Origin of the sequence: Paragemmobacter straminiformis (genome assembly GCF_014243445.1) — a bacterium.
GTDB lineage: Bacteria > Pseudomonadota > Alphaproteobacteria > Rhodobacterales > Rhodobacteraceae > Paragemmobacter > Paragemmobacter straminiformis.
Genome location: NZ_JACLQD010000006.1, coordinates 1 through 113910 on the forward strand (window position 1 = coordinate 1; position 113910 = coordinate 113910).

Genomic DNA, 113910 nt, shown 5'->3' on the forward strand with positions numbered 1-113910 from the left:
TCTGCCCCGTGGCGTTCATGTCATTGTCGATGGCCTGCTTGCCGCAAAGCACCAGACCCGGACCCTCTTCCTTGACCACGGCCGCCAGCAGCTTGGCCACGGAAAGGGGTTCGATGTCGGTATGCACATCGGCAGCCGCTTCGATCAGGATCGCACGGTCGGCACCCATCGCCAGCGCGGTGCGCAGCGTCTCCTGGCTTTGCTTCACGCCGATCGAGACGACCACGACCTCGGTCGCAATCCCCTTCTCGCGCAGACGGATCGCCTCTTCCACGGCAATCTCGTCAAAGGGGTTCATCGACATCTTCACATTCGCCAGATCGACCCCCGATCCGTCCGCCTTCACACGGACCTTCACGTTGTAGTCGATCACCCGTTTGACAGGCACCAGAACCTTCATGCGGAAATCTCCAGATTGGTCAGCAATAGCGGCGGAAGCGGTCCACGATCACATCCAGCACCTCGGCCGGATCGCGCTTCCACCAATCCTCGGCCGAGAAAACCTCGACCTCGCAAAGGCCCGTGTAGCCGGCCCCGTCCTCGACCGCCTGACGGATCGCGCGCAGATCGGCCACGCCATCGCCCATCATGCCCCGGTCGAGCAGCATGTGGCGCGTGGTCTCAAGCCAGTCGCAGAGGTGATAGCCCAGCACCCTGCCCCGTGCAGCGGTAAGGCTTTCGGCCAGCGTCCGGTCCCACCAGACATGATAGACATCGACCGCAATGCCCACATTCGGGGCCGCCACGCTGTCGGCCACGGCAAGCGCGTCGGCTACGGTGAAAATGCAGGTGCGATTGCCGCCGAACATCGGGTTTAGCGGTTCGAGGGCCAGCGACACACCCGCCGCCGCCGCAAGCGGCGCGGCTTCGGCCACCCGTTCGGCCAGACGTTTCTGCGTTTCGATCACGCCCTTGGTTCCCGGTTCGGTCCCGCCCGTGACGATGGTCAGAACCGGTGCGCCAAGGTCGGCCGCCATGCCGATCGAGGCCCGCAGATCGTCGCCACGCGGGGCATCCGACCCCACAAGATAGGGCGTACGGCACAGACCCGCGACCTGCAGTCCGGCCGCGCGCACACGATCGCCGATCTCGACTGCGCGCTGCCCGATCTCGCGCCGCCAAAAGACGATGCCGCCATAGCCGCGCGCGGCGCAGGCGTCGATGACACGTTCGGGCGACCACCCGGCCCCTGCGCCGTCCAAGTTGTGGCCCAAGCTTGCAGTGTTCAGCGCAAGGGCCGAGTGGTCATCCGTGAAGTCCCTCACATCACACCCCGTAGAGCGCGAGGAGTTTCTTCATCCGCTCCACCGCAAGCCCGGGCTGGCGCAAAAGACCCGCGCCATCCGCCAGCCGGAACACTTCGGTGAAATAGGGAAGCGGGCGCATCGCCTGCGCGCCGTTCAGCATGACGAAATGGTCTTGAAAGCCATTCAGCCAGGCCAGGAACACCACGCCCGTCTTGTAATATTGCGTGGGCGCGCGGAAGATCAGGCGCGCCAGCGGGACGGTCGGGTCCAGCGTCGCACGGAACCCCGCCGCATCGCCCTTGCCCAGCAGGCCGACGGCATGGGCAGCAGCCGGGGCAAGCGGGTCGAAGATGCCCAGCAGCGCGTGGCTGAAGCCCTGCGCATCGCCTTCGATCAGTTCGGGATAGTTGAAATCGTCGCCCGTATACATCTTCACGCCTGCGGGCAGGCGGCGGCGCATGGCGATTTCCTTGTCCTTGTCCAGCAGGCTGATCTTGATTCCGTCCACCTTCGAGCGGTTGCGCTCGATCACATCCAGCGCGGTTTCAAGCGCGTCCTCGAACCCGCGGCCGCCCCAGTATCCGGCCAGTTGCGGATCGAACATCTCGCCCAGCCAGTGCAGGATCACCGGCCGGTCGCAGGCGCCCAGCACGCGGTCATAGACATGCAGGTAATCCGCCGGCCCCCTGGCCACGCGGGCAAGCGCCCGGCTGGCCATCAGGATGATGCGGGCATCCAGCTTCTGGATCGCATCGACCTGTTCCAGATAGGCGCGGATCACATCGTCCAGACTCCGGGCATCGGCAGGGTCGAGGTGGTCGGTGCCGCAGCCATTGGCCACCAGCGCATCCGGCACCTCCGACCGCGTGCGGCGGATCAGTTCCAGCGCCCCCTGCCAATCAAGACCCATGCCGCGCTGCGCGGTGTCCATCGCCTCGGCGATGCCAAGCCCCAGACCGGCAAGGTAGCGGCGAAAGTCCATCGTGCGGTCCCAATCCACCGTCGCCCGCCCCGAAGGATCGTTGCCGGTGAAGGGATCGGCCACGACATGGGCCGCCGAATAGACCGTGCGAAGGGCATTGGCCGAAAGCTTCCCCTCGGGCAGAGGTGTTCCGGTCAGGCTATAGTCCGCAAGGCGGCCTTGCGCGTCGGGAAGGGCGATCTTCATGGCACGGACCTTTCAGAAGCGGGGAACCAGCATTCCGGCATCCGCCGAAATCGCCTGACCCGTGGTGTAGGGAAGTTTGCCCGAGGCAAGCGCGGCGATGATCGCGCCCATATCCTCGGGCTGGCCGACGCGGGGGAAAAGGGTCAGCCCCTCGGCGGCGCGCTTGGCATACATCTCGATGACGGGAGCTGTCATGTCGGTGGCGATCAGGCCGGGCTGGACATCATAGACGGCGATGTTCTCGCCCCCCAGACGCACGGCCAAAGCCTTCGACACCATCGCAGCGGCGGCCTTGCTCGCACAATATTCGGCGCGCTGGACCGCCACGGCCACGGCATTGGACGAGGTGACGTTGACGATTGCGTGGAACAGCGCCGCAGGCCGGTCGCGCGCCAACAGGCGGCGCGCAAAGGCCTGCGACAGGAAGAACATCGCCTTGGTGTTGACAGTCAGGCAACGGTCCCAGCTTTCCTCGGACACGTCGAGCAGGTCACCGCGTTTCAGAACGCCGACGCCCGCGTTGTTGACCAACGTCGTCAGCGGGCCAAGCGCGGCTTCGATCCGGGCCAGCTCGGCCTCGTGGCGCGTCAGATCGGAAACGTCGAAGGCGGCCGCGACCACTGGCGCGCCAAGCGCCGCGATCCGGTCCACGGCACGGGACAGCTCCCCATCCGCGACAGGCCCGTTGATCGCGATGGCGAACCCTTCGCGGGCCAGCGCCTCGGCTGCGGCCAGCCCGATTCCGCGCGACGATCCGGTGACAAGTGCAACCTGCCTCATGCCCGCGCGCCCTTCTTCAACAGCTCGCGCGCGATGATCATGCGCTGGATCTGGTTGGTGCCTTCGTAGATCTGGCAGATCTTCGCATCACGGTAGAGCCGCTCCACCTCGAACCCGCGGATATAGCCCGACCCGCCGAACACCTGCACCGCATCCGCCGTGCGGGCGACGGCCATATCTCCGGCAAAGCACTTGGCCATCGAACAGGCCTTGGTGGCATCCTGCCCGCGGTCAATCTTGCTTGCCGCCGAATGGACCAGAAGGCGCGCGGCTTCGATGTCCTTGGCCATATCGGCCAGCAGCCATTGCACGCCCTGAAACTCGGCGATCTGCTTGCCGAACTGCTTGCGCGTGCCGGCATAATCCACCGCCGCCTCAAGCCCCGCCTGCGCGATACCCACGGCCAATGCCGCGATACCCACGCGGCCCTTGTCCAGCACGCTCATCATCATGTGAAAGCCGCGCCCGGCCTCGCCCAGCAGCGCATCGCGACCAAGACGCACATCCGAGAAGGTCAGCGCCCCGACCTGACTGGCCCGTTGGCCCATCTTGTGTTCCTTGGGTCCGCGCTCCACCCCCGCCGCGTGCAGATCGACGATGAAGATCGACATGCCACGGTTGCCCGCCTCCTTGTCGGTGCGGGCAAGGACAAAGCCGACATCGGCCACAGGGGCGTTGTGGATCCAGATCTTGCCGCCGTTCAGCCGCCAGCCGTCACCGTCCTGTTCGGCGGTGGTGCGGATGCCCGACACATCCGTCCCCGCCTCGGGTTCGGTGATGCAATAGGCCACCCTCGAACGCATCGACAGCACCTCGGGCAGCATCTTGCGCTGCGTGTCGGTGCCGTGCCGCACCAGAAGCGAGGAAATGAGTTCGACCAATCCGCATTGGTCGGCCACGCTGGCATAGCCGCGCGACAGTTCTTCCATCACCACGGCATAGGTCAGCGTATCGAAACCCGGGCCGCCCATCGCCTCGGGCACGCCGATGCCGAAAAGGCCAAGCTTTGCCATCTCGTCATAGATCTCGGACGGAAAGCGTTCGTCGCGGTCCAGCGCCTCGGCGGCGGGGCGGATCACCTCGTCGGCAAAGGCGCGGGCCATATCCCGAACCTGCTCCTGCATCTCGCTCAGATACATGGCGTCATCTTCCAGTTAGTAACTATCCAGTTACATAAACGGCAGGAAAGCGACCGGTCAAGCCCATTCTTGCGGCGTACGTCGGCTTTTCCCTTGCAGGCGGGCGGCAAGACTGCCAACAATGCACCAAACGGTTACTTACGGGAGGCTCGCATGACACCTGACACCAAGCGGAAATTCGGTCGCGTCGATCTGGATGTGACCGCCTTTGCCTTCGGCACAGCGCCCGTCGGCAACATCTTCGCCGAAATCGACGAGGAAACCTCGGCCGCGATGTTCGAAACCTCGTGGCAGGCGGGGATAAGGTTCTATGACACCGCCCCCATGTATGGCCACGGCCTCTCCGAAATCCGGACAGGTCAGGCGCTGCGCTGGAAAAACCGCGACGATTTCGTTCTGTCGTCAAAGGTCGGACGGGTCCTGCATCCGGCGAAACGCGAATCGATCGACTTTGCCCCTTGGGTCAACGCGGCCCCCTTCACGATGGAGTTCGACTACAGCTACGACGGAACCATGCGCTCCGTGCAAGACAGCCTCCAGCGCATGGCGCTTGAACGGATGGACATCGTCTTTATCCATGACATCGACGTTTTCACCCGTGGAAAGGACCAGCCCGAAGTCTTCCGGCAGGCGATGGACGGCTGCTACCGCGCGCTCGACGACCTGCGCTCGCAGGGGGTGGTCAAGGCAATCGGCGTCGGCGTCAACGAATGGGAAGTCTGCCACGAGGCCCTGAAACAGCGCGATTTCGACTGCTTCCTTCTGGCGGGGCGCTACACCTTGCTGGAACAGGATTCGCTCAACGAATTCCTGCCGCTCTGCGAAAAGCGCGGGGCGGCTGTCCTTGTGGGCGGCGGGTTCAATTCGGGCATCCTTGCCACCGGTGCCAAGCCGGGGGCCAAATACAACTACGCCCCGGCACCCGCCCCCATCATGGACAAGGTCGCGAAGATCGAGGCGGTCTGCGCCGAATACAACGTGCCCCTGCCCGCCGCCGCCCTGCAATTCGTCGTGGCCCATCCGGCGGTGCCCTCGTTCTGCGCAGGCACGCGCACCGTGGCCCAGCTGAAGCAGAACCTTGCATGGTTCAGCCATCCCATCCCCTCCGCCTTCTGGGCCGCGCTGAAATCGCGCGGCCTCCTGCGCGAGGATGCGCCGGTTCCGGCATGAAAGGGCGCAGCCTGCCCGCCGGACACTACGGCCACAGCGCCTTGCACATCGGCGACCGGATCGAAACCGGTCGCACCGTGGTCGAAGCCACGGCGATCGACCGCTTTGCCGATCTGTCCGGCGACCGCTTCGCCCTGCACATGGATGATGCGGCGGCACGCGCACTCGGCTTTCCGCGCCGTGTCGCGCACGGGCTCTTGGTGCTGTCGCTGATCGACGGGCTGAAAAATCAGGCCGGCGCACAGCTGCGCGCGGTGGCCTCGCTTGGCTGGGACATCCGGTTCAGCGCGCCGGTTCTGGCCGGCGATGAATTGCAGGCGACCTTCACCATCGCCTCGAAAAGGACCGCCCGCGACGGCGGTCGGGCCATCGTCGAACTGGCGGTCGAAGCCCGCAACCAGACAGGGCAGATCGTGCAGAAGGGCAGCACCACGCTGATGATGCTGCCCTGAACCTAGCGGATCAGGAAGGCGCGGAAATCGTTCACATTCGTGCCGGTCGGTCCCGGTGTGAACAGGTCGCCAAGCGCCTCGAATGCCGTGAAGGCATCGTTTCCGGCCAGCAGCGCCGCCGGATCGCGCCCAAGGGTGCGCAGCCGTGCCGCGCTCTCGCCGGTGGCAAAGGCGCCGGCATTGTCCTCGGACCCGTCGATCCCGTCCGTGTCGGCGGCAAGTGCCGCAAAGGGCACCCCTTCGGCCGCCAGGGCCGCGGCAAGCAGGAATTCGCTGTTGCGCCCGCCCCGCCCCTTGGCCCGCAGTGTGACCGTCGTTTCCCCGCCCGACAGCATCACCACGGGGCGCGCAAAAGGACGGTCGCGCGATGCCACCTCGCGCACCAGTGCCGCATGGACACGGCCCACATCGCGCGCCTCGCCCTCGATGGCATCCGACAGGATCACCGCCGGAACCCCCTTCGCCGCTGCCGCCTGCGCTGCCGCCTCAAGCGACAGGCGGGCCGAGGCAATGACGCGGACCTCGTTGCGCGCAAAGACCGGATCGCGCGGGTCCGGGGCGGGGCCCGCCTCACCCGCCAGCCAGTCTGCGATGCGGGGCGGCAGTCCGATCCGCCAGCTTTGCGCCAGCGCCCGCGCCTCAGCGCGCGTAACGGCATCCGGCACGGTCGGACCACTTGCCACCTGCGCCGGATCATCCCCCGGCACATCCGAAACGACCAGCGAGACGACGCGCGCCGGAAAGCATGCCGCAGCCAGACGCCCGCCCTTGATGCCGGAAACCTGCTTGCGGATCGCGTTCATCACGGAAATCGGCGCGCCCGAGGCCAGCAGCGCGCGGTTCAGCGCGGCTTCATCGTCCAGCGTCAGATCGCCGGGCGGACAGGGCAGCAACGCCGATCCGCCCCCGCAGACCAAAGCCACGACAAGATCGTCGGGGCCAAGGCCGCGCACCGCATCGAACAGCGCAGCCGAGGCGGCACGTCCCGCCGCATCCGGCACGGGATGCGCGGCCTCAAGCACGCGGATACGCGCTGTGGGGCAGGCATAGCCGTAGCGCGTGACGACCACGCCTTCCAACGGCCCCTGCCAAAGGCGCTCGAAGGCCGCTGCAAGCTGCGCGGCCCCCTTCCCTGCCCCGATGACGATGGTCCTGCCCTTCGGCCGTTCCGGCAGATGCGCCGCAAGGGCGCGCATCGGGTCGGCAGCCGCAACGGCCGTTGCGAAAAGTGATGCCAGAAAAGACCTGTCCTCCGGCGTCACAGCGCAACGTCCGCGACGAAGACCCCGTCGATGCCCCCGTCCAGCTCGGCCACGATCCGCGCGCCCACAGCCTTGTGCGCCGGATCGTCCAGATAGGTGTCACGCACGGCAACATCGCGGAAATCGAACCAGAAAACATCGTCGAACCCGCGCACGAGCGGCGTTTCAACCGAGACATTGTCGAAATGCCGGAAATCGAGGATGCCGTCGATATGGTCCGAAAGCCCCGCCAGATCGCGGTAAAGCGCCAGTTTGGTCGCAACCGGCGTTCCCGTCCGGAAACGCAAAGCGACGATATGGCGGATCATTCGGTGTCCCTCCGTGCTGAAAACCTTGGTTTGCGCTTTTCGCGAAAGGCCGCCAGCCCCTCGGCAAGGTCGGTCGAAGCGGCGGCGATGGAACCGGCCAGCGCCTCGATCACGCGCTCGCGTTCTTCGCCCTCGGCGGCGTTTATCATCATCTTGGCAAGCTCCGTGGCGCGCGGCGACCTTGCGCCCAGACGCTCCGCCACCCCCAGGGCTGCGGCATGGCCCTCTCCCGTCGGGACGACCTGATCGACCAGGCCCAGACGCAGCGCCTCGTCGGCCAGAAACACCTCGCCCATCAGCGCCATGCGGCGCACCACCTGCGGCCCGAAGCGGCGCACCGCCCGTTGCGTTCCCGACCAGCCGGGAATGATGCCAAGGCCGGTTTCGGGCTGGCCGATCTTCACATGCGCCTCGGCGATGCGCAGATCGGCGCAGGCGGCCAGCTCCAGCCCCCCGCCCAGACAATGCCCGTCCAGCACGGCAATCACCGGCTGGGCCAGCCGCGCCAGCGCGTCAAAGGCGGCGTGGCCGTCACGCACCCAGTGACGCCCGAAGTCCTCGGGGCTCCACCCCGACCAAGCGGCGATATCCCCGCCCGCGCAAAAGGATTTGCCCCCCTCGCCGCCAAGGATCACGACAAAGGCGTCAGACCGCTCGATCCGGCGGCACAGCGGCAAAAGCGCATCGACCATCGCCGCGTCCAGCGCGTTCAGCTTGTCGGCGTGGCGGATCGTCAGACGCGCGATACCCTCGGCGATCGAAAGATCAACTCGCGGGTCCGTCACAGCTCAAGCCCCATCGGTTCGGGCTGGAACAGCCGCCCCTCCATCAGCCGCAATTCGGGCGACACCATGAGCGGCGTAGCCGCCTGATCCAGCACATCGCGTTGCAGGTCCAGTCCGGGGGCGATTTCGGTCACCATCAACCCCTGCTCCACAAGCCGGATCACGCAGCGTTCGGTGACATAGGTGATGTCCTGCCCCTGCATCCGCGCCCGCCGCCCCGAAAAGCTGACCTGATCGACCTTCGGCACGATCTTGGCAATCTTGCCCTCCTTGTCGATCACCAGCCTGCCATCCTCGATCCGCATCTTGGCCCCGGCATTGAAATTGCCGCTGAAGACGATCTTCTTCGCCCGCGCCGTGATGTCGACAAACCCGCCCGCACCCGCCGTGCGGTGCGGCGTGGCCGACAGGCGGCTGACATTGACCGAACCTTCGGCATCGATCTCGAGAAAGGACAGCAGCGAACAGTCGAACCCGCCCGCCTGAAAATAGATGAACTGGTGCGGCGAGGCGACGAAAGCCTCGGCATTCGCGGCACAGCCGAATTTGAAGTCCAGCAGCGGCACGCCCCCCACGGCCCCCTGTTCGATGACCCATGTCACCTTGCCGTGGTGGCCCTCCTCAAGCAGCACGCGCGGAACGTTGGCCGATATGCCGAAGCCGATGTTCACCGCCCAGCCGGCCCGCATCTCCATCGCCACACGGCGCGCGATGACCTTCGAGACGTTGAACTCAGGCACGCGGAAACTGTGCAGCGGCCGGAACAGCTCGCCCGAGATGGCCGGATCATAGGCCGTCGCCGTTGTCTGCAACTGATCCGGCGCCTCGACGATCACATCGACCAGAATGCCCGGAACGCGCACATCATGCGGCTTCAGCGTCCCCTGCGCGGCAACGCGCCGGACCTGGGCGATGACGATGCCACCGGAATTGCGCGCGGCAAGCGCCATCTCCATCGCGCCAAGCGTGGCCCCCTCCTGCTCGAAGGTCAGGTTGCCGTTCTCGTCCGCCGTGCTGGCACGGATGATCGCCACATCGGGCTGGATCGCGGGAAAATGCAGCCAGGTCTCACCGTCGAATTCCACTCTGCGCACCAGCGGGCTGTTGCGCGCGGTCCGGTTCATCGCGCAGCCATCCTGTTCGGGGTCCACGAACGTATCCATCCCGACCTTGGTCAGCACGCCGGGGCGCTTGGCCGCCCCTTCGCGCAACATGTCAAAGACGATCCCCGACGGCACGTTCCACGCCGCGACATCCTCGGCAAGGATACGCTGCCAGATCAACGGCGGTTCGGCATTCGTCGGGCCCGACGGATAGGACCCGCCGATGATTCGACGGATCATCCCCTTGTGCGCCAGATGGTCCACGCCCTTGGTGCCGAACATGTCACCCGCCGCGATCGGGTGAATCGTCGTCAGGTCGCGCGGCGCCCCTTCGGCAAGGAAGCGTTCGCCAAGGGCTTTCAGCACATCATCGGGGCAAAGCAGCCCCGAGGACGAGTTCACCGCAACCGTCGCCCCATCTGCGACAAGACGCGCCGCCTCGGCGGCAGACTTCACTTTCGACACGGGGCTCTCCTTCCACGGTTGGCAATAAGTAACTAACCGGTTATAACGATAACGAGGATCGGGACGGAAGATCAAGCGTCAAAATGCACGGATTCCGCCTGTTTTGGCTGCAAGCGTCAGGGAAGGACAAAAGCCCATGAACATAACGTTCCAGAAAAACCACCAACGCGCCTTCGGCACGTTCCCCCTCAAGGGCGAAGTGCTGCGGACCGCAATCGAGGCCGCCATTTCGGCAGGCTATCGCGCCTTCGACACCGCGCAGATGTATGGCAACGAGGCCGATACGGGCGCGGCCCTCGCCGAAAGCGGAATTGCCCGCGACGATCTGTGCATCACGACCAAGGTGGGGATCGAGAACTTCACCGAAGCCACTTTCCTTCCGTCGGTCGAGGCATCGCTCAAGGCGCTCAGGATCAGCCGGGCCGACATCCTGCTCCTGCATTGGCCCACGCCGGGCGGCGACATCGCGGGGTCGCTGCGCCTGCTGCAAATGGCCCATGACCGCGGCCTTGCCCGTCACATCGGCATTTCCAACTACACCGCCGCCATGATGCGGCAGGCCCGCGCCATCGTCGACGCTCCGCTGGTGACAAACCAGGTCGAATTCCACCCGCTTCTCGACCAGTCGAAACTGCTTGCGGCAGCGGACGAGACGGGAATTCCCCTCTCCTCCTACTGCTCGGTCGCGCGGGGCGAGGTGTTCAAATACCCGCTCTTTGCCGAAATCGGGGCGGGCTACGGGAAATCAGCCGCCCAGACCGTCCTGCGCTGGATCCTGCAAAAGGGCGTTCCGATCAACACCATGTCCACCAAGCCCGAAAACATCCGCGCCAATTACGAGGTGATGGATTTCACCCTCTCCTCCATCGACATGGGCCGGATCGACCGGCTGATGTCCACGGGCTACCGGATCGTCGGCAAGAACCTCGTGCCCTACGCGCCCGACTTCGACTGAACGAAGAGGGGCGGCCTTTCGGGCCGCCCCAGTCGCGCGTCAGCCGGGAGGAGGCCTAACGGTTGCCGCGGATCAGGTCCGCAGCCCGTTCGCCGATCATGATCGACGGCGCGTTTGTGTTCGATCCGATCAGCGACGGCATGACCGAACTGTCGCAAATCCGCAGCCCGTCCACGCCGCGCACGCGAAGTTGCGGGTCCACGACCGCCATCTCGTCCTTGCCCATCTTGCAGGTGCAGGTCGGATGATAGGATGTCCGGCCATATTGGCGCGCATAGGCCTCATAGTCGGCCTGCGTGCGGATGGTGTTGTCGGGGAAGCGGATGTCCTTGATGTATTTCTGCAAGGAAGGCTGGCTGAAGATCTCGCGGCTGATCTTCACCCCTTCGACCGAAATCCGCAGGTCATCGGGGTGGCCAAGGAAATTGGGGTCCACCACCGGCGCGGCCTTGGGATCGGCCGAACGCAGCGTAACCGACCCGCGCGCCTTGGGCCGCAGGGTATAGCTGTTGAGCGTGATGCCTGACGACCCTTTCGGCACGCTTGGCACACCGGCTTCGGCCCCGGCCCCGCACAGGAAGTGGAACTGCAAATCGGGGTTCGCGCGCGACCCCTGCCCGTCGGCATACCAGAACGCCCCGCCCTCGACGACGTTGGACGTCACCGGACCCGAGTTGAACAGCGCATATTGCATCCCCGCCCAAAGCGCCCAATGCGGCCTGTTGTATTTGTCGAGGCTTTCGTGACCCTTCAACTCGGCCACGATGTCGATGCCGAAATGGTCATGCAGGTTCTGGCCGACACCGGGCAGGTCCTGCACGACCCGAATGCCGTGCCGGGCCAGATGCGCCGCAGGACCGATGCCCGACAGCATCATCAGCTTCGGGCTGCCGATGGCCCCCGAGGTCACGATCACCTCGGCCTCGGCCCGCGCGACCGTCACGGCACCGCCAACGGCATATTCGACGCCGACCGCCCGCTGCCCCTCGAAAACCACCCGCAGCACCAAGGCTCCGGTGACAACGGTCAGGTTCGCCCGCGCCATCGCCGGGCGCAGATAGCCGACCGCCGCCGAACAGCGACGGTTGCCGCGCGTGGTGGTCTGGTAGATGCCCGCCCCTTCTTGCCGTTCCCCGTTGAAATCGGGGTTGTAGGGCATCCCGAGTTCCTGACAGCTCTGCACGAAAGCACGGCTCAACGGGTTCGGGTCGGGAATGTTCGACACCCCCAGGGGGCCGTCCGTCCCGTGCCAGCCGCCCGACAGGATCGCGTTGCCTTCCGATCGCAGGAAGTACTTCTGTATATCCTTGAAGGCCCAGCCCTCCGCCCCCTCGTCCTCGGCCCAGCGGTCATAGTCCGACGGGTGGCCACGCGTGAAGATCTCCGCGTTGATGGACGAGCCGCCCCCCAGAACCCGCGCCTGGGCATAGGGGATCTCGCGCATGTTGGCATGTTTCTGCGGCGCGGTAACAAGACCCCATGTCAGCGGCCCCGTGGTCATCTTGGCAAAGCCCACGGGCATGTGGATCAGCGGGTGGGAATCCTTCCCGCCTGCCTCGATCAGACAGACGCGCGCCGCAGGGTCTTCGGACAGGCGGGCGGCAAGAACGCATCCGGCCGAGCCGCCGCCGACGATGACATAATCGAACCCCTGCGCCATATCACTTGATCCAGTGGCTGCGCTTGCCGATCTCGACATGGACGGATTTCACCTGCGTGTATTCCTCCACCCCGTAGACGCCGGCCTCGCGCCCCCAGCCCGATTGCTTGAACCCGCCCAAGGGCATTTCCGGCCCTCCCGCCATAATGCAATTGACCCAGAACCGCCCCGCGCGCACCCGCCGCGACACGGTCAGGGCGGTGTCGATGTTCTTCGACCAGACACTGGCCGCAAGACCATAGACCGTATCGTTCGCAAGGCGGATCGCCTCGTCCGTCGTGTTAAAGGTGAACGACGACAGCACAGGCCCGAAGATTTCGTCCCGCGCAATCGCCATGTCCGGCGTGACACCCGAAAACAGCGTCGGCGCGATATAGCTGCCCCGACCAAGCTCGATCGCGGCACCGCCGGTCAGCACCTTGGCACCTTCGGCTTTGCCCTTGTCGATATAGGACAGGATCGTCTGGTTCTGCGCATCCGTCGTGATCGCACCGACCTGCGTCGCCTCGTCCAAAGGATCGCCCACGACGATCCGTTTCATCTTCGCGGCCAAGATCGCCTCGAACTCGGCAGCCACACGGCGGTCGACGATCAACCGGCTCGACGACACGCAGCACTGTCCCGTGTTGAAGCTGATCCCGAAGGCCGCGCCATCCGCCGCATCCTCGAGATCGGCATCGGCAAAGACGATGATCGGGTTCTTGCCACCCAGCTCCAGCCCGAGCTTCTTGAAATTGCTGTCAGCCGCCGCATGCACGACCGACCGTCCCACGCCCGTCGATCCGGTAAAGGACAGCATGTCCACATCCGGATGCTCGGTCAGCGCCTGCCCGATGGTGCGGCCCGAGCCGGTGACGACGTTGTAAACCCCTTTGGGCAAGCCCGCTTCCGCAAGAACCTCGCCAAGCATCAGGCTCGTGGCGCTGGTCACTTCCGAGGGTTTGACAACCATCGTGCAGCCCGAGGCAAGGATGAAAGGCACGCGCTCGCACAGGATCAGGAACGGAAAGTTCCACGGCGTGATCAGCCCGACCACCCCGACAGGTTCGCGCAGCACCATGCCGAACAGCCCGTCGCCAAGGCTGTTGAAACTGTCACCGTGCAAAAGCCGCGCGGCACCGGCACCCACTTCGAAACAGGCGATGCAATGGTCGATCTCGCCCCGCGCCTGCGCGATGGGCTTGCCGTTCTCGAGAACCTCCCAATAGGCGATCTCGTCGCGCCGGCGGCGCAGGATCTCGGCCGCCCGCAGCAGCACAGCCGCCCGCTCCGCCCCGGACAGGCCCGCCCAGCCGCGATCCTCAAAGGCGCGTCGCGCGGCGGCAACGGCGGCATCCAGATCGGCAACCGTGCATTTCGGCGTCAGCGTCACCGCCACGCCATGCCCCGGAGACGCCCGCTCGAACAGGGGACGCCCCCCCTCCCATGCTCCGTCGAGCCAGAAGCCGAACTCGCGCGGGGCTTGGGGAAGGCTGTGAAGTGTCGTGCGCTGGTCCATGAGCAATCTCCCTCGGGATTCGCATGTTGAAACGTTACAAATTGTGTAACTGATCGGTTACTTTAATGTCAACCATCCGCCTGTCAGGCGATGCGTATCTGCGTCTTGAGATCGGAAGGACGCTCGCCCAACGTGTCAAAGGCGGTCTGGATCTCGTCGAGCGCATAGGTCGCGCCGGTAAACGCCCCCGTGTGGAACCGTCCATGCGCCAGCAGGGTCAGGGCGTCATGCATATCCTCGCCCATGCCGGCCACGCTGCCCTTGAGACTGTTTTCCTCAAGCACCGTGCGCAGGATATCGACCGGCACGGTTTCCGCCGGACCCGTGATCCCGAAGAAAGCGACATGCCCGCCTTTGCGGATAAGCTCGAAGGCAAGCGCGTAAAGACGCGGCGAACCGACGCTTTCGATCACAAGATCGGCCCCGCGCCCGCCGGTGCGCGCCAGCACGTCCGCCTTCACCTGCGACGGATCGCTGACGGCGGCATCCGCTCCGGCCTCGAGTGCCATGCGGCAGCGGTCGCGGTTCAGGTCTGCCACGATGATGGGCGCGGCGCCGCACAGCCGCAGCATCTGCACATGCAGGTTCCCGATCGGACCGGCCCCCAGCACCACCGCCGACTGGCCAAAGCCGACCCTCGCCTTGCGGGCCGCGCGGACGACGCAGGCAACGGGTTCGACCAGCACCTGCAATTCGGCAGGCATCCCCTCGGGAACCGGAATGGCCAGACGGGCCGGAACCACGACATATTCGGCAAAGGCCCCGTCCCGCCCGATGCCGATCTGCGTCATCGTCGGACAGTTCAGCACCTCGTTCCGGCGACACCAGTAACAGGTGCCGCAGCCGATGTTGATGTCCGCGACGACGGCCTGCCCCTCGGTCAGGTGGCGCACATCCTGCCCGATCACCGCGACCGTGCCGCAGAATTCATGTCCCGGAACCAGCGGCAGCCGGTCGGCGGCATAATGGCCGTTGAAGATATGCACATCCGTGCCACAGACCCCGGTCCTTGTGACGCGGATCAGCACCTCGTCCCGCCCGACCGAAGGGATCTCGACGCGTTGCAACTCGAACCGCTTGGGTTCCACCAGAACGGCGGCCAGCATCTTGCCCATGTCACTTCACCGTGCGGAGTTTCGAGCGGTCGATGGTCAGCGCGATGGCTGCGATCAGCACCAGCCCGAAGACCATCTGCTGCTGGGTCGCCTGCACCCCGAAATACAGCATCGATGCCCGGATGACCGCCACGATCAGCGTGCCGATGGCCGTGTTCAGAACGCCCCCCACCCCACCTGTCAGCGGCGTGCCCCCCACCAGCACGGCCACGATGGCCGGCAGCAGGAAACCGTTGGCGATGGTCGGCGCGCCGCCCGACAGTTTCACGCTGAACAAAAGCCCCGCCACGGCGGCCAAGGCGCCCGAAATGGCAAAGGCCAGCATCTTGTAGCGCGTGACATTCAGCCCCGATGCCGCCGCCGCCATCTCGCCCGCCCCCACGGCCTTGAGCGCCCGCCCGAGCGTGGTGCGCCGCTCGATGAACAGGCACAGCGCCAGCAATCCGGCGGCGATGAACAACTCGTTGGGAATGATGCCCGTCCGCCCGATCATCCAGCCGAAAAGCGCGTTGCGCTGCTCGGCATCCATGTTCAGCGCACGGTTGCCCGACAGCCATTGCGCCACGGAAAAGCAGACCCCCCCGACAGCCAGCGTGGAAATGAACGACGGCACGAAAAGCCGTGTCGTCACGAACCCCGACAACAGCCCCAGACCGAAGCCGAGCAGCACGCACAGCACCGCGACCCACAGCCCAAGGCTTGCCAGATAGACCGAGGCGACAACGGTGATCATATTCGCCATCGACTGCGCCGACAGGTCGATGCCGCCGATGTAGATGGCAAAGGTCAGCCCCAGCGCCATGATGAACAGCGGCACGATGTCTCCGGCCAGTTCCAGAAGATTGGCCGGCTTCAGAAAGTTCGAATCCGTGATCCCGACAAAGACCACCAGCACGATCAGGGTGATCCACGGAAGATGCGGCTTGAGACGTTGCAGATCCATCTTGTTCCCCGTCAGATCATGTAATGCAAAAGGTCGAAAAGCGTGGGCTTCGCGCCCGGCAGGCAATCGAACCTTTGCTGGATGGCGCCGTCCTTCAGCACGATGATGCTGTGCGAAAGGCCGATGGCCTCCTCGAGCGTGTCGGCCACAAGGATCACGCCCACGCCGTCATCCGACATGTCGCGGATCATCTCGTAGACGTCCTCCTTGGCGCCGATATCAAGACCGCGCGTCGGATGGTCGAGCAGCATGATATCCGACCCGCCCGACCGCCACTTGGACAGCACCACCTTCTGCTGGTTCCCGCCCGAGAGGTTGCCGCAATCGGCAAGTTCCGAATGCGCCTTGATCGACAGTTTTGCGATCCAGTCCCGCGCAAGCGCCCGCTCCGCCGTCACATTCAGCACGCCCGCCCTGCTGTAGCGCCCCATCTGCGACAGGGTCATGTTCTCGAACACGTTCATCCCGGCCACGATGCCTTCGATCTTGCGTTCGCGCGGCACATAGCCGACCCCCGCCGAAACCGCCGCCTGCGGATTGAACGAGGCCACGGCCTGCCCCTTGATCTGCAGCGTCCCGGCAACCGGCGTCCGCATGCCATAGATCGTCCGCAAGATCGCCTCGCGCCCCGATCCCTCGGTGCCGACAAGACACAGCACCTCGCCCGCATGCAGCTTCAGGCTGATATCCTTGATCCGGCCGGGCAACGAGACGCCGTCCATCCGAAGCAGGACTTTCGATGCGTCATAGGGTTTCTGCCGCTGTTCGCGGTAGTATTCCCGATCGACGTTGCGCCCGACCATCTTGTGCTGGATCTGTTCGACCGTCGCCCCGCCCTGGGGGACCACATCGACAACCGCACCGTCCTTCATCACATAGATGCGGTCCGATAGCTGCATCACCTCGTCCATCCGGTGGCTGACGAAGATAAAGGACGCCCGCTTGGTCAGCTCGCGGACGATGGCGAAAAGCATCTTCACCTCGTCCTCGGCCAGAACGCTGGTCGGTTCGTCCAGCAAGATCACAAGATCGCCGTCCACCCGCTCTTCCAGCGTCAGCACCTTGGCAAGCTCCACCAGCTGGCGCTGCGCGAAAGACAGGGCCGAGGTGACGGTCGCAGGGTCGATATCCAGCTTCACCTTGGCAAGCTGCCTCGATGCGGCCGCAGACATGGCTTTCCAGTTGATGACACCAAGGCGGACGAACTGCTGTTCGTAGCCGAGAAAGATGTTCTCCATCACCGTCAGGTTCGGGATCAGCGACTGTTCCTGAAACACCATGCCGATGCCCTTTTCCATCGCCTGACGCGGGTTCTGGAACCGCACGGCCTTGCCGTCGATCATGACGGTGCCGCCATCGGGCTGATAGGCGCCGTAGATCACCTTCATCAGCGTGGACTTGCCGGCGCCGTTCTCGCCGACCAGCCCCACGATCTCGCCGCGCTTGATCTCGAAATCCACCGATTTCAGCGCATGGACGCCGGGAAACTTCTTCTCGACTGCCTTCAGTTGATACATGGCAGCGCCCTCACTTCACGAAGCTGATGGATCGGCGATCGGTCGACAGCACCACGGCAAGGATCACCAGCAGCCCCAGCATCCCGTCCTGCAGGAAATCGGGCAGGCCGATCACCACCATGCCGTTGTTGATGACATTCACGATCAGAACGCCGACCACCGTGTTCCATATGCCGCCGATACCACCCCAAAGTGCTACCCCCCCCACCACGACCGAGGTGATGGAGATGAACATGAAATTCGCGCCCGAGACGGATTCCGCCTGCCCCAGCTTGGCGACCTGAAGGATGCCGGCCACCGCATAGAACACACCCGCAAGCACAAAGCCCATGATGCGGACACGGCGGACATTCAGACCCGAGGCATGCGCCAGCTCCTCGCCCCCGCCGACAGCATAGAAATTGCGGCCAAGGGTGGTGTGCGACTGGATGAACCATGCCAGCAGGGCAAGCGCCGCGACAACGTAGATCATCAGCGGAAAGCCCGCGATCCGCCATGTCAGCAAGGCGCGGAAAGTGTCGTCGTCGATCTTCACGATGTCGCCACCCGTCACCAGCACGGCGGCACCGGTGCCGACGAAGCCGATGGCCAGACTTGCCATAAAGGACGGGATGCGCAGCCTGACATGGACAAGCCCGTTGACCAGCCCGATCAAGGCTCCAAGCAGCAGGATCAGCGGAATCGCCACCCAGGCCCCCGCCGCCAGCGTGCCGCCGGTGGCAAGAAAGGCAAAACAGAACAGAACCGCCGTCAGCCCGACCGTCCCCTCCATCGACAGGTCTATGGACCCCATCACGATGATGAAGGTTACGCCGATCGCGACCATCAGCGCAGGGGCCGCCGCAATGGCGATGCGGGCGAAATTGCGTTGCGACAGAAAGGCGGGATTGATCGCCGTGAACAGGATAACAAGGCCTATCAGCACCAGCATGGGTGCCCAGCGGATCGCGTTCTCGCGCGTCATCAATCGTTTCACCCTGTCCTCCCGTGGCGGTGCAACCCCTTGCGGCAAGGGGAAAAAAGGGCGGCCGGAAACCGGCCGCCCCGATGGCATTCAGACTTACTTGTAGACGATCTGGCCGTTCGACGGACCCCAGAAATCCTTCCAGTCATAGGTCGGGACGTTGTCGAGATACTTCGCCTTGAAGTCGGCGGCATCCTTGGCGGTGACAAGGATCGTCGGGCCATAGAACTCGCGGTGTTCGTTCGGCTCTTCCGACGGTTTGAAGGTGCCGATGGCCGCATGATAGGCCAGCGCCAGCGTGACGCCACCGCCCCAGTGCGGGTTGGTGAAGACAGTCGCCAGAAGCTGGCCGTCCATGACCATCTGCACCGCTTCGGGGTTGCCGTCATAGGCGACGATGGGCATGCCCTCGATGCCTTCGGCCTTCAGCGCCTCCATCACGCCATAGGCGATGTTGTCATTGGCGCAGTGGACGCCGGTGATCTTGTCGCCGTATTTCGTCAGGAAGCTGGCCATCAGCTCCGCGGCTTTGGTGGTGTCCCAATCGGCGGGCTGGGCGTCGAGCAGCTCGATATCCGGATAGTCCTTCAGCGCGTTCTTCAGGCCGTTCAGGCGCTCGATGGCCGGATTGTTGGCCGCGATCCCGCCCAGATGGACGACCCCGCCCTTGCCGCCCATCGCCTCGAACAGGATGCGGGCGGTTTCCTCGGCAGGCTTCTCGTCCGACCAGGTCATGTGGCTGACCCAGTTGTCGCCAAAGTCCCACGGATGGGCGTCGTCGGTCTTGTTCCAGATGGTCGAGACATAGCCACCGGCGGCCTGAACCGCTTCGGCCACGGGGCGGGCGTTCGGGCTGTCATTGGCGTCGCAGGCGATGGCGCAGGCGCCGTTGTTCTTGGCAAGGAAGGCTTTGATGTCGGCCAGCGACTTTTCGGACGACCCCTCGTTGATCAACGAGGTCATGTCCTCTTTCGTCTTTCCGATGGATTCCGTAAAGGCTTCGCCCCCCGAAACGATGGCGTTCCAATAGGCGCTCGCACGGTCACGGTAGGACCATGCCAAGGCCGGATCGGTCGCGGCGCGCGCCATGCCGGCGCCGAAAACGCCCGGCATCGCCGCCGTGGTCAGGCCCGCAGCCGAGGCGAACAGGAAGTTCCGGCGGCTGATGGTTTCGCGTTCGATGTAGTCCTTGATGAACGTGGACATTGGTTTTCCTCCCTGATTCCCACATCAACACCACTGTTCCGTGGCCGAGCTGGTAGCGATTGCACCCGCGCCCGAACCGATGGCGCACGATCTCGCTAATGCACTAACTGGTTACTTTTTAGCGACGCCTCAAGTCAAGCATTTTGTTTGGCCGTACGGGGCGAAGCATCTCGATTCCGCTTTGACGACATCGGCCCGGGCCGTGTAAGCAGGGTGCTAGCGCAAACGGCGGGACGGGCCTGACAGTTCATGGAACCAGTTGACGAGAAAACGACAGGATCTGCCGCCACGGGGCGCAAGCCGCGCACCCGCGACGCCGAGGCGACCAAGGCCCGCATCCTCGATGCCGCCAAGCGCGAATTCGCCAAGAACGGGCTTGGCGGCGCGCGCGTCGATGTGATCGCCGAAAAGGCCCGCGCCAACAAACGGATGATCTACCACTACTTCGAGTCGAAAGAGGGCCTCTTCCAGACCATCCTCGAAAACGCCTATGTCGACATCCGCACCGCCGAGCAGAAGCTGAACCTCGACCACCTCGCCCCGAAAGAGGCGCTGGAACGGCTGGTCCGCTTCACCTGGGACTACTACCTCAAAAACCCCGAGTTCATCACCCTGGTGAACAGCGAAAACCTGCACCGCGCCAAGCACCTCAAGAAATCCGAGGTGGTCAAGGTCTACAGCCGCAAGTTCGTGTCGATGGTGGCAACCATCCTTGACCGTGGCGTCGAAGCGGGCGTGTTCCGCGCCGGAATCGATCCGGTCCAGCTCAACATCACCATCGCGGCCATCGGCTACTATTACCTGACCAACCGCTTCACCGGCTCCATCGTGTTCGAGCGCGACCTGATGGCCAAGGACGCGCTGGAAGAGCGGCTCCGCTTCAACATCGACACGATCCTGCGCCTCGTCTCGGCCTGACCTCAGGGCTCCCAGCCCAGACCCGCCTCGGACAGGGCCGCCTGCGCGCAGGCGATATCCTCGAAATCCTTGGCTCCGGACACACCGATCCCGCCGATCACCTGCCCGTCATGCACCACAGGCAGCCCCCCGCCCCAGGTCAAAAGCCGCGCCCGCGTCGACAGGCCAAGGCTCAGCGACTGGCTCGACGCCATGCGCTCGGCAAAGGCTTGGGTCGATTTCCGCATGGTCGCGGCGGTAAAGGCCTTGTCTTGGGCAAAATCCAGAATGGGCGGCGTGGCCCCCTCCATCCGCGCGGCGGCCAGAACATGTCCCTGCGCGTCACAGACACAGACCGCAACCACAAGTCTTTCGGCCGCCGCCTGCGCAAGGGCCGCGTTCATCAGGCGCAAGGCACCTGCGGCGGAAAGGCTGGTCATATGCGCGATCATCTGCGGGCTCCTTCCCAGTCGATCAGGATGAAAGGTTCCTCGATCCCGCGCGACAGGATGCGCGCGTAAAGCGCCGCCGGATCGTCGGGCGCGGCATGATGCATCAATCCCTCCAGCGGCAACCTTCCCTCGGCCAGCCAGTCCATCGCCCGCGCGAAGCCGCCAAAGATGGAATGCGCGGCGTTGTTGTAGCCGTCGAGCAACTCTTCCCACGCAAAGTCCCTGCCATGCAGGGGAAGCTCCCATTCCCATCCCGACCGCAGGGTGACATGGTTGAAAAAGACGGCATGGGTCAGATCATGCGCCGAATGCTCCGTCAGCTTGCGCCACGGCACGCCGACCAGCACCACCTCGCCCGTCCGGCGGACGATGCGGCACCCGTCCAGCGCCGCCCCTTCATGGCCCGAACAGTCCACGACCAGCGCCACCTGCCCCTGACAGGCAGGATCGTCCAAGGGCATCGCCGCGCGGACATCGGCAATACCGCTTGCGGCAGCCTGCCCTCGGCGCAAGGCATCGGGGTCGACCAGCGTGACGCGATAGGCGGCGATGCGGAACAGATGCGCCGCCAGCAATCCGACCGGACCCGCACCGCAGATGACCACACGGTCACCGGCGCGCGCGCGCGTCGTCATCAGCGTCGTCATCGAAACGCCCGCCAGACGCGCTAGCACCGCCCGCTCCGGTGCCAGACCTTCGGGAACGGGCAAGCTATGTTGCGCCCGATGGGTCTGCGTGCCGCGATGGCAGCCCATCGCAAAGCGCCGCTCGCCCTTGCGCACGCCTTCGACCGCAGCCCCGACCTCCTCGACCTCGAACACCGCCGCATAGCCGGGGCGGATCGGGAAGCTGTCGCCATTGGCCCAGCCGATTTCCGTTCCCTGACTGACCAGCGTGCAAAGCGTGCGCCCGCGGATCTCGTCCGGCTGCAACTTGGCATCCTCATACGGCTCTAGGGCAAAGGTCTGGCGGGCGGGAATGATGATTTCAAAGGGCATCGCGGTCCGTGCTTTCGGGGATCGGGTGTCTTGGCGGGTGGTCGGGCGTCATCTGCCCGTAACGGGCGACCATTGCGCGGGCTGCCCGTTGCGTTCGGCCCCCAGCGGGCCGTCCATGCTGACGATTTCGAGAAACTGGCCCCAAGGCGTTTTCAGATAGCACCATGTCAGCCCCTCCATCGCTCCGGCATCGACATAGGTCGGCCCGTCCAGCACCTCGACCCCGGCCTTGCGCAGGCGGTCCGCCGCCGCGTTGCAATCCTCCACCTGAAAGGCCAGATGGAACCCGCCCGGCTGGCTGTTGCGCTTCGGCGCTTCATCCGCCCCGGCATCGCCTGAATACTGGAACAGCTCCAGATTGGTGCCGTTGCCGACGCGCAGCACCTTGATATCCTCGATCCGGCATTGCCCCGGCACGCCCAGCCTGCGGCGCATGAAGTCGTCATCGACATCGATCAGACCCGTGGAAAGGCATTCCACCGCCCCGAACATCGACCGGAAAAACTCCACCGCCTGCCCGAGGTCAGGCACGGTGAACCCGATATGCTGCATTCCGTAGACTTTCATCACAGCTCTCCAGACTGGTTCAGACAAACCCCCGCCCGCCCCTGCCCTGCGGGGGCATCGTGCGGATCTCGGGAAGCGGTGGCAGCCCGAGGATCATGTCGCTGGCCTTCTCGGCAATCATGATCGTCGGGGCGTTCGTGTTGCTGGACGGGATGCGCGGCATGACCGATGCGTCGCAGACCCGCAGCCCGTCGATCCCCCGTAGCCGCAGGTCGGGGGTCACGACCGCCATCTCGTCCTGCCCCATCCGGCAGGTGCCGACGGGGTGATGGTCGGTCTTGGCCATCCGGCAGGCATAGTCGAACAGCGCCGCACGGTCGCCCGGGCCGGGACCGGGAAGCACCTCGCGCCGAACGAAAGGCCGCAACTCCGGCTGGCGCAGGATCTCGCGCGCCATGTCCAGCCCCCGCAAGGACATGTCCAGATCATGCGGGTCCGACCAGTAATTCGGGTCGATCAGCGGTGCCGCCCGCGGATCGTCCGAACCCAGACGCACCGTCCCGCGCGACCGCGGCCGCAGATAGGCCGAATTGAGCGTGATGCCCCACCCGTCGATGGCGGCGATGCCCTTCTCGATCCCCGACCCCTGCCCGAGGTGGAATTGCGTATCGGGCCACTCGGCCGCAGGGTCCGCGTACCAGAACCCGCCCGTCTCGAACAACGAGGCCGCAACCGGACCCGAGCGGTAGAGCAGATACTGCACGCCGGCCATCAGCGTCCGGTCCAGCCGCTGGATGCCGTCATAGGAATGCGGCCCCGTGCATTCGGCCAGCACGCACAGATCGACATGGTCCTGCAAATTCTCGCCCACCCCGGCCAGATCATGCACGACCGGAATACCGGCCTTGCCCAAGTGCGCCGAAGGCCCGATCCCCGAAAGCTGCAAAAGACGCGGCGACCCTATGGCCCCTGCGGCCAGAATGACCTCGCATCTGGCATGCAGCACCGAACCGTCCACCATCTCGACCCCGACAGCCCGCCCCGCGCGGATCAGGATGCGCCGCACCTGCCCGCCCGTTCTGACCCTCAGGTTGGGCCGTGCCTCGGCAGGGCGCAGATAGGCCACCGCCGCCGAGGACCGCCGCGCCGCGCGCTGCGTCAGCTGGTAAAAGCCGACACCGGCCTGCGCCGCGCCGTTGAAATCGGGGTTGTAGGGCATGCCCCAGCCCTGCCCCGCCCGCACGAAGGCATCGCAGACCGGCAGCGTCGCCCGTGGCATCGACACGCCAAGCGGGCCATCCGTCCCGTGGAACGCATCCGCAAAGCGCTCGTTTCCTTCGGCGCGGCGGAAATAGGGCAGCACCTCGGAATAGGACCAGCCTTCGCATCCGCATTCCGCAGCCCAGCCGTCATAATCGCCCCGGTTGCCGCGCGTGTAGATCTGGGCATTGATGCTTGACCCGCCGCCAATGACCCGCGCCTGCGTGTACCACAGCACGCGGTCCTGCATGTGCCGCTGCGGCACCGTGGACCACCCCCAGCTTGCAATCCCCTTGGTCATCCGCGCGAAACCGGCAGGCCAGTGGAACAGGACCGACCTGTCCTGCCCCCCCGCCTCGAGCAGCAGCACCTGCGCCTCTCCGCCCGCGCTCAGCCGCGCGGCAAGCACGCATCCGGCCGAGCCGCCTCCGACGATGATGTAATCTGCCGCGTCCATTCGGTCCAAGTATGTAACCAGATCGTTACTTGTGACGCTGGATCACCAAAGCCCCCAAGTCAAGCGATCTTTGCCGAAGCGCCGCGCCGGAAGGGTCCGCATGGCCCGCGCCGAACCCTTGGCGAAAAAACGGGGCCGCCGCGTCTTGCGCGGTTGCCTCACGTGCTTTCGCCGCCTTTCGGGCGCTTTCCGGTCAGGGCCGCCCTGCGGACAGGTGCAAGACAGGGGCCGCCCCCCTTGCCCGCCGCCGCAAGGCCCGGCTCAGGCGGCGAAGCGGCCGCCCTCGACGATCCGGGCCTGTCCAAGGGCGCTCAGGCTTTCGAGCAGCGGTTGCACCGATCCGGCACGGGCGCGGAGGAACTGGCGGGCCACCTGTTCGGGGGTCGCGGTGCCAAGGTCGGACAGCGTGGCACGGACGGCGGCGATCTGTTCGGGCAGGGTCTTGGGCCAGGGCGCCTTTGCCGTGCTTTCGGCGGGGCCGATGTCCAGCGCGGTCTGCTGGCCGGTCGCCACGGCGGCGCGTCCGGCGGGGTTCTGGTAGTCGGGGCGAAGCCAGCGGACCATCCCCTGCGCCTCTTCCGCCGCACGGGCGCGGTTCAGCGCGACAAGGCGGATCAGGATATCCTCGTCGGTCAGGTCGGCGGGCCAGCCATAGGCGGCGGCGACGGCGGCATCGATGCGGTCGTGAATGTCCTTCAACAGGCCGATCAGGCCCTGATCATAGACCTCGCGATCCTTGCCTTCGATCCGTTCCCCCGCGCGCAGCTTTTCCAGCACGTTGTACATGGCAGTCAGGGTCAGCTTCGGATGGGCCTTCTGCCGCTCCTTGCGATGCGCGTCGAGTTCCTCGCCCAAGGCGCGAAGGGCAGCCCTCTGCGCCTCGGTCGGGTCGGGGAAGGGGAAGGGGTCGAAGCAGCGAGATTTGTTGTAGCGGGGTCGATCTTCGAGGGTGCCGCCTGCTGTCAGCGCCCAAGCGACGTGGAAGCGGCTGGACAGCACCGACAGGATCCAAGCCTCTGGACTCGCAATTGCGACCAGCATGTTGTCTGGCAAGGTCCCCTCCGGGAGGAACTGGAAGATACGATGTTTCGCTGTCTCGACGGTGACAATGTATCTGCCGATTTCGTCCAGCGCGGGCCTAAATGGGCCAAGCGGTTCGCCGAAGAGCCACCATCTCCGTTTCCGACTTTCGCGGTTGTTACTCTGCCTTTCCGGCCAGACGGTATCTTTTAAATGCTGGAAAACTGTAGGCACACGCGACTGGACTTGGCCTTCCGAGTAGCCCCAAAGGTCAATTACCATCACCTTCCGTGAGATTCCCAGCAAGTCACGGCCGTTGCAGTAGTCTTTGATTACCCGCGCTACCTCTTGGTTCGACGCGAGTCCAAGCGCCTTGGCTCGCTCCCGCGTCACGATAAATCCTGCTCCGAAGAGCATGACGCCTCTGGTCGATATCTTGTCATTCGCCCGCAGCGCCTTGGCGCCCGCCACATCCGCCCCCACCCGCAAATCCGCCTGAATCGTCCCCTGCGCCTCGGCCAGCGTCACGTCGCGGCCCTCGGCCCCTTCCTCGGTCTTGGTCTCGGCCGTCACCGTCAGCAGGCGGCCCGTGATCCGGCCCTTTTCGGCCACGGTCATGGCAATGCGCACGGCCGCCCCCTCGCCCGCATCCACCCAAGGATGGTCGGGAATGGCGAAAACCAGCCCCAGCGGGGTTTTCGGGTCGTTCAGATGCGCATCAAGCACCTTGCGGTTGAAGGTCTGGCGCAGCGAATTCGTGGTGATCAGCCCGAAGCGGCGGCAGCCCCGCCCGTCCTTGTGGGCGCGGGCGGCAAGCGCCGCCTTCTCCCACCAGAACATCACGAAATCGGCGCTGTCCGGCACGCGGGGGTAGGCTTTGCGGATCGCCTCGGTATAGCCGTCGCCCAGCGCATCGCGCATCCGGCTTGCGCCGATGAAGGGCGGGTTGCCCACGATGAAATCCGCCTCGGGCCAGGCCGCGGGGCGGGGTTTGACGTAGTCCCACACCTGCACCCGCGCCTGCGGGTCCGGCACGGCCTCGCCCGTTACGGGGTGGGGAATGGTCGTGATCCCGTCCCAGCGCGTGACGGGCTGGCCATCCGCATCCAGTCGCGGGCGGCGGTCATCCCAGTCCAGCACGGCATCGCGGTTTTCGATATTGTGGAAATCCCTCAGCACCGGCTCGGCGGGGCTGGCGCTGCCGTGGGTGCGGAAATGCCATTGCAGATAGCCGATCCACAGCACGAGTTCCGCCACCGCAGCGGCCCAGGGGTTGACCTCGATCCCCAGAAACTGGTGCGGATCGACCGTATGGCCCGCCAGTTGCAGCGCGGTCTGCTCCTCGCCCAGCTCGGCCAGAAGCGCCGTCACCTCGCCCTCAAGCCGCTTCATCAGCTCAAGCGCGACATAAAGGAAATTTCCGCTGCCGCAGGCGGGGTCAAGCACGTGGATTTCGCACAGGCGGCGGTGGAAGGCATGGACGATGTCGCGCGCGCCATCGACCTGCCCCTGCCCCGCAAGGATCAGCGCCGAGGCCTGCACGTTCAGCCATTCCTGCCGCAAGGGCTGGATCACCGTCGGGTTCACCAGCCGTTCGACATAGGCGCGGGGGGTGTAATGCGCCCCCAGCTTGTGCCGCTGCCGCGCGTCAAGCGCCCGCTCCAGAAGCGTGCCGAAAATGGCAGGCTCCACCTCGCGCCAGTCGCGCGCGGCGGCATCGATCAGCAGCGAAAGCTGCACCTCGTTCAGGGGCAGCGCCTCGGCCTCCTTGAACAGCCCCCCGTTGAACCGCTTGAGGTCCGTCATCAGCACGGGCGAGAAGCCGCCCGAATTCATCGTCTGCCACAGCGCCGTCAAGGCCGGTGCCGCATGTTCGGGATGGCCGCGCAACCGTTTGAGCAGGTCCGAGAAGCTGGACGCGGGGATCAGCTCGACATCCTCGGCGAACATGGTGAACAGGCAGCGCATCAGGAAGCGCGCGACATCCTCGCCCTTGTGGCCCTGCCCTTCGAACGACTTGCCAAGCGCCGCCAGCCGGTCGGCCACCTCGCGCGTCACCTCGGCCGCGACCCGCGACGGATCAAGCGCCTGCGGATCGGTCCAGATCAGCCGCAACCTCTCGCGCACCGCCTCGGTCCGCAGGTCCTCGAGCGCGATACGATAGCGCTTTCCGTCGGGAAACTGCGTGTAGCCCTGCCCCTGCCCCGAGAAATCGGCATAGACCTCGATCACATGGCCCACATCGACGACCAGCAGAAAGGGCGGCCAGCCATCGGCACGCGACACGGCACGGGCATAGCCATCGGCCTGATTGCGGGCGCGCAGCATCGTGTCGTCCCACCGCCTCGTGCCGCGCGCGCCATGCCCCTTGCGCAGGGGTCCGGGCAGATCGGGCAGCAGGCCGGGCTGGGCCTCGTCAGGCAGGGCGGCGGCGCCCGTGCCCTGCTTGGCCTCCATCACGAAATGGCCGGCACGGTAAAGGTCGATGAACCCGCGCGATTGCGCGCCGGTATGGATGAAGGTGACGGGATGCTCGAAGCAGTAGGAATTGGCGCGCGTCGCCTCGGTCGCGGGTGCGGGTTTGGGCAGGCCCAGCACGTCGCACAATTCATTCGCGAAGGTCTGGAAATTGGCCCGCTCGCTCCCGCCCGACGCCTTCCAGCGCGTAATGAACTCTTCCACAAGCAACTCGATACCGCACGCACAAATACAACCAACGCGAGCATTGCACGGCTTCAGGGCCAAGGGAAAGCCCCCAGATCACAAAGCCCCGCCCGCAGCCGGCGCAAAAGCCGAACGCAGCACCCGGATTTCAGGATCTTGCGGGCGAAGAACGGGGGGGATCAGGGTCGGCTGCCCCCCTCTCGCCCCTGACGCCGGCCTCTGGCTGCCAGACCTTTTCCGCCCCGCTTCCCCCCGCCCGCCGCAACGGGTGGCCCGTCACGCCAAGCCATTTCGCACTGGAAGCCGGTCAGCCCTTGTTCTAGACAGGCCCCGTGACAGGGGCGTCCGCGCATGCGGGCTGAGAAGCACCCTTTGAACCTGAACCAGATAATGCTGGCGGAGGAAGTCGCGTGTGCCACCCGAATCCGGCTGGCATCCCGTCATTCCAACGCCCCTGAACCGGAGAATGGAATGACCGATTGGGGCCAGAACCTTGCAACGATGCGGCGCAACGCGCCCTTGGTGCAGAACATCACGAATTACGTGGCGATGAACGTCATGGCGAATGTCATGCTGGCCGCAGGCGCCTCGCCCGCGATGGTGCATGCCGAGGAAGAGGTGGCCGAATTCGCAGGCTTCACCCCCGCGTTGACCATCAACATCGGCACGCTGAGCGGGGCTTGGGTCCGCTCGATGCTGCTCGCCGCAAAGACCGCCAGCGCGCGCGGCACCCCTTGGGTGCTCGACCCCGTCGCCGCAGGGGCGACGACCTTCCGGCGCGAGACGGCGGCGGCGCTCGTCGCGCTGAAACCCACGGTGATCCGGGGCAATGCGTCCGAAATCCTCGCCCTCTCCGGTGCTGGCGCTGCGGGCAAGGGCGTTGACGCCGCAGATGCCGTCGGGCAGGCCGAGGCGGGCGCGCGCACCCTTGCCCGCGCCACGGGATCGGTCGTCGCCGTCACGGGCGCGGTCGATTTCGTCACCGATGGCACACGCGCTTTCCACATCGCCAACGGCCACGCCACCATGCCGCTTGTGACCGCGCTTGGCTGTTCGCTGACAGGAATCGTCGGGGCCTTCCTCGTCGGCCAACCGCCGCTCGAAGCGACAGTTGCGGCGCTGGCCTATTACGGGCTTGCCGGCGAATGCGCCGCTGCCACGGCCAAGGGTCCGGGCAGCTTTGCCACGGCCTTCGTCGATGCCTTGGCGAACCTGACCCCTGCCGAGGTGTCGGCCCGGGCCAGGGTCACGCAAGCATGAACCTTTCGGTATATTTCGTCACCCCCGACGGGGCAGAGGATGCGCTCGTCCTCGCCGCGCTCCGGGGCGGGGTGGGTATCGTGCAACTGCGCGACAAGAATGTGTCCGACGCCGAGATGACGGCGCAGGCCCTGCGCCTTCTGCCCCTTTGCCGCGCGGCGGGCGTGCCGCTCGTCATCAACGACCGCCTGTCCGTCGCCCTCGCCTCGGGGGCGGACGGGCTGCACATGGGACAAGGCGATGGCGATCCGGAAGCCGTCCGCGCGGCCTTGGGCGCTGGCAAGATCCTTGGCCTTTCCATCGAGACAGAAGCCCAGCTTGCCGCCATCCCGCCGGATTGCATCGACTATATCGGTGCAGGCCCGATCCGCGCCACGGCGACAAAGCCGGACGCTGCCGCCCCGTTCGGCTTCGACGGGTTGGCCCGCATTGCCGCGCAGTCGCCCGTGCCGACCGTCGCCATCGGCGGCATCGGGCAGGGGGATGTCGCAGCGCTTAAGGCCGCAGGCTGCGCAGGACTGGCCATCGTCTCGGCGATCAGCGCAGCCGCCGACCCCGAAACCGCCACCCGCGCCCTTGTCACCGCATGGGGGCAGGCATGATCCCGAACATCCTGTCCATCGCAGGCTCCGACCCTTCGGGCGGCGCGGGGATACAGGCCGACCTCAAGGCCATCTCGGCCAATGGCGGCTATGGCATGGCGGTCATTACCGCGCTTACCGCGCAAAATACGCGCGGAGTGCGGGATGTGGAACTCGTCCGCCCCGCCTTCATCCGCGCCCAGATCGCGGCGATCCTTGACGATATCCGCGTCGATGCGGTCAAGATCGGCATGCTCGGCACGGCCGAGATCATCACCGCCGTGGTTGCCGAACTCGCCCGGCGCGGCCTGCCCGTCATCGTCGACCCCGTGATGGTCGCCAAGGGTGGCGACCGCCTGCTCGCCACCGAAGCGGTCGCCGCGATGCGCGAGACGCTGTTGCCCATAGCCACGGTCATCACCCCGAACCTGCCCGAAGCCGCCGACCTGCTGTCCCTGCCCGAAGCGCAAAACCCCGAAGAGATGGAGGCGCAGGCGGCGGCGCTGCTGTCGCTCGGCCCGCGCTCGGTCTTCCTCAAGGGCGGGCATCTGGCGGGCGCGGACAGCCCCGACCTCTTCCTCTCGGCCACCGCCAGAGACTGGTCCAGCGCCCCGCGCATCGCGACGCGGAACACGCACGGCACCGGTTGCACGCTCTCGGCAGCACTTGCCACCCACCTTGCGCTGACAGGCGACCCGCTTGCCGCCGCAAAAGCGGCCAAGGCCTATACCCTCGGCGCAATCCGCGGGGCCGACCGCCTGACCGTGGGTCAGGGCCACGGCCCCACCGACCACTTCTTCGCGCAAAGGACCGCGCCGTGAAACGCTTGCTCATCTCCCTTATGTTTCTCGCCCTGCCCGCGCAGGCCGCCGACAGGTTCACCGTCATGCTCGACTGGTTCGTGAACCCCGACCACGCCCCGATCATCGTCGCAGAACGGCGCGGCTACTTCCGCGATGCGGGGCTCGAGGTCGATCTCATCCCCCCCGCCGACCCCTCTGACCCGCCAAAGATGGTGGCAGCGGGGCAGGTCGACCTTGCCTTGGGCTACCAGCCGCAGCTTTATCTGCAACATGCGGGCGGGCTTGCGGTGGTGCGGGTGGGCGCGCTTGTGAATGACCCGCTCTATTGCGTGATGGTCAAAGCCGACGGCCCCGCCACGCTGGCGGACCTTGCCGGCAAGCGCATCGGCTTTTCCGTCCCCGGCATCGAAGAAGCGATCTTGCACCAGATGCTGCGCTCAAACGGCGTCACGCCCGACGAAGTCGAACAGATCAACGTCAACTTCGCCCTGACCACCGCCCTCGCCTCAGGTCAGGTCGATGCCGTTTCGGGCGCCTTCCGCAATTTCGAACCGCACCAGATGGCGGGTCTGGGCGAAAAGGCCCGCTGCTTCCTGCCCGAAGAAAACGGCGTGCCGGACTATGACGAACTGGTCTACCTTGCCAATCCGCAACGGATGGACCGTGACCGCATCACCCGCTTCCTTGACGCCACAGCCCATGCCGCCCGCGACATCGCCGCCGATCCGGCGGGCACATGGGCCGATTTCAAGGCCTATGCGCCGGAACTCGACGATGCGCTGAACGCCGCCGCATGGTCCGACACCGTGCCGCATCTTGCGCAAGACCCTTTCGCGCTGGATCCCGCGCGCTATGCCGCCTTCGGGTCTTTCATGGCGCAAGCCGGACTGATCCCCGCCGCCCCTCCCGTGGGCGAGATCGCGGTCTCGCTGCGGTGACAGGCTGGTCGCTTTCAGGCAGGCTCGTCCTGCGTGGAGAGGTGCTGTTCGACGGCACCCTTTCCATAGGCCAAGGCTGGACCTGCCTGATGGGTGCATCGGGGGCGGGCAAGACGACCTTGTTGCGCACCCTGTCGGACCTGCCCACCGCTGCGGGCTTTTCCGGCTGTGTCACACGGCCCGACCGCATCGGCTGGATGGCACAGACCGATCTTTTGCAACCACATCTGACCGTTGCCGCCAATGTGGCGCTCATCGACCGTCTGGCCGGGCGCAGGGCCGATCCGGCCCGCATCCTGTCCCTGCTCGAAGCGACGGGCTTGGACGGTTTCGCCAACCGCCGCCCCGCCACGCTGTCGGGCGGCCAACGCCAAAGGGTGGCGCTGGCGCGGGCACTGATGCAGGCGGCCCCCGTGCTGGCGCTCGACGAACCTTTCTCGGCGCTCGACCCTGCGACGCGCGCGCGGATGCAGGAAACCGCGCGGCGGGCGCTTGCGGGATGCAGCGTCCTTATGGTCACGCATGATCCGGCCGAAGCGCTGCGGATCGCCGACCGCATCCTCATCCTGTCGGGCGGAAAAGTGACCGAATTCCCGCTGCCGGATGCCGCCCCCTTGCGCGATCTGACCGAAGCCGGAACCCTTGCCGCCCTCGGCCGCCTGAACCTTGCGGTGCAGCAATGATGCGCGTCCTGATGCCCTTGGCGCTGATGGTCGCGCTATGGCAGGCCGCTGTGCTTCTCTCGCAGTTGCCGCCCTTCATCCTGCCTGCTCCGGGCGCCGTTCTGGTCGAGGCATGGACAAGCCGCGCCCTTCTTGCCACGCATGGCCTCGTGACCCTGGCCGAGGTGCTGGCGGGCCTCGCCATCGGCACCGCCTTCGGGGCCGCCACCGCAATCGCCCTCCACCTCGCCCCGCCGCTGCGCCGGATCGCCGACCCGCTGCTGGCCGCTTCGCAGGCGCTGCCGGTCTTCGTCCTTGCCCCCGTTCTTACGATCTGGCTTGGCTACGGGATGGGACCGAAGATCGCCATGACGGTGCTTCTGGTCTTCTTTCCGGTGCTGAGCGGTCTCGTCGATGCGATGGATGCGGTGCCGGACGCGCATCTCGACCTTGCCCGCATCGCCCGGGCCTCGCGCCTTCGCACGGTGCTGCTGCTAGGCCTGCCCCATGCGGCGGGGGGCTTGCGGTCGGGGCTGCGGATCGCTGCGACCTATGCGCCGACGGGCGCGGTGATCGGGGAATGGATCGGCGCGTCAAAGGGTCTTGGCTATCTGATGCTCATGGCCAATGCGCGATCGAGGGCGGAGCTGATGTTCGCGGCCCTTGCGGTGATCGTGGCCTTCACCCTCGCCCTGCGCGGCGCGGTGGGGCTTTGGCCCGCGCCGGGGGGTCAAAGCCCCGAAAGCCGCCCGATCAGGGCGGGCACCTCGGCAAAGTCACGCGCCACGGCATCTGGACGCGCCGATTCCAGCGCCGCCCCGCCATAGCCCCATGTCACGCCGATCACGGGGATTCCGGCCGCCTTTGCCGCCGCCACATCGACGGCGCTGTCGCCCACCATCACGACGGCCGACTGCCCCAGCACACCGCCGGGAAGGCAGCGCAGCAAATGTTCGGGATCGGGTTTTGCCACGCCAAAGGTATCCGGCCCCGCCACCAGCGCGAAACCGGCCAGAAGATCGAGGTCCTCCATCAGCCCCCGCGCGCTCGCCTCAAGCTTGTTGGTGCAGACGACCATGCGCCACCCCGCCTGACGCAACGTCCGCAGCCCGTCGATCACACCGGGATAGGGGCGGCTGAAGCGCGACAGGTTCTTGGTGTAAAGCATCAGGAAGCGCTGCACCGCCTCGGCCTGCCCGTCTGGCTCCAGAACCTCGCCCCGCGCGGCCAACCCCTTGCGCACGAGTTCGGCCACGCCATGCCCGATCAGCCCGCGCACATCGTCAAGGCCAAGCGCCGCATGGCCCCGCTCGGCCAACAGCGCATCAAGCGCATCGGCAAGGTCCGGCGCGCTGTCCACCAGCGTTCCGTCAAGATCGAAGATCACCGTGCCGCGTTGTTCAGGCATGGATCGCCCCCTCGCGCGCCGCCAGAACCGCCTCGTGCATCGCCTCGGACAGGGTCGGATGCGGAAAGACCACATGCGCCAGCTGTTCCGAAGTTGCGCCAAGCGACACTGCAATCGTCAGCCCGTGGATCAATTCGCTCGCTTCGGCCCCGATCACCTGCGCGCCGACGATCCGGTCGGTCGCCGCATCGAACAGGCATTTCACCAGCCCGTCCGGTTCGCCCATGACCAGCGCCTTGCCATTGCCGCGCAGGCTGAACCGCCCCACGCGCAGGGCCACGCCCCGCTCTGCCGCCGCAGCCTCTGTCAAACCGACCGAGGCGACCTGCGGGCTGGCATAGATGCAAGCGGGGATCGGCCCCTTGGCATGCGGAACACGGCCCGAGATGGCTTCGACGCAGGCGATCCCCTCATGCTCGGCCTTGTGTGCCAGCATGGGCGGCCCCGCCACATCGCCAATGGCGTAAAGGCCGGGCAAGCTGGTGCGCCCTGCCATGTCTGTCTCGACCGCGCCGTGCCGGAACACAACGCCAAGCGCCTCGAGACCAAGCCCCGAAACGTTCGGCACCACCCCCCCCGCGCTGAGGAGCCGGTCGGCCACAAGGACCATGCCGTTGGAGAGATGTGCGGTGAGGCTGTCCGCCGCGCGATCCAGCCGCGAAACGGAAACACCCGTATGGATTGCTATGCCCCGCTTTTGCAGGGCCTTGGCCATAAGGCCGGAAATCTCGGCATCCTCGGCAGGCAGGATGCGGTCGGCCAGTTCGACCAGCGTGACCTTGGCCCCCATCGCGGCGTAGATCGAGGCGAATTCCACCCCGATGGCCCCCGACCCGACGATGACGAGCGAGGCCGGAACCCGGTCGGGCCGCAAGGCCTCCATATAGGTCCAGACAAGCCGGCCGTCAGGCTCGAGCCCCGGCAGCACGCGCGGCGACGCCCCAGTGGCAAGGATGATATGCGGCGCGGAATAGCGGCCCGCTTCCAGCGCCCCGCGCGGTGCGGCAACGGCGCTTTGTGTCACCTCCACCTGCCCCGGCGCGGTGATGCGGGCCGCACCCCAGATCAGGTCCACCCCGTTCTTCTTCAACAGAAAGGCCACACCGGCCGACAATTGCCCGCTCACCTCGCCCGCCCGCGCGATCAGCCGCGTGGGGTCGATGGCCGGCGACAGCGGGTGCAGGCCGAAGCGATCCGCATGGTTTGCCTGATGCAAAAGGTCCGTGCCCTTCAGCATGGCCTTGGTCGGAATGCAGCCCCAGTTCAGGCAGATTCCCCCCAGATGGGCGCGTTCCACCAGCCCCACGCGCAACCCCAGTTGCCGCGCGCGGATCGCTGCGACATATCCCCCCGGCCCCGCGCCGATGATCAGCACATCATGCGTCATGGCCCAGCCTTTCGACCGCCAGCGCCACAACCGCATCCGCCGTGATGCCGAAGTGACGGTACAGCACCTCCGCCGGTGCCGATGCGCCAAAGCCCGTCATGCCGACAAAGCCGCCCTCGGCCCCGATCACCTCGTCCCAGCCGAAACGCAGCGCGGCCTCGATGCCGATGCGCAAACCGTTCCCCAGCACGGCGGCGCGGTACTCCGGCCTCTGCGACCGGAACAGTTCGAACGAGGGCAACGACACCACAGCAGCCCCGATTCCCCGCGCCTCGAGCGCCGCGCGCGCCTCGACCGCCAGCGAAACCTCGGACCCCGTGGCGACAAGCGTGACCTCGCGCGGACCGCATCCGGCCTCGGCAAGCACGTAGCCACCGCGCGCCGCAGCATTTCCCGCACCGCCATCCTTGCGCAGCACCGGCAAATCCTGCCGCGACAGAACGATGGCCGTCGGCCCCGTCGCGCGGTCAAGCGCGATCTCCCAAGCCTCTGCCGCCTCTATCGCATCTGCGGGGCGCAGCGTCACCAGACCGGGCGTCGCGCGCAGCATTGCCAGCGTCTCGACCGGCTGGTGGGTCGGCCCATCCTCGCCCAGACCGATGGAGTCGTGGGTAAGCACATAGGTGACAGGCAGCCCCATCAAAGACGACAGCCGCAGCGCCGGATGCAGATAGTCGGCAAAGACGAGGAACGTCCCCGCATAGGGCCGATAGCCGCCATGCAACGCCATGCCGTTCATCACCGCAGCCATGCCATGCTCGCGCACGCCGTAATGGATGTAGCGGCCGGCGAAATCCTGCGGCGTGACAGGCAGGGTCGCCTTGGTCAGCGTGTTGACCGAACCCGTCAGGTCCGCCGACCCGCCGATCAGTTGCGGCACGATCGCCGTCAGAACCTCGAGCGCGGCACCGCTCGCCTTGCGCGTGGCCATCGCCTTGCCGCTGCCGGAAAGCCCCGCGCGATGCGCGGCCAGCGCCTCGCGCCAGCCCTCGGGCAAACCGCCCTGATGGTGCGCCAGAAACGCCCCGCGCTTGGCCGAGGCCGCCAGACGCGCCTCCCAGTCCAGCCGCGCCGCAGACCCCCGCGCCCCTGCGGCAGCCCAAGCCGACCGCACCGCTTCCGGCACTTCGAACGGCCCGTGCGCCCAGCCCAAAGCAGCCCGCGCCCCCGCGATCTCCTCTGCACCCAGCGGCGAGCCGTGGCATTTTGCCGTTCCCGCCTTGGCGGGGGCGCCCTTGCCGATGGTGGTCCGGCAGGCGATCATCACAGGACGGGTCGCCTGCTGTGCCAAGGCCATCGCCGAGGCGATGCTTTCGGCGTCATGTCCGTCACAGGCCAAGACCTGCCAACCCGACGCCTCGAACCGCTTGCGCTGGTCCTCCGAGGTCGCGGCTTCGGTCCCGCCGTCGATGGTGATGCCGTTGTCGTCCCACAGCACGACAAGCCGTGACAGGCGCAGGTGACCGGCCAGCGAAATCGCCTCCTGGCTGATCCCCTCCATCAGGCAACCGTCACCCGCGATGACCCATGTCCGGTGATCCACCACATCCGCACCGAACCTTGCGCGGTCCATCTCTTCCGCCAATGCCATCCCGACCGCCGTGGCGATCCCCTGACCCAGCGGCCCCGTCGTCGTCTCGATTCCCGCGCCATGCCCGTATTCGGGATGCCCCGCCGCAGGCGAACCCAACTGGCGGAAATCGCGCATCGTGCCGATCTCCCATCCCGGATAGCCCGTCAGATGCAGCAGCGCGTAAAGCAGCATCGACCCGTGGCCCGCCGACAGCACAAAGCGGTCACGGTCGGCCCAATCGGGACGGGCGGCGTCGAATTTCAGAAAGCGCGAGAACAGCACCGTTGCCACATCGGCCATACCCATCGGCATCCCCGGATGCCCCGATGCGGCGCGTTCGACCGCATCGGCGGCCAGAAAACGGATCGCATTCGCCATTTCGGCATGGCTCGCCTGCGGCAGATCGCGCATTGTCGGTCCTTCCCTGTTCGTCTTTTTTTTCCATTAACGACGCGCGCCACGCGGGAGCGGCGCGGCGCGCGTCATGCGCGTCACCCAGCCGAGCGGACGGTGCGCGCAATCAGGGTCTGCACCAGATCGGCGGCCTCGACCTGCGGCAGGTGGCCGACACGGTCCAGACGGTGCAGCGCAACATGGGCCGGCACCGCCGCCTCGATCTCGCGCAGCGGGACGATGGCATCGTCGCGCCCCGCGATCACGGTGCAGGGGCCACGATAGGCCCGCAGCGCCGCCGCCACATTGAAAAGCTGGGTCGAGCCTTCGAACACACCGCGCGCCACGCGGGCCTGCGCAGGCACAAGCCCCGCCTCGTCCCGCGCCGCGAGCGTTGCACGGACCAGCACAGGCGCAAGGCTCGCCGGGTCGGACACCAGCCGCCGCATCCAGGCCTGAAGCGCCCCTTCGGATTTGGCCGACAGGAAACCGTCGACGAAATCGCCATCCACCGAAGCCCCCAACCCCGCAGGCGAGATCAGCGTCAGCGACCGCACATCAAGGTCGCCCCGCTCGGTCAGGGCCGCGGCAACCGCAGCACCCAGCGAATGGCCCACCAGATGCACCCCGCCATGCATTCCGCGCAAGGTGCGGCCCACGGCATCGACCAGCGCCGCGAAATCGGCCGCGACATGCCGTTGCGACGCGCCATGCCCCGGCAGGTCCAGCGCCATCATGGGCGAGCCAAGGCCGACCCGTGCCACCAGCGGCCGCCACGACGACAGGTCCGCTCCGAACCCGTGAAGGAAAACAACCGGTGTCCCCTGCCCTGACTGCAAGGTGCGCAGTTCCAGCGAACCCGCGGCAGGGGCCGAAGCGATCGCGCCTTCGACATCGCGCAGCACGACCGCACCCTTCGGCCCCGTCCCTGCGATCCGCTCTACGGACAGGTTATGGTCAAACGCCACCCGCCGCGCGATGGGAGAAGCCCGCCGCCCGCCTGCCACCGCAGCCACGGGTTCGGCCACACGCACAGGTTCGGCCACCACGGATGCCCCCACCGGCGCTGCCCCCACCGGCGCTGCCACGACCAAAGCCGGCACGGCCGCGGGTGCCGCGACCTGCGCCGCAGGCGCAGCCGTTGCCGTTGCCGCCACAACCTCGCCTTCAGACCCGACATGCATCAGGGGTTCCAGCACGGTCGCGACGTCGCCCACCTTCCACGGCAGCGAAATCACCACGCCTTCGGAAAAAGCCTCCACTTCGAAGCTGGCTTTCTCGCTTTCCACCACGGCGACCAGATCGCCCTTCTTCACCTTGTCACCAAGCTTCACATGCAGCTCGACGATCTTCGCCTCGGTCAGGTCTTGCCCGACCTGCGGCACCAGAATTGCCTCGGCCATTTGCCTTTTCCTTCCCTCAGGCTGCCTGCGACCTTGCGCTTTCCAGCGCACGGGCCACGAAATCCACCGTCCGCCGCGTCGCCGCGGCAAACTCGTTCGCCGTCGTCGCGAAAGCGCCGAAGCGGCTGAATTCGGCGGGGGTCATCCCGTCGAAATCATAGGCCTGCCGGAAATAGGGCAATTGCCGCAGCTTCTCGATCACCTCCGCGGGCGGCTCCTCGTCGATGGCCGAAGCCTCGAACGCGGGCAGCCGATCTTCGGCCTGCATCAGTTGCGCGATGTATCCCGGAGGACAGGTATAGACAAAATCCCCTCCCGCGATCTTCGAGATATGCCAGCTCGAGGCTTTGCCACCCTCGCCCTCGTCGCTCACCCGCATCGAGCATTGCAGCATCTTCGACGGATGGCCGATGCGCTTGCCGTGATGGTAGGCGCGTTTCAGAACCGCCATCTCGCCATGCAGGATTTCCTCGGGCGTCAGCGCGATGCCGCGCAATTCGGCCTGCACCTTCAGGTCGCCGACATTGCCCAGCCGTGCCGACATATGGGTGATGACCGACCGCCACCGCGACAGGTCCACCCCCCCGGCCTCGGCCCGTTCCAGACCACGGCTCACGGCATCCATGCAGGCCACATATTGCGGCACGGTGAACGAGGTCGTGTTGTTCGTGGAAATGCCCAGAGCGGTCAGTTCCTCGATCACGCGATACCCCTCCGCGCTGCCGGGGATCTTCACCATGACGTTGCGGCCCAGCGTCGCCAGTTGCAGCCCCTGCGCCAGCATCAGGTCGTAATCCGACACGAAGCGCGGATCGACCTGACCCGACAGATAGCCGTAACGTCCGTTCGATGCGTCATAGACCGGAAGGATCATCAGCGCGCTCTGGCGCACCACTTCAAGATAGGTCTTCCAGTATATGCCCTCGACATCATCCGCAGGGTTCTCTGCCGCGATGCGACGGATTTCCTGCATCCAGAAGTCGGGATCGTTCTGGATCGCCTGAAGCGAAAGGGGCGGATTGGTGGTGACACCGCCAAAACCCATGCGCCCTTCGGCTTCGATCGCCGCCGGAGAGAAAAGGCGCGTAAGCTGTGCCTCCCACTCGGCCTTCTTGGTGGCGGGTGCCGAAGCCAGCACCCCCTTTTTCCAGCTTTCATAGACAAGCGGAGAGCTGTCCCACCAGATTTCGCAATCCGGATTGGTCGCTGCCAGTTTTTCAAGCACATGCAGGGTCATGACCGCCCCCTCATTCCGCCGCAGCGGCAAGGGATTGCAGGTGCAGTACCCGCTTGACGGCGGCGACCACATCCTCCTTCTGCGGGACCGAGGCCTTTTCCAGCGTCAGGTTGAACGGCACCGGAATGTCCATGCCGGCCACGATCTCGACGGGGGCGTCCATCTCGTAGAAACATTCCTCCTGAATGATCGACGCGATGTCCGAGGCCACGCCGCCACGGCGGTTTGCTTCCTGCACGATCACGCAGCGGCGCGTTTTCAGCACCGATCTGATGATCATGTCGCGGTCCAGCGGCACCAGCGTCCGCGGGTCGATCACCTCGACGTTGATACCTTCGGCAGCCAGCGCCTCGGCGGCCTCGAGCGTGCGGGGGATCATGTTTGACCATGCGATCACGGTCACGTCCGACCCTTCGCGCTTGATATCACCGACGCCAAAGGGAACCACATGCTCGCCGTCCGGCACCGGCCCCTTGGTCATGTAAAGGTGCTTGTGTTCAAGGAACATCACCGGATCTTCCTGACGCAGCGCATATTTCAGCAAGCCCTTCGCATCGGCGGGGGTCGAGGGCATCACCACCCGCAGACCGGGAATATGGTAGAACAGCGCCTCCAGCGATTGCGAATGCTGCGCGGCCACGCCACCACCCGTGCCACCCTGCGTCCGCATGATGAAGGGCACGCGGCCATCGCCGCCCGTCATCAGACGGAACTTCGCGGCCTGGTTCACGATCATGTCCATGCCGAGCATGGCGAAATCGACGTAAAGGATTTCCACGATGGGCCGCGCGCCGGCGATTGCCGCGCCCACGCCCACGCCGATCATGCCGGCCTCGGCAATCGGCGTGTCGCGTACGCGCTTCGGCCCGTATTTCGCCAAAAGCCCCTCGGTCACCTTGTACGACCCGCCGCGCTCGGCGATGCCTTCCCCGATGATGAACACCGTCGGGTTGGCTGCCATTTCCTCGTCGATCGCTTCGCGCAGCGCCTCGCGGTACATCAGTTCGCGTGTTGCCATGATTTGTTCCTCCCTTTCCCCTGCGCCTCAGTAACCGACCGCGAATTCGCGGAAGGATTCGGGCGTGACCTCGGGGCTGTTCTTCGAGAATTCGACCGCATCGGCGAATTCGGCGGCGATTTCGGCCTCGATGGCGGCGATGTCCTCGTCGCTCACCCCGGCCATTTCCTTGAGCGCGGCGCGCGCGCGGTCGACCGGATCGCGGGCCTTGTAGTAAGCAAGCTCGTCCTCGGGCATGTATTTGCCCGGATCGTTCACATGGTGGCCCATGTGGCGATAGGTCTTGGCCTCGATCAGAACCGGCCCCTTGCCCGCGCGGCAGGTGGCGACAGCCTGTTCCATGACCGCATGGACCGCGAGCGGATCGTTCCCGTCGACCTGATGGCTTTCCACCCCGATTGCCAGACCGCGCTTGTAAAGATCGGTCTCGCGGGTGGATTCCTCGATCCGCGTCGACACGGCATACTGGTTGTTCTCGACGACAAGGATGTAATTCAGGTTCCAGATCGCGGCGAGGTTCAGGCTTTCGAGGAACGTCCCGTTGTTCGACGCCCCGTCGGTCGAGAAGGTCACAGTGACCGCATCCGAACCCTTGACCTGATTGGCCAGCGCCGCCCCCACGCCAAGCGGCGTGCCCGCCCCGACGATGCCGTTGGCGCCAAGGTTGCCCTTCGAGATGTCGGCGATGTGCATCGACCCGCCGTAGCCACGGCAATAACCGGTCTCTTTCTGCAACAGCTCGGCCACCATCTTGCGCACATCAGCCCCCCAGGCGATGCAATGCCCGTGGCCGCGATGTGTCGAGGCGATGTAATCCCCCTCGCTCAGCGCCGCACAGACGCCCGTCGCGATGCCTTCCTGACCGAGATAGGGGTGGAAATAGCCGCGGATCAGGCCCTGACGATACAGCTTGATCCCTTCCGATTCGAAGACGCGGATCTTGTAAGCTGTGCGGAAAAGTTTTTCCAAAAATTCGCGCGACGGCGCGTTCTGCAACGTGGCAGCGGCTCCCATACTTCCTCCCTTGCGCCGACAGATTCGGCTTAGACTGCTATTTCTTAGGGATTTTTGTAGCCACGCCCCAAAAGCTTGTCGAGAAAATTTTTTGCAAAACGTGGAAATTCCGGCCCAAATCTTGAAATCTTCTTTCAGAAATATGACGTATAAGTTCCAGAATTGTTATGAATCAATAACTTGATGGTCATGCGCCTGCGGCAACACCGTCAGATTCCCGCGATGATCTGTGAAAAATTCTTTCCGAATGGCAAAGCGCTCCCTATCTTCTCCGCAACAAGGAGTAGCGACATGCCTGATACCGTAGCCCCTCAGGCCGGGGGCGATCTCGTCCAGCGGATACAGGAGCGCTACACCTCGCTCCGAAAATCCGAGCGCATCGTCGCGGATTACCTGCGCGAACATGCCGGAACGCGACTCAGCCTTTCGATCACCGAGCTTGCCCAGACGCTCGGCCTCTCCGAGGCAACGATCAGCCGCGTCAGCCGTGCGCTCGGCTATTCCGGTTTTCCCGACCTGAAGCTCTCGCTCGCCGAAGGGGCGGTGACGCGCTCTTCATTCGCCAACATCCCGGCCGAGATCGATCAGACCGATACGTTGATCGGCACCTCGGCCAAACTGGCGAACCTTCTGTCCACCGCCATCCAGGGCACGCAGCGGATGCTCGATTCCGAACGCATCGACGCCTGCATCCGCGCCATCCGCGGCGCGCGCAAGGTCGTGCTGGTCGGTGTCGGCGGGGCCGCCGCCATCTGTGACGAGGCCGCGCACCTGTTCATGAAAGCCGGTCTCGACGCGATTTCCTGCAATGACCATTACACACAGGTGGTTCTGGCCGCGAACCTTGGCCCCGATTGCGTGATGATCGGCATTTCACACACCGGAACGACCCAAGGTATCGCCAGCGCCTTGCGACTTGCCCGCGAAAAGGGGGCGATCACTGTCGCCATGACCAGCGACCCCGCCTCGTCCGTCGCCCGCGCGGCAGAAACCACGCTGGTGACGTGGAGTTCGGCCACCCCTTCGGTCCCGCTTTACGGTGACTTTCTCGAAGGACGGATCAGCCAGATCTACCTTGTCGACCTTCTTTACATCGGGCTCCTGTTCGAAGAGGGCAGCGACCGTTCCGGCAACCTCAAGAACACAGCCTCGGCGCTGGAACGCTTCTACCAGCGGCTGGGCGGGGAACCCTGACGGTCAGCCAAGGTATTCCATCACCGAAAGCCCTGCGTTGAAGTCGGTGGCATAGACCAGACCATTGCGGTCCACATGCACATCGGCCGAATGCAGCACCGCCGCACGGTTCGGGCGCGGGTCCACCATGCGCGCCGGCGGCGGCGGCACGCAGGCGCCCACCTCGACGGGGTGGAAGGGGTCGGAAATGTCATGCACCCGCACGCCGGCATTCTGCCATGTCGAAAAGATCAGCGTTTCCGACTGAAAGGTGCCGGGCCGGTTCTCGTGGATGTTGTGCGGCCCGAAATGCCCGCCGACCGCGTGGTAGTCGCGGTCCTTCGGCGGCGGAAAGGTCGAAATGCTTTTTGGCCTTCCCTTGATCTGGTTGTCAAAGACCCAGATCGGCTTGAACCCGTCCTCGCCATGATCCAGCACGGTTTCGTCCACCACAACCAGAAGATCGCGCCCCGGCAACGGCAGCGCGTTATGCGTGCCGCCCCCGAACGGCGGCGACCAGACGATGTGGTTCATCAACCTCGGCGAATGCCGGTCCGAAACGTCGACGACCGCAAGACAGGCATCGCGCCATGCACAATAGGCAATGTCGCCCTGCACGATCGGATGATGCAGCCCGAAGCGCCCCGTCGGCTGCGGCCAGTCCGGCACCTCGCCCGCGGCATGGTTCATCCCCGGCAACCAGAAGCGCGACGCGAGGATGGGCTTTTCCGGGATCGCCATGTCGATTACGATCAGGATGTAATCCGTGAACCCGTCCAGCAGCGCCGAGGCATAGGCCCAGCGCCCGCCCGTATACCAGATGCGGTGCAGGCCCATGCCTTCCACCTTCATGAAGCCGATCCCGCGCGGCTTTTCGGGGTCCGCGATATCGTAGACCGCCATTCCCGCCGACCAGTCCCGCGCCCCGCCGGCATGGTGGCTGACCCCGCCTTTGTAATAGGCCCTTTCGTCGGCCATGTCGGACTGGGCAAACATGTCCTTGTTATGGATCACAAGCAGCAGGTCGTCATGCGTCTGCAAATGCAGGTTCCACGTGTTCGGCGGCGCCGCGACAAAGCCCACCGCGCGCGGGTTCACCGGATCGCGCAGGTCGATCACGCTGAACCCTTTGGAAAAGATATGACCGACATAGGCATAGCCCCGATGCACCATAAGCTGCACGCCATCGGGCCGCCCGCCCTGATCGCTTTGCGACAGAAGCCGCATGTTTCGGGCGTGGCTGGGGGTGGGGGCGGTCATGGCTCACCTATGGGATGAAAAGGCCCCTGCCCCGAAAAGCGGGCAGGGGCGAGTACGCGCATCCAGTCAGGGGAATGCGTCAGCGCGACTGTTCGAAGACAAAGACCCTCGGCGCACCGCTTGCAGGCAACATGTCCGGCGTCAGCTCCATCTCGGACCCGCCCACGCGGGTGATGCTTTCCGCAGGCACGCGGGCAAGGAAGCTTTCCACCGGCTCGATCTTCAAGACACCCTTGGGGCTGTAGTAATGCATCGGGATCACGGCCCTTGGTCCGATCACGCGGATCGCCTCGTCCAGATCCGGCAGCGGGATCGTCGCATGGTCGCCCGTCAGCGCCAGCAGCACATCCACCTTGCCCTTCAGCGCCTGCAAATGCCCCTCCGGCACCGCAGTCCCGATGTCTCCCATATGCAGGAAACGCAGCCCGCCAAGGCTGAAATGGTAAAGCGCGTTCGCATCCGGATCGCGGCCATACTCCGTCTGGTAATCGAAGGTCAGGCTTTCCGTCGCGGGATAAGAGGTCACCTCGATCCCCTTGACCACGCGCCCACCCGTCGGAATGGCAAGCGTATTCACCACTTCGGGGCTGCCGGTGACATGGCTCGGGTCCGAATGGAAATCATCCGTGTCCGACGACATAAGCACGATATCGGCGGGTTCGTTGATCGGATCGAAATGCGATTTCTCGCAATTGAAGGGGTCGGTCACGATTGCCAGCCCGTCCCCTTCCAGCCGGAAACTCGCATGGGCATAGAACTTGATCTTCATGGCTTACACCTTCTGTCCGGTAAAGAGCGTCCAGTTGGCCACCAGATCATCCTGCTTGGCCGAAAACGCCGTCAGATGGGGCGAGGCCATGTGGTCATCCCAGAGCGGGCGGCTTTCCCACTCCTCGGTGAACATGAAGAGACCCTCCTCATCCTCGGATTTATGCATGTCGTAAAAGACGCAGCCCTTTTCGGCGCGGGTCGGGGCGATCAGCCCTTGCAGCACGGAAAACAGCGCGTCTTCCTTGCCGGCCTTGGCTTTCAGGGTGGCGATGACGGTCAACGGCATTGGGGTTCCTCCTCCTTGGTCAGGCTCCGGCACAGGCCAAGGTCGATGCCTTGGTCCAGATGGTCCACGATCCGGTCCGCGCCCGTGAAATCCTCGTCGTGGGTATAGGTGGAACGGGTGACGACGCAGCGCATCCCCGCCCCCTTCGCGGCGCTCAGGCCGATGTGGCTGTCCTCGATCACCACGCAGGCCGAAGGCGTCAGGCGCAGCGTGGTTGCGGCAAGCGTGTAGATCGCGGGATCGGGCTTCTTTTTCGCCACCACATCGCCCGCAAAGATCACGATCGCCTTTGCACGCTCCGGCCCCAGAAGCACCTCGACCACCTTTTCCACCGCGCGTTCGTTCGAGGTAGAGCAGACGGCGACCTGCAACCCCGCCCCTAGCGCCGCATCGACCATCCGCGCCACGCCGGGGCGCAGCGGCAAGGCACCGCTTTCGATCAGTTCCATAAAGATATCGGTCTTGAGCCGGTGAAGCTGCGCGATCAGCGCGTCACGGTCGCCTTCGGGCCAGCCGGTTTCATCGAAATGCCGCCGCATCCGCTCCTTGCCGCCGCCCGTGGTCAGCAACGCGCCGTAGCGTTCCACCGACCATTCGACCGAAAGCCCCGCGGCCTTGAACGCCGCGTTGAAGGCCACGCGATGGCCATCTCTCTCGGTATCGACCAGAACCCCGTCGCAATCGAAGATCAGCGCCTGCATCTCATGCGGCATGGGCTGCCTCCGCCGCGCGGCCCGCCGAACCGAAGGTGCGGATGCAGGCCATGACATCCCCCTTCATCGCGTCATGCTGCGCGGCGAGGAAAGGCAGCGGCTCCTCGAGCTTCGGCCTTTCCGCCTTCAGCCCGACAAATCCGTCGATAAACAGACGCTTGTGCATGGTCGAGATGTTGACCTTGCCACAGCCAAGGGAAATGCAGCGCGTGAACTGTTCATCCGTCAGTCCGGTGCCGCCGTGCAATGCGATGGGCGTGTCGATGGCCTTGGTGATCCGCTCCAGAAGGTCATAGGCGATCTTCGCCTCGCCCTTGTAGAAGCCGTGCGCCGTGCCGATGGCGGGGGCAAAGACGGCAAGGTTCGGCATCGCTGCGACGAAGCGCAGGCATTCGTCATAATCGGCCAGCCGCGACTGGTCGTCGTTCACGACCTTGTCGTCCTCGACCCCGCCGATGGCTCCGATCTCGGCCTCCAGCCCCACACCGGCGGTTTCTGTCAACCCGTAGACCAGCGACGACTTTTCAAGGTTCTCGGCAAAGGGCAGCGCCGATCCGTCGAACATGACCGAGGTCCAGCCCGCATCGATGCAACGCCTTATGACATCGATATCCGTGCAGTGGTCCAGATGCAGCGCCACAGGCACCGGCGCGTCCTCGGCCAGCATCCGCACCCATGTCGCCACATGGGCATAGCCCCAATGCTTCACCGTCTTGACCGAGACCTGCACGATCACCGGCGCCGACAGTTCGGCAGCACCGGAAATGATAGACTTGGCCGAGTTGAAATCGATCATGTTATAGGCGGCGATGCCATAACCGTCCGCTCGCGCCCGACGCAACATCGGGCCCATTGAAACCAGGGGCATGAATTTTCCTTTCAGGTTGTGCGGGGGGCCGGCCCCGGCCCCCCTTTCGTCACGTCAGATCAGCGTTTCCGCCGGACGCGACGGGTCGAACAGGCGGCGACGGCCTGCCTGTTTCGCCTCGTTGTCGAAAACCGTCCCCTTGGGCGAAGAGACCACCTCGAGTTGCAGCCCCCAGGGCGCCATGAAATAGCACCATGTCAGGCCAAGGTTCGGACCGTCGGTATAGCTGGTGGGTTCGCCCAGAACCTTCACCCCGTTGTCCTTGAGAAACGTGATCGCGGCCTCCATGTCATCGACATAGAATGCCATGTGATGCCCGCCGACGTCCGAATTCTTCAACGGCCCTTCGGTCTTCTGGTCCGGCGCGGAATACTGGAACACTTCGAGGTTGGTGCCGTTCCCAAGCCGCACATAGCGGAATTCCTTGATCTCCGACCGCGGATGCACGTTCAGATGCTCGTGCATCCAGTCGCCCTCGCCACGGAAATCGGTGGCGGCGGTGAACAGCACCTCGGCGCCAAGGATGCGCGTGAAGAAATCGCAGGCTTCGTTGATGTCGGGCACCGTAATGCCCACATGTTCCATGCCTCGAATACCGGGAATACCCATCTTACCCTCCTGTCTTATTGATATTTCTGCGAAAAATCGCTGAGCTTCGCGTATTGCCCGCTTTGGGCAACCGCCTCGTAGATGCCGCGGTAGATGCCGTGCTGCTCGCCATAAAGCTCGCCAAGCCTCGTGTTCGGCTCGAAGGTGCTTTCAACCTGCACCATCGCCCCCACCGCCTCGTCGATCGAGGTGAATGCCCCCGACCCGTAGGCGCCAAGGATCGCGGCCCCCAGCGCGGTGCATTCGCGCTCCTTGGTCACGGTCGACGGAACGCCGATCACATCGGTCATGATCTGCACAAATCCGTCCGACTTCGTCCCGCCGCCCGTCAGGCGGAAATCGGTGATCCCGCCGTCTATGTCGGACTGGAAGCTGTCGAACACCATCTTCATCTCGTGCGAGCAGCCTTCCAGCAGCGCACGGATGAGGTCATGGCGTTCGTGATAAAGCCCGAGGCCAAGAAAGCTGCCCCGCGCCACCGCATCGTAATAGGGCGTGACCTGCGAAGCCATGAAGCTGTGGAACATCGCACCATTGGCGCCGGGTTTCGAATTATGCGCCTGTTCGACCATGACACTGTAAACGCTCGTCTTGCGCCGCGCGCTTTCATCCAGTTCGTTGCGGCCCAGATGGTCGCGCCACCAGCGCAACGAGGCACCAAGGCTGAAGGCCCCGCCTTCGATATCCCATGCCCCCGGCACGCCGTGGCCGCCCCACCAAAGCTTGTTGCCCTTGATACGGTCCACGCTGTCCAGATGCGCCACCATCACGCCCGAGGTGCCAACCGTGAACTCCGCCATCCCTTGCCTGATGACACCCGCGCCGATGGCGGCGCATTGCTGGTCGCCCGCGCCACGGCACAGGATCACCCCTTCCGGCAGGCCCGTCTCATGCGCGGCGGCCTTCGACAGTCGCCCCACCATCGTCGCAGGCGTGCCCACGGGGGGCAGACGGTCGCGCCCGATGCCGCAGGCCTTCAGGATCCGGTCCGACCAGTCAAGCTTGGCAATGTCCATCATCCCGTTCAGCGTCAGCGATGCCGGATCGGTCGCCCAATCCTCGGCCCCCATGCGCCAAAGGAAATACTCCTGCCCGTTCACGAACCAGCGCGTCGCGTCGAACAGGTCGGGCCGGTTCTCGCGCAACCAGACGATCTTTGCCGCCGACCAGAGCGGGCTGATCGTCATTCCGGTATGCGCCTGATGCTCCGCCGCGCCGAATTCGGCCGAGATCGCCTCGACGCTCTTCAACGCCCGCCCGCAGTTCCAGACCAGCGAATTCATCAGCGGGCGGCGGTTCTCGTCCAGCAACCCGAACGTCCCGCGCTGGCTCGACAGGCCCACCGAATGATAGGCATCGGCCGGAAGCCCCGCCTTGGCAACCGCCTGTTTCGTCGCCGAACAGATGCCCGCCCAAACGTCGTCCAGCGACTGTTCGATCCACCCCGGCTGGGGCGAGGAACAGTTGTATTCCTGATATCCGTGGCCGACCGCGTTGCCCTTCTCGTCGAAGACCATCACCGTGCAGCCCGTCGTGCCGGCATCTATGCCGACGAAAACCTTACCCGTCCGCGACAAGTTTTCCTCCCCCCGTCGTCCTATGCACCAACGGCCTGCGGCAACCCCGCGAGCCAACCCGACAAAAGGGCCAGAAACTTCAGCCGTCGCGCGCTGTCCTCCTCCGACAGCGTCACCAGAAGCTTCGCCTTCGTGCCAAGCACATCCTCATCCCGCGACCTCACGGTCACCTGCGGGATCGCCTGCACCGTGTCGCCCTGTCCGCGCCACGCCGCATCCGCCTCGAAGCCCCAGCGCCGCAACGCCAAAGGCCATGTCGCATCCATCGCCTGCCCGCTGTCCAACCGGACACGGCAATGGAAGTCGGTCACACCACCGTCAGCCAGCATGCCCAGAAGCTGGGGCGGCATGCCGGGGTGAAGCGGGACGGCGCTTGCGAAATCGCCCTCGACGATCTCGACCACGGCGCCCTGCCCCATCCGGCGCAGCGCATCGCGCAGCACCAGATGCTTTGCCGTGCAGGCCCCCCGCCCCGATTGCAGCGCCGCCAGCGGGCTGCGGTCGGGACCCGAGAAATAGGGCATGGCCTGAACTGCCCGATAGGCCTGGACGATGCCGTCCATCCCGTCCGAAGTCACATGCGCCGCAAGAAAGGCGTCCAGCGCCCTTGCGTAGGGAACACCCCCCTGTCCTGCGGCTGTGACCTCAGAAATAGGCATGGCCGTCGCCTGCGTCGAAGACGTGCCACTTGTCGCGGTTGACGGTCAGGTAGCAGGCCTCGCCCGGCTTGCCCGCGAATTCCGGCGTCGTCTTCACGCGGATGCGGCAATCGTCCAAGGCAACCTCCACCAACATGTCCCCGCCGAGCAATTCGTTCACGAAGATCTCGCCGCGCATAGCCGCTTCGTCGGGCTTTGTCATGCTGATCGAAAGCGCATCGGGGCGCACGCCCATCCGCGCCGTGCCCGTCTGGGCGGCGCCGTTCAACTGCCGCACCTGCCCGGCGAGCAGCGGAATCTCGAAATTCCGGTGCATGAGCGAAACCTTGTCGCCCTCGCCCTTGATCCCGCAGGTCAGGAAGTTCATCGCCGGTTCGCCGACGAAACCTGCAACCCATGCGTTGACGGGGTTGTTGAAGATTTCGGACGGCGTGCCCCACTGCTGCAATTCGCCGTCATGCATGACCGCAATATAGTCGGCCATCGACAGCGCCTCGAGCTGGTCATGCGTCACATAGACCATCGTGGTGCCAAGCGTGCGCTGAAGATGCTTGATCTCGCCCCGCATATGCGCGCGCAGCTTGGCGTCAAGGTGCGCGATGGGCTCGTCGAACAGGAACAGCTTCGGTTCCCGCACGATGGCCCGCCCGATGGCAACCCGCTGCTTCTGCCCGCCCGACAATTCGTGCGGGCGACGGCCGAGCAGATGCCCGATCTCGAGCAGTTTCGCAGCCCCTTCGACACGTTCCTTGATCGTCGCCTCCTTCACGTCGCGCAGACGCAGCGGGTTGGCGATGTTTTCATAGACCGATTTGTGCGGATAAAGCGCATAGTTCTCGAACACCATCGCGACGTCGCGGTCCTTGGGGGCAAGGTCGTTGACCCGCACGTCATCGAAAAGGATGTCGCCGCTGCTGATATGTTCGAGCCCTGCGATCATCCGCATGGTCGAGGATTTCCCGCAGCCCGACGGGCCGAGGATCGACACGAAGCTGCCGTCGGGGCAGGTGATGTTCAGATCCTTCACCGCAGGCGTCTCGCCGTAATATTTCCAGACGTTCCTGATCGTAACCGTAGCCATAAATGTCTCCTCCCGGCTCTTTGGTATAGGGGCGCGGCTCCTTTGGCCGCGCCGCCCGCATCATTCCTTGACCGCGCCCATCGTCAGGCCAGCCACGAGGTATTTCCGGATCACAAGGCCCAGCAGCATCATCGGTGCGGTCGTGACCACCCCTGCCGCCATGATCGACCCCCACTGGATGTTCTGCGGCTGCACCAGTTCGCGTGTTGCCACGGGCAGCGTCTTTGCCCCGCCCGACCCGATGATCGCGGCGAACAGAAAGTCGTTCCAGGCAAAGAGAACGCACAGCACGATGAAGGCCCCGATCCCCGGCGCGACCAGCGGCAGGATGGCGCGGAATGCCTCGAACCGCGTCGCACCGTCGACCATCTGCGCCTCTTCGATGGCGTAGGGGACGTTGTCGAAGAACCCCTTCAGCATCCAGATCGCAAAGGGCAGGTTGAAGGTCGTGTAGGCAAGGATCAGGCCGGGCAAGGTGCCGACAAGATCAAGACTGCGGAAGATGGCATAAAGCGGCACCATCACCGCCACCACGGGCGCCATGCGCGTCGAGATGATCCAGAAGAACAGGTCCTGCTTGCCTTTGAAGTCCACGCGGCTCAGCGAATAGGCCGCAAGCGACCCGAACACGACCGAGATCAGCGCCGACCCGCCCGCCGCGATCAGGCTGTTCAGGATATAGGTCCCGAAGCTGTTCTCGGTGAAAAGCGAGGTGTAGTGTTTGAAAGTCGGCGTGAACTCGAAAAAGACGGTGATGCCGGCCCAGTCGCCCACGGCAGGCAGCTTGAACGCCTCGAGCATGTCCTTGAAGGACGAGACGAACATCACGACAAAGGGCAGCAGCGTCCAGACGAGGTAAAGCGCAAGGAACAGGCTGGCAAGGATGCGCAACACGCGCGAAAGCGGGGTATCGTAGGATACGACGTCACGGGAAGCCATTGGGTTAGCCCTTTCCGCCCTGGGGTTTCTCGAAGACCCGGACAAGCAGCTTGCCCAGAAGGATGGTGACGAGCAGAAGCGTCAGCGCGATGGCCGCACCCCGACCCAGCTTGAAGAACTTGAAGGCGACCTCGAACAGGTAGACCGGCAGGATCTTCGTCGCACTCCCCGGACCGCCGCCGGTCAGCACCAGAAGCGAGTCGATGAAGCGGAAGTTGTCCATGAAGCGCAGCAGCACCGCGATCAGCAGGACGGGGTACAGGTTCGGCAGGATGATCGCAAAGAAGTTGCGCAAGGGCGAAGCGCCATCGACCATGTTGGCCTCCAGCTGGTCACGCGGCACCCGCTTCAGACCGGCCAGCGCGATGATGGTGATCAGCGGCGTCCACTGCCACACATCGACCAGAACGATGGCGTACATGGCGGTGTTCGACCCGGCGAGGATGGATGCGCTGTCAAGGATACCGGCGCTTTGCAGCAACCAGTGATACCAGCCGAACGTCCCGTTATAGAGAAAGAGCCACAGCAGACCCGCCACCGCAGGCGCCATCATCATCGGCATCAACAGCGCCGTAACAAGGTATTTTTCATAGCGCGAACTGTTGACGACAACAGCCAGCGTGACACCCAGCCCGACCTGAAGACCAAGACACATGATGCTGTATTTCGCCAGCAACACCCAGCCTTCGAGGAAGCGTGCGTCGGTGAACAGTTTGGTGTAATTCTTCAGGCCGACCCATTCGCCGCCGCCGATGGTCACGTCCTGCAACGACATGATGATCAGCCAGAAGAAGGGATAAAGCGAAATGAACGCAAGGATCGCGATCGCAGGGGCCATCAGGTAGAAGTAGTAATGCTTCGGCAATGGCGGGTTGAAATTGCGTGGCTTGTGCGAAATCTCGGCACGCGGACGCGCCTCCACTTCGACGGAATGCGCACGCGCTCGGAACAGTTGCGCGCCCATGTCGCGCGTGCTGCCGGAAAGGGATGAGACATCTGTCATGTCGGTCGTCGCTCCTGCCTTGGGCCGCGATGCAGGCCGGGGGCGGCAATTTGGATGAAGGGGGAACCGGCGGCCCGATGGACCGCCGGCAGGTTCGGCTTACACGCCGTTCAGCTCGTCGAGCTGGCTCTTGAGCGAGGCCGCGGTATCCGCAGGGCTTTGCTCGCCCGACAGCATCCGCTGCGATTCCGACGCGATGATCGAATGGTATTCGTTCGCTTCGAGGATCTTCGGCCCGAGCACGAAGTTCGGGTCCTTGATGCCGTAATTGTAGACGGCATCGAAGGTCAGCGCGTTCGGCATGCTTGACGGACGCTTCTGCGCGGCCTGCACTTCCGGAATGTCCAGAACCGACTTGCGGGTCGGCGTGCCGCCCAGCCCCTTCAGAACATCGTACTGGATGTTCTTCGAGGTCGACCAGATCGCAAAGAGGTAGGCCGCGCGCTGCACATCCTCGGAAGCGTTGGCGTTGATGCCGATGCCGCCGATCCCGCAGTTCGTGCCGTTCACGGCCTGGCCGCCGTTCAGGATCCAGCTCGCCTCGCCTTTCGGGCAGGGCGCGTAAGCGGTCTTTCCGCCCGCCGCGACCGAGGTTTTCTCGTCTTCGACCGAGGCCGCGAATTCATGGTACTGGACCTGCATCGCGATATTGCCCGACTGGTAGACCGTGTTCAGCTCAAGCGTGCCGTTGGCAAGGTTGTCGGGGTGCGAAACATCCGCCAGTGCCTTGAACTTTTCAAGCATCAGCACCGACTGCTCGTCGCCCCAGTTGGTCGGACCCGGCTCTTTCGAACCCAGCTTGTCATCGATGTTGAAGTCGAGCCAGCGGCCATGCGCGAACATCATGCGCTGGATGTCGAGCTGCGTCGTCCATGCAAAGCTGCCCTGGTGCTGGGCGTAGCCATAGGGAACGTCCGCCCCGCCCTCTTTCAGCTTCTTGAAGAAGGTTGCGATGTCGAGAACGTTCTTCCAGGTCGAGTTCTCGTTGTACTCCAGACGGTAGCCGAATTCGGCTTCAAAGTCCTTGGTGTATTTCTCGAACAGGTCCTGACGGTAGAAGGTCACGGCGATGGCAGCGTCATAGGGCAGCGCGACGATCTTGTCCTCGCTGTAGAAGCGGCCGCAAGCCGACAGGAAGTTGGTGAACCAGGCGTCATCGCCATAGCCGTCGACGTCCTGCGGCAGGGTATCGTCGCCGAACATCTTGGAAAGGTCGACGTAGAAGTCGGCAAAGGGCGCGCCGATCGGCTTGTCCTGAATGTAGTTCAGCGCATAGTCCGACTTGCCCGAGCGCAGGTCGATGCCGACCTTTTGCTGAACGACCGGAAGGTCGTCGGTCAGGATTTCGACCTCGATGCCGGTCAGGTCATAGAACGCCTTGATATTGTCGCGGATCGCAAAGGACGGCGGCGTGTTTTCCGACAGGAACGTCAGCTTCGAACCGGCGTATTGCTGCCATTTGGCGGCATCCGACGAAGCGGCCTGCACGGGGGTCGACATGATCGTCGAGTTCAGGCCCACGGCCATCGAGCCGGTCCCGAGCATCGTCGCACCATATCCACCCAGTTCGAGGAACCGGCGGCGACTGATGCGGGTGGCCTGCGCATTCTTTGGTTTGTGAAACATTTTCTCTCTCCCTGTTATACAGCGGCCCCTGGCCGCTTACGCGCGCCTCCCCCCTGCCTCGCCGGCTCCTCTTCCGACATTCGAGACAAGCGAATCTTGCACAAATGAAGTGTTAGCTACGGCAGACCTCTATGTAAATTATTTTCCTCATTCTTCGGATCGATCCTGAAATCGCCCCGCGCGCCTCGGATTCCTCGCGTATTTCGCCCCGATTTTCGCCCGAAATCCCCCGATTGTCGCGACAGGCTTCTATTTTGGAAATAGTTTTCCACCAACTTGCGCGCTCGCGGCCCCCATCCGCGCCTGCGCAAATCACGAATCAACCGGCCCCGCGGCTTGCCCCGACACCGGAAAACCCGCGCGGAAACCGCCGCCACGGCAGCGCATGGGCTCTCCCCGCTTGTAGAATGAAGCACCACGACCCCGGCCACGCCCGCCGCCCCTCGGGGTCCGCGCGCGTCCGGACATGCGCGCGGAAAGAATTCCCGGACGCGCTGAAGAACCACCTGACCGGGCAGCGCACAGTCGATCCCGCGCGGGCCTTCGAAAGCCCTCCACCGTCCTGAACGATCCGGACATCCTTGATGCCCGCCCCGAAGCAGAGGTTGGGCAGATCATCACAGCGGTGACCGATATCCCGATGAAGGCCGCCGCCCGAAGCCGTGAAGCACCGCCAAAAAACCGCCATACCGGCGACCAATCAGGCGCCATCCGGCTGCGGATCGCGTAAATTATCGATATCTATGATGTTATGGCGGACAGAGAGGGATTCGAACCCTCGAGACGGTTCCCCGCCTACACACTTTCCAGGCGTGCGCCTTCGACCACTCGGCCACCTGTCCGTGGGGGTTGTCATAAGGGTTGGGCGCGGGGCGTGCAAGGGGGCACGGCAGGCGCTGTTGCGCGCGGGGCGGCACCGCATCCGCACCCGTGGCGCGGCAGGCCCAAGGCACCGCGCCTTGCCCCCGCGCGCGGCGGCGGGCATCTCCGGCCTGCGCGCCTAGCCGTCCAGCTCGACCGTCACCCTGCGGTTCTGCCGGCCCTTCTTCTCGATCTTGCCGATGCGCACATGGCCGATCTCGGCGGTGCGGGCCACATGGGTTCCGCCGCAGGGTTGCAGGTCGACCAGCTGCCCCGCCGTGCCGATCCGCACCAGCCGCACCCTGCCCTGCCCCGTCGGAGGCTTGACCGACATGGTCTTGACCAAACCCGGATTGGCGTCGAGTTCGGCATCCGTGATCCATTCATCCGTCACCGCAAGGTCAAGGCCGATCAGCGCGTTCAGCCTGTCCTCGATGGCAGCGACATCCTCGGGCGGATCGGGCATGTCGAAATCGAGCCGCCCCCTCTCGGCCCCGATCTGCCCGCCCGTCACCGGCAAGGGGATGACCACCGACAGAAGATGCAGCGCGGTATGCACGCGCATATGCCTGTGCCGCCGCTCCCAGTCGAGCCGCTGGGTCACCAGCGTCCCCGCAGGGGGCAGCGCCATCGCCTCGGCGGCGACAAGCGCGACCTGCCCGCCCTCGGCCTTGACGGCGGTCGCGATGGGCATCCGCCCGCCCTCCCAGACCAGCAGGCCGCTGTCGCCGGGCTGCCCGCCCCCCGTGGGGTAGAACACCGTCCGGTCAAGGATGATCCCGCCCTCGGCGGTATGCCCGGTCACGCGGGCCTCGGCCTCGCGCAGGTAGGCATCGGCGCGGAACAGCAATTCGGTCACCACCTCACTCCTCTCACAATGTCGCCCCGCCCTCGGCCTCGGGCAGGGCATCGGTCGCCTCGGTCACGCGCCGCCGTCGTGCAACGGGCGCGGGCGCAGCTGCCGCGGCGGCCCCGTCATCCTTCAGCATCCGCACTTCCAGCGGCACAGGCTCGGCAGGTGCCGGCCGCAGGTCGATGCCTTCGGCGATGAAACGCTCGCGGATCTGGTGGTTGACCTCGCTGCGCACCGGTACGGTGAAATTCACGTCCCGCAGGATCATGCGGATCTCGAACAGCTGCCCGTCATTGTTGAACCCCATCAGCGCCACCACCGGCGGCGGGTTCAGCATCACAAGGGGCTGCGCCTCGGCGATCTCGCGCAAGACCCGCTCGACCTTGCGGCTGTCGGCCCCGTGCGCCACCGTCACCGCCACCACCAGCCGCCCCGACAGGTTGAACCGCGTCCAGTTCGTCACCCTTCCGGCCACCAGATCGGTATTCGGCACGATCACATCCGACCGGTCAAAGGTCTGGATGCGGGTCGACCGCACCGAGATCGACTTCACGATGCCCTGCACCGTGCCCACCTCGATCCAGTCCCCCTCGCTGACCGGCCGCTCGATCAGCAGGATGATCCCCGACACGAAATTCGACACGATGTTCTGCAAGCCGAAACCGATACCCACCGAAAGCGCACCGGCCACGATGGCAAGCCCCGACAGATCGATCCCCGTGAAGTTGATCGCCAGCAGCGCCGAAAGGAAGATGCCCAGATAGCCCAGCCCCGCCACGACCGCATTCTGCCCGCCCGTATCAAGCGAGGTGCGCGGCAGCACCGTTCCCTTCAACGCCCCCTGCATCAGCCGCGTGACCGCATAGCCCGCGCCAAAGACCACAAGGAACAGCAGGAAATCCGTCGGAGACACCCGCGTCTCGCCCAGCTGGAAGCCGCCAAGGAAGCGTTGCCACAGCTCGGTGATATCCGCCGCCTGCGCGCCCCAGACCAGCGCAAAGACGGGAAGCGAGGCCAAGGCCATGCAAAAGCCGATCAGCACGGGCAAAAGCCCGTCCTGGTCGGCCGCATCGCTTTTGGTGACCAGCCCGTACAGATCGGCCACCAACCGTTGCAGCACGAACAGCAGCGCCACCAGCCCCAGCGATTGCGCCGCCGGATAGACCAGCGCCCCTGCCGCCGCGATGTAACCCACCGCCGCGAGCAAAGGCCCGACGATCCCGACCAGCATCGCCGCCTTGGCGATCAGCCCCAGCACGCGGGCGGAATACCCGGCCGCATCCTCGCCCTCTGCCTTCACATGCTTGCCGATCAGATGGCCAAGGCGCAGCAACAGCACCGCCACGGCCACCAGCACCGGAAACTCCCAGACCGCAACCGCCGCAGGCTCGGCACCGCGTTGCAGCATGATCACCTGCCGCAGCTTCTCGACGCCCAGCACCACGCCCATCACCGCCGTCAGAAAGCGCCCCTCGGCCCGCCGCTCGGGCGGCAGGGCGATCAGCGTCTCGGCCTGTTCGTCGACGGGAAAGACCACCATGCCCAGCCAATGCGCGGCCAGCACGGTAAAGCTCGCCAAAGGCAGCGCATCCAGAACCGTCGCCCCAAGCGTGCCCGTCATTCCCGTCAGGCGCAGCGCATGGGCCAGCGCCATCAGCCCGATCACCGGCACCAGCACCTGCGCGACCGAAGCGGCCAGCGCCACCACCCGCCGCCCCCGCGCCGTGCGGCGGGGCGGAACGGCCAGCGCCAGCCGCGCCACCATCATCCGCCCGCGCCACAGGAAGCCGATGCCCATCGCCGTCAGAACGACGATCAGCGGCGCATTGTCGAACAGCTCGCGCTTGCCCTCGCCCTTGCGCCAGCGGAACGAGGTTTCCGTCCACAGCGCCTTGGCGGTGTCGCGCATCTCGGCCAAAGCCGCAGGCCAGTTCGCCGGATTGATCGGCGCCGGCCAAAGCTGCAACAACTGGTCCGCCTGCCGCTCGCGGCGGTTGCGGTCGATCTCGCCGATCAGCCCGTCGGCACGGCGATAGGCCTCTTCCGCCGCGATCCCCGGCGCCTGCGCCCGGATCAGCTGCTCGCTCAACTGCACACGGCGTTGCGCGATCTCGGCCACCTCGGTCTCGCCCTCGGCAGGCACGGGGCCAAGCGCCGCGATCTGGTCGCGCAGCGTGGCAACGCGGCTCGTATTCGAATTCTGCGAGACCAGAAACGCCGCCCGCCAGTCGACCAGTTGCGCCCGCAACGTATCAAGCGCCTCTTCCGTCACCGCAGGGTCGGTCAGCACCGTCTCGGCCCGATCCGCCGCCTTCTCCCACGCGGCATAGTCAAGCGCCGCCGACCCGACCGAGCCTTTCGACACCACCAGCCCGCTCGGCGCCTTCTGCGCCACGATCGACGGGCGGTTCTGGATCGCCTCTCCCGCCGCAGGGTCCGAAGCAGGTGGCGCGGGCGTCGCACTCGGCGCGCCCTTGGTCACCGTCATCTGCGCCACGGCAGGCAGGCCAAGGCACAGCGCAAGCAGCCCCCCCGCCAATCCCCGCCGCAGGGCGCCGCCTATGGTCATGCGTCCTCGAACACCGTCGGAATCGCCCGCGGCGCGCGGTCAAGCCACTCCGGCACGGGCAGCCCCTTTTCCTTCAGGAACGTGGGGTTATACAGCTTCGACTGGTAGCGGTTGCCGTAGTCGCACAGGATCGTCACGATCGTATGGCCCGGCCCCATCTCGCGCGCCATGCGGATGGCCCCCGCGATGTTGATCCCCGAAGACCCGCCCAGACAGATGCCCTCGTCCTCCAGCATCTCGAAGACAAGCGGCAAGGCCTCGGCGTCGGAAATGCGATAGCTGAAATCGGGCTTGAACCCTTCGAGGTTCGCCGTGATCCGCCCCTGCCCGATCCCCTCGGTGATCGAGGTCCCGGGCGAGTCGAGCTGCCCCGTGGTGTAGAACGCATGCAGCGCAGCGCCTTCGGGGTCGGCCAGACCGATCTTCACGCCCTTGGGCTGAAGCGCCATGCCCACACCTGCAAGCGTGCCACCCGATCCGACCGCGCAGATGAACCCGTCCACCTTGCCGCCCGTCTGTTCCCAGATTTCCGGCCCCGTCGTCTCGATATGCGACTGGCGGTTGGCCACGTTGTCGAACTGGTTCGCCCAGATCGCGCCATTGGGTTCGGTCCGCGCCAAAGCCTCGGCCAGACGGCCCGAGTAGCGCACGTAATTGTTGGGGTTCTTGTAGGGTGCCGCCGGAACCTGCACCAGTTCCGCCCCCGCAAGGCGCAGCATGTCTTTCTTTTCCTGACTCTGCGTCTCGGGAATGACGATCACGGTCTTGAACCCCATGCTCGCCCCGACCAGCGCAAGCCCGATCCCCGTGTTCCCCGCCGTGCCCTCGACAATCGTGCCACCGGGTTTCAGCAGGCCCTTCGCCACCGCATCCTTGATGATGTAAAGCGCCGCCCGATCCTTGACCGACTGGCCCGGATTCATGAATTCGCATTTGCCAAGGATCGTGCAGCCCGTCATCTCGCTCGCGCGCTTCAGTTTCAGCAGCGGCGTGTTCCCGATGGTCTCGGCCAGATCGTTGAATGTGCGCATGGGGCGTTCCTTCGTTCTTTGCCCAAGGTGTAGGCGGCAGACGCGGAAATCTCAAGCCATGCGGCACAGCAAGGCGGATTAACCTCTCGCCTGGCCGCCGCAGCCACAGGCAGCACGAAGCGCAGCGCCCCGCCGCACCGTCCCCGCACTGGCAGAGCTAGGCCGCCACGTCCTGTAGCATGACCGAAGGCGTGGCCTCGGCCCCGAGCAGCAGGTCCTCGATGAACAGCGACAGGAACTGCGGCCTCCCCGTCACCCCGGCCTTGCGGTAAATGGCGTTGGTCTGGGTTTTCACCGTTCCCTCCGTCGTATCCCGCAGCGCCGCGATCTCGGCCAAGGACATCCCCTTCAGCGCGAACAGCGCCACATCCCGCTCCGCAGGCGTCAGCTCCCATTCCCCGAACCGCTCGTCGAGCAGCGACCGGAACGCGGTCGAGGCGCGGCGCAACTGCGTCTCGGCCCTGTCGCGCGCCGCTTCGGCATGGTTGCGCTCGCGCACCACGCGCCACAGCGTGACCGCGCCCAGCACGAAACCGGCCATCAGCCCCAGCGTCGCCCCCATGTCCATCAACTCGCGCAGCTCCCAAGCCATCGGCCGCACGGGAATGCGCAGAAGCGACGTCAGCAGATCCCAACTGAAGACCGCAAGACAGACGAGCTGCGCCAGCACCAGCACCACCAGCCCAAGCGGGGAACGCGACAGCGGAAACCGCCTCATGGTGCGTCGGGTTCCACGATTGCCGCGTCACCGCCCGTCGCGCCGCCCGCGGGCTCGGTCCCGGCGTCCGACCCTTCCGTTCCCGACGCGGCCTCCGCATCGGTTCCCTCGATCGCGGCGGCGACAAGCCCGCCCCCCGACCCCGACGCGCTGCGGTTCGCGGCAGCGGTTCCCGTGCGGGTCGGCACATCGTGGTCCCCGTCCGCCATCTGGATATCGGGCATCTCCACCACATCGCGCAGCACCTCGCCCGAGGTCGGGTGCAGCACGATCTCGCGCCACCTTCCGTTCATCCAGGCAAGAATGCGAACCCGGCCAAGCCAGGTCGTGTCGACCGTGATGTCGCTATACCCCTCGTGCTGCAGCGCCTGCACATAGCCCAGCGCCACAGGATCATAATCCGCAACCGTTTCGGCCCGCCCGCCGACCGCACCGCCCGCCAAGGCCAAGGGCAGCGCAACACTGAACACCAGAACCCGAAAACCACGCATAACCACCCCCACTGGTCAAACCACACAAGGGGCCAGCTAAACGCGCGCTGGCCCCTTTGGCAACACCGCCCGCACAGCGCAGGCGGCAGCCGTCTTACTTGCAGACCATCCGCGCGCCGACACGAACCGGAGCAAGGCAGTTGCCGGTCATGTCATCGCCACCTTCGCTTTGCGCGGCAACCGGCGCATCCTTGGCACCGCCCACGGGCGCGGCCGGCAGCGGCAGGGCCATGAAGATCTGGCCGTCTTCCTGCGGGATGAACTCGACATCGTCGATCCACTCCTCGGTCGGCCCACCGTCGACGGCACCGTCGACCGCCTCGCCGCTGTCCTCGATGACAGCACCGCCTTCATCGCCGCCGGTGCCGACGTCGATGGCAACGCCATCTTCGCTTCCGACCGGCATCGCCTGCAGTTCAACTTCCGGCTCGTCGGCCAGCACCACGGTTCCCGCTGCGGCGGTGTAAAGCCCGCACAGCGCCACAAGACCGATACGGCCGATCAGGGTAAAGTCTTTCATCACGCGTTCCTCGTACTCAAACGTTACACAAGTCCGCACCGGAACCCTCCGGCACGAGACAGGCCCAAAATCACCGACGAAACAAAGGCGTCCATCCAACGGGGGTTGATTATCCGGCTTTTCAACGAAAGGAGGATGCAGCAAAACGCACCTGCCCCGGCTTTCCGGCGATCAAGGGCGAAACACGGGGGACATCATGGCATCTTTCATCTGGCACAGCCTTGTCATCGGCATCTGCGGCACGGCAGCGATGGACCTCTGGGCGCTCGCCCTCAACCGCGCCACGGGCAACCCGCTGCCCAATTGGGGCCTCGTCGGGCGCTGGTTCGCATGGGTGCCGCGCGGCAAACTCTTCCACGGCGACATCACCCGCACCCCTCCCGTCAAGAACGAGGCCGCCATCGGCTGGCTCGCCCATTACGCCACGGGCATCGTCTATGCTGCGGCCCTGATCCTGATCGCGGGGCCGGACTGGACCGCCAACCCCACCTTCCTGCCCGCCTTCGCCTGCGGCATGGTCACGATTCTGGCGGGCTGGTTCCTGCTCGCCCCCGGCATGGGCGCGGGCTGGGCGGCGTCGAACACCCCGAACCCCGCAAAATCCCGCGCCCTCAACATCGCGGCCCATACCGCATTTGCCTTGGGCCTCTGGCTCGGGGCAATCCTGCTCGCCTGACGCAGCGCGCCCCGTCAAAGGGCAAGGCCGGAACGTCAGGCCAATAAAAAAGGCAGGACCCTTCGGCCCCGCCCCTTTTCCGCCCTGCGGCGTTTAAATCAGTCGCAAACAAAGCCCTTGCGGAAAGACAGGAACAGGCAGGACTGCCCGTCGCTGCTCCCCGACCGAAGCGCCGATGTCTCGCCCCTTTGCAGCAGGGAATCATCGACCGTCACGCCGCCCCCGTCCACCTCCGGGTTTTGCCCGACCGTATAGTAGATGCGCGGATCGTCCCCGGCGTCACTGCCGCCTTCGTCGCTGCCGACCTCGTCACCGCCCCCGTCGGTCCCCTCGTCGGTCCCGGCGCCGTCACTTTCGCCGCCACCCTCCCAAGCGACATCGGGCAATTCCTCGTAGACACCCGGATCGACGATCTCGCGGACCTCTTCCTCCGGATCGACAGCCGGACAGGGACCTTCGGGCAGAACGGCAACCTGCGGATCGGCCTCGTCCACGGGTTCGCCGATGCCCCCCGCCTGCGCTTGCCCCGCACAGAAAGCCATCACCGCCACCATGCCCAAGGCACGCATCGCCCCTGAATCCATGCCCATTCTACCGCCTAATCAATAAGTTGCCCCCGACTGTCTACGCAGCCGGGGGCCAAGTCACAAGCGCAATCCTAGTCAGCGGGCCTCACTCGGCCTTCGCCACCAGCAACCCGTCCGCCTTCAGGCTTGCATAGCTCTCGTCAAGCGAGGTCTTGGCCCGCTCGATCAGAATGTCGATCTCGGCCGGCGTGATCACCAGCGGCGGCGAGATGATCATCCGGTCGCCCACATGGCGCATGATCAGGTTGTTGGCAAAGCACCGCTCGCGCGTGCGGAATCCCACGGTCCCCGCCTCGCTCGCGAACTTGGCCCGCTTGGCCTTGTCCGGCGTCAGCGCGATCGACCCCATCAGCCCCACCAGCTTTGCCTCGCCCACCAGCGGATGCTCGGTCAGCGCCTCCCAGCGTTCCCGCAGGTAAGGATGCGCCACATCGCGCACATGCTCGATGATATGCTCTTCCTGCAGGATACGCAGGTTCTCCAGCGCCACCGCCGCCGCGACCGGATGGCCCGAATAGGTGTAACCGTGGAAGAACTCGCCCCCCTCGGCCACGACCCGCGCCACCTCGTCACAGACGATCGACCCGCCGATGGGCTGGTAACCCGAAGACAGCCCCTTCGCGATGGTCATGATATGCGGGCGGATGCCGAATGTCTGGCTGCCGAACCAGTTGCCCGTCCGGCCAAAGCCCGTAATCACCTCGTCCGCGATCAGCAGGATGCCGTATTTGTCGCAAATCCGCTGGATTTCCGGCCAATAGGTCGCCGGCGGCACGATCACGCCCCCCGCGCCCTGCACCGGCTCTCCGATAAAGGCCGCAACCTTGTCGACACCCAGCTCGAGGATCTTGTCCTCCAGTTCCCGCGCCCGCAGCAGGCCGAATTCGGCCTCGGTCATGTCGCCGCCCTCGCCCCACCAATAGGGCTGGCCGATATGCTCGATCCCGTCGATCATCCCGCCATGCGCATGGATGGGGGCCATCCCGCCAAGGCTGCCGCCACCCATGGTCGAGCCGTGATACCCGTTCTTTCGGGCGATGATCACCCGCTTCTCCGGCATCCCCTTGACCTGCCAGTAGCGCCGCACCAGCCGGATGTTGGTGTCATTGGCCTCCGACCCCGACCCTGCGAAGAACACATGGTTCAGGTCCCCCGGCGCAAGCTCTGCGATCTTCGCGGCCAGCGCGATGGCCGGAACATGCGTCGTCTGGAAGAAGGTGTTGTAATAGGCCAGCTCCTCCATCTGCCGCGCGGCCACCTCGGCCAGTTCCTTGCGCCCGTAGCCGATGTTCACGCACCACAGGCCCGCCATGCCGTCGATGATCCGGTTGCCCTCGCTGTCGGTCAGCCACACGCCCTTGCCCCGCGTGATGATCCGCGCGCCCTTGGTCGCCAGCCCGTTCGCATCGGTAAAGGGGTGCATGTGGTGCGCCGCATCCAGCGCCTGCAGCTCCGCCGTCGGCAGATGGTTGGTGATCATGTTCATGGGACAAACCTCGCGGAATCAGCGCATGTGCGACCCTTCGCACCGCTTGACCGCCAGAGTATGATCAAATCCCGCCGCGTTCAAGAAATTTGATCAAATTATCCCGCCGCTTCCTCTTGCCCCAAATATCCTCGGGGGGAGTCCGTCGGCAAAGCCGATGGACGGGGGGCGGAAAGCCCCCCGCGCGACGCAGGCCACAGCGGCCGCGGCCTCAGATCTCGCCCGCCTCCTGCGCCTGCCGGATCTGGTCGATGCCCTGCTGGATGTCGTTCTCGATGGCCCGCGCCAGCCCCTTCACATCCCCCGCCCGCATCGCCGCCAGCGCCTCTTCGTGCCGGTCGGGCAAGGCCGTCGCCCCGTAGCGCGCGCAAACCACCCGCAGGCTGGGGCCGAACCGCAGCCACAGCGACCGCGCGATATCCACCAGCAAGGGCGCGCCCGACGCCTCGTAAAGCGCGAAATGGAAGGCGTGGTTGCTCTCGAGGTAATCGGACACCCGCCCCCCCTTGATCGCCGCGTCCACCGCCCCGTCGATCGCCTCCAGCCGGTCGATCAGCGCGGGCGTCAGCGCAGCCCCCGCCAGTTCGGCAAGCTTCGGCTCGACCGTCAGCCGCACAAAGGCCAGTTGCTCCAGCAGCGCGGGCGTCAGGTTCGGCACCGCCACGCGGCGGTTGCCCTGCGGCAAAAGCGCCCCCTCGGCGGTCATGCGCCGGATCGCCTCGCGCACGGGGGTCATGCCCGCGTCCAACTCCTTGACCAGTCCCTGAATGGTCACCGGCTGCCCCGGTTCCAGCCGCCCGAACAGGATCATGTCGCGCAACCGGCCATAGGTGACCTCGTGCGAGGGAATCTTGCGCGTCTCGTCGTCCATTCCGGCCCGTTCCTGCTGCTTCCCCCAATGGTTACGCGCGGGCGCGGGATTTGATCAAGTTCCTTCCGCCCCCCTCAGGCGGGAATATAGTCGAACCGCGTGAAATCCGCCGACCAGCCCTGCCCCGTCAGGTCATAGGCAAGCATTCCGACGAAAGCGCCCGTGAACGAGGCATGCTCCCCCCGCCCCCCCTCGTCCGAGATGATCCGCGCGTCCAGTTCCGGCCCGACCGCCTGCATCGCCCCTGCCCCCGCCGCCACCGAAAACCGCTGCACCGCGCCCTCGACCGAAACGCCGATCCGCACCGCCCCCGCCCCCAGCGGCACCTTGGCATGGAAACTCAGCGCCTCGCCCGGCCAGTCGCCAAGGCAGGACACCAGCACCAGACAGCGCCCGATATCCGGCTCGTGGCTGACCAACGCGGCATGGAACTTGTGGCGGTTGTAATAGGTGACCAGCCCCGCCGCCCGCTGCCAGTTGGGCGCCTCGCAGATCACTTCCGTCCCAGCGCGGTAGCTGTGATGCTCCTGCCGCCGCGCCACCAGTGCCTGCTCGAACCACGACCCAAGGCTCTCTCGCCCCGTCAGCCGCAAGGCGCTGCCGGTCAGGGTGAACAGCCGCCCGGGATAGGGCGTCCGCAGCCACTGGAACTCGGGCGGCAATTCTGTCGCAAAGCGGCGCAGCACCGGCGCATCCGGCAGCCGCTCCGCACCCGCCGCCACGGTCACGGGCGGCGCCATCCCGCCCCCCGCCAGATAAAGCCACCCGTCCGCGCGCCATTCCACCCGCGCCAGCCCCATCTCGCGCCCCAGCGGGCAGAACCCGCCCCCGAGCGGCCGCCCGCACAGGAACGTGTGGAACCCCTCGCCCTCCGGCGTCTCGACATATTGCCCGTGGCCCACGCGCTGCAATCCATGCGCGGGGTCCGCCACCGTCATCAGATGACCCTGCGGATGCAGCTCATACGGCCCCAAGACCGCCCTGCTCCGCGCCATCGTCACCGCATGGTCATATCCCGTCCCGCCCTCGGCCGTGGTCAGGTAGTACCAGCCCCCCCGCCTGAACAGATGCGGCGCCTCGGTCAGCCCGCGCCCCGTGCCGGTGAAGATGGTCGCGACCTCGCCGACCAGCCCGACACCCTCGACCCATTCCTGCGCCTCGATCCCGTCGAAACTGTCATGCGCCGCGTTCAGCCCCGTCCCCGCACCGCGATGGTTCCAGCGCATGTTCAAAAACCACTTCCGCCCGTCCCCGTCATGAAACAGCGACGGATCGAACCCCGAGGAATTGACATAGACCGGATCGGACCATTCCCCCGTAACCGCCTCGCAGGTGACGATGTAGTTGTGCGCGTCCTTGAACGCCCCGTCGAAGCGCTTCACATCTGTGTAGACCAGCCAGAACCTGCCATCCGCATAAGACAGGCACGGCGCCCAGACCCCGCAACTGTCAGGGTTGCCGCGCATGTCCAATTGGCTCGCCCGCCGCAAGGGCCGCGCCACCAGCCGCCAGTTCACAAGATCCGTCGAATGGTGGATCTGCACCCCCGGATACCATTCAAAGGTCGATGTCGCGATGTAATAGTCCCGCCCCACCCGACAGATCGACGGATCGGGGTTGAAGCCGCGCAGCACAGGGTTTTCGATCATGCCATTCCCCGGATGAACCCGCTCCGGCCCCCGAAGGGACCGAAGCCTCGCCTGGCTTTCGCCCGATTTTTCGCAGAAAAATCGCGGGCGTCGGGCGTCAGGCCAGCAGCGCCCGCGCCTCGTCCAGCCCAAGTGCCGCAGGCCGCGTGCAACTTGTCTGCATGGTGACGAAAGCCCCCGTCTCGCCCGATTTCAGGCAGGCCGTCATCACCTCCACCCCGTGCAGGGCGCGGTCGATCGAGCAGCGCGCATCCCGCCCCGACAGGATCGCCTGCGCCATATCCGCCAATCCGGCCGACCGGTAATTGGCCAGCGGCGCGGGCATCGAGACATGCTCCTGATTGACCTTGCCGAAGGGATGGTCCCATGCCGGAACCGCCGCCACCACGCCATCGCGCCCCGCCACCTCGACCGTGCCGCCGAAGAAATTCGGATCCGGCACGTAGATCGTGCCCTCAGTCCCGTACAGCTCCATATGCCCGCGCCTGTGGCTCCACACATCCCAGCTCGTCGAAAGGTTCACCGTGGCCCCGTTGTGGAATTCCAACAAGGCATGGATGTTCGTCGGCGTCCTGACCGGCACCTTCTCGCCCTTCCTCGGCTCGGATGAAATCGTCCGCTCGGTCTCGGCCGCACTGGTCAGCGCCGCCACCCGCTTCACCGGCCCGATCAGGTTGACCAGATTGGCGATGTAATAGGGGCCCATGTCCAGCATCGGCCCGCCCCCCGGCAAAAAGAAGAAATCGGGGTTCGGATGCCAATGCTCCATCCCGTGGCCCATCACCGCAGCCCCGCCCGCCGTGATCCGCCCCACGCGCCCCTCGTCGATCAGGGCCCGCGCCAACTGGTGCGACCCGCCCAGAAAGGTGTCGGGCGCGCAGCCCACGGCCAGCCCCTTGGCCTTGGCCAGATCGCGCAGCGCCAGCCCGTCCGCCAGCGACAGCGTCAGCGGCTTTTCCGAATAGACGTGCTTTCCCGCCTCGAGCGCCGCCTTCGACACCGCGAAATGCGCGTCCGGTATGGTCAGGTTGATGACCACATCCACATCGCCGTTGCCCAGCAGGTCATCCACCGGCTGCGCCCTTGTGCCGAACTCCGCCGCCCGCGCCTCGGCGGTGGCCTTGTTCACATCCGCCACGGCCCGCACCTCCAGCCCCTTGAACAGCGGCGCAAGGCGCAGATAGGTGGTCGAGATGTTGCCGCATCCGATGATGCCGATACCCAGCTTTTCCATGATGTTCCTCAAAGTGCCCTGAATGCCGCCAAAGACCGCCGCGCAAAGCGGCTCTGGTCCGACGGGTTGTCATGCTCGATCACGAAGTGCTTCACCCCCAGCGCGCGCAGCGCCGGCAGCGCCTTGGCCCAGGGCACGATCCCGTCGCCCAGATCGGCCCAGCCGTCCTCGTCCGCGTTCTCGCCCGCCCGCGCCACATCCTTCACATGGGCCGAGGTGATGCGCCCCCCGAAGCGTTCGATCCACGCCAGCGCATCCTCGCCGCCGCGCACCACCCATGCCACGTCGATCTCCCATTCAAGGTCCGGCCCGCCCGCGAACAGCGCCTCGATCGGCGCGCGCCCGGCCTGCGGGATGAATTCGAAATCGTGGTTGTGCCAGCCAAAGCCCAGCCCCGCCGCCCGCAAGGGCGCCCCCGCCTTCTGCAACCGCGCGCCCAGCGCGTGCCAGCCGTCCATGTCCCTTGGCCGGTCCTCGGGCATGATATAGGGGCAATAGGCCCGCTCCATCCCGACCGTCCGCGCCACCTCGAGCACGAAGTCCGGCTCCTCCTCAAGCTGCTGCAAGCCGAAATGTCCGGTCCGCATCACCAGCCCCGTGGCCGCAAGCCCCTCGGCCAGCTCGGCAAGCTGCGCGCGGTTGCCATAGACACCGCCATAGCCCTCGACCCCGGTGAAACCGGTCGCGGCCAGCATCTCCAGCGTGCCCCGCAAGGGCGGGAAATTGCGCGAGGTGTAAAGCTGGAAAGACGTCATTTCGTTTCCTTTTCAGATGCATAGGTCGCAGAGTGAAGATCGCGTATCAAGAAGCGTGGCGCGGCATCCGCCGCACAGTCAAAGGTGATCTCCGCCGGATGGTCCGGAAACAGCGTCACCGCATTGGCACTGAACCGCCCGGCCACATCGGCCTCGACAGCGACGAAAGGCGCAAGGGCAGCAACCGTCAGCCGGATCGTCCAGCGCCCCGCCCCGCCCGAGATTTCGGCCCTCATCCCTGCGGGTTGCAGCTCATAGCTCTTCCACGGGCGGGGCGCGAAGACATCGCCCCCCGTGGCCCCGCCTTCCCATGCAAAGGCCAGCACCTCGCCCTCGCGCAGGTCGTCCCGCGCCACGCGCAACAGGTCAACCCCCCGGTCCAGCGGCACCGTCCCCTCGCCCGCACCCAAGGGGCGCAGCGTCCCGTCCATCGCCGCCGCCCGCGCCACGACGCGCAAGGCCACCTCGCCCTGCCCGTCATTCACCGCCCGCAGCGTGAAGCCTTCGGCATCGGGCAGGCACACCACCGTCACCGGCGCATAGAAACCGCGCGCCATGTGGTGCAGCAGTTTCCACCCCCCGCCATAGTCGAGCGAGGCCCAGGAACAGACCGGCCACGTGTCGTTCAGCTGCCAGTACAGCACCCCCTGACAATGCGGCTTCAACCCGCGCCACGCCGTCACCGCCGTTTTTATCGCCAGCCCCTGCTGCACCTGGCTCAGATAGACGAAATTCCCGAAATCCACCGGAAAGCGGAAATAGCGGAACATGGTCTCCGCGATCCGCGCATTCCCGCCCGCGTTCTTCTGGTGGCTCTCCATCACCGGAGCCGCGATGTTGAAATCGCGCGGTTCGGCAAAGCTGCCTATGGCGCTCAGGCTGGGATAGGACTGGAACCCGAACTCCGAACAGAACCTCGGTCGCACATCTCGGTAGTGGTCGAAATCCCGCCCCTCGTGCCAGACGCTCCAGAAATGCATATCGCCCGAACCGTCGTCATGCCACGCATCCCCGAACGACAGCACCCCCGGCGAGGGCGACGACGGCCACCAGTTCGCCGCAGGGGCCACCGCCATCAGCGCCGTCTCGACCGTGCGGTTCAGCCGGTCATAGCTGACCAGATAGCGGTCCCGGTCCTTGCGCGACTCCTCGAACCAGCCCAAGGCCCCGATCAACTCGTTGTCGCCGCACCACAGGGCGATGCAGGCATGGTGGTTCAACCGCGCCACCACATCGCGCACCTCGGCATCGACCTCGGCCAGAAATCCGGGCGTCGAGGGGTAAAGATGGCAGGCGAACATGAAATCCTGCCAGACCATCAACCCCATCTCGTCGCAAAGGTCATAGAACCAGTCCGGCTCGTACCGCCCGCCGCCCCAGATGCGGATCATGTTCATATGCGCGTCCACCGCCGATTGCAGCAGCCCCCGCACGCCCTCGACCGTGATCCGCCCGTGCAGCGCATCGGCCGGAATCCAGTTCGCCCCGCGCGCGAACACATCGCGCCCGTTCACGCGAAAGCCGAATGACCGCCCCGCCGCATCGGCCTGCGCCACCAGCGCCAGATCGCGCAGGCCGATCCGCCGCACCGCCCGCGCGCCGCCCATCGTCACCACCAGATCGTGCAGGACCTGCTCGCCCGATCCTGCGGGCCACCACAGCACGGGCCGCTCGATCCGCAGCACCACCCGCCCCACGCCACCAACCGCAGGCGCCGATGCGGTCACCCCGCACAGCGTCGCCGTGACCTCGTCCCCCGTGCCCTGTACCTCGACCGCGACCTCGGCCACGCCGCCCTCGTGGCGCTGGCTCACGATCACATCGCGCACCCTTGGCCCGACAGGCTCCAGCCGGATCGCCCCCCAGATGCCAAAGGGCGCCAGCGCGATGTTCCAGTCCCAGCCGAAATCGCATTGCGGCTTGCGGATCATGTTGCCGTTGGGAATGGGGCAATTCGGCTGGTGATAGGGCACCGGAAAGGGCAGCGCCGCCTGCCGCGCCGCGCCTTCGGCCACGACCGAGCGGAAGGTCACCGCGATCTCGTTCGCCCCGCGCCGCAAGGCCCCGGCCAGCGGCACCCGCCACCTGCGGAAGGCATTGGCCGCCGACAGCACCAGAATCCCGTTCAGCCGCACCTCGGCCACGGTATCCAGCCCCTCGATCACCAGCTCGCTTTCGGTCCCGTCATGCTCAAAGGCCCGCCGCGCCACCCAGTCGCGCCCGGCGATCCAGCGCAGCCCGTATTCGTTGCGCCCGTAATAGGGGTCGGGGATCACGCCCGCCGCCTGCAATGCCGTAATCCCGTCCCCCGGCAGCGCACAGGGAACATCGGTCCCCGCGCCATCGCCAAAGCGCCATTCTCCCGCCAGATCCATCAGATGCGCTGCTCCGTTGCGGCGTCGAACAGGCTCGCCTTGGTCATATCCACCCGCAAATGCACCGCCGCCCCCCGCGCCATCCGCCGCTCGACCGGCACGCGGACCGACATCTGCGCCCCGCCCGCCTTGAGCCAGACAAGACTGTCGGCCCCCATCGGCTCGTCCAACTCCACCACCGCCGGAATGGTGCGCCCTTCCTCGGCCCCGGGCACGATCTCCAGATGCTCGGGTCGCAGGCCCAGCACCACCTCGGGCCGCGCCCCGACCGCGCCGCCCTCGTATCCCTCAAGCGACAGGCCGATGCCCCCGGCCTCGAACCTGCGCCCGCCATCGACCGTGGCCCCGTGCAGGAAATTCATCGCAGGGCTGCCGATGAAGCCCGCCACGAACAGGTTCGCGGGCCGGTTGTAAATCACCTGCGGCGCGTCCAGTTGCTGGATGATCCCGCCGCGCATCACCGCGATCCGGTCCGCCAGCGTCAGCGCCTCGATCTGGTCATGCGTGACGTAGACCATCGTATTGTTCAACCGGCTGTGCAACCGCTTGATCTCCACCCGCAATTCGCTGCGCAACTTGGCGTCAAGGTTCGACAAGGGCTCGTCGAACAGGAACACATCGACATCCCGCACCAAGGCCCGCCCAATGGCGACCCGCTGCCGCTGCCCGCCCGAAAGCGCACCGGGCTTGCGGTCCAGAAGCGGGCCGATCTGCAAGATCTCGGCCGCCCGCGCCACGCGCTTGTCGATCTCGGCTTGCGGCATCCTTGCATTCTTCAACCCGAAAGACAGGTTCCCGCGCACCGTCATCTGCGGGTAAAGCGCATAGGACTGGAACACCATCCCGATCCCGCGCTCGCTCGGCTCGGCCCAGGTCACGTTCTTGCCCTTGATCCAGATTTCCCCGTCGGTGATGTCCAGCAACCCTGCCAGACAGTTCAGCAAGGTCGACTTCCCGCAGCCTGACGGCCCCAAGAGAACGATGAACTCGCCCTCGGCCACGTCAAGGTTCAGATCCTTCAGAACCGAGACCGCGCCGAAATTCAGCGTCAACTCTTTTACCGATATCGAATGCATGTCAGCCTTTCACCGCGCCCGCCGCGATCCCGCGCACGAACAGCTTTCCCGAGATGAAATAGATGGTCAGCGGAACCAGCCCCGTCAGCAGCGTCGCCGCCATGTTGACGTTGTATTCCTTGACCCCCTGAACCGAGTTGACGATGTTGTTCAGCTGCACCGTCATCGGATAGATGTCGGGCTTGGTGAACACGACCCCGAACAGGAAATCGTTCCAGATTCCCGTCACCTGCAAGATCACGGCGACGACGAAGATCGGCATGCTCATCGGCAGCATGATGCGGAAATAAATCGCCCAGAACCCCGCCCCGTCGACCCGTGCGGCCTTGAACAGCTCCTCCGGCAGCGACGAGAAATAGTTGCGGAACAGCAGCGTCAGAATGGGCATGCCAAAGATCGTATGCACCAGCACCAGCCCCGACAGCGTGCCGTATATCCCCATTTCCCGCAGCAGGATCACGATGGGGTAAAGCATCACCTGATAGGGAATGAAGCTGCCGAAGATCAGGATGGTAAAGAACACATCCGCCCCCTTGAACCGCCAATTCACCAGCGCATAGCCGTTCACGCTCGCCACAGCGATCGACAGGATCACACTCGGCACCAGAATCCGCACCGAATTCCAGAAGCCGCGGCTCAACCCGTCGCAGTTCAACCCCGTGCAGGCCTCGGACCAGGCCTTGACCCAAGGCTCGAAGGTGATCTCGACCGGAGGGGCAAAGATATTGCCCACACGGATCTCCGGCATCCCCTTGAGCGAGGTCATCACCATCACCCAAAGCGGCAGAATGTAGTAAATGCAAACGATGAAGAGCGTGCCGTAAAGCATTATGTTTCCGCGCGAAAACCGCTTCTTCGGTTTTGCTCCACGCGGCCCGCCCGCCCCGGCCGCGCGCTTTGATGTATCTGCGTCAGCCACGCTTGCGCCCCCCGAATTCCAGATAGGCCCAAGGGATCAGCACGATCAGCACCGACACCAGCATCATCGACGACGCCGCAAACCCCTGTCCAAGGTTCTGCGCCTGGAACATGTAGTCATAGACATACATCGCCGGCACCTGGCTCGCATTCCCCGGCCCGCCGCTCGTCTGCGCCACGACCAGATCATAAAGCTTCACGATCCCCGAGGCGACGATCACCAGCGTGGTGATGAACACAGGCCGCATCATCGGCACGATCACGAACAGATAGGTTTTCCAGCGCGGTATCCCGTCGACGCGGCAGGCTTTCCAGATGTCCTCGTCGATCCCGCGCAATCCGGCCAGCATGATGCACATCACAAAGCCCGTGCCCTGCCACAGCCCCGCGACCAGCAACCCGTAAAGCACGATCTTCGGATCGTGCAGCAGGTCCAGCTCGAAGCTTTCCCAGCCCATCGCCTTGATGACCGAAGGCACGCCGAACTCGGGGTTCAGCAGCCATTGCCAGACCAGCCCCGTCACGATGAACGACAGCGCAAAGGGGTAAAGCATGATGGTGCGGAACGTATCCTCGAAGCGGATCTTCTGGTCCAGCAGCACCGCCAGCATAAAGCCGATGCTTATGGTCAGCACCAGCGACAGGACGCCATAGATCAGCAGGTTCTCGATGGCGACAAGCCAGCGGCTCGCGCCCCAAAGCCGCTCGTACTGGTCCAGCCCCACCCATTTCAGCTTGGGCAGCAGCTTCGAACTGGTGAAGGAATAGACCACCGTCCAGACCGTGCCACCGGCAAAGACGACAAGCGCCGTCAGCACCATCGGCACCGCCGCCAGCTTTGCGGTCAGATTGCGGAACAAAGGGTTCCGTCGCGCCCCGTCAGCCATGCGCGGCTAGCCTCCGAATTCTTCTGCATCAGGTGGATCGGGGCCGCCCGACGGTGCGGACGGCCCCCAAAGCCTCGGCGCGCCCTTACAGGCCCGATTTCAGGATCTCGACCCACTTGGCCTGCGCATCCTCGGCAGGCATGTCGCTGCTCCAGAACTCGACCATCAGGTCCTCGATCTGCTTTTGCACATCCGCGCTCCAGACCATGTCGCCCGACGGCACGATGTTGCCCGAGGCAAGGATTTCCAGCCCCTTCTTCATGCAGTCATTGGCCGTCGCCAGATCGACATCGCCACGGATCGGCAGCGAGCCTTTCTTCAGGTTGAACGCAACCTGCGTTTCCGGCGCGACCAGCAGGGCGGCCAGACGCTTCTGCGCGGCCTCTTTCTCGGGATCATCCAGCTTGGGGAAATAGAAGGCATCGCCCCCCGTCGACAGATAGGCATTCAGCCCCAGCCCCGGCAGACAGGTGTAATCCTTGCCCGCAACCTCGCCCGCAACGGCGAATTCGCCCTGCGCCCAGTCGCCCATGATCTGCGCCGCGGCCTGATCGGTGATGACAAGGTTGGTGGCCTGGTTCCAGTCCTGCACATTCGACTTCGCGGCCAGTTTGCGCGCGTCGGCAGCGGCCTTGAACACGGCGGCATATTCAGGTCCGGCCGCCACATCCATATCCTTGTCGACGTTCACCTTCTTCCAGACATCAAGCCCCGCCACCGCGACCGAGATCGCCCCGAAGGCAAGGTTCGACTGCCAGGGCTGTCCGCCCAGCGCCAGCGGAATCTTGCCCGCCGCTTCCACCTGCGGGGCCGAGGCGACGAACTCGTTCCAGTTCTGCGGCACCGGAATGCCCAGATCCTCGTAGACCTTGTTGGAAATCCACAGCCACTCGGGCGAGTGGATGTTCACCGGCGCGCAATAGATCTTGCCGTCGATGGTGCAGGCATCAAGCAGGCTCGGCGGATTGACGATCGACTTCCAGTTGTTCGCCTCGGCCACGTCGGTGATGTCGAGCATCAGCCCCGCCTCGACCAGTTCCATCGCCTGCTGGCCGTGGTTGAACTGCGTCGCCCCCATCGGGTCACCGCCGGTGATCCGGCTGATCATGATCGGGCGCGCCGTGCCGCCCGAACCGGCGATGGCGCCGTCGACCCAATGGTCGCCCGAGGCGTCGAACGCCTTGGCCAATTCGGCCACCGCAGCGGCTTCCCCGCCCGAGGTCCACCAATGCGTCACCTCAAGATCGACGGCATTCGCGGCAAGCGGAACCGCCACGGCCGAACACAGCAAGGCAGCCAGAGTTTTGGTCTTCATAAGGTATCCTCCCGTTTCTATATCGTTATAGTAAAAGCCTATATCGTTATAGTTTTCCCGATCAAGCCATCTTTTCACTTGTCGCCCCCCTTCGGCAGGCGTCAAATAGGCCCCTCACTCCAAGCGATCCGGCCCCCCTGAATCATGCCCGCAGCCCCCTTCGCCCCGTGCCACATCGCCACCCAACGCCTTGCGGAAACACCGTTTTCCGGCACTGTCGTTTTGGGTCCGGCGCAGGGCGAATCGCGCGGTGGCGGGCCTCGGCTGCGTCGGGACGGCCCTTGCCCGCTCCCGCCTCGCCGCACCCGCACGGCCCCCGCCGCATCGCGGCAGAAAGGACAGCGCGCATGACAGATTCGCCGCCCGAGTCCTCGCTTGCCGACGCGCGTCCCACGCTCAAGACCATCGCCGCCGAAACCGGGCTTGCCATCGCCACCGTCTCGCGCGCGCTCAAGGATGCCCCCGACATCGGCGAGGAGACCAAGCGCCGCGTGCGCGAGGCGGCCGCCCGCCTCGGCTATCGCCCCAACCGCGCGGGCGTGCGCCTGCGCACGGGCAAGACCAATGTCATCGCCCTCGTCCTCTCGACCGAGGCCGATGTGATGAACCACACCTCGCAGCTGCTCTATTCCATCGCCCGCGCGCTGAAAGGCACCAACTACCACCTCGTCGTGATGCCCTTCTTCCCCGACGAGGACCCGATGACCCCGATCCGCTACCTTGTCGAGACCGGCTCGGCCGATGGCATCATCATGAACCAGACGCGCCCCGACGATCCGCGCGTGCGCTACATGCATGACCACGGTTTCCCCTTCGCCACGCATGGCCGCACCGACATGGGCCTGTCGCACCCCTATTTCGACTATGACAACGAAGCCTTCGCCCGCGTCGCCGTCCGCGCCCTGCACGCGCGCGGCCGCAAGCGTCTGATGATCGTCGCCCCGCCGCGCAGCCACAGCTATGCCCATCACATGCTGACCGGCTTCGCCGATGAATCCGCCCGCCTCGACCTGTCCTTCGAGGTCGCCGAAGGCATCACCTCCGACAGCCCCGGCACGCAGATCGACGACGCCATCGCCCGCCGCTTCGCCGCCGCCAACCCTCCCGACGGACTCGTCCTCGGCTCCACCACCGCCACGATGGCCTCGGTCGCGGGGGCCGAACGCACCGGCGCCGTTCTCGGCCGCGATTTCGACGCGGTGGGCAAAGAGGCGATCCCCTTCCTCAAACGCTTCCGCAGCGCCCTGATCGTCCTGCCCGAAGATGTCGGACGCGCCGGAGAGTTCCTCGCCCGCGCCGTCATCGCCGCTATCGAACGCAAGGCCCCCGAAGACTCGCAATTCCTCGACAGCCCCGACGAAGCCCCTCCGGCCCCACCAACCAAGCGAGAGACGACATGAAAACCATCAAAGGTCCCGCGCTGTTTCTGGCGCAATTCGCAGGCGATGCCGCCCCCTTCAATTCCTGGGGGGCCATCACGAAATGGGCCGCCGACTGCGGCTATGTCGGCGTGCAGGTCCCCTCGTGGGATGCCCGCCTGTTCGATCTGGACAAGGCGGCAACCTCCAAAACCTATTGCGACGACTTCAAGGGCGAGGCAGCCGCCAACGGCATCGCCGTGACCGAGCTGTCCACCCACCTGCAAGGCCAGCTCGTCGCCGTCCACCCCGCCTATGACACGGCCTTTGACGGCTTTGCCGCGCCATCCGTGCGCGGTAACCCCAAGGCACGCGCCGAATGGGCCGCCGATCAGGTGAAAAAGGCGCTCACCGCATCAAGAAACCTCGGCCTTGGCGCCCATGCCACCTTTTCGGGCGCGCTGGCTTGGCCCTACCTCTACCCTTGGCCGCAGCGCCCCGCCGGACTGGTGGAAGAGGCTTTCGACGAACTCGCCCGCCGCTGGACCCCGCTTCTGAACCACGCCGAAGACTGCGGCGTCGATGTCTGCTACGAAATCCATCCCGGCGAAGACCTGCATGACGGCATCAGCTTCGAGATGTTCCTTGACCGCGTTCGGGGCCACAAACGCGCCAACATGCTTTATGACCCCAGCCATTACGTACTGCAACACCTTGATTATCTGGAACATATCGACATCTACCACGACCGCATCCGCATGTTCCACGTCAAGGACGCCGAGCTGAACCCCACGGGCCGCCAAGGCGTCTATGGCGGCTTCCAGTCATGGGTGAACCGCGCGGGCCGCTTCCGCAGCCCCGGCGACGGACAGGTCGATTTCGTCGGCATCTTCTCGCGCCTTACCCAATACGGCTTTGACGGATGGGCCGTGGTGGAATGGGAATGCTGCCTGAAACACCCCGAGGACGGCGCGCGCGAAGGGGCCGAATTCGTAAGGAACCACATCATCCGCGTGACCGAAAAAGCCTTTGACGATTTCGCAGGCGCCGGCACCGACCGCGCCGCGAACCGCCGGATGCTGGGTCTGGACTGATCGGGCAAGGCGGGGGCCAGCCCCCGCACCCCCGGAGTATTTTTCGCAAAGATGAACGAGGGAAGACAGAAATGGCCATAACCGGAGCCCATGTCGCACGCGCACCCCGCATCCGCCTTGGCATGGTGGGCGGCGGGCGCGATGCCTTTATCGGTGCCGTCCACCGCATCGCCGCACGGCTCGACGACCAGTATGAACTGGTGGCGGGGTGCTTTTCTTCCAGCGCCGAGAAAAGCATGGCCTCGGGGGCCGATCTTGGCGTCGACCCCAGGCGCACCTATGCCAGCTTTGCCGAAATGGCACGGGCCGAGGCGCGCAAGAAAGAGGGCATCGAAGCCGTGGCCATCGTCACGCCGAACCACATGCACGCCCCCGTGGCGCTCGAATTCCTGCGCCGCGGCATCCATGTGATCTGCGACAAACCCCTGACCGCCACCCTGACCGAGGCGAAGAAACTCGCCAAAGCCGCCGAAGCCTCGGGCGTGGTCTTTGCCCTGACGCATAATTACACCGGCTACCCGATGATCCGGCAGGCGGCCGAAATGGTCCGCAACGGAGAGTTGGGCGAGATCCGTCTGGTGCAGGTCGAATATGCGCAGGACTGGCTGGCCGAACCGATCGAGCAATCGGGCCAGAAACAGGCCGACTGGCGCACCGACCCCGCCCGCACGGGGGCCGGGGGGGCCACGGGCGACATCGGCACCCATGCCTTCAACCTTGCCAATTTCGTGACCGGCCTGACGCTGGAAAGCCTCGCCGCCGATCTGCAATCCTTCGTCGCGGGCCGCCGCGTCGATGACAACGGCCATGTGATGATGCGCTACACCAGCGGGGCCAAGGGCATGCTGTGGTGTTCGCAGGTCGCCACCGGCCTTGAAAACAACCTCAAACTCCGCGTTTTCGGCACCAAGGCCGGGATCGAATGGAGCCAGGAGGACCCGAACTACCTCTGGGTCGGCCCCCTCGGCGCGCCGCGCTACCGCCTGACGCGCGGAGGCGCCGGATCGGGGGCCGCCGCCGCCCGGGTGACCCGCATCCCGCCGGGCCACCCCGAAGGCTATCTCGAAGGCTTCGCCAATATCTACGCCGAAGCCGCGCGCGCCATCCTTGCCCGCCGTGACGGCAGCCCCCCCGACGCCGCCGTCACCTTCCCCGGTCTGAAGGAAGGGCTCGAAGGCGTGGCCTTCGTCGATGCCTGCGTGCGCTCGTCCCGAAAGAACGGCGCCTGGGTGACGCTGAACCTGTGACCGGACGGGAAGACCCTGTGACCGAAGGCGGTGCGCAACGAGTGCGCATCCTACGGGGGGGAATCTGTGACCGAAGGCGGTGCGCAACAAGTGCGCACCCTACGGGGGGAACCTGTGACCGAAGGCGGTGCGCAACGAGTGCGCACCCTACGGGGGAACCTGTGACCGGAAGCGGTGCGCAACAAGTGCGCACCCTACGGGGGAGAACCTGTGACCGAAGGCGGTGCGCAACAAGTGCGCACCCTACGGGGGAACCTGTGACCGGAAGCGGTGCGCAACAAGTGCGCACCCTACGGGGGGTCAAGCCGCTCCGGGAAACGCGTAGGGTGCGCACTTGCTGCGCACCCCTACCCCACGGGTTCAAGGCGTAGGGTGCGCACTTGCTGCGCACCGCCACGACGGGTTCAAGGCGTAGGATGCGCACGCGCTGCGCACCGCCGCCCCTCCCCCCTCAGCCCTGTCGCAACCGCCCCCGCTCGCGCTGCAACCACAGCGCCGTCAGCATCAGCGGCGCGTTGTCCACCTCGCCGCTTGCGACCAGTTCCATGAAGCGCGCAAACCCGACCAGATGCCCGCGGATATCTTCCGCCTCGCCCTCGACCCCGAAGACACCGGCAGCGCCATCGGGCAGGTCGGCCAAGGCGACATAGGAATAGAGATATTCCGTCACCGCCCCCGGACTGGGGTAATAGCCTGCGACGTATTCCATCGCGCCCAGCTCCAGCCCCGCCTCCTCGACCGCCTCGCGCCGGGCGGCCTCTTCCGGCGTCTCGCCCGGATCGACCCGCCCCGCTATGGCCTCGAGCGACCAGCACTCGACCGCGCCGCGCATATGCGGCCCCGCGCGGAACTGTTCCACCAGCAACACACGGTCGCGGACGGGGTCATAGGGCAGCACCGTCACCGCATCGCCCATGACAAAGGCGGCACGGTTGACCGTCGGCCCCATCGACCCGTCGAAGCGGCGGAAACTCAGGTCCTGCTCTTCCACGGCAAAGAAATGCGCATAGGGCGTGACCGACGCGGCCACCGCCACATCGCCCGCCCTCTGCGACCGGCGCAGCGTCACCGGCCCCGCATCGGCCGACCGCACCCGCGCGGCCCCGCGCACCAGCATCTGCCCATAGCGCCGCGCGACCTGCGCCGCCGGAACCTGCCCCTGCAGGGCCATCACATCCCGCGCCGTCGCCACCGCAATCGCGCCAAACCGCTCGGCCCACAGGTCGAACTGCCACGCCCCGTCGCCCGATCCGCATGTGTAAAGCACCGCATCGCACTGCCCCGCATCGGTTTCGGCGCGGCACAAGACCACCCCTTGCCCAAGGACCGCCGCGTAATAGGCCACGCGCTCCACCTCGGCCGGCGTCAACCCGACCAGCAGTTTGCCCGCAACCCGCCCCTCGCCCGAAACCAAGGCGGCGCAAGGGCCTGCCCGCACCACCGCCCCCGCAACCCAAGCCGCAGCCGGACGCGCCTCGCGGCCCAGAACCACCGCCAGCAGGGGCGCATGGCACAGGGTGCCGTAAACAAAGATCTCGCCGCTCACTTCCAGCGCCGTCCGACCGCCTCGGTCATCGCACCGAACAGCATGCCGCCCACCCCAAGCAAGATCAGGAAGGGCGCGTAACCCATCATCAACACGTATTTATACGCGAATTGCACCATCCCCATCAGCGCCTCGAACGGGCCGGGGTAATGCCGCCGCACCGCCGCCTCGAGCATCTCGTAGATCGCCGCCCCGACAGTCACCAGCGCCACCATCCCGATCGCGCACCCCAGGCCCGCCCCCGCCGCCGAGGCGAAACCGCGCCCCGTCTCGCGCCCCATGAAGCGCCAGCCGCAAACCAGCCCGGCAAGAAAGGCGCATTCCCGCAGCCATCCCACCTGCTGGCCTTCGGGCAGGGTCGGGGCCAGCACCGCCGCCGCCACCCAACCCAGCAGGCCAAAGGCCAGCGCCGCGAAAAGTTTGGGCGCCGTCGGCATCAGACGGCCTGCGCCGCGTCGGGCCGCGTCACGGTGATCTGCGTCACATCGCAGTTCCCGCCCTGAAACGCCCCCGCGCATGAGGTAAGGTAAAAGTTCCACATCCGGCGGAAACGGTCATCGAACCCCATCTTCGACACCTCGTCCCAACGGGCGTTGAACGTGTCATGCCAGCGCCGCAACGTCTGGCTATAGCTCTCGCCGAACTCGATCGACCCCGCAACCAGCAGACCCGCCTTCTCCACCTCGGCCCGCAGCACCGACGGAGAGGGCAGCATGCCGCCCGGAAAGATGTATTTCTGGATGAAATCGACGCCGCGCTTGTACACCTCCCACCGCTTGTCGGCGATGGTGATGATCTGCAAGGTCGCATTGCGCCCCGGTTTCAGCCGCTCGCGCAGCGTGTCGAAATAGACGGGCCAGTATTTCTCGCCCACCGCCTCGAACATCTCGATGCTTGCGATCCCGTCATAGACACCGCGCTCGTCGCGGTAATCCTGCAACTTGATCGTCACGCGGTCCGACAGCCCCGCCTTTTCCATCCGCTCCACGGCATAGTCATACTGCGCCTTGGAAATCGTCAGCCCCGTGACCTTCAGCCCGCGCTCCTTGGCGGCATATTCGGCAAACCCGCCCCAGCCGCAGCCGATTTCAAGAACATGGTCACCGGGCTTTGCGCCCATCTGGTCCACCATCGAGCGGTATTTCTCGGTCTGCGCCGCTTCAAGGCTTTCCTGCCCCGACCGGAAGATCGCGCTGGAATAGGTCATCGTCTCGTCCAGCCACAGCCGGTAAAAGGCGTTGCCCAGATCGTAATGGTAATGGATGTTCTTCTTGGCCTGCGCCTTGCTGTTGCCCTGCATCCAGAAGCGCAGCTTCTCGTAGAACCGCACCAGCGCCATGCCCGGAAAACCGTCGTTCACGGGGTCGTTCTCGGGCAATTGCACAAGATCCATCAACGCCTGCAAATCCGGCGTCGACCACCAGCCGTCCAGATAGGCGTCGCAAAAGCCAAGGTCGCCTTCGCGGATCAGCCGCGCGAAGGTGTCGGGGTTATGCACCGCCAGTTCCGCCACCGGACCCGGCGCCTTGCCTTCGATCCTGAATCGCCGCCCGTCGGGCAGGATGAAATCGAGCCGCCCCCGTCCAAGGCGGCGTGCCACCTCGACGACCGAGGCGAAATAGCGCGGCAACCCAGATTGGCCCGCGGTGCTGGTCAAAACGTCCATCAACTCCCCACTGTCTTCTTTTTCTTTTTAACGCCAGACGATCACAGATACGCGACCCGCACTCAAGAGTTTCGTTAACTCCTAAAGCCCCGAAAATCGCACCTCCTTGCCTTCTGCCGCCTGCAAACCCCGATTGGCATAGGCGGCAAGCGCCCGCTCGCGCCCCTCGGCCAGATCGACCATCGGCATCGGATAGCGCTGCGCCGCCGACAACCCCCATGACCGGGGCACCGCATCGAAAAAGGCAAGCGCCTCGGCCCCGGCCTGCCGCGACAACTCGGCAATGAACCTTTTGCGATAGGCCGCGCCACCGTCGAATTTCTCGACCTGGGTCGCAGGGTTGAAAATGCGGAAATAGGGCGCCGCATCCGGCCCCGATCCTGCCGCCCACTGCCAGCCCATCGCATTGGCCGCAGGGTCCCAATCCACCAGACAGTCCTCGAACCACGCCTGCCCGATACGCCAGTCGGTCATCAGATGCTTGGTCAGGTAGCTTGCCACGATCATCCGCCCGCGGTTGTGCATCCGCCCCGTGACATACATCTCGCGCATCGCCGCATCGACAAAGGGCTCTCCGGTCATGCCGCGCCGCCAGCGTTCCGCCGCCTCGCCGTCGCCCTGCCAGGGAAAGGCATCCCACTCCGGCTTCCAGTTCCGCGTGGTGATCTCGGGCGTATGGAACATCAGATGATAGGAAAACTCGCGCCAGACCAGTTCCTTCAGGAAATGCTCGGCCCCCGCCGCCCCGCGCTCCATCGCCGCCCATCCCGCATGCCAGATGCGGCGCGGCCCGATCTCGCCATAGGCAAGGTTTTCCGACAGCCCCGAACAGGCATCCACCGCCGGAAAATCCCGCGCCTCGCGGTACTCCTTTACCGGCCCGTCAAGGAACCGCTGCAACCGCGACAGCGCGGGCGCCTCGCCCACCTGCACATGGCGCGCGACGATCGCTGCCCCCCGGTTCATCGCGGCACCCAGCCGCCACGCCTCCAACGCCTCGCTTGCAGGCCAAACCTCTGGCGCGGGCAGCGCAGCGGGGGCTGCCACCGCCTCGGCCACGGGGCGCCCGCGCACCGCTTTCCAATAGGGGGTATAGACGCGGTAGAACCCGCCGGTTCCGGTTTCGACCGTCCAGGGTTCGTGCAGCAGATGGCCCGCGTGGCTTTCGGCCAACAGCCCCTGCGCCCGCAATTCCGCCTTCACCGCCTCGTCCCGCTTGCGCGACGCGGGGTCATAAAGCCGCGACCACATCACCCCGGCGGCCCCCGTCTCGGCGACCAGCGCCTGCAACACGGGCAGGGCCGCGCCGCGCCGCAACACCAGCCGCGACCCCGCTGCCACAAGGCGCGCCGCGAAAGCCCCGATCCCCAGCCCCAACCGCCATTTCGGCGCCGCCCCAAGGGCCTCGGTTTCCGCATCCAGCACGAAAACCGGAATCAGCGGCCGCCCCGTCGCCAGCGCGGCAGTCAGCATCGGCAGATCGTCCAGCCGCAAATCGCGGCGGAACCATAAAAGCAAAGGCGCAGTCGTCATATCATCCCATCCGGTCCAGCCGCAGAACCTATGCCGACCGCCGGCGATGGAAAGCCCCGCGCCAAAAAACAAGGCGCGCCGGTTTCCCCGCGCGCCCTGCCCCAATTTTTCGGCCCCATTTCTTCGGCCCCGATCCTGCGGATCAATCCCGCAGGTCAGTCGCGGCCCGCTCAGGCGCCGGTGCCCTCATCCGTCGCGGCGGCATCACCGCCGGTCGAGGCCCCTGCATCACCGCCCGTGCTACCCGAGTCGCTGCCCGTGTCGCCACCCGCGCTGCCCGTGGCGCTGCCCGAGTCACCGCCCGCGCTGTCCGACGACCCTGCGTCCGAAGACGCGGCGCTGTCCGAACCGGCCGCATCACCCGTGTCGTTGCTTTCCTCGGTCGATTGCGCCTCGGCCACCGTCGCCTCGCCCAGCGATGTGACCGTGTCAGCAGCATCAGGGGCTTTGCAATCGCAGACCTCGACCGTCTTGATCACGCCATCCGTGACAAGTTGCTTCTCCAGCGCGTCATGGGCTGCCTGATTGTCTGCGATCACGCCATCGGCCGTGGCGTCCAGCTCTTGCGCCGTTTCCGCCGTCGCCTCGCCCTCGCCCACAGCCGTGGTCAGCTTGTCGACCGCAGCCACCACTTCGGCATCGGCATTGCCCTCGGCTGCGGCCGTTGCCACGGCAGCATCGGCCACCGCCTGCGCCTGTGCCTTCAACGCCGCGTCCAGCGCTGCCTGCGCATCGGTGATCGCCTTCTTGGCAGCCGCTTCCTCGGGGCTTCCGTCCAACAGATCGACCGCATTGGCAATCGCATCCTCAAGCCGCTTCTGCGCATCGGCCACGGCCTTGCCCTCGTCCTCGGTCGCAACCGCAACACTGGCCTGCGCCTCTTCCAAAGCGAACTGCGCCTGATCGAGCGTGTCCTGCAGCGCACCCAGCGCCTCGATTTCGCCCTGCGTCGCAGCGCCCGCCACCTTGGCATCGGCAGCCGCCTTTTCGGCAGCCGCCTTGGCCGCCGCTTTCGCGGCGATCTCGGCCTGCGTGCCGGTGTAGGTCGTCACCGCAGCTTCGGCCTTGGTCTTTTCCTCCTTGGCAGCCGTCAGGTCCGTCTGCGCCTGCTGCACCTTGGCATTCTCGGTGGTGATCTTGTTCTGGGCAGATACATAGGCGATTTTCGCGTTATCCGCCTGCTGGATCTTGCCGTTGCAACCAGGGCCGGTGCAGCTATCGGCAATGGCCTTCTTTTCCAACCAATTGGCATAGGCCGCGTTCTTGTCCGCAACCGCTTTGTTGTAATCCGTCACGGCCTTGTCATAGGCGGATTGCTTGGTGTTGACCCCGTTCGTCGCCGAGGTCAGCTTGCCCTGCAACCCCTGCAACGGCCCCATCGCATCCAGCGCCGTTTGCAGCGCGGCGATCTGGGTCGCAAGCTGCGCCGCTTCCGCCGTCTTGGCCGTGACCGTTGCGCCGGCCGAGGCGACGGCGGCTCCGTATTCAACCATCAACTCCTCAAAGGTCTTGTCGCCCAGCTTGCCGTCGAGCGCCGTCTGCGCGGTTCCGACCTTCGTCGTGACACCCGCAATGTCGAACTGCGTCTCGGCATCCGCCTTGGCCTTGGTCAGCGCCGCTTGCTTGTCGGCAAGGTTCTGCTTGGCGGCGTTGTATTCATCCAGCGCCTCGCCCAGCCCTGCGGTGAAATCGACCAGCAACCGGTCAGGCGCATCGGCCTTGGCCACCAGCGCCTCTTGCAGCGCGCGCAGCGCCCGCACCCGCGTCGTCGCGGTATCAAGCGTCGCCTGCGCCGTGGTCACAGCGGTCGTCGCGGTTTTCAGGTTTTCCAGCGCCGTCGCCAGGGCGCCCAGCACCGCGCTGTTGTCGACAGCCGGCGGCGTCGCAGGATCGGTGGGCGTCGCCCCGTCAACCTCCGAGAAAACGATGCTCTGCGTCGGAAGGTCGAGCAGCATCAGCACCACTTCGGGGCAGGTATCGGCCATCGCCGCGACAGAGGCGTCGAAATCGTCGCGGATGCGAAAGCCCTTCGGATCGGCAAGCGCCGCTTCGCACAACACCTGCGGCGAAGGCGCTGCCGCATGGACGGCCGAGGGAACAGAGGCCAGCAAAGCCAGAACAGCACGCGTGGCAAACGTCTTCGTGTCAAAAGCAATCATGATCGGACTCGCAAAAATGGGAACCAGTTATGTCATCAAGTATATAATGCAGACCAATGTATGGAAATCCGGATTCTAGACAACCCCAAGTCGTATTTCATCCCCATTTGGATAGTCTGCGCCGCATAAATGCCACATTGTTCACAGGCCGGCAATGAACGGGGGCGGCACCGGACATGCCGGCACCGCCCCCGCCACACAGCGATTCGCCCCGCTCGGGGCCTTCCGCTCGGGGCCTTCCGTTCGGGGCACCCCGCTCAAAGCACCCCGCTCAAAGCACCTCGTCCAATGCGGCGACCAGTCGCGCCACGTCATCGGCGGTGGTGTAATGGGTGGCGCTCAGCCGCAGCACCCCGCGCGCAAGATCGACCCCCATCGCCTGCAAGGGCCGCACCGCGTAGAAATCCCCCGCCCAGCAGGCGATGCCGCGCTGGCCCAGCGCCTCCGAGACCGGCTCGGCCGCGCGGTCCAGCGCCACGGCGACCGTGGGCGCCCGCTTGCCCGCATCGCGCGGCCCGATCAGCCGCAGGTCATTGCGCGCCGCCAGATAGGCAACCAGCGGCGCGATCACCGCCACCTCCTGCGCCCGCATCAGGTCATGCACCCCGCGATTGCGCGCCGCCGCATCCCCCGTCACCCCGTGATGCGCGGCAAGGGCATCGACATAATCCGCCATCCCCGCACAGGCCGCGATCTGGGCATGGTCCGGCCCCGCAGGGGTAAAGCGTTTGTACAGGCTTCCCGCGTTGAAATAGTGGCACTGCGCGGGCAGCTCCATCCCCCATTCCTCGCGGATCACCATGATCCCCTGATGCGGCCCATAGGTCTTGTAGGCCGAAAACAGGTAGACATCGCATCCCAGCGCCGGAACATCCGGAAAGCCGTGCGGCGCATAGCTCACCCCGTCCACCACCGTCCGCGCCCCCGCCGCCCGCGCGACGGCGCAGATCGCGGCCACATCGTTGATCTCGGCCACCACGTTCGAGCAATGCGGGAAACAGACGACCCGCACCTTGCCATCGGCCAGCAACCCGCGCAGATCCGCAATGTCGAGCGCCCCCGTCTGCGGGTCGAGCTTCCATTCCCGAACCTCGATCCCCTCGTCGGCCAAACGCCGCCACACGCCGGAATTGGCCTCGTGGTCCTGATTGGTGACCACGATCGCGCCATCCGTCCCGCGCAGCCACTGCCGCACGGCCTGCGCCAGAACATAGGTGTTGGCGCTGGTCGAGGGGCCGAAGGACACTTCCTTGCCCGCCACGGCCATCATCGCCCCCAGCCGCGCCCGCGCCTCGTCCATCTCGGCCCCGCCCGCCTGCGCGGCGGGATAGGGCCCGTAGGGCTGCACCTTCCGCTCGGTATAGAACCTGTGCAACCGGTCCACGACCTGACGGCACGGGTAAGACCCGCCCGCATTCTCGAAAAACGCGTGCCCTGCGGTCAAAGGCTCGGCAAAGGCCGGAAACTGCGCACGCACAAAGCTCATATCCAACTGGGTCATCGACAAGGCTCCCTCTCCGTCGCCCCGATTGATGGAACGGATCACGCGCCCCCGCAAGCAGCCTCGCCTGACGCAGCCGTGAATTCGCAGCCCCGCCGATCCGTGCCACCATCGCTCCGACCTGCCCCGCCCAGACCCGCCCCGCCTAGACCCGCGTCAAAGGGATATGCCATGCATCCGACCCTGCCTTGCCTGACCGCCAGCCTGCTTTGCCTTGCCACAGCCCTGCCGCTTGCCGCGAACGAGACGCGCAAACCCTCCAACTGCTTCGCTCTGGCACAGGGCAGCGGCAGCGCGCGCCTCCTGCCCGCCGCCTTCGGCGACCCGGTCGATGCCGACCATGTCCGCATCCATTTCATCAACCACGCCGAATTCGCGATCGAATCGAACGGCACGACCGCGGTTACCGACTACACGGGCTTTCTCGGCAATCCCGATGTGGTTCCCGATGTCGTCACCATGAACAACGCCCATTCCAGCCACTGGACCGACACCCCCGACCCGCGCATCCCCCATGTGCTGAAGGGCTGGCCGCAAGACGGCCTGCCCGCGCGGCATGACCTCGACCTCGGCGCGATGCTGGTGCGCAACGTCACCACCGACACCCGTGGCCGCTTCGGCGAGGGCGCCTTGGCCGACGGCAATTCCATCTTCATCTTCGAGGCGGGCGGCCTTTGCATCGGCCATCTGGGCCACCTGCACCAGATCCCCGACGATGCCCAATACGCCGCCATCGGCCGCCTCGATGTGGTCATGGTCCCGGTCGACGGCGGCTTTACCATGTCGACCGGGGCGATGCTCGACGTGGTCGACCGGTTGCAGGCCCGCGTCATCCTGCCTATGCACTGGTTCTCGGGCGCCTCGCTGCAAAGCTTCCTCGCGGCGGCGGGCGGGCGCTACCCCGTGGTGGAAACCGGCGGGCCGGAAATCGAGCTGTCGCAAGCCGACCTGCCCGCCGCGCCGACCATCCTGCTGCTTGACCCCGCGCCCCTGCCCTGACGGTCTTTCCCCCGCCTGCGCCCCGCGCTATGTGGTCGCGACACAGCCACCCAAGGGGCACCCCATGCTGAACGCCGCCGACGACGCCTTTCTTGCCACACTCGGCGCGAAATTGCCCCACGGCACCCTCCGGCCCGTCGACGCCCGCTACTTGACCGAACCGCGCGGCCGCTGGCATGGCCTTGGCGCCGCGGTCGCCCTGCCCCGCACGACCGCCGAGGTCGCAACCATCGTCGCCGCCTGCAACGACGCCCGCGTCGGCCTTGTCGCATGGGGCGGCGGCACCGGCCTCGTCGGCGGCCAGTTGCAGCCCTCCGGCCCCGCGCCGCTGATCCTGTCGCTCGAACGCATGACCGCCACGCGCGGCCTCTACCCGACCGAAGCCGTCCTGACCGTCGAGGCGGGCGCGATCCTCAGCGACGTCCAGTCCCGCGCGGCCGAGGCGGGCTTTCTCTTCCCCCTCTCGCTCGCCTCCGAAGGCAGCGCCCGCATCGGCGGCCTTCTGGCCTGCAACGCGGGCGGGCTGAACGTGCTGCGCTACGGCAATGCCCGCGACCTCGTCCTCGGGGTCGAGGCGGTGATGGCCGACGGCACGGTGTTCAACGGTCTCAAGCGCCTTCGCAAGGACAACACCGGATATGACCTGCGCCACCTTCTCATCGGCTCCGAAGGCACGCTCGGCATCATCACCGCCGCCTCGCTGCGCCTTTTCCCGCGCCCCGCGACGGCCCTGACCGCCCTTCTGGTCACCCCCTCGCCCGACACCGCGCTGCGGCTGCTCACCCTGTCGCAAAACCTCCTGCCCGGCATGATCTCGGCCTTCGAGCTGATCCACCGCACCGGCTTCGACTTCCTCGCCGAAACCATGCCGCAGATCACCTGCCCCCTGCCCGAAGTGCCGGAATGGTCGATCCTGATCGAACTCGGCCTGCCCGCAGGGCTTGACGGCGAAACCCTCATGGCCACGCTCTACGGCGAAGCCGACGAGGCGGGGCTCGTCACCGATGGCGTGATCGCGACCTCGGGCCAGCAATCGGCCCAGCTGTGGCAGATCCGCGAGATGATCCCCGAAGCCAACCGCCACATCGGCGCGGTCTCCTCGCATGACATCTCGCTCCCGCTCTCGGCCATTCCCGATTTCATCGCCAAGGCCCCCGCCGAACTGGCCCGGATCGACCGCTTCCGCGTCAACTGCTTCGGGCATCTGGGCGATGGCAACCTGCACTACAACGTCTTTCCCGAACGCGGCCACAAGGCAAGCGAACACGAAGCGCAGCGCGATGCGGTCAAAACCGCGATCCACGATCTGGTCGACAGCATGGGCGGGTCGGTCAGCGCCGAACACGGCATCGGGCGGCTCAAGGTGAAAGACCTCGAAACCTATGGCGATCCCGCCAAGCTCGCCGCCATGCGCGCGATCAAGACGGCACTCGACCCCAACGGCATCCTGAACCCCGGCGCGGTTCTGCGCGCCTGATTGTCCTGCGAAACATCCCGGCAAGGACGTTTCCGCGAAACGCCCCCCGCCCCGATCCTTCGCAGCCCGATCCTTCGCAGAAGGATCGCAGACAGGAATAGTCGCAGAAAATTCCTGTGACTGGCGTCGGGAAAGAAAGGAAGTGCAGGTTTCTGTTGCCAGGTACCTGCGAACCCCGCCTTACGCGGCTAAGCGCAAGGACTTAGGTTTGATATTGCGAGCCGCTTACGCGGCCAGCGCCATCGGAGCACGGTTGTCATTGGCAACTGTGATCTTGGACCGATAACGGTGGTACCTCACCGGGTAAAAGCTGGCCTCTTTGAACGTTCGTCGATCCTATTTCGACCCCAGACCCCCGCAATGACCGGGTGAATTGGTGGAGTCGCCGGGTACCGCCCCCGGGTCCGAGCCGTCTATTACAGGTGCGTTTATCACCATAGTCCGGGTTGCCCCGAACAGGGTGGAATATAGGCAAGCCCCCCCGCCCCCGCAAGGGCGCATCGCGGCAAAAGAAAACGCCCGGCATCGCTGCCGGGCGCGTCCAACAAGACAGGATCGCTACAGGCGCGATCAGAAGCCCGCTTTGATATTCTCGAATTCCTCGATCATCTTCTCGCGGAACTCGGGCGACACCGGGGTCTGCGCCAGCAGCGTGCCCTCGACCGGGTCGATGAAGGCCGCCTTCTGGTCGGCTTCGGGAATCTCCTTCAGCGCGGCATCGTTGGAAATCGCATAGCCGATCGCATCCAGAATCGCCTTGGCCGAGCTGTGTTCGAGGAAGCTGTTCATGAAGTCATAGGCCTTCTCCTCGCTGCCGGGCGCGTCCTTCATGTTGACATAGCCACAATACCACGTGGTCACGCCTTCCTTCGGGGTGCGGTTGAAGCCGACGGGGAAACCCTCGTCCTGCAACAGCGCGACACCGTCGTTCCACGACCAGCTCACCAGCACCTCGCCCGTCGCCATCAACTGGCTCATCTCGGCCGGATCGGCCCAATAGGCCCGCACATTCGGATGCACCGAACGCAGCCAGTCCGCCGCCGCCTGGAACTGCTCGTCCGTCACATTGTCCCACGAGGTCACGCCCGTCGCCAGAAAGGCCAGCGACCAGATGTCGTCGGCGCTGTCAGGCAGCGAGATGCGGCCCGCATATTTCGGATCGGTGAACACCGAAAGCGAGGCGACATCCGCCTCGGGCACTTCCTTGGTGTTATAGGCAATGGCGGTATAGGCGTAATCCGTCGGAATGAACCACACGCCGCCGTCATCCTTCACCACCGGGCTGTCCAGCAACGCGGGTTTGATATTGGCGAATTCCGGAATCTTCGACACATCCCACGGCTCGATCAGCCCCGCCGCCTTGTAGCGCGGCAGGCTCGCCACGCAGGGATGCGCCAGATCCGCCTTGAAACCCGAACTCACCTTCTGGAAAGCCTCGTCGTCATCGCCGAAAAAGGCATAGGTCGGACGGTCGCCGTTCTTGGCGGCATAGGCCGTGGTCAGCCCTTCGATGTCCCATCCCGCCCAGTCGAACACGGTCAACTCGGGATCGGCCGCAAAGACCGCCGACGAAAGGCCCATCACGGCCGCAGCGGAAAGTATGAACGGGGTAGTGCGGATCATTTTTTTGTCCTCTCTGTCTGGCGCCGGCCTTCGTCCCCACGAAAGGCCGGACACGCGCAAAAGCTAGATTAGCGCAGGTGCTGTCTCAAGCAGATATTGCAATCCGCCCCGTTGTCACGTCACGTCAAGCAAGAAACCGGATACGCCGCGCAAGCGACCAAAGCCGCCATCTCCTGCCCAATCCTTCGGCAGTACGGCAACGGTCCGCTTCGCGGCACGAACGCATAAGGAAGACCAGATGTTCCGCGCCCTCGTCGTCGAAAAGGATGACACCAACACCACCTCCGCCTCGGTGCAAAACCTCGACGAAAGCCGCCTTCCCGCCGGCGACGTGACCGTTGCGGTCGAATATTCGACCCTCAACTACAAGGACGGTCTCTGCATCGGTCCGGGGGGCGGCATGGTGCGCAGCTATCCGCATGTCCCCGGCATCGACTTCGCAGGCAAGGTCATCGCCTCGTCCGACCCCCGCTACCGGTCGGGCGACCGCGTGGTGCTGACGGGCTGGCGCGTGGGCGAGACGTGGTGGGGCGGCTATGCCGAAAAGGCCTGCGTCAAGGCCGACTGGCTGGTGCCCCTGCCCGATGCCATCTCGACCCGTGACGCCATGGCCATCGGCACCGCGGGCTTCACCGCCATGCTCGCCCTGATGGCCCTCGAAGCCCACGGCCTGACCCCCGAACAGGGCGAGGTGCTGGTCACCGGTGCCGCGGGCGGCGTGGGCTCGGTCGCCACCGCCCTTCTTGCCGCGAACGGCTATCAGGTCGCCGCCGTCACCGGCCGCCCGGAAACCGAAGCCTACCTGCGCGACCTCGGGGCCAGCCGCATCGTCCCCCGCGCCGACCTTGCCGAGACGGTGAAGAAACCGCTCGAATCCGAAATCTGGGCCGGCGCCATCGACAACGCGGGCGGCCCGATGCTCGCCCGCCTTCTGGGCCAGATGAAATCCGACGCCTCGGTCGCCGCCGTGGGCCTGGCCGCCAGCGCCGACCTTCCCGCCAAGGTCACGCCCTTCATCCTGCGCGGCGTGAACCTTCTGGGCATCAACTCGGTCACCGTTCCCTTCGCCAGACGGGTCGAGGCATGGAACCGCCTCGCCGCCGAACTGCCGATGGAGAAACTCCACGCCATGATCCACCCCGCCACCCTGTCGGACCTGCCCGCCCTCGGCGCGGCAATCCTGCGCGGCGAGGTGCAGGGCCGCGTCGTCGTGGACGTCAACGCCTGAACGTCCCGCAGGCGGACAGGCCGGTGAGGGTTTTCCACCCTCCCCGGACCCCTCCCGAGGATATTTGACGCAAGAGGAAGACACAAAGCCCAGCCAAGCCGCAAAAGGCGGCGGCAGGCAGCGCCCCTCGTCCCGTTCCTCTTGCCGCAAATATCCTCGGGGGGTGGCGCCCGAAGGGCGCGAGGGGGGCAGACTGCCCCCCTACTTTCCCCGATCAGCCCACATCCGTCCGGCCCCGCCGGTCGGTCCGCAGGCTTGCGTAAAGCACATGGTTGCGCCAGCGCCCCGCGATCTGCAGATAGCTCTGCGCCACGCCCTCGTACTTGAAGCCGCATTTCTCCAGCACCCCGCGCGAGGCCGCGTTTTCGGGCAGGCAGGCCGCTTCGATCCGGCTCAGGTCCATCACATTGAACGCGTGATGCACCACCCCCAGAATGGCTTCCTTCATATATCCGCGCCGCGAGAACGGCTCGCCGATCCAATAACCAAGCGTCCCCGATTGCGACGGCCCGCGGCGGATATTGTCCAGCGTGATCGCGCCCAGCAGCGCCTGATCCTCGCGCCGCACCAGCATCAGCGGCAGCGCCGTGCCCTGCCCTTCGGCCCGCGCCGCCCAATAGACGCGGTTGGTAAAGGACCGCCGCGTCAGATGGTCCTCGGACCACAGCGGCTCCCAGGGCGTCAGAAAGGCCGCCGACTCCGCCCGCAGCAAGGCCCAGTCCTTCCAGTCGCCATGCAATGGCAAACGCAGCGTCATCCGCTCGGTTTCGATCCTGACCTTGCGGCGCAGTCCCAGCATCAGGCGGCGAGCCTTGCGCGGATCGCCTCCAGCCCCGGCGCATCCGCGACAGGGCCGTAAAGCGCCACCGCCGATTTCGCCTGCGCCACCGTCTCGGCATAGGTCCGCGCCTCGGTCAGCCCGACGGCGTCGATCTTGGCCACCGTCTCCTCGATCCCCGGCACGCGCCCCCAGATCGCAAGCAGCCGCGCATTGCGCTCGGCGCGGTTCGACGGGCTTTCAAGCCCCATCACCAGCCCCGCCTTGAGCTGCGCCTTGGCCCGCGCCACCTCGGCCTCGGTCATGTCATCGGCCGCGCGCTTCAACTCGTCCACCGTCAGGCCGACAAGATCCCCGATCTCGTCCTCGCTCGTGCCGGCATAGACGGTGATCTGCCCCGTATCCTCATAGGCTCCCGACTGCGCAAAGATCGAGTAGCACAGCCCCCGCTCCTCGCGCACCTTCTGGAACAGGCGGCTCGACATGCCCCCTCCCATCGCCGTGGCATAGACCTGTGCGGCATAGACATCCGGCGCGCGATACCCCGGCCCCTCGAAGGCCAGCGCGAAATGCACCTGTTCAAGGTCCTTGACCTCGCGCCGCTCGCCGCCCCCGAACACCGCCGCTTGCAGGCGCGCATCGCCCACCGGCTTCAGATGCCCGAACAGCTCTTCCGCCTGCGCCACGATGCTGTCGTGATCGACCCCGCCCGCCGCGGCAAGGATCATCTGGTCCGGCCCGTAATGCTCGGCCACGAATTTCGTCAGGTCCTTGCGCGAAAAGGCCGAAACCCGCTCGCTCGGCCCAAGGATCGTGCGGCCGAAGGGCTGGTCCGGATAGGACACTTCCTGCAACCAGTCGAAGATGATGTCATCGGGCGTATCCAGCGCCTGCCCGATCTCTTGCAGGATCACATGCCGCTCGGTCTCGATCTCTTTCGGATCGAACACGGGGTTCAGCACGATATCGGCGATCACATCCAGCGCCAGCCGCACATCGGCCGACAGCACGCGGGCGTAATAGGCCGTCATCTCGCGGCTGGTATAGGCGTTGATATAGCCGCCCACATCCTCGATCTCTTCGGCGATCCGCAAGGCCGAGCGCCGCTTCGTCCCCTTGAACGCCATATGTTCAAGGAAATGCGCGATCCCGTTCTGCTCGGCCCGCTCGTGCCGCCCCCCCGCCGTGACCCAGACCCCGGCAGATGCCGACAAAAGCCCCGGCATGGATTCCGTCACGATGCGGAACCCGTTGGCAAGCGTGGTGATCCTCAGGCTCAATGGCCGATCCTTTCGCGCACGATGGCCTGCAAGGCGGCCAGATCATTCTTCACCCGCGTCACCCGCTCGGGCCGCTGGAACAGGTCGCCCATCCGCACCGGCAGCGCAGGGCGCACCCCCATCGCGGCTTCCACCGCATCGGGGAACTTCGCCGGATGCGCCGTTGCCAGCGTGATCATCGGGGCCACCCCCAGATGTTCGCCTGCCACCTTCACCCCCACCGCCGAATGCGGGCACAAGACCTCGCCCGTCGTGGCAAACGCCTGCCGGATCGTGGCCACCGTCTCCTCTTCCGAACAGCGTCCCGAAGCGAATGTGCCGCGCAACATCTCCAGAGCAGCCTCGCCGATGGCAAAGCCCCCCGCCTTCAGCTCGTCCATCAGCGCCCGCACCGCCGCCCCGTCGCGCCCGTAGGCATCGAACAGCGCCCGCTCGAAGTTGGACGAGACCTGGATATCCATCGACGGGCTGATCGACGGCTTGACCCCGTCGGTCACGTAAGCCCCCGATCTTATCGCACGGTCCAGAATGTCGTTCTGGTTGGTGGCAATCACCAGACGCTCGATCGGCAATCCCATCTTGCGCGCGATGTAACCGGCGAAGATATCCCCGAAATTCCCCGTAGGCACCGTAAAGGAAACCGCCCGCTCCGGCGCGCCCAGCGACACAGCGCTGCTGAAGTAATAGACCACCTGCGCCAGCACCCGCGCCCAGTTGATGCTGTTCACCCCCGCCAGCCGCACGCCATCGCGAAAGGCAAAGTCGTTGAACATGTCCTTCACGCGCGCCTGACAGTCATCGAAATCCCCGTCCACCGCCAGCGCATGGACATTGGCCTCGACCGGCGTGGTCATCTGCCGCCGCTGCACCTCTGACACGCGCCCATGCGGGAACAGGATGAACACATCCACATTGCTCAGCCCGCGGAACGCCTCGATCGCCGCCGATCCGGTGTCGCCGCTGGTCGCGCCCACGATGGTGATCCGCTCGCCGCTTTTCGCCAAGGCCGCCTGCATCATCTGCCCGATAAGCTGCATGGCGAAATCCTTGAACGCCAGCGTCGGGCCGTGGAACAGCTCCAGCAGGAAATGGTTCGGCCCCAACTGCACCAGCGGCGCCCGCGCCGCATGGCCGAAACCGGAATAGGCCTTGGCGATCAACTCGCGGAACTCGCCATCCCCGAAGGTGTCGCCCAGAAAGGGCCGCATCACGCGAAAGGCGATCTCCTCATAGGGCAGCCCCGCCAGCGCCGCGATCTCGGCCTTCGACATCACCGGCACGGTTTCCGGCACGTAAAGCCCGCCGTCGCGGGCAAGCCCCGTCATCATCGCCTCTCCGAAGCTCAGCACCGGAGCCGCCCCGCGGGTCGAGATATAGTTCATCGTCATGTCGCCTGTCGCCCACTTGTTCCGAAGGGTCAAACCGTCCGCTGCCTGATACGCCAGAGAAGATAGACTGTCATCCCCAGCCACACCGCCGCCAGCGAAAACCACGTGATCGCGTATTGCAGATGGTCATTGGGAATAGCCGAAGTATCGACCGGCATCGGCTCGATCTCGCCACCGGTTGGTTCACGCGCGACAATAAATGTCGGCTCCGTACGCAAGGCCGAGGCGATGGCATCGGCATCGCGCGCGAACCACAGCCCCGTCGTCGCATCCGGCGGCGGCGTGTAGCCATCCACCTCGTCGGGCCAATGCAGGTTGCCCACCACCACCGCCTCGCCCGAAACGCGCGGCGCGGCGCGCATTTCATCGGTGACGAACCCCCGGTCCACCAGCACCCGCCGCCCGCCGGGGGCGGCGCCGGTCTCGAAAACCTCGATCACCCGCACCCCCGCCCCGATCTGCTTGCGGCTCACCAGCACATCCACATGCTCGCCCGTGAACCGCCCGACCACACGCACCGGCAGGTAACTGTCGCGCGCGCGGTCGATGGTTTCCGGCAGGTCGACAGGGGCCGCCACGATGCGCGCGTCGATATCGGCCAGCACGGCCTCTTTCCACGCCAACCGCTCCACCTGCCAGACCCCCAGCCCGATCAGGATCGCCGCCCCCGTCAACCCGAAGAGCAAAGGCACAAGCATCCGGCGCAACATCGTCAATCCTTCCAAAGCAAGAAGCGCGAGGCAATCGCCCCGCGCTCCCGTTACCCGCCAAGGTCAGGGGCTCTCCCCTTTCACCTTTGCTGAAATACTCTGCGGGGGGGTCAGGGGGGGCGCAAAGCCCCCCCTGCGTTTTCAGCAGACCGCCCGCGTCAGGCCCTTAGCGGCCCCAGACATAGATCGAGGCGAACAGGAACAGCCAGACCACGTCCACAAAGTGCCAGTACCAGGCGGCAGCCTCGAAACCGATGTGCTGCTCGGGGGTGAAATGGCCCTTAGCGGCGCGGAAGTAGCAGACCAACAGGAAGATCGTCCCGATGATCACGTGAAAGCCATGAAAGCCCGTCGCCATGAAGAACGAGGCGCCATAGATGTTGCCCGCAAAGCCAAAGGCGGCATGGCTGTATTCAAAGGCCTGGAACACCGTGAACAAAAGCCCCAGCGCCACGGCAAGCAGCAGGCCGTTCTTCAGGTCCTTGCGGTTGTTCTCATGCACCAGCGCATGGTGCGCCCAGGTCGCCGCCGCGCCCGAGCAAAGCAGGATCAGCGTGTTGATCAGCGGCAGGTGCCACGGGTCGAAAGTCTCGATCCCGGCGGGCGGCCAGACACCGTCGACGGCCGGATATTCCGGACCCATCGGATACATGGCATGTTTGAAGAAGGTCCAGAACCATGCCGCGAAGAACATCACTTCCGACATGATGAACATGATGAAGCCGTAGCGCAGGCCGATGCGGACCACGGGCGTATGGTCGCCCGTCTGCCCCTCGTGCACCACGTCCGACCACCAGGCGAACATGACGTAAAGCACGCCGGCCAGCCCGATCAGGCCCAGCCAGGGGCCCATGCCGTGCATCCACAGGACAGCGCCGAACAGCATGGCAAAAGCCGACACCGCGCCAAGGAACGGCCAGATCGACGGGTGCAGAATGTGGTAATCGTGATTTTTGGCCTGTGCCATGTCCGGTTTCCCTCGCGTTTCTTGTCAGTTTACCGCTTCGCCTTGGGACGCGGCAAGAGCCGCCTGTTCCTCGGTCAGCGGTGTCTCGAAGAACGTGTAAGAGAGGGTGATCTCTTTCACGTATTGGCCTTCCGGGTCCTTCAGCATCTCGGGGTCCACGAAGAACGACACGGGCATTTCCACCCGCTCGCCCGGTTTCAGGACCTGCTCGGTAAAGCAGAAGCACGCGATCTTGTCGAAATAGCCGCCCGCCGCATCCGGCGTGACGTTGTAGCTCGCCGTCCCCGCAACGGTGCGGCTCGACGTGTTGTAGGCTTCGTAAAAGGCCAGCGCGTTCTCGCCGATCCGCACGACCATCTCGCGCTGCATCGGCTTGAACTGCCACGGCATCCCTTTTTCGGTCGATGCGTCAAACCGCACGATCACCGTCTGGTCCAGAATCTCGTCCGGCGCCTTGGCGGCCACCCCCGTGGTGCCGGCAAAGCCCGTCACACGGCAGAACCACGAATAGAAGGGCACGGCGGCAAAGGACAGTGACGCCATCAGCACCACGACGCCCACCAGATAGAAAGCGGTGCGGTTCTGCCGTTGCATCACTGCCCCTCCACCACGGTGCCATCGGGATTGTGCTTCATCTTGCCCTCTTCGGTGACCTTCACCACCGTCAGCGCAAAGACCAGCAGGATGAACGCGCCCAGCGTCAGGCCCACACCCAGATTGCGCGAAAAGCGCCGCTTGTGGATTTCATGCTCGGGACGGAATGCCATCTTACCAGCCCCCCAGCCCATAGGGCCGCAATGCGGCCTCGGCCAGAATGGCCCCGAAATGCAGGAACAGATAGTAGAGCGAGAAGCGGAACACCGACTTCTCGACCGCGTAGCTGTCGGCCTCGGCCACGGCCTCGTCGCGGTTGAAGATGCGCCACGCCCCCCACAGGAACCAGCCGTTCAAGGCCAGCGCCGCCGCAAGGTAGATCGGCCCGCCGATACCGGTAAAGGCCGCACCCACGGCCACGGGGGCCAAAAGGATCGTATAGACCAGAATGTGCTTGCGCGTCGACTTGCGCCCGTGCGTCACCGTCAGCATCGGCACGCCCGCGTTGGAATAGTCTTCCTTCATGAACAGCGCCAAAGCCCAGAAATGCGGCGGCGTCCACATGAAGATCAGCGCGAACATCAAGACCGCCTCAAGGCTGATATGCCCCGTCGCCGCCACCCAGCCGATCATGGGCGGGAAAGCCCCCGCCGCGCCACCGATCACGATGTTCTGCGGCGTCGACCGCTTCAGCCACATCGAATAGACCACGGCGTAGAAAAAGATGGTAAAGGCCAGCAGGCCCGCCGCCAGCCAGTTCGACGCCAGCCCCAGCATGACGACCGAAATCCCCGACAGCGCCATGCCCAGACCCAGCGCCTCGCCCGCCGCGACCTTGCCCGACGGCACCGGCCGCTTCGCCGTGCGCCGCATCACGGCGTCGATATCGGCATCCCACCACATGTTCAAAGCGCCCGAAGCGCCCGCGCCCAGCGCGATGAACAGGATCGAGGCCAGCATCACCACCGGATGCACGCTGACCGGCGCCACAAGCAGGCCGACCAGCGCGGTAAAGACCACAAGCGACATGACGCGCGGCTTCAGAAGCTGCACGTAATCGCCAAAGCCCGCCTCTTCCGGCTGCTCGTAGGCGTGGATATCGCTCATCGGTTTCATCCTTGAAAGTCGGAAGCGGCCCCGTCCCCCGGGGCCGTCCCATCGGCCCGCCGGGGCCTCAGTTGTTCGCGGCGACCTTGACCGGCTGCGCCAGATCGGCCGCCGAAAGCACCACATCGCCGGCCGCTGCCTTGGCAACCCAGGCGTCATAGACCTCCTGGCTCACGACCTTGACGGTGATCGGCATATAGGCGTGCATCTGCCCGCACAGCTCCGAGCACTGGCCGAAGTAGATGCCTTCCTTCTCGGCCTTGAACCACAGATGCGCCAGACGGCCCGGAACGCCATCCTGCATCACGCCAAAGGCGGGGATCTTCCACGAATGGATCACATCCGCACCCGTCACCTGCATCACGATGGTCTTGTTCACCGGAACGACCACGGCGGTGTCGGTGGCCAGCAGGAACTGGTCCTTGGTGTAGCCCGCATCGACAAGCTGCTTCTCGACCTCCGGCGTCATCTGGTTCGTGCCGCCGGTTGCGGGCGAGCCGATCATGTAGCTGTCAAAGGCAATGCCGTTGTCGGGGTATTCATAGGACCAGTACCACTGGTTCCCCGTCACCTTGATCGTGACATCCGCCACCGGAATTTCCTGCTGCTTGAACAGCACGGGCAGCGAGAACGACCCGATGAACACCAGAATCAGGATCGGCACGATGGTCCATGCGATTTCCAGCGGCGAGTTGTGCGTGAACTTGGCCGGAACCTTGTTGGCGCGCGAATTGTAGCGGACGATCGTATAGATCAGCAGCCCGGTCACAAAGACCACGATCACCGAGATGATGATCAGGAGCATGTGGTCCAGCCCCTGCAAGTCCGAGGCAAGCTCGGTCGCGGCGGGCTGGAAGCCCATCTTCTCCGCAACGGGCTGGCCCACGACTTCCAGCGTCTGCGCGCTCGCAGCGCCCGAGCCGATCATGGCAGCAAATCCGGTCAGGCCCGCGGCCATACCCTTCTGAATGGTCGAAAGACGCATGTTCGTTTCCCGTCTCAGTGCGCGGCTGCTTGCCGCTGCTTTTTTCGGCCTGCCCGCCGGCCCGCAACAAGCCACCGCGCAGAATCCCGTTGTTTCCGGCCTGCTTGAAACCATATTAAGGGCGGCGCGACAAGCAAAACCGTTGCGGCAAAAGCGCGCCGTTTGACCCAGATCAAGGACAGCCCCCGATGACAGACGCGCCCTTCCGGCCCTTTGAAACCCTTTTGGATGAAGGGGTTGCACTTGCGGTGCTGCGTCAGGCCACCGCGGGGGCCGATGATGGCGAACTCTTTCTCGAACGCAAAAGATCCGAAGGCATCGTCCTCGATGACGGGCGCATCAAGAACGCCGCCTATGACGCCTCCGAAGGCTTCGGCCTGCGCGCCGTGCGGGGCGAGGTCGCAGGCTACGCCCATTCCACCGAAATCAGCGAGAAATCGCTGCGCCGCGCGGCCGAAACCGCCCGCCTCGCCGTGGGCGACGGTGGCGGCACATTGGCCGATGCGCCCAAAGGCACCAACGTCCGGCTCTACACCGATGCCGATCCGATGCTCGACGCCACCTTCGCGGGCAAACTCGACGTGCTGAAAGAGATCGACGCCTTCGCCCGCGCGCTCGACCCGCGCATCGTGCAGGTCTCGGCCACGCTCTCGGCGGGCCTGCAAGAGGTCGAGATCCTCCGCCCCGAAGGACTGCGCCTGTCCGACATCCGCCCGATGGCCCGCCTCAACGTCTCGGTCATCGTCGAAGAGAACGGGCGCCGCGAACAGGGCGGCACCGGCGCGGGCGGCCGCTTCGGCCTTGCCCGCCTGCTCGACCGCGGCTTCTGGCAACCGATGGTCCACGAGGCGCTGCGCATCGCCCTCGTCAACCTCGGCGCGGTTCCGGCACCGGCCGGCGTGATGGATGTGGTCCTCGGCCCCGGCTGGCCCGGCATCCTGCTGCACGAAGCCATCGGCCACGGGCTGGAAGGCGACTTCAACCGCAAAGAGACCTCGGCCTTCGCGGGCCTCCTCGGGCAGCGCATCGCGGCCCCCGGCGTGACCGTGCTCGATGACGGCACGATTCCCGACCGCCGCGGCTCGATCTCGGTCGATGACGAAGGCACCCCCTCGGGCAAGACTGTCCTGATCGAGGACGGCATCCTTGTCGGCTACATGCAAGACCGCCAGAACGCCCGCCTCATGGGCGTCGCCCCCACAGGAAACGGCCGCCGCGAAAGCTTTGCCCATATCCCGATGCCGCGCATGACCAACACCTACATGCTCGGCGGGCAGGACGATCCGCAAGACATCCTCGCCAGCCTGAAGGACGGCATCTATGCCGTGGGCTTCGGCGGCGGTCAGGTCGACATCACCAACGGCAAATTCGTCTTTTCCTGCACCGAGGCTTATCGCGTGCAGAACGGCAAGATCATCGCCCCCGTCAAAGGGGCCACGCTGATCGGCGACGGGGCCACCGCCCTGAAACAGATCCGCGCCATCGGCAACGATCTCGCCCTCGACCCCGGCATCGGCAATTGCGGCAAGGCCGGCCAATGGGTTCCCGTGGGCGTGGGCCAACCCACCCTGCTGATCGGCGGCCTGACCGTCGGCGGTTCTGCCGCCTAGCCCGCAACACCGCCTGCGGGACAAGGGGGGCCGTCTGCCCCCCACGGCGCGGCACGCCGCGCCTCCCCCCGAGGATATTTGATCGAGCATGAAAGGCGGCAGGTCACGGCAGCGTCACGCCTGCCCGCTTTCCCCTTCATCCTTGCCCAAATACTCCGGGGGGCGGCTCGCCTTGCGAGCCGGGGGGCTGGCCCCCCGCTTGGGACCGATCCGGCAAACGGCCCCGCCCGCCATCCGGTCACGCCCTTGCCCCGAGGCGCAAGATGCGGCCCCGCCACCAAGGCCCGGGCCATTAACCCTAACACCCCCGTTAACCCTAATATCCGGTAAAAGCGCCGCGCATCGCGTCTGCATCGGCCGTGCATCCGCTCACCCTTCGGACGCCACCGCCCAAACCGCCCCCAGCGCGATGACGAAAGCCATGGCAATCACAAGCCAGGGCCCGCCGAACGCCAGCAGCCCCGCCCCCAGCGGCGCGGACACTGCCGAAGCGACAAGGCCCGGAATCGCCATCAACCCCGCCGTGGCCCCGTATCTCTCTTGCCCCAACCGCTCGGCCACCAGCACCGGCCGCAGGATCGTAAGGATGCCCATGCCCGCGCCCTGCAAGGCTGCAAAGCCAAAGACCAGCACGTGCAACCCGCCGGAAAACCACAGGAAAACGGGCGCCGCGACCACCACGGCCATCGTGAACCACAGCGCCCAAAGGCTGCTCATCCGCCCCCCCGCGCCCATCAGCACCAGCCGCCCGATCACCTGCGCCGGCCCCACCGTCGCCGCCGCCGCCACAGCCACGCCTGCTGCCAAGCCCATCCCGTCGAACATCGGACGCAGGTAGTTCATCAGCATCCAGTGGTTCAGGTTGACCAGCGCAAACAGCACCGCCAGCCGCACGAAGGCCCGTTCCGCCACGATCGCCCGCCAGGGGATCACCCGTCGCGCCCGCTGCGAAACCTCGTCCGGCACGCCCCGCGCCACCACCCGCGCGCCCCAGGCCTGCACGGGCAACATCACCCCGACTGCCACGAAAATCGCAACCCTTACAGCGACTTGCCAACCCCAATGGTCCGCGATCCAGGCACCTGCCGGAAAGGCCAGCGTGCTGGCCAGCCCGGCAACCAGCGTCACCTGCGTGATCGTCGCCCGCGCCGCCGCCCCGTGCCTGCGCACCAGCAAGCCGAAGCAGACGTCATAAAGGCACATCGCCTGCGCCGCCCCCAGACCCGCCCAGGCCAACAGATAGCCCACCGGCGCAACCCAGACCACCAGCACCCCCAGCGCCGCCGCCCCGACCAATGGCCCCGCCGTCAGCAAGACAACCGCCTGCCCCCGGTCCACCCGCCGCCCGATCACCGGCGCCAGCACGGCCGAGACCGCAATCGCCAGCGTAGGCCCCGCCGCCAGCACCCAATGCGGCCAGTCCAGCCCCTGTTGCCAATAGAGGATCAGCGCCGCGAAAATGTAGAAGAAACAGGCATATCCCAGCATCTGCCCGAAGGCGAGCGCCCAGACCGCCGCCCGTTCCCTCATAGCCCGTAGATCGACCCGAACTTCGCCTCGAGATAGTCGAGGAGAGGCCCCTCGTCCGGCTCGAAGCCGCAGGCCAGCGCCACCGTCTCGCGGGGCGACCGCAAGCCACCATGCCGTTGCAGCCTCTCGCGCAGCCATTCCGTGGCGGGGGTGGCGTCACCCTTGGCAAGGCTTTCGTCCAGACCCGTGACCTCGGCCCGCAACGCACGGTGCAGGCATCCGGCGTAAACATTTCCAAGGCTATAGGTGGGGAAGTAGCCGAACAGACCCACCGACCAATGCACATCCTGCAACATCCCGTGCGAGGGCTTGTCCACCGCCACACCGAAATCGGCCAGAAAGCGGGCGTTCCAGGCCGCTTCCAGATCGGCCACGTCCAGCTTGCCGGTGATCAGGTCGCGCTCCAGATCGAAACGCATCATGATGTGCAGGTTGTATTGCACCTCGTCCGCCTCGGTCCGGATGTAACCCGGCGCAACACGGTTGACAGAAGCGTAAAACTCCTCGGGCGAGGTGATGCCAAAGGCCCCGAACCGCTCGCGCATCTGCTCGAACATCCAGCCGGTAAAGGCCCGGCTGCGCCCCAACTGGTTCTCGTAGATCCGGCTCTGGCTTTCATGCACCCCCATCGACACGCCCGCCCCCAGTGGCGTCAGGCGATAGTCGGGGTCGATGCCAAGCTCGTAGCAGGCATGGCCCACCTCGTGGATGGTCGAGTAGAAACAGTTGAACGGCTCGGCCTCCACGACCCGCGTGGTGATGCGCGCGTCATCGCCCGACCCCGAACTGAACGGATGCACCGCCAGATCCAGCCGCCCGCGGTTCCAGTCATAGCCGAAGGCTGTCGCAAGATCGCGCGCCATGCGCATCTGCGCCTCGGCCCCGAAGCTGCCCTTCAGGGGTGCCGGTTGCCGCGACGCTCCCAGCACCTTGGCCCGCAGGGCGACCAGCCTTGGCCGCATGCGGTCGAACATCGCCCCCGTCACCGCCGCCGTGGCGCCGGGTTCGTAATCGTCCATCAGTGCGTCATAGACATCACCACCGGCGGCAAGTGCCGCGCCCTCTTCCTGCCGCAGGCGCACCACCTCGGCCAGAACCGGCAGGAAACCCGGCACATCCTCCTTGGCCCGCGCCTCGGCCCAGATGCCCTGCGCCATGCTCGTCACCCGCGCCAGTTCCTGCGCGAGCGACCCCGGCACCTTCACCGCGCGGTCATAGCTGCGCCGGATCTGCCGCAACTGGGCCGCCGAAACCTCGTCGACGGCCACGGCCTGCTCCAGCCAGCCGCCGACACGCGGGTCGGACCGCCGCGCATGCAGCACCCCTTCCATCGCCGCCATCTCTTCCGAGCGCTGCTCGGCCGCGCCCCGTGGCATCATCGTTTCCTGATCCCAGCCAAGCCGCCCCGCCACCTGCGCCAGCGCCTCCGTCTCGCGCTGATAGGCCATCAGATCATCATAAACGCTCATGCCGTTCCCTTCCGGATCGAACCCGCCACAGGATATTGCGCCAGATGCCGGGCGCGGATCACCAGCACCCACAGAAGCACCGCCCCCACCTGATGGGTGATCGCCACATGCACCTGCGCCGCCGTCAGCGCGGTGTAGATGCCCAGCACCACCTGCGCCAGCAGCATCGCCATCACCATATTCACCGCCCTGCGCGTTGCGGCATGCGGAGATTTGCGCCCCCGCAGCCAGACCACCACGCCAAAGGCAAAAAGCAGATAGCCCGACATGCGGTGGATGAACTGCACCAGCCCCGGATTCTCGAAAAAGGCCCGCCACCATGCCCCGTCCGGCACATAGAAGGCATCCGCAGGAAAGAACTGTCCGTTCATGTCGGGCCAGGTCGGAAAGGCCCTTCCCGCATCGATCCCCGCCACCAGCGCGCCCAGCAGGATTTGCACAAAGGCGAAATGCATCATCCCCGTGGTCAGGCCGAACAGCTTCGCCTCGCGGCCCCGCCGCGCCTGCATCAACTCGGTCTCGGACCGGCCCAGCAGGAACACATACCACGCGATCAGCCCAAGGATTACAAAGGCGATCCCCAGATGCGTCGCCAGCCGGTAGGACGCGACATCCACCATGCTGCCCTTCAACCCCGAGGACACCATCCACCAGCCGATGGCCCCCTGCACCCCACCAAGCGCCCCTACGCCCAGCAAGCGCCCCGTCCATCCGGCCGGAATTTTCCACGCCACCAGAAAGCCGAGAAAGCCGAACAACCAGACCAGCCCGATCACCCGTCCCAGCTGGCGGTGGCCCCATTCCCACCAGTAGATGGATTTGAACGCCTCAAGCTCCATCCCCTTGTTCTGCAACTGGTATTCGGGGCTTGCCTGATATTTCGCGAATTCGGCCGCCCATGCCGCATCGTCCAGCGGTGGCAGCGCCCCCGTGACGGGGCGCCATTCGGTGATCGACAGGCCCGAATCCGTCAGCCGCGTCAAACCGCCCACGGCGATCATAGCGGCCACCAGCAGGAACAGCACCGCCAGCCAAAGGCGGATGCCGCGCCGCGCGCCCGTGGCCCGCGCTGCGATCATGCCGCCTGCGGGGGCCACAGGGGCCGCGTTGCCCGATCCCACTTCCTCGAAAATGCTGCGCTTTCCGGCCATTCCCAGTCTCCAATTCGGTCGGGCGCAACGGTAAGCCGCCCCCCATCCGCCTTCAAGGGTCCGCGACAGCCCACCGCATCACCGCAGCGTGACACCGCCCGATGCAGCACCCCGACGCCCGCCGCTTCCTCTTGCCCCAAATATCCTCGGGGGGTGAATTGCCCGCAGGGCAAGAGGGGGGCAGACAGCCCCCCTGCACCAGCCGCCCCCCCTGCACCAGCCGCCCCCCCTGCACCAGCCGCCTAGTCGCGCTGGTGCTTCAGCTTGAAGGCGATCTGCCGCAACATCCCGTGGAACGTCTGCACCTCGGCCTTGGTCAGACCCAGCCGCGCCCACATGTTGCGCAGGTTCAGCTTCATCCCCTCGGCCTTGTCCGCCGGAAAGAAGAACCCCGCCGCATCGAGCCGCTCCTCGAAATGGTCGCCCAGTTTCTCGACATCGACCCGCGCCGCGAATTCCGTGCGCGCCAGCTGCATCACCTCGGGGGCAAAGACCTCGGACTGGCGGCGCCACTCATAGCCCAGAAGCAGCGCGCATTGCGCAAGGTTGAGCGACGGGAAATCGGGGTTCACCGGAACGGTCACGATGGCATTGGCCAGCGCCACATCCTCGTTCTCAAGCCCCGCGCGTTCCGGCCCGAACAGCACGCCGACCCTCTTGCCCTCGGCCGCCATGGCCCGCGCCATCTCCATCGCCCGCTCCGGCGTGACGACGGGCTTGACCAGCTCGCGCCCCCGCGCGGTGGTTGCAAAGACATAGTCGCAATCGGCAATCGCCTCCTGCACCGTGCCGAACAGCCCCGCATGGTCCAGCAGACGCCCCGCACCCGAGGCCATCGCCACCGCCTTGGGGTTGGGCCAGCCGTCGCGCGGGTCCACGATCCGCATCCGCTCCAGCCCGAAATTCAGCATGGCCCGCGCCGCGGCCCCGATATTCTCGCCCATTTGCGGACGCACAAGGATGAAGCTCGGCGCGATCATGGCAATCTCCAAGGATGATTGCGCCGATTACCCGCCCTTTCCCGCATCGGCAAGCGCCAAGCGGGCATGGTCAAGGCCCCGGTCTTGCGCTAAGGCAGGGCAAAGCCCTCCGGAGCGCATCATGGCCGATCAAGACCGCCCGCAAATCTATCTCGTCACCCCGCCGGAATTCGATCTCGACAGCTTCCCCGACCGCCTCGCACAGGTGCTCGACGGGGCCGAGATCGCCTGCCTGCGCCTCTCGCTCGCCACGCGTGACGAAGACCGCGTCCTGCGCGCCGCCGATGCCATGCGGCAGGTCTGCCACGCCCGCGATGTCGCCATCGTCATCGAACGTCATGTGCTTCTGGTCGAACGCCTCGGCCTCGACGGCGTCCACCTCACCGATGGCGCCCGCTCGCTGCGCAAGGTGCGCAAGGATCTGCCCGATGCCATCATCGGCGCGCATTGCGGCGCCACCCGCCACGAAGGCATCAGCGCCGCCGAACACGGGGCCGATTACGTGGCCTTCGGCCCCGTCGGTGCCACGCCCCTCGGCGACGGCAGCCTTGCCGACTGGGACCTTTTCGAATGGTGGTCCGAGATGATCGAGGTTCCCGTTGTCGCCGAAGGCGCGCTCACCGCGGAACTGGTCGAGAAATTCGGCCCCGTCACCGACTTCTTCGCCGTGGGCGAGGAAATCTGGTCGACCGAAGACCCGCTCGCCAGCCTGAAGAAACTCCTCGCCCCGCTCGGCTAGGTCTTTCCTGCCCTCAGCCCATCGCCGCGCGCACCGCCGCCTCGCAGCGCGCGGCCAAAGCCTTGCGGTCGGCGCAGTCCTCGACAGCGACGGGCTCGTGGAACACCACCTCGACAGCCCCCTGCCGCGCTTCGGCCAGGACCCGCAGAAAATGCCCGCCAAAGGTCATGTCGGCCCACCAGCCATAGAACCGCGCATCCTGCCGCTCGGGCGCGCGATAGACCAGCGTCACGGGCTGGATATGCATCACCTCGTCCAGCCCGTGGGTGAAGAACGCCGCAAACAGCGTTGATTTGAATGGCAGAACCCGCAGCCCGTCGGTGCTTGTGCCTTCGGGAAAGAACAGCAGCCGATGCCCCGCCCGCAACCGCTCTTCGAACAGGCGCTGTTGCCGCTTCGCCTCGGCGCCCCTGCGGGCGATGAACACCGTCCCCGTCGCCCGCGCCAGCCAGCCGATGCCAGCCCAGCCCGACACCTCGGATTTCGCCACAAAATAGACCCGCGCCGCCGCGTTCAGCGCAAAGATATCCAGCCACGAGGCATGGTTCGCCACCATCGCCCCGCGCTCGGCCATCGGCCGGCCCCGCACGATCAACCGCATCCGCAAGATCGCAAAGGCCGCATGGCAGACGGCCTGCGTCACATGGGGCGTCCAGGGCCGCGCCATGCCGAACAGGGGCCGCTCGACCAGACGCACCAGCAGCAAGACCCCCAGCCCGCCATAGGTCACGACGCCCAGCACCAGCCCGCGCCAGACCACCCGCAGCCAGCCCGCAGGGCCGATCGGGGCATAGCGGATCGGAACCTCTTTCCAGCCCTCCACCTAGGCCCGCCCCTTGGTATAGAACCCCCGATGCCGTTCTGACATCCGCTGCGTGTCCATCACCAGACAGACATCGGTCGTGTTGAAGGCGCGGTCGATCCATGCCCCCTCGCCCACGAAACCGCCAAGCCGCAGATAGGCCTTGATCAGCGCCGGGGTCGCCGCCATCGCCGCCTTGCGGTCCAATGCGCCCTGCTCCAGCAGGTCCATCGCCTGCCCGCCCGCCCGCGCCTTCACGCGCAGACCCTCGGGCGCAAGATGGTGATGGTGCAGATAGGCCAGGGGCTGGGTCAGCGCCGCGATATCGGTGCCATGAAAGCTCGCCACGCCGAACAGGATCTCGATGTCCCGCTCCAGCACGTAATCGGCCAGCGCATTCCACAGATGGTACATCGCCGTCCCGCCGCGATGGTCGGGATGCACGCAAGACCGCCCCAGTTCCAGCAACTTGCGCCCGCTCTGCCGCAAGGGCGTCAGGTCGTATTCGCTTTCCGAATAGAACATCCCGCCCGGCCCCAGCCGGTCGGACGGCAACAGCCGATAGGCCCCGACCACATCTTCCAACGCCTCGGGGTCGCGCCGCTGGTCGATCAGCAGCAGATGGTCGAAGACGGGGTCGAAATCATCGCGTTCAAGCTGGGCGTCATGGTCCACAAGCGGACCCGTCGCGCCAAGCTCCTGCACGAACACCCTGTAGCGCAACCGTTGCGCCGCCCGCAGGTCCCGCGCATCGCGGGCCAACCGCAGCGTGAAGATCGAGGCATCCTCGGCATTCATTCGCGTCGCACCCTTCCGGCATCCCGCAGTCCGGCTTCGACCGCTACCAAAAGCCATATCGGCCCGTCTTTACGGCCTCGTCCTTGGCGGCGCAACCGCAGGCCGCGCCGTATCGGCAACAGGTCCCGATTAACCGCCGCAAAAAACAACCATCGGTTGCCGGATATCCCTTTACGGATAGAACTCACTCAGGGGTCGAACACCAGAACCAGATCGACCCGCTTCCCGTCGATCACCACCTTGCCCGCATGTTCGAAATTCACCGTGACCCGCCCGCCGACATTCGACTGCACCTGCCCCAGCCCCCAATCGGGCTGCGAGGGGTGGCGCACATACATCCCGGGTTCGAGCAAGGCATTCATCGTTCCGTTCCCCTGTTCCGTCAAAGGTTGCCATGACCGTTCCCGCCATGCCCCCCGAAGCACGCCCCGAAACCCCGGCCGATCTGGCAGCCCTCGTCGCGTCGCGCCTCTGCCATGATCTTATCAGCCCGATCGGCGCGATCGGCAACGGGGTCGAACTGATCTCGCTCGATCCGCGCCCGAAAAGCGGCGAACTCGCGCTGCTCTCCGACAGCGTCGCCTCGGCCAGCGCGAAACTGCGCTTCTTCCGCATCGCCTTTGGCGTCGCGGGCCGCGACCAGTCGATCAGCCGCAGCGAGGTGGTCCCCCTTCTGGGCGATCTCTACCGCACCGGACGCATCACGCTCGATTGGCAAAGCCCCGTCGACATGACCCGCGCCGAAGCCAAGCTTGCCTTTCTCATGCTGCTCTGCGCCGAACATGCCCTGCCCACGGGCGGGGCGCTGGCCGTGCTGCGCGATGGCGTGGGCTGGACGCTGCGCGCTTCCTCGCCGCGCCTGCGCCACGATGCCGGTCTCTGGTCGCTGCTGGCCGATCCCGCCCTGTCCGGCCCGCTCGACCCGGCACAGGTGCAATTCCCGCTGGCAGGCGCGCAATTGCAGGCCCTCCAGCGCCGCGCGGTGATCGACGTCGGCGTCTCGACGCTGACGGTCAGCTTCTGATCGTCCCGTCTCCGGTCACGAGGTATTTGAAGCTGGTCAGCTGCTCGGCCCCGACAGGCCCGCGCGCATGCAACTTGCCCGTGGCGATGCCGATCTCGCCGCCCATCCCGAACTCGCCCCCGTCGGCAAACTGGGTCGAGGCGTTGCGCATCAGGATCGCGCTGTCCAGCCGCTCGAAGAACCGCGCGCCCGTGGCGTCGTTCTCGGTCAGGATCGCTTCGGTATGGCTCGACCCGTAGCGGCGGATATGGGCAATCGCCTCGTCCACGCCGTCGACCAGCTTCACGGCAATGATCCGGTCAAGGAATTCGCGTCCGAAATCATCCGCCGCAGCAGGCACCGTTCCGGCCACCTTGAGCAGTTCGCCCGTGGCCCGCACCTCGACACCCGCCGCCAGCAGGTCCTCGATCAACACCGCCCCGTGCTTGGTGTAGAACTGCCAGTCGATCAACAGGCATTCCGCCGCGCCGCAAATCCCCGTCCGCCGCGTCTTGGCATTCACCACCACCCGACGCGCCTTTTCAAGATCGGCGTCACGGTCGGCGTAGATGTGGCAAATCCCCTCGAGATGGGCAAAGACCGGCACCCGCGCCTCGCGCTGCACAAGGCCGACCAGCCCCTTGCCGCCACGCGGCACGATCACGTCGATGTATTCGACCGCCCCCAGCATGGCCGAAACCATGCCACGGTCCCGCGTCGGGATCAGCTGGATCGCCGCTTCCGGCAGATTCGCCTCGCGCAGGCCCTGCACCATGCAATCATGGATCGCCTCCGAGGAATTGAACCCCTCGCTCCCCCCCCGCAAGATCACCGCATTCCCCGCCTTCAGGCACAGCGCCCCGGCGTCGGCCGTCACATTGGGACGGCTTTCGTAGATCACCCCCACCACGCCCAGCGGCGTGGCCACCCGCTGGATATGCAGCCCGCTCGGCATGTCCCATTCGGCAAGCACCCGCCCCACCGGATCGCGCTGCTCGGCCACCGACCGCAACCCGTCGACGATCCCGCGGATGCGCCCCTCGTCCAGCCGCAGCCGGTCCATCATGGCGGGCGACAGCCCCTTTTCCTCGCCATAGGCAAGGTCCATCACATTCCCGTCGAGAATTTCCTGCCGCCGCGCCCAGACCGCCGCCGCCGCCGCCTGCAAGGCCACGGCCTTCCGCTCTGACGAGGCAAAGGCCAACTCCGCCGCCGCAGCCCGTGCCTTGGCCCCGATTTCGGCCATCATATCCGCGAAATTGCCATCCATGCCGAAAGCCCCTCATGTCCTGTCGTGAAGTGTCGCCGTGGGTGCGGGGGCTGCCCCCGCGCTCCGCCACCCGACACTCAGACCACCATATCGTCCCGATGGATCAGCGCCGCCCGCCCCGCGTAGCCGAGTATCCCCTCGATCTCGCCCGACTTGTGGCCCGCGATCCGCGCCGCCTCTTCCGCCGTGTAGCGGATCAACCCCTTGCCCAGTCCGGCCCCGTCCGGCCCGAGGATCGCCACAGGCTCCCCCCGTCCGAAGGCCCCCGACACCGCCCGCACACCCGCCGGAAGCAGCGACTTGCCCGCACGCAATGCCGCGACCGCCCCCGCATCCACCGTGATCTCGCCGCGCGGCTTCATCGCGTTGATCCAGCGCTTGCGCGCCAGTTGCGGATCGGCCCCCGCAACGAACCACGTCCGATGCGCGCCCTCGGCCAACGCCTTGAGCGGCCGCAGCACCGATCCCTCCATGATCGCCATCGCGCAACCGCCCGCCACGGCGGTCTTGGCGGCCATCAGCTTGGTTTTCATCCCGCCCTTGGACATCCCCGAAATCGGGTCGCCCGCCATCGCCTCGATCTCGTGCGTGATCGTCTCGACCAGATCGAAGCGCTGCGCCGCGGGGTCCTCTTTCGGATTGGCCGAATAGAACCCGTCCACATCCGACAGCAGGATCAACTGGTCCGCCCCCACCGTCACCGCGATCTGCGCCGCCAGCCGGTCGTTGTCGCCAAAGCGGATCTCGTCCGTCGCCACCGTGTCATTCTCGTTCACGATCGGCACGGCGCCCAGCCCCAGCAGCGTTTCCATCGTCGCGCGGCTGTTGAGATAGCGCCTCCGGTCCTCGGTATCCTCAAGCGTCACCAGAACCTGCGCGGTCACGATGCCATGCGGCGCCAGCACCTCCTCATAGGCCCGTGCAAGGCGGATTTGCCCCACCGCCGCCGCCGCCTGCGATTGTTCAAGCGTCAGCGCGCCCGCAGGCAGGCCCAGCACCCGCCGCCCCAGCGCGATGGACCCGGACGAGACCAGAACCACATCGGTCCCGCGCAGCTTGGCCTCGACCACATCCAGCGCAAGCGCCGACAGCCAGCCCTGCTTCAACCCCGCCTCGCCCACCAGAAGCGCCGAGCCGATCTTGACGACAAGCCGCTTGGCGGCACGGATATCGGGCGCCGTCAGCGCGTTCAGGGCTGCCACGGCGCATGCTCCTGTTCGGGCTCCGCGCCTTGAATTTCCGCGTAAATCGCCCGCAGCACGTCCTGCAATCCGGTCTGCGCCACGCCCGAGATCACATGCACCTTGCCGCCCGACGCCTTTTCAAGCGCCTTCCTGCGCGTGGCGATGGTCTTGGCATCCAGCGCATCGCATTTGTTCAAGGCCACGATCCGCCGCTTGTCGCCCAGAATCTCGGAATAGGCCTCAAGCTCGGTGACGATCGTGCGGTAATCCTTGGTGATGGTGCTCGACGTGCCGTCGACCAGATGCAGCAGCACCTTGCAGCGTTCCACATGGGCAAGGAACTGCATGCCAAGGCCCCGCCCCTCGCTCGCCCCTTCGATCAGGCCCGGAATATCGGCCATCACGAATTCGCGCCCGTCGACCCCAACGACACCAAGGTTCGGCACCAGCGTCGTGAACGGATAATCCGCGATCTTGGGACGCGCGTTCGACACGGCGGCAAGAAAGGTCGACTTGCCCGCGTTGGGCAGCCCCACCAGCCCCGCATCCGCGATCAGCTTCAGCCGCAGCCAGATGGTGCGCTCCACACCCTCCTGCCCCGGATTGGCCCGCCCCGGCGCGCGGTTGGTCGAGGATTTGAAATAAAGGTTCCCGAACCCGCCATTGCCGCCCTTGGCCAGCAACACGCGCTGGCCCACCCGCGTCAGGTCCGCGATCACCGTCTCCTCGTCCTCGTCAAGGATCTCGGTCCCCAGCGGCACCTTCATCACGATATCGTCGCCCGTCTTGCCCGTGCGCTGGCTGCCCATGCCGGGCTGGCCATTCTTGGCAAAGAAATGCTGCTGGTAGCGATAGTCGATCAGCGTGTTCAGCCCTTCGACCGCCTCCGCCCAGACCGACCCGCCATTGCCGCCATCCCCGCCATCGGGCCCGCCGAACTCGACGAACTTCTCGCGCCGGAACGACACGCACCCGCCCCCGCCGCCACCCGAGCGGATATAGACTTTGGCAAGATCGAGGAACTTCAT

General features: G+C 65.7%; 105 protein-coding genes, 1 tRNA gene, 1 other RNA gene and 1 riboswitch. Of the genes, 22 read left to right on the plus strand and 85 right to left on the minus strand.

Annotated elements, in window-relative coordinates:
- From H7F16_RS17500 to H7F16_RS17520, 5 genes are all read right to left on the minus strand, one after another.
- A partial coding sequence (locus H7F16_RS17500) for an electron transfer flavoprotein subunit beta/FixA family protein (RefSeq protein ID WP_185798551.1) occupies nucleotides 1-400 on the minus strand: 400 nt, incomplete at its 3' end.
- A 19-nt stretch (nucleotides 401-419) separates the two neighbouring features.
- Nucleotides 420-1265 carry a TIM barrel protein gene (locus H7F16_RS17505; RefSeq protein WP_185798936.1) on the minus strand — a complete coding sequence of 282 codons (846 nt, stop codon included), beginning with the start codon at nucleotides 1263-1265 and terminating at the stop codon, nucleotides 420-422.
- Between the two features lies 1 nt (nucleotide 1266).
- Nucleotides 1267-2415 (minus strand): dihydrodipicolinate synthase family protein, encoded by a 1149-nt coding sequence (locus H7F16_RS17510; RefSeq protein WP_185798937.1) that lies wholly within the window; start codon nucleotides 2413-2415, stop codon nucleotides 1267-1269.
- Nucleotides 2416-2427: 12 nt separating this feature from the next.
- Complete coding sequence (locus H7F16_RS17515; protein ID WP_185798938.1) at nucleotides 2428-3195, minus strand: 3-ketoacyl-ACP reductase; 768 nt, start codon at nucleotides 3193-3195, stop codon at nucleotides 2428-2430.
- On the minus strand, nucleotides 3192-4334 hold the full coding sequence (locus H7F16_RS17520; protein ID WP_185798939.1) for an acyl-CoA dehydrogenase family protein: 1143 nt from the start codon (nucleotides 4332-4334) through the stop codon (nucleotides 3192-3194). The genes H7F16_RS17515 and H7F16_RS17520 overlap by 4 nt, the downstream gene beginning before the upstream one ends.
- A 153-nt stretch (nucleotides 4335-4487) precedes the next feature.
- On the opposite strand from H7F16_RS17520, the gene H7F16_RS17525 reads away from it, so the two are divergent.
- Nucleotides 4488-5504: an aldo/keto reductase gene (locus H7F16_RS17525; RefSeq protein ID WP_185798940.1), complete on the plus strand. Its 1017-nt coding sequence runs from the start codon at nucleotides 4488-4490 to the stop codon at nucleotides 5502-5504.
- The gene (locus H7F16_RS17530; RefSeq protein WP_185798941.1) at nucleotides 5501-5956 is read left to right on the plus strand and encodes a MaoC family dehydratase; all 456 of its coding nucleotides are present in this window, start codon (nucleotides 5501-5503) and stop codon (nucleotides 5954-5956) included. Before H7F16_RS17525 ends, H7F16_RS17530 begins: the two co-directional genes overlap by 4 nt.
- Before the next feature lie 2 nt (nucleotides 5957-5958).
- Here H7F16_RS17530 and H7F16_RS17535 read toward each other — a convergent pair whose 3' ends face one another.
- From H7F16_RS17535 to H7F16_RS17550, 4 genes are all read right to left on the minus strand, one after another.
- A complete protein-coding gene (locus H7F16_RS17535) occupies nucleotides 5959-7152 on the minus strand; it encodes a glycerate kinase type-2 family protein (RefSeq protein ID WP_206682618.1) in 1194 nt (397 codons plus the stop codon).
- Nucleotides 7153-7214: 62 nt separating this feature from the next.
- Nucleotides 7215-7526 carry a Dabb family protein gene (locus tag H7F16_RS17540; protein WP_185798943.1) on the minus strand — a complete coding sequence of 104 codons (312 nt, stop codon included), beginning with the start codon at nucleotides 7524-7526 and terminating at the stop codon, nucleotides 7215-7217.
- A complete protein-coding gene (locus H7F16_RS17545) occupies nucleotides 7523-8311 on the minus strand; it encodes an enoyl-CoA hydratase-related protein (RefSeq protein ID WP_185798944.1) in 789 nt (262 codons plus the stop codon). Before H7F16_RS17545 ends, H7F16_RS17540 begins: the two co-directional genes overlap by 4 nt.
- Nucleotides 8308-9879, minus strand: coding sequence for an acyl CoA:acetate/3-ketoacid CoA transferase (locus H7F16_RS17550; RefSeq protein WP_185798945.1), 1572 nt, complete (start codon nucleotides 9877-9879; stop codon nucleotides 8308-8310). Before H7F16_RS17550 ends, H7F16_RS17545 begins: the two co-directional genes overlap by 4 nt.
- Nucleotides 9880-10015: 136 nt before the next feature.
- Here H7F16_RS17550 and H7F16_RS17555 point away from each other — a divergent pair, with 136 nt between their 5' ends.
- The gene (locus H7F16_RS17555) at nucleotides 10016-10834 is read left to right on the plus strand and encodes an aldo/keto reductase (protein ID WP_185798946.1); all 819 of its coding nucleotides are present in this window, start codon (nucleotides 10016-10018) and stop codon (nucleotides 10832-10834) included.
- A 55-nt stretch (nucleotides 10835-10889) separates the two neighbouring features.
- Here H7F16_RS17555 and H7F16_RS17560 read toward each other — a convergent pair whose 3' ends face one another.
- From H7F16_RS17560 to H7F16_RS17590, 7 genes are all read right to left on the minus strand, one after another.
- Nucleotides 10890-12494 carry a GMC family oxidoreductase gene (locus H7F16_RS17560; protein ID WP_185798947.1) on the minus strand — a complete coding sequence of 535 codons (1605 nt, stop codon included), beginning with the start codon at nucleotides 12492-12494 and terminating at the stop codon, nucleotides 10890-10892.
- A 1-nt stretch (nucleotide 12495) separates the two neighbouring features.
- A complete protein-coding gene (locus H7F16_RS17565; protein WP_185798948.1) occupies nucleotides 12496-13992 on the minus strand; it encodes an aldehyde dehydrogenase family protein in 1497 nt (498 codons plus the stop codon).
- A gap of 83 nt (nucleotides 13993-14075) precedes the next feature.
- Entirely contained in the window at nucleotides 14076-15107 is a 1032-nt protein-coding gene (locus tag H7F16_RS17570) for a zinc-dependent alcohol dehydrogenase (RefSeq protein WP_185798949.1), read from the minus strand.
- A gap of 1 nt (nucleotide 15108) precedes the next feature.
- Nucleotides 15109-16050 (minus strand): ABC transporter permease, encoded by a 942-nt coding sequence (locus H7F16_RS17575; RefSeq protein ID WP_185798950.1) that lies wholly within the window; start codon nucleotides 16048-16050, stop codon nucleotides 15109-15111.
- An 11-nt stretch (nucleotides 16051-16061) separates the two neighbouring features.
- The gene (locus tag H7F16_RS17580; RefSeq protein ID WP_185798951.1) at nucleotides 16062-17567 is read right to left on the minus strand and encodes a sugar ABC transporter ATP-binding protein; all 1506 of its coding nucleotides are present in this window, start codon (nucleotides 17565-17567) and stop codon (nucleotides 16062-16064) included.
- Between the two features lie 10 nt (nucleotides 17568-17577).
- A complete protein-coding gene (locus H7F16_RS17585; protein ID WP_241741508.1) occupies nucleotides 17578-18531 on the minus strand; it encodes an ABC transporter permease in 954 nt (317 codons plus the stop codon).
- A gap of 96 nt (nucleotides 18532-18627) precedes the next feature.
- The gene (locus H7F16_RS17590; protein WP_185798953.1) at nucleotides 18628-19737 is read right to left on the minus strand and encodes a sugar ABC transporter substrate-binding protein; all 1110 of its coding nucleotides are present in this window, start codon (nucleotides 19735-19737) and stop codon (nucleotides 18628-18630) included.
- A gap of 249 nt (nucleotides 19738-19986) precedes the next feature.
- Between H7F16_RS17590 and H7F16_RS17595 the strand changes: the two genes are divergently transcribed.
- A complete protein-coding gene (locus H7F16_RS17595) occupies nucleotides 19987-20655 on the plus strand; it encodes a TetR/AcrR family transcriptional regulator (RefSeq protein ID WP_185798954.1) in 669 nt (222 codons plus the stop codon).
- 2 nt (nucleotides 20656-20657) lie between these two features.
- Here H7F16_RS17595 and H7F16_RS17600 read toward each other — a convergent pair whose 3' ends face one another.
- From H7F16_RS17600 to H7F16_RS17620, 5 genes are all read right to left on the minus strand, one after another.
- Nucleotides 20658-21086 (minus strand): GlcG/HbpS family heme-binding protein, encoded by a 429-nt coding sequence (locus H7F16_RS17600; RefSeq protein ID WP_185798955.1) that lies wholly within the window; start codon nucleotides 21084-21086, stop codon nucleotides 20658-20660.
- Complete coding sequence (locus tag H7F16_RS17605) at nucleotides 21083-22084, minus strand: MDR/zinc-dependent alcohol dehydrogenase-like family protein (protein WP_185798956.1); 1002 nt, start codon at nucleotides 22082-22084, stop codon at nucleotides 21083-21085. Before H7F16_RS17605 ends, H7F16_RS17600 begins: the two co-directional genes overlap by 4 nt.
- 48 nt (nucleotides 22085-22132) lie before the next feature.
- On the minus strand, nucleotides 22133-22651 hold the full coding sequence (locus H7F16_RS17610; protein ID WP_185798957.1) for a VOC family protein: 519 nt from the start codon (nucleotides 22649-22651) through the stop codon (nucleotides 22133-22135).
- Between the two features lie 19 nt (nucleotides 22652-22670).
- Nucleotides 22671-24308 carry a GMC family oxidoreductase gene (locus tag H7F16_RS17615; protein WP_185798958.1) on the minus strand — a complete coding sequence of 546 codons (1638 nt, stop codon included), beginning with the start codon at nucleotides 24306-24308 and terminating at the stop codon, nucleotides 22671-22673.
- 261 nt (nucleotides 24309-24569) lie between these two features.
- A complete protein-coding gene (locus H7F16_RS17620; protein WP_338402025.1) occupies nucleotides 24570-28010 on the minus strand; it encodes a class I SAM-dependent DNA methyltransferase in 3441 nt (1146 codons plus the stop codon).
- A gap of 309 nt (nucleotides 28011-28319) precedes the next feature.
- Nucleotides 28320-28414: riboswitch (TPP riboswitch) on the plus strand.
- Nucleotides 28415-28463: 49 nt separating this feature from the next.
- Here H7F16_RS17620 and thiM point away from each other — a divergent pair.
- Genes thiM through H7F16_RS17650 form a run of 6 tightly spaced genes read left to right on the plus strand, consistent with a single transcriptional unit; the run spans nucleotide 28464 to nucleotide 33063 of the window.
- Nucleotides 28464-29252, plus strand: a complete 789-nt coding sequence (gene thiM, locus H7F16_RS17625; protein ID WP_185798960.1) for a hydroxyethylthiazole kinase — start codon at nucleotides 28464-28466, stop codon at nucleotides 29250-29252.
- Nucleotides 29249-29854: a thiamine phosphate synthase gene (gene thiE / locus H7F16_RS17630; RefSeq protein WP_185798961.1), complete on the plus strand. Its 606-nt coding sequence runs from the start codon at nucleotides 29249-29251 to the stop codon at nucleotides 29852-29854. Before thiM ends, thiE begins: the two co-directional genes overlap by 4 nt.
- Nucleotides 29851-30654 (plus strand): bifunctional hydroxymethylpyrimidine kinase/phosphomethylpyrimidine kinase, encoded by an 804-nt coding sequence (gene thiD, locus H7F16_RS17635; protein WP_185798962.1) that lies wholly within the window; start codon nucleotides 29851-29853, stop codon nucleotides 30652-30654. The genes thiE and thiD overlap by 4 nt, the downstream gene beginning before the upstream one ends.
- Before the next feature lie 20 nt (nucleotides 30655-30674).
- Nucleotides 30675-31574, plus strand: coding sequence for an ABC transporter substrate-binding protein (locus tag H7F16_RS17640; protein ID WP_194308537.1), 900 nt, complete (start codon nucleotides 30675-30677; stop codon nucleotides 31572-31574).
- Entirely contained in the window at nucleotides 31571-32257 is a 687-nt protein-coding gene (locus H7F16_RS17645; protein ID WP_338402026.1) for an ABC transporter ATP-binding protein, read from the plus strand. Before H7F16_RS17640 ends, H7F16_RS17645 begins: the two co-directional genes overlap by 4 nt.
- Entirely contained in the window at nucleotides 32257-33063 is an 807-nt protein-coding gene (locus H7F16_RS17650; protein ID WP_185799068.1) for an ABC transporter permease, read from the plus strand. Before H7F16_RS17645 ends, H7F16_RS17650 begins: the two co-directional genes overlap by 1 nt.
- On the opposite strand, the gene gph is transcribed toward H7F16_RS17650, so the two are convergent.
- From gph to H7F16_RS17685, 7 genes are all read right to left on the minus strand, one after another.
- Complete coding sequence (gene gph, locus H7F16_RS17655; RefSeq protein WP_185798964.1) at nucleotides 32967-33644, minus strand: phosphoglycolate phosphatase; 678 nt, start codon at nucleotides 33642-33644, stop codon at nucleotides 32967-32969. The two genes, H7F16_RS17650 and gph, sit on opposite strands and share 97 nt — an antisense overlap.
- Complete coding sequence (gene lpdA / locus H7F16_RS17660) at nucleotides 33637-35031, minus strand: dihydrolipoyl dehydrogenase (protein ID WP_185798965.1); 1395 nt, start codon at nucleotides 35029-35031, stop codon at nucleotides 33637-33639. The genes gph and lpdA overlap by 8 nt, the downstream gene beginning before the upstream one ends.
- Nucleotides 35021-37015, minus strand: coding sequence for a transketolase (gene tkt / locus H7F16_RS17665; protein WP_185798966.1), 1995 nt, complete (start codon nucleotides 37013-37015; stop codon nucleotides 35021-35023). The genes lpdA and tkt overlap by 11 nt, the downstream gene beginning before the upstream one ends.
- An 80-nt stretch (nucleotides 37016-37095) precedes the next feature.
- Nucleotides 37096-38400 (minus strand): alpha/beta fold hydrolase, encoded by a 1305-nt coding sequence (locus H7F16_RS17670; RefSeq protein WP_185798967.1) that lies wholly within the window; start codon nucleotides 38398-38400, stop codon nucleotides 37096-37098.
- A gap of 16 nt (nucleotides 38401-38416) precedes the next feature.
- Complete coding sequence (locus tag H7F16_RS17675; protein ID WP_185798968.1) at nucleotides 38417-39637, minus strand: transaldolase family protein; 1221 nt, start codon at nucleotides 39635-39637, stop codon at nucleotides 38417-38419.
- A gap of 10 nt (nucleotides 39638-39647) precedes the next feature.
- Nucleotides 39648-40655: an alpha-ketoacid dehydrogenase subunit beta gene (locus H7F16_RS17680; RefSeq protein WP_185798969.1), complete on the minus strand. Its 1008-nt coding sequence runs from the start codon at nucleotides 40653-40655 to the stop codon at nucleotides 39648-39650.
- A 27-nt stretch (nucleotides 40656-40682) separates the two neighbouring features.
- Nucleotides 40683-41624, minus strand: a complete 942-nt coding sequence (locus tag H7F16_RS17685) for a thiamine pyrophosphate-dependent dehydrogenase E1 component subunit alpha (protein ID WP_185798970.1) — start codon at nucleotides 41622-41624, stop codon at nucleotides 40683-40685.
- A 336-nt stretch (nucleotides 41625-41960) separates the two neighbouring features.
- Between H7F16_RS17685 and H7F16_RS17690 the strand changes: the two genes are divergently transcribed.
- Complete coding sequence (locus H7F16_RS17690) at nucleotides 41961-42863, plus strand: MurR/RpiR family transcriptional regulator (RefSeq protein WP_185798971.1); 903 nt, start codon at nucleotides 41961-41963, stop codon at nucleotides 42861-42863.
- 3 nt (nucleotides 42864-42866) lie between these two features.
- Here the strand turns inward: H7F16_RS17690 and H7F16_RS17695 are convergent, their stop codons facing one another.
- The 19 genes from H7F16_RS17695 to H7F16_RS17785 all read right to left on the minus strand — a co-directional run bounded on the left by H7F16_RS17695 (nucleotide 42867) and on the right by H7F16_RS17785 (nucleotide 61277).
- Nucleotides 42867-44102: an LVIVD repeat-containing protein gene (locus tag H7F16_RS17695; protein ID WP_185798972.1), complete on the minus strand. Its 1236-nt coding sequence runs from the start codon at nucleotides 44100-44102 to the stop codon at nucleotides 42867-42869.
- Nucleotides 44103-44181: 79 nt separating this feature from the next.
- A complete protein-coding gene (locus H7F16_RS17700) occupies nucleotides 44182-44871 on the minus strand; it encodes an MBL fold metallo-hydrolase (RefSeq protein ID WP_185798973.1) in 690 nt (229 codons plus the stop codon).
- Between the two features lie 3 nt (nucleotides 44872-44874).
- Entirely contained in the window at nucleotides 44875-45159 is a 285-nt protein-coding gene (locus H7F16_RS17705) for a putative quinol monooxygenase (protein ID WP_185798974.1), read from the minus strand.
- Complete coding sequence (locus H7F16_RS17710) at nucleotides 45150-45872, minus strand: HAD family hydrolase (RefSeq protein WP_185798975.1); 723 nt, start codon at nucleotides 45870-45872, stop codon at nucleotides 45150-45152. Before H7F16_RS17710 ends, H7F16_RS17705 begins: the two co-directional genes overlap by 10 nt.
- On the minus strand, nucleotides 45862-46740 hold the full coding sequence (locus tag H7F16_RS17715; protein WP_185798976.1) for a class II fructose-bisphosphate aldolase: 879 nt from the start codon (nucleotides 46738-46740) through the stop codon (nucleotides 45862-45864). The genes H7F16_RS17710 and H7F16_RS17715 overlap by 11 nt, the downstream gene beginning before the upstream one ends.
- A 54-nt stretch (nucleotides 46741-46794) precedes the next feature.
- Entirely contained in the window at nucleotides 46795-47349 is a 555-nt protein-coding gene (locus H7F16_RS17720; RefSeq protein ID WP_185798977.1) for a VOC family protein, read from the minus strand.
- A 14-nt stretch (nucleotides 47350-47363) separates the two neighbouring features.
- A complete protein-coding gene (locus tag H7F16_RS17725; RefSeq protein ID WP_185798978.1) occupies nucleotides 47364-48926 on the minus strand; it encodes an FGGY-family carbohydrate kinase in 1563 nt (520 codons plus the stop codon).
- 20 nt (nucleotides 48927-48946) lie between these two features.
- Nucleotides 48947-49585, minus strand: coding sequence for a hypothetical protein (locus tag H7F16_RS17730; RefSeq protein WP_185798979.1), 639 nt, complete (start codon nucleotides 49583-49585; stop codon nucleotides 48947-48949).
- Complete coding sequence (locus H7F16_RS17735) at nucleotides 49572-50666, minus strand: ABC transporter ATP-binding protein (RefSeq protein WP_185798980.1); 1095 nt, start codon at nucleotides 50664-50666, stop codon at nucleotides 49572-49574. The genes H7F16_RS17730 and H7F16_RS17735 overlap by 14 nt, the downstream gene beginning before the upstream one ends.
- A 60-nt stretch (nucleotides 50667-50726) precedes the next feature.
- Complete coding sequence (locus H7F16_RS17740; RefSeq protein ID WP_185798981.1) at nucleotides 50727-51605, minus strand: carbohydrate ABC transporter permease; 879 nt, start codon at nucleotides 51603-51605, stop codon at nucleotides 50727-50729.
- Nucleotides 51606-51609: 4 nt separating this feature from the next.
- Entirely contained in the window at nucleotides 51610-52608 is a 999-nt protein-coding gene (locus H7F16_RS17745) for a carbohydrate ABC transporter permease (RefSeq protein WP_185798982.1), read from the minus strand.
- Nucleotides 52609-52707: 99 nt separating this feature from the next.
- Entirely contained in the window at nucleotides 52708-54234 is a 1527-nt protein-coding gene (locus tag H7F16_RS17750; protein WP_185798983.1) for an extracellular solute-binding protein, read from the minus strand.
- Nucleotides 54235-54986: 752 nt separating this feature from the next.
- Nucleotides 54987-55076, minus strand: a tRNA-Ser gene (locus tag H7F16_RS17755).
- 158 nt (nucleotides 55077-55234) lie between these two features.
- A complete protein-coding gene (locus tag H7F16_RS17760) occupies nucleotides 55235-55954 on the minus strand; it encodes an alanine--tRNA ligase-related protein (RefSeq protein ID WP_185798984.1) in 720 nt (239 codons plus the stop codon).
- A 13-nt stretch (nucleotides 55955-55967) separates the two neighbouring features.
- Entirely contained in the window at nucleotides 55968-58517 is a 2550-nt protein-coding gene (locus H7F16_RS17765; RefSeq protein ID WP_185798985.1) for a DUF3772 domain-containing protein, read from the minus strand.
- Complete coding sequence (locus H7F16_RS17770; RefSeq protein WP_185798986.1) at nucleotides 58514-59548, minus strand: cysteine synthase A; 1035 nt, start codon at nucleotides 59546-59548, stop codon at nucleotides 58514-58516. Before H7F16_RS17770 ends, H7F16_RS17765 begins: the two co-directional genes overlap by 4 nt.
- 157 nt (nucleotides 59549-59705) lie before the next feature.
- Complete coding sequence (locus tag H7F16_RS17775; protein WP_185798987.1) at nucleotides 59706-60266, minus strand: helix-turn-helix transcriptional regulator; 561 nt, start codon at nucleotides 60264-60266, stop codon at nucleotides 59706-59708.
- A complete protein-coding gene (locus tag H7F16_RS17780; RefSeq protein ID WP_185798988.1) occupies nucleotides 60263-60757 on the minus strand; it encodes a hypothetical protein in 495 nt (164 codons plus the stop codon). The genes H7F16_RS17775 and H7F16_RS17780 overlap by 4 nt, the downstream gene beginning before the upstream one ends.
- Before the next feature lie 94 nt (nucleotides 60758-60851).
- Nucleotides 60852-61277 carry a hypothetical protein gene (locus H7F16_RS17785; protein ID WP_185798989.1) on the minus strand — a complete coding sequence of 142 codons (426 nt, stop codon included), beginning with the start codon at nucleotides 61275-61277 and terminating at the stop codon, nucleotides 60852-60854.
- A 196-nt stretch (nucleotides 61278-61473) separates the two neighbouring features.
- Between H7F16_RS17785 and H7F16_RS17790 the strand changes: the two genes are divergently transcribed.
- Nucleotides 61474-61953 (plus strand): DUF2938 domain-containing protein, encoded by a 480-nt coding sequence (locus H7F16_RS17790; RefSeq protein ID WP_185798990.1) that lies wholly within the window; start codon nucleotides 61474-61476, stop codon nucleotides 61951-61953.
- Nucleotides 61954-62051: 98 nt separating this feature from the next.
- On the opposite strand, the gene H7F16_RS17795 is transcribed toward H7F16_RS17790, so the two are convergent.
- The 11 genes from H7F16_RS17795 to H7F16_RS17845 all read right to left on the minus strand — a co-directional run bounded on the left by H7F16_RS17795 (nucleotide 62052) and on the right by H7F16_RS17845 (nucleotide 75106).
- Nucleotides 62052-62543 (minus strand): hypothetical protein, encoded by a 492-nt coding sequence (locus H7F16_RS17795; RefSeq protein ID WP_185798991.1) that lies wholly within the window; start codon nucleotides 62541-62543, stop codon nucleotides 62052-62054.
- An 82-nt stretch (nucleotides 62544-62625) separates the two neighbouring features.
- A complete protein-coding gene (locus H7F16_RS17800) occupies nucleotides 62626-64026 on the minus strand; it encodes an aspartate aminotransferase family protein (protein ID WP_185798992.1) in 1401 nt (466 codons plus the stop codon).
- Between the two features lie 211 nt (nucleotides 64027-64237).
- Nucleotides 64238-64897 carry a GntR family transcriptional regulator gene (locus tag H7F16_RS17805; protein WP_185798993.1) on the minus strand — a complete coding sequence of 220 codons (660 nt, stop codon included), beginning with the start codon at nucleotides 64895-64897 and terminating at the stop codon, nucleotides 64238-64240.
- Nucleotides 64898-64971: 74 nt separating this feature from the next.
- Entirely contained in the window at nucleotides 64972-66546 is a 1575-nt protein-coding gene (locus H7F16_RS17810; RefSeq protein ID WP_185798994.1) for a glycoside hydrolase family 43 protein, read from the minus strand.
- 97 nt (nucleotides 66547-66643) lie between these two features.
- On the minus strand, nucleotides 66644-67780 hold the full coding sequence (locus tag H7F16_RS17815; RefSeq protein WP_194308533.1) for a Gfo/Idh/MocA family protein: 1137 nt from the start codon (nucleotides 67778-67780) through the stop codon (nucleotides 66644-66646).
- Nucleotides 67781-67788: 8 nt separating this feature from the next.
- Nucleotides 67789-68535: a sugar phosphate isomerase/epimerase family protein gene (locus H7F16_RS17820; protein WP_185798995.1), complete on the minus strand. Its 747-nt coding sequence runs from the start codon at nucleotides 68533-68535 to the stop codon at nucleotides 67789-67791.
- Nucleotides 68532-70910 (minus strand): beta-mannosidase, encoded by a 2379-nt coding sequence (locus tag H7F16_RS17825; RefSeq protein WP_185798996.1) that lies wholly within the window; start codon nucleotides 70908-70910, stop codon nucleotides 68532-68534. The genes H7F16_RS17820 and H7F16_RS17825 overlap by 4 nt, the downstream gene beginning before the upstream one ends.
- Nucleotides 70910-71986: an ABC transporter ATP-binding protein gene (locus tag H7F16_RS17830; protein ID WP_185798997.1), complete on the minus strand. Its 1077-nt coding sequence runs from the start codon at nucleotides 71984-71986 to the stop codon at nucleotides 70910-70912. Before H7F16_RS17830 ends, H7F16_RS17825 begins: the two co-directional genes overlap by 1 nt.
- A gap of 1 nt (nucleotide 71987) precedes the next feature.
- Nucleotides 71988-72815 (minus strand): carbohydrate ABC transporter permease, encoded by an 828-nt coding sequence (locus tag H7F16_RS17835; protein ID WP_185798998.1) that lies wholly within the window; start codon nucleotides 72813-72815, stop codon nucleotides 71988-71990.
- An 82-nt stretch (nucleotides 72816-72897) separates the two neighbouring features.
- Nucleotides 72898-73791: a carbohydrate ABC transporter permease gene (locus H7F16_RS17840; RefSeq protein ID WP_185798999.1), complete on the minus strand. Its 894-nt coding sequence runs from the start codon at nucleotides 73789-73791 to the stop codon at nucleotides 72898-72900.
- Nucleotides 73792-73876: 85 nt separating this feature from the next.
- Nucleotides 73877-75106 carry an ABC transporter substrate-binding protein gene (locus H7F16_RS17845; RefSeq protein ID WP_185799000.1) on the minus strand — a complete coding sequence of 410 codons (1230 nt, stop codon included), beginning with the start codon at nucleotides 75104-75106 and terminating at the stop codon, nucleotides 73877-73879.
- A 347-nt stretch (nucleotides 75107-75453) separates the two neighbouring features.
- Between H7F16_RS17845 and H7F16_RS17850 the strand changes: the two genes are divergently transcribed.
- The 3 genes from H7F16_RS17850 (at nucleotide 75454) to H7F16_RS17860 (ending at nucleotide 78805) form a co-directional block, all read left to right on the plus strand.
- On the plus strand, nucleotides 75454-76506 hold the full coding sequence (locus H7F16_RS17850) for a LacI family DNA-binding transcriptional regulator (protein WP_185799001.1): 1053 nt from the start codon (nucleotides 75454-75456) through the stop codon (nucleotides 76504-76506).
- Nucleotides 76503-77558, plus strand: a complete 1056-nt coding sequence (locus tag H7F16_RS17855) for a sugar phosphate isomerase/epimerase family protein (RefSeq protein WP_185799002.1) — start codon at nucleotides 76503-76505, stop codon at nucleotides 77556-77558. Before H7F16_RS17850 ends, H7F16_RS17855 begins: the two co-directional genes overlap by 4 nt.
- A gap of 71 nt (nucleotides 77559-77629) precedes the next feature.
- Nucleotides 77630-78805 (plus strand): Gfo/Idh/MocA family protein, encoded by a 1176-nt coding sequence (locus tag H7F16_RS17860; protein ID WP_185799003.1) that lies wholly within the window; start codon nucleotides 77630-77632, stop codon nucleotides 78803-78805.
- Nucleotides 78806-79256: 451 nt separating this feature from the next.
- Here H7F16_RS17860 and H7F16_RS17865 read toward each other — a convergent pair whose 3' ends face one another.
- From H7F16_RS17865 to H7F16_RS17890, 6 genes are all read right to left on the minus strand, one after another.
- Nucleotides 79257-80351 carry an NUDIX domain-containing protein gene (locus H7F16_RS17865; protein WP_338402027.1) on the minus strand — a complete coding sequence of 365 codons (1095 nt, stop codon included), beginning with the start codon at nucleotides 80349-80351 and terminating at the stop codon, nucleotides 79257-79259.
- Nucleotides 80348-80788 (minus strand): TrgA family protein, encoded by a 441-nt coding sequence (locus tag H7F16_RS17870; RefSeq protein ID WP_185799004.1) that lies wholly within the window; start codon nucleotides 80786-80788, stop codon nucleotides 80348-80350. The genes H7F16_RS17865 and H7F16_RS17870 overlap by 4 nt, the downstream gene beginning before the upstream one ends.
- The gene (locus H7F16_RS17875; RefSeq protein WP_185799005.1) at nucleotides 80788-82017 is read right to left on the minus strand and encodes an SAM-dependent methyltransferase; all 1230 of its coding nucleotides are present in this window, start codon (nucleotides 82015-82017) and stop codon (nucleotides 80788-80790) included. The genes H7F16_RS17870 and H7F16_RS17875 overlap by 1 nt, the downstream gene beginning before the upstream one ends.
- A gap of 81 nt (nucleotides 82018-82098) precedes the next feature.
- A complete protein-coding gene (locus tag H7F16_RS17880) occupies nucleotides 82099-83550 on the minus strand; it encodes a cryptochrome/photolyase family protein (protein WP_185799006.1) in 1452 nt (483 codons plus the stop codon).
- A gap of 170 nt (nucleotides 83551-83720) precedes the next feature.
- Complete coding sequence (locus tag H7F16_RS17885) at nucleotides 83721-85661, minus strand: hypothetical protein (protein WP_185799007.1); 1941 nt, start codon at nucleotides 85659-85661, stop codon at nucleotides 83721-83723.
- Nucleotides 85662-85980: 319 nt separating this feature from the next.
- On the minus strand, nucleotides 85981-87210 hold the full coding sequence (locus H7F16_RS17890; RefSeq protein ID WP_185799008.1) for an aminotransferase class V-fold PLP-dependent enzyme: 1230 nt from the start codon (nucleotides 87208-87210) through the stop codon (nucleotides 85981-85983).
- 171 nt (nucleotides 87211-87381) lie between these two features.
- Between H7F16_RS17890 and H7F16_RS17895 the strand changes: the two genes are divergently transcribed.
- Together H7F16_RS17895 and H7F16_RS17900 are read left to right on the plus strand one after the other, a co-directional pair.
- Complete coding sequence (locus tag H7F16_RS17895) at nucleotides 87382-88209, plus strand: MBL fold metallo-hydrolase (RefSeq protein ID WP_185799009.1); 828 nt, start codon at nucleotides 87382-87384, stop codon at nucleotides 88207-88209.
- Nucleotides 88210-88273: 64 nt separating this feature from the next.
- A complete protein-coding gene (locus tag H7F16_RS17900) occupies nucleotides 88274-89686 on the plus strand; it encodes an FAD-binding oxidoreductase (protein ID WP_185799010.1) in 1413 nt (470 codons plus the stop codon).
- 141 nt (nucleotides 89687-89827) lie between these two features.
- On the opposite strand, the gene ssrA is transcribed toward H7F16_RS17900, so the two are convergent.
- Nucleotides 89828-90183: a transfer-messenger RNA gene (gene ssrA / locus H7F16_RS17905) on the minus strand.
- 73 nt (nucleotides 90184-90256) lie between these two features.
- Complete coding sequence (locus H7F16_RS17910; protein ID WP_185799011.1) at nucleotides 90257-91309, minus strand: ABC transporter substrate-binding protein; 1053 nt, start codon at nucleotides 91307-91309, stop codon at nucleotides 90257-90259.
- 238 nt (nucleotides 91310-91547) lie between these two features.
- Between H7F16_RS17910 and H7F16_RS17915 the strand changes: the two genes are divergently transcribed.
- Nucleotides 91548-92537: an MDR family oxidoreductase gene (locus H7F16_RS17915; protein ID WP_185799012.1), complete on the plus strand. Its 990-nt coding sequence runs from the start codon at nucleotides 91548-91550 to the stop codon at nucleotides 92535-92537.
- Nucleotides 92538-92751: 214 nt separating this feature from the next.
- Here the strand turns inward: H7F16_RS17915 and H7F16_RS17920 are convergent, their stop codons facing one another.
- The 9 genes from H7F16_RS17920 to coxB all read right to left on the minus strand — a co-directional run bounded on the left by H7F16_RS17920 (nucleotide 92752) and on the right by coxB (nucleotide 100346).
- Nucleotides 92752-93336, minus strand: a complete 585-nt coding sequence (locus H7F16_RS17920; RefSeq protein ID WP_185799013.1) for a GNAT family N-acetyltransferase — start codon at nucleotides 93334-93336, stop codon at nucleotides 92752-92754.
- A complete protein-coding gene (locus tag H7F16_RS17925) occupies nucleotides 93336-94541 on the minus strand; it encodes a M16 family metallopeptidase (protein WP_422121131.1) in 1206 nt (401 codons plus the stop codon). The genes H7F16_RS17920 and H7F16_RS17925 overlap by 1 nt, the downstream gene beginning before the upstream one ends.
- Nucleotides 94542-94591: 50 nt before the next feature.
- Complete coding sequence (gene thrC / locus H7F16_RS17930) at nucleotides 94592-95977, minus strand: threonine synthase (RefSeq protein ID WP_185799071.1); 1386 nt, start codon at nucleotides 95975-95977, stop codon at nucleotides 94592-94594.
- A gap of 35 nt (nucleotides 95978-96012) precedes the next feature.
- On the minus strand, nucleotides 96013-96693 hold the full coding sequence (locus H7F16_RS17935; protein WP_185799015.1) for an SURF1 family protein: 681 nt from the start codon (nucleotides 96691-96693) through the stop codon (nucleotides 96013-96015).
- Nucleotides 96694-96859: 166 nt separating this feature from the next.
- On the minus strand, nucleotides 96860-97660 hold the full coding sequence (locus H7F16_RS17940) for a cytochrome c oxidase subunit 3 (RefSeq protein ID WP_185799016.1): 801 nt from the start codon (nucleotides 97658-97660) through the stop codon (nucleotides 96860-96862).
- 24 nt (nucleotides 97661-97684) lie between these two features.
- Nucleotides 97685-98254: a cytochrome c oxidase assembly protein gene (locus tag H7F16_RS17945; protein WP_185799017.1), complete on the minus strand. Its 570-nt coding sequence runs from the start codon at nucleotides 98252-98254 to the stop codon at nucleotides 97685-97687.
- Nucleotides 98254-98427, minus strand: a complete 174-nt coding sequence (locus H7F16_RS17950; protein WP_185799018.1) for a hypothetical protein — start codon at nucleotides 98425-98427, stop codon at nucleotides 98254-98256. Before H7F16_RS17950 ends, H7F16_RS17945 begins: the two co-directional genes overlap by 1 nt.
- Before the next feature lies 1 nt (nucleotide 98428).
- The gene (gene cyoE, locus H7F16_RS17955) at nucleotides 98429-99361 is read right to left on the minus strand and encodes a heme o synthase (RefSeq protein WP_185799019.1); all 933 of its coding nucleotides are present in this window, start codon (nucleotides 99359-99361) and stop codon (nucleotides 98429-98431) included.
- A gap of 67 nt (nucleotides 99362-99428) precedes the next feature.
- Nucleotides 99429-100346 (minus strand): cytochrome c oxidase subunit II, encoded by a 918-nt coding sequence (gene coxB, locus H7F16_RS17960; protein WP_185799020.1) that lies wholly within the window; start codon nucleotides 100344-100346, stop codon nucleotides 99429-99431.
- Here coxB and H7F16_RS17965 point away from each other — a divergent pair.
- Complete coding sequence (locus H7F16_RS17965; RefSeq protein WP_185799021.1) at nucleotides 100345-100512, plus strand: hypothetical protein; 168 nt, start codon at nucleotides 100345-100347, stop codon at nucleotides 100510-100512. The genes coxB and H7F16_RS17965 overlap by 2 nt on opposite strands.
- A gap of 22 nt (nucleotides 100513-100534) precedes the next feature.
- Nucleotides 100535-101956 carry a metalloprotease TldD gene (gene tldD, locus H7F16_RS17970; protein ID WP_185799022.1) on the plus strand — a complete coding sequence of 474 codons (1422 nt, stop codon included), beginning with the start codon at nucleotides 100535-100537 and terminating at the stop codon, nucleotides 101954-101956.
- A gap of 369 nt (nucleotides 101957-102325) precedes the next feature.
- On the opposite strand, the gene H7F16_RS17975 is transcribed toward tldD, so the two are convergent.
- The 4 genes from H7F16_RS17975 to H7F16_RS17990 all read right to left on the minus strand — a co-directional run bounded on the left by H7F16_RS17975 (nucleotide 102326) and on the right by H7F16_RS17990 (nucleotide 107086).
- A complete protein-coding gene (locus tag H7F16_RS17975; RefSeq protein ID WP_185799023.1) occupies nucleotides 102326-103486 on the minus strand; it encodes an MFS transporter in 1161 nt (386 codons plus the stop codon).
- Entirely contained in the window at nucleotides 103483-104955 is a 1473-nt protein-coding gene (locus tag H7F16_RS17980; protein WP_185799024.1) for a carboxypeptidase M32, read from the minus strand. Before H7F16_RS17980 ends, H7F16_RS17975 begins: the two co-directional genes overlap by 4 nt.
- Nucleotides 104952-106106 carry a heme A synthase gene (gene ctaA / locus H7F16_RS17985; protein WP_185799025.1) on the minus strand — a complete coding sequence of 385 codons (1155 nt, stop codon included), beginning with the start codon at nucleotides 106104-106106 and terminating at the stop codon, nucleotides 104952-104954. The genes H7F16_RS17980 and ctaA overlap by 4 nt, the downstream gene beginning before the upstream one ends.
- 242 nt (nucleotides 106107-106348) lie before the next feature.
- Entirely contained in the window at nucleotides 106349-107086 is a 738-nt protein-coding gene (locus H7F16_RS17990; RefSeq protein WP_185799072.1) for an RNA methyltransferase, read from the minus strand.
- 121 nt (nucleotides 107087-107207) lie between these two features.
- Here H7F16_RS17990 and H7F16_RS17995 point away from each other — a divergent pair, with 121 nt between their 5' ends.
- Entirely contained in the window at nucleotides 107208-107825 is a 618-nt protein-coding gene (locus H7F16_RS17995) for a thiamine phosphate synthase (protein WP_185799026.1), read from the plus strand.
- Nucleotides 107826-107838: 13 nt separating this feature from the next.
- Here the strand turns inward: H7F16_RS17995 and olsA are convergent, their stop codons facing one another.
- The 3 genes from olsA to H7F16_RS18010 form a co-directional block, all read right to left on the minus strand.
- On the minus strand, nucleotides 107839-108648 hold the full coding sequence (olsA, locus tag H7F16_RS18000; protein ID WP_185799027.1) for a lyso-ornithine lipid O-acyltransferase: 810 nt from the start codon (nucleotides 108646-108648) through the stop codon (nucleotides 107839-107841).
- Nucleotides 108649-109425, minus strand: a complete 777-nt coding sequence (gene olsB / locus H7F16_RS18005) for an L-ornithine N(alpha)-acyltransferase (protein WP_185799028.1) — start codon at nucleotides 109423-109425, stop codon at nucleotides 108649-108651.
- Between the two features lie 188 nt (nucleotides 109426-109613).
- On the minus strand, nucleotides 109614-109787 hold the full coding sequence (locus H7F16_RS18010) for a DUF3553 domain-containing protein (protein WP_185799029.1): 174 nt from the start codon (nucleotides 109785-109787) through the stop codon (nucleotides 109614-109616).
- A gap of 32 nt (nucleotides 109788-109819) precedes the next feature.
- On the opposite strand from H7F16_RS18010, the gene H7F16_RS18015 reads away from it, so the two are divergent.
- On the plus strand, nucleotides 109820-110449 hold the full coding sequence (locus H7F16_RS18015; RefSeq protein WP_185799030.1) for a histidine phosphotransferase family protein: 630 nt from the start codon (nucleotides 109820-109822) through the stop codon (nucleotides 110447-110449).
- Here the strand turns inward: H7F16_RS18015 and H7F16_RS18020 are convergent.
- From H7F16_RS18020 to obgE, 3 genes are all read right to left on the minus strand, one after another.
- Nucleotides 110439-111698 (minus strand): glutamate-5-semialdehyde dehydrogenase, encoded by a 1260-nt coding sequence (locus H7F16_RS18020; RefSeq protein ID WP_185799031.1) that lies wholly within the window; start codon nucleotides 111696-111698, stop codon nucleotides 110439-110441. The genes H7F16_RS18015 and H7F16_RS18020 overlap by 11 nt on opposite strands.
- 77 nt (nucleotides 111699-111775) lie before the next feature.
- Nucleotides 111776-112900 (minus strand): glutamate 5-kinase, encoded by a 1125-nt coding sequence (gene proB / locus H7F16_RS18025; RefSeq protein WP_185799032.1) that lies wholly within the window; start codon nucleotides 112898-112900, stop codon nucleotides 111776-111778.
- A complete protein-coding gene (obgE, locus tag H7F16_RS18030) occupies nucleotides 112888-113910 on the minus strand; it encodes a GTPase ObgE (protein ID WP_185799033.1) in 1023 nt (340 codons plus the stop codon). Before obgE ends, proB begins: the two co-directional genes overlap by 13 nt.

What these genes read in the sequence shown, in the direction of transcription:
- H7F16_RS17975 (WP_185799023.1), bottom strand. Translation starts at nt 103,486, where the DNA reads ATGAGGGAACGGGCGGCGGTCTGGGCGCTCGCCTTCGGGCAGATGCTG.
- H7F16_RS17825 (WP_185798996.1), bottom strand. Translation starts at nt 70,910, where the DNA reads ATGGATCTGGCGGGAGAATGGCGCTTTGGCGATGGCGCGGGGACCGAT.
- H7F16_RS17780 (WP_185798988.1), bottom strand. Translation starts at nt 60,757, where the DNA reads ATGCGTGGTTTTCGGGTTCTGGTGTTCAGTGTTGCGCTGCCCTTGGCC.
- tldD (WP_185799022.1), top strand. Translation starts at nt 100,535, where the DNA reads ATGACAGACGCGCCCTTCCGGCCCTTTGAAACCCTTTTGGATGAAGGG.
- H7F16_RS17605 (WP_185798956.1), bottom strand. Translation starts at nt 22,084, where the DNA reads ATGCCCTTTGAAATCATCATTCCCGCCCGCCAGACCTTTGCCCTAGAG.
- thiD (WP_185798962.1), top strand. Translation starts at nt 29,851, where the DNA reads ATGATCCCGAACATCCTGTCCATCGCAGGCTCCGACCCTTCGGGCGGC.
- H7F16_RS18020 (WP_185799031.1), bottom strand. Translation starts at nt 111,698, where the DNA reads ATGGATGGCAATTTCGCGGATATGATGGCCGAAATCGGGGCCAAGGCA.
- H7F16_RS17580 (WP_185798951.1), bottom strand. Translation starts at nt 17,567, where the DNA reads ATGTATCAACTGAAGGCAGTCGAGAAGAAGTTTCCCGGCGTCCATGCG.
- H7F16_RS17515 (WP_185798938.1), bottom strand. Translation starts at nt 3,195, where the DNA reads ATGAGGCAGGTTGCACTTGTCACCGGATCGTCGCGCGGAATCGGGCTG.
- H7F16_RS17895 (WP_185799009.1), top strand. Translation starts at nt 87,382, where the DNA reads ATGCATCCGACCCTGCCTTGCCTGACCGCCAGCCTGCTTTGCCTTGCC.
- tkt (WP_185798966.1), bottom strand. Translation starts at nt 37,015, where the DNA reads ATGCGCGATCTGCCGCAGGCGAGCCATGCCGAAATGGCGAATGCGATC.
- H7F16_RS17800 (WP_185798992.1), bottom strand. Translation starts at nt 64,026, where the DNA reads ATGAACATGATCACCAACCATCTGCCGACGGCGGAGCTGCAGGCGCTG.
- H7F16_RS17640 (WP_194308537.1), top strand. Translation starts at nt 30,675, where the DNA reads ATGTTTCTCGCCCTGCCCGCGCAGGCCGCCGACAGGTTCACCGTCATG.
- H7F16_RS17510 (WP_185798937.1), bottom strand. Translation starts at nt 2,415, where the DNA reads ATGAAGATCGCCCTTCCCGACGCGCAAGGCCGCCTTGCGGACTATAGC.
- obgE (WP_185799033.1), bottom strand. Translation starts at nt 113,910, where the DNA reads ATGAAGTTCCTCGATCTTGCCAAAGTCTATATCCGCTCGGGTGGCGGC.
- H7F16_RS18010 (WP_185799029.1), bottom strand. Translation starts at nt 109,787, where the DNA reads ATGAATGCCTTGCTCGAACCCGGGATGTATGTGCGCCACCCCTCGCAG.
- H7F16_RS17790 (WP_185798990.1), top strand. Translation starts at nt 61,474, where the DNA reads ATGGCATCTTTCATCTGGCACAGCCTTGTCATCGGCATCTGCGGCACG.
- H7F16_RS17860 (WP_185799003.1), top strand. Translation starts at nt 77,630, where the DNA reads ATGGCCATAACCGGAGCCCATGTCGCACGCGCACCCCGCATCCGCCTT.
- H7F16_RS17675 (WP_185798968.1), bottom strand. Translation starts at nt 39,637, where the DNA reads ATGACCCTGCATGTGCTTGAAAAACTGGCAGCGACCAATCCGGATTGC.
- thrC (WP_185799071.1), bottom strand. Translation starts at nt 95,977, where the DNA reads ATGAACTATATCTCGACCCGCGGGGCGGCTCCGGTGCTGAGCTTCGGA.
- H7F16_RS17555 (WP_185798946.1), top strand. Translation starts at nt 10,016, where the DNA reads ATGAACATAACGTTCCAGAAAAACCACCAACGCGCCTTCGGCACGTTC.
- H7F16_RS17850 (WP_185799001.1), top strand. Translation starts at nt 75,454, where the DNA reads ATGACAGATTCGCCGCCCGAGTCCTCGCTTGCCGACGCGCGTCCCACG.
- H7F16_RS17700 (WP_185798973.1), bottom strand. Translation starts at nt 44,871, where the DNA reads ATGAAGATCAAGTTCTATGCCCATGCGAGTTTCCGGCTGGAAGGGGAC.
- H7F16_RS17750 (WP_185798983.1), bottom strand. Translation starts at nt 54,234, where the DNA reads ATGTTTCACAAACCAAAGAATGCGCAGGCCACCCGCATCAGTCGCCGC.
- H7F16_RS17590 (WP_185798953.1), bottom strand. Translation starts at nt 19,737, where the DNA reads ATGTCCACGTTCATCAAGGACTACATCGAACGCGAAACCATCAGCCGC.
- H7F16_RS17935 (WP_185799015.1), bottom strand. Translation starts at nt 96,693, where the DNA reads ATGTTGCGCCGGATGCTTGTGCCTTTGCTCTTCGGGTTGACGGGGGCG.
- H7F16_RS17695 (WP_185798972.1), bottom strand. Translation starts at nt 44,102, where the DNA reads ATGACCGCCCCCACCCCCAGCCACGCCCGAAACATGCGGCTTCTGTCG.
- H7F16_RS17570 (WP_185798949.1), bottom strand. Translation starts at nt 15,107, where the DNA reads ATGGGCAAGATGCTGGCCGCCGTTCTGGTGGAACCCAAGCGGTTCGAG.
- H7F16_RS17945 (WP_185799017.1), bottom strand. Translation starts at nt 98,254, where the DNA reads ATGCAACGGCAGAACCGCACCGCTTTCTATCTGGTGGGCGTCGTGGTG.
- H7F16_RS17680 (WP_185798969.1), bottom strand. Translation starts at nt 40,655, where the DNA reads ATGGCAACACGCGAACTGATGTACCGCGAGGCGCTGCGCGAAGCGATC.
- cyoE (WP_185799019.1), bottom strand. Translation starts at nt 99,361, where the DNA reads ATGAGCGATATCCACGCCTACGAGCAGCCGGAAGAGGCGGGCTTTGGC.
- H7F16_RS17730 (WP_185798979.1), bottom strand. Translation starts at nt 49,585, where the DNA reads ATGCCTATTTCTGAGGTCACAGCCGCAGGACAGGGGGGTGTTCCCTAC.
- H7F16_RS17795 (WP_185798991.1), bottom strand. Translation starts at nt 62,543, where the DNA reads ATGGGCATGGATTCAGGGGCGATGCGTGCCTTGGGCATGGTGGCGGTG.
- H7F16_RS17980 (WP_185799024.1), bottom strand. Translation starts at nt 104,955, where the DNA reads ATGAGCGTTTATGATGATCTGATGGCCTATCAGCGCGAGACGGAGGCG.
- H7F16_RS17870 (WP_185799004.1), bottom strand. Translation starts at nt 80,788, where the DNA reads ATGCCGACGGCGCCCAAACTTTTCGCGGCGCTGGCCTTTGGCCTGCTG.
- H7F16_RS17600 (WP_185798955.1), bottom strand. Translation starts at nt 21,086, where the DNA reads ATGATCGCGCATATGACCAGCCTTTCCGCCGCAGGTGCCTTGCGCCTG.
- H7F16_RS17845 (WP_185799000.1), bottom strand. Translation starts at nt 75,106, where the DNA reads ATGAAGACCAAAACTCTGGCTGCCTTGCTGTGTTCGGCCGTGGCGGTT.
- H7F16_RS17815 (WP_194308533.1), bottom strand. Translation starts at nt 67,780, where the DNA reads ATGGAAAAGCTGGGTATCGGCATCATCGGATGCGGCAACATCTCGACC.
- H7F16_RS17715 (WP_185798976.1), bottom strand. Translation starts at nt 46,740, where the DNA reads ATGCCCCTGGTTTCAATGGGCCCGATGTTGCGTCGGGCGCGAGCGGAC.
- H7F16_RS17835 (WP_185798998.1), bottom strand. Translation starts at nt 72,815, where the DNA reads ATGCTTTACGGCACGCTCTTCATCGTTTGCATTTACTACATTCTGCCG.
- H7F16_RS17745 (WP_185798982.1), bottom strand. Translation starts at nt 52,608, where the DNA reads ATGACAGATGTCTCATCCCTTTCCGGCAGCACGCGCGACATGGGCGCG.
- ctaA (WP_185799025.1), bottom strand. Translation starts at nt 106,106, where the DNA reads ATGGCCGGAAAGCGCAGCATTTTCGAGGAAGTGGGATCGGGCAACGCG.
- H7F16_RS17785 (WP_185798989.1), bottom strand. Translation starts at nt 61,277, where the DNA reads ATGAAAGACTTTACCCTGATCGGCCGTATCGGTCTTGTGGCGCTGTGC.
- H7F16_RS17840 (WP_185798999.1), bottom strand. Translation starts at nt 73,791, where the DNA reads ATGGCTGACGGGGCGCGACGGAACCCTTTGTTCCGCAATCTGACCGCA.
- H7F16_RS17940 (WP_185799016.1), bottom strand. Translation starts at nt 97,660, where the DNA reads ATGGCACAGGCCAAAAATCACGATTACCACATTCTGCACCCGTCGATC.
- H7F16_RS17670 (WP_185798967.1), bottom strand. Translation starts at nt 38,400, where the DNA reads ATGGCCGAGGCAATTCTGGTGCCGCAGGTCGGGCAAGACCTGACCGAG.
- H7F16_RS17965 (WP_185799021.1), top strand. Translation starts at nt 100,345, where the DNA reads ATGTTCGTTTCCCGTCTCAGTGCGCGGCTGCTTGCCGCTGCTTTTTTC.
- H7F16_RS17830 (WP_185798997.1), bottom strand. Translation starts at nt 71,986, where the DNA reads ATGCATTCGATATCGGTAAAAGAGTTGACGCTGAATTTCGGCGCGGTC.
- H7F16_RS17525 (WP_185798940.1), top strand. Translation starts at nt 4,488, where the DNA reads ATGACACCTGACACCAAGCGGAAATTCGGTCGCGTCGATCTGGATGTG.
- olsB (WP_185799028.1), bottom strand. Translation starts at nt 109,425, where the DNA reads ATGAATGCCGAGGATGCCTCGATCTTCACGCTGCGGTTGGCCCGCGAT.
- H7F16_RS17535 (WP_206682618.1), bottom strand. Translation starts at nt 7,152, where the DNA reads ATGCGCGCCCTTGCGGCGCATCTGCCGGAACGGCCGAAGGGCAGGACC.
- H7F16_RS17610 (WP_185798957.1), bottom strand. Translation starts at nt 22,651, where the DNA reads ATGAAAGTCTACGGAATGCAGCATATCGGGTTCACCGTGCCTGACCTC.
- H7F16_RS17705 (WP_185798974.1), bottom strand. Translation starts at nt 45,159, where the DNA reads ATGCCGTTGACCGTCATCGCCACCCTGAAAGCCAAGGCCGGCAAGGAA.
- H7F16_RS17710 (WP_185798975.1), bottom strand. Translation starts at nt 45,872, where the DNA reads ATGCCGCATGAGATGCAGGCGCTGATCTTCGATTGCGACGGGGTTCTG.
- H7F16_RS17615 (WP_185798958.1), bottom strand. Translation starts at nt 24,308, where the DNA reads ATGGACGCGGCAGATTACATCATCGTCGGAGGCGGCTCGGCCGGATGC.
- H7F16_RS17995 (WP_185799026.1), top strand. Translation starts at nt 107,208, where the DNA reads ATGGCCGATCAAGACCGCCCGCAAATCTATCTCGTCACCCCGCCGGAA.
- H7F16_RS17585 (WP_241741508.1), bottom strand. Translation starts at nt 18,531, where the DNA reads ATGACGCGCGAGAACGCGATCCGCTGGGCACCCATGCTGGTGCTGATA.
- H7F16_RS17875 (WP_185799005.1), bottom strand. Translation starts at nt 82,017, where the DNA reads ATGGACGTTTTGACCAGCACCGCGGGCCAATCTGGGTTGCCGCGCTAT.
- H7F16_RS17900 (WP_185799010.1), top strand. Translation starts at nt 88,274, where the DNA reads ATGCTGAACGCCGCCGACGACGCCTTTCTTGCCACACTCGGCGCGAAA.
- coxB (WP_185799020.1), bottom strand. Translation starts at nt 100,346, where the DNA reads ATGCGTCTTTCGACCATTCAGAAGGGTATGGCCGCGGGCCTGACCGGA.
- H7F16_RS17925 (WP_422121131.1), bottom strand. Translation starts at nt 94,541, where the DNA reads ATGCCGGGGCTTTTGTCGGCATCTGCCGGGGTCTGGGTCACGGCGGGG.
- H7F16_RS17595 (WP_185798954.1), top strand. Translation starts at nt 19,987, where the DNA reads ATGGAACCAGTTGACGAGAAAACGACAGGATCTGCCGCCACGGGGCGC.
- H7F16_RS17530 (WP_185798941.1), top strand. Translation starts at nt 5,501, where the DNA reads ATGAAAGGGCGCAGCCTGCCCGCCGGACACTACGGCCACAGCGCCTTG.
- H7F16_RS17735 (WP_185798980.1), bottom strand. Translation starts at nt 50,666, where the DNA reads ATGGCTACGGTTACGATCAGGAACGTCTGGAAATATTACGGCGAGACG.
- H7F16_RS17880 (WP_185799006.1), bottom strand. Translation starts at nt 83,550, where the DNA reads ATGACGACTGCGCCTTTGCTTTTATGGTTCCGCCGCGATTTGCGGCTG.
- H7F16_RS17890 (WP_185799008.1), bottom strand. Translation starts at nt 87,210, where the DNA reads ATGACCCAGTTGGATATGAGCTTTGTGCGTGCGCAGTTTCCGGCCTTT.
- H7F16_RS17910 (WP_185799011.1), bottom strand. Translation starts at nt 91,309, where the DNA reads ATGATCCGCACTACCCCGTTCATACTTTCCGCTGCGGCCGTGATGGGC.
- H7F16_RS17765 (WP_185798985.1), bottom strand. Translation starts at nt 58,517, where the DNA reads ATGACCATAGGCGGCGCCCTGCGGCGGGGATTGGCGGGGGGGCTGCTT.
- H7F16_RS17575 (WP_185798950.1), bottom strand. Translation starts at nt 16,050, where the DNA reads ATGGATCTGCAACGTCTCAAGCCGCATCTTCCGTGGATCACCCTGATC.
- H7F16_RS17565 (WP_185798948.1), bottom strand. Translation starts at nt 13,992, where the DNA reads ATGGACCAGCGCACGACACTTCACAGCCTTCCCCAAGCCCCGCGCGAG.
- H7F16_RS17920 (WP_185799013.1), bottom strand. Translation starts at nt 93,336, where the DNA reads ATGCTGGGACTGCGCCGCAAGGTCAGGATCGAAACCGAGCGGATGACG.
- H7F16_RS17740 (WP_185798981.1), bottom strand. Translation starts at nt 51,605, where the DNA reads ATGGCTTCCCGTGACGTCGTATCCTACGATACCCCGCTTTCGCGCGTG.
- H7F16_RS17520 (WP_185798939.1), bottom strand. Translation starts at nt 4,334, where the DNA reads ATGTATCTGAGCGAGATGCAGGAGCAGGTTCGGGATATGGCCCGCGCC.
- H7F16_RS17915 (WP_185799012.1), top strand. Translation starts at nt 91,548, where the DNA reads ATGTTCCGCGCCCTCGTCGTCGAAAAGGATGACACCAACACCACCTCC.
- H7F16_RS18015 (WP_185799030.1), top strand. Translation starts at nt 109,820, where the DNA reads ATGACCGTTCCCGCCATGCCCCCCGAAGCACGCCCCGAAACCCCGGCC.
- H7F16_RS17810 (WP_185798994.1), bottom strand. Translation starts at nt 66,546, where the DNA reads ATGATCGAAAACCCTGTGCTGCGCGGCTTCAACCCCGATCCGTCGATC.
- thiE (WP_185798961.1), top strand. Translation starts at nt 29,249, where the DNA reads ATGAACCTTTCGGTATATTTCGTCACCCCCGACGGGGCAGAGGATGCG.
- H7F16_RS17560 (WP_185798947.1), bottom strand. Translation starts at nt 12,494, where the DNA reads ATGGCGCAGGGGTTCGATTATGTCATCGTCGGCGGCGGCTCGGCCGGA.
- H7F16_RS17820 (WP_185798995.1), bottom strand. Translation starts at nt 68,535, where the DNA reads ATGACGTCTTTCCAGCTTTACACCTCGCGCAATTTCCCGCCCTTGCGG.
- H7F16_RS17720 (WP_185798977.1), bottom strand. Translation starts at nt 47,349, where the DNA reads ATGGGTATTCCCGGTATTCGAGGCATGGAACATGTGGGCATTACGGTG.
- H7F16_RS17770 (WP_185798986.1), bottom strand. Translation starts at nt 59,548, where the DNA reads ATGCGCACATTCAACGATCTGGCCGAGACCATCGGGAACACGCCGCTG.
- H7F16_RS17855 (WP_185799002.1), top strand. Translation starts at nt 76,503, where the DNA reads ATGAAAACCATCAAAGGTCCCGCGCTGTTTCTGGCGCAATTCGCAGGC.
- lpdA (WP_185798965.1), bottom strand. Translation starts at nt 35,031, where the DNA reads ATGACGCATGATGTGCTGATCATCGGCGCGGGGCCGGGGGGATATGTC.
- H7F16_RS17775 (WP_185798987.1), bottom strand. Translation starts at nt 60,266, where the DNA reads ATGAGGCGGTTTCCGCTGTCGCGTTCCCCGCTTGGGCTGGTGGTGCTG.
- H7F16_RS17990 (WP_185799072.1), bottom strand. Translation starts at nt 107,086, where the DNA reads ATGATCGCGCCGAGCTTCATCCTTGTGCGTCCGCAAATGGGCGAGAAT.
- thiM (WP_185798960.1), top strand. Translation starts at nt 28,464, where the DNA reads ATGACCGATTGGGGCCAGAACCTTGCAACGATGCGGCGCAACGCGCCC.
- H7F16_RS17950 (WP_185799018.1), bottom strand. Translation starts at nt 98,427, where the DNA reads ATGGCATTCCGTCCCGAGCATGAAATCCACAAGCGGCGCTTTTCGCGC.
- H7F16_RS17805 (WP_185798993.1), bottom strand. Translation starts at nt 64,897, where the DNA reads ATGGACGACGAGACGCGCAAGATTCCCTCGCACGAGGTCACCTATGGC.
- H7F16_RS17540 (WP_185798943.1), bottom strand. Translation starts at nt 7,526, where the DNA reads ATGATCCGCCATATCGTCGCTTTGCGTTTCCGGACGGGAACGCCGGTT.
- H7F16_RS17650 (WP_185799068.1), top strand. Translation starts at nt 32,257, where the DNA reads ATGCGCGTCCTGATGCCCTTGGCGCTGATGGTCGCGCTATGGCAGGCC.
- gph (WP_185798964.1), bottom strand. Translation starts at nt 33,644, where the DNA reads ATGCCTGAACAACGCGGCACGGTGATCTTCGATCTTGACGGAACGCTG.
- H7F16_RS17690 (WP_185798971.1), top strand. Translation starts at nt 41,961, where the DNA reads ATGCCTGATACCGTAGCCCCTCAGGCCGGGGGCGATCTCGTCCAGCGG.